This window comes from Prosthecobacter vanneervenii, from assembly GCF_014203095.1.
Taxonomy (GTDB): Bacteria; Verrucomicrobiota; Verrucomicrobiia; order Verrucomicrobiales; family Verrucomicrobiaceae; genus Prosthecobacter; species Prosthecobacter vanneervenii.
This window is the reverse complement of the sequence record NZ_JACHIG010000015.1, coordinates 1-112095: the sequence shown is the minus strand read 5'-3', so window position 1 is coordinate 112095 and position 112095 is coordinate 1. Positions and strand designations below refer to the sequence as shown.

Genomic DNA, 112095 nt, shown 5'->3' with positions numbered 1-112095 from the left:
AAGCTTGCTCGCCACTTCCTCTCCCTCATTCAGTTTGCCTCCGTCATCGACTGGCTCAGATATGGCTCTTGAGGGTTTTCAAACACGGCCTAGTCTCCGCAAATCATGGCAGTCGTCTCTGACATACAGACCAGTTTTCGACTGCGCATCGTGTAAACCTCACGGCTTCGTTTGCAGTTTTCTCCCCGGCAGCAGAAACATCCGTCCGGCCTCATTGCAGATCAGCAAATTCGGCCCGTTGCCGCCCAGCATCGTGCCCACAGCTCCTGTCTCATGCGCGCCACCGGGCTGCACCACCTTGCCCTCCTCATCCTGAAACGTCAGCGGCCTCGCAAAGCGCATCGCTTCATTTGTTCCACTGTTCAGCATCACCAGCGGCGTACCCAGCGTCTTCTTCAGCTTCGCAGGCAGTGCGGAATCCACCAGCTTTCCCACCAGTCCGCCCACCACCGGGTTCTGCCCCAGCGCCGCCATAGGGTACCCCGTTGCACGATCAGGAATGCAGCACACACGTCCCGTCCCGATCACAAAATCCAGTTTGCCATCCTGGTTCCAGTCAAAGAAGTCCAGCTTGCAGCGCCCGCTCATCCCTCCCACGCCACCGCTCGCGCCTATCGGCTTCCCATCCTCCAGCAGCAGCTTTCCGCCATCCTCCACATTGTAGTCATCGATCCGCCAGTACAGGTGGAAGTGATCATCCCCGTCCACGATCGCGAGTGCCACACGCTCACCCATCTTCGCCAGCGCCGCACGGCATCGCCACATGCCGTGCAGATCCATCCCGTCGCAATAAATCGGATGCGCCACCTCCAGCTTCGGCTCCGTCTTCGTACCACGATTCAGATAAATCAGGTAGTTGCCCGTGATGTCACCAGTGATCAGATCCGGCAGATCATCCCCGTTCCAGTCGATCACATTCGGCGAGAGGTACCCCCACCGCGCTTCCTGCAGCCCCTGCAAACTCCCGGCATAGCCCGCCTGGACCTGAATCTCTCGTCCGCCCGCCTTCACGCGCGTCGCGGGTAGAAACGTCGGAGCCTCATTGCTGCCGGTGTTTTTAAAGAATAGCACAAACCCCTCCGAATTTCCCGCCAGAATGTCCAGCACCCCGTCCCCATCCCAGTCCACCGTCGTCGGAGAGGGCAGCGTGCCGGCATACAGGTCCGCGTGTTCCTGCAATACCGAAACCGGCTCCGTAAAAATCGGCGCTCCTGCTTTCGTAAACTTCCCCGTGAACCGGTAAAAATACGGCGATCCCTCACCGCAGGCAATGAGCCCGCCGCCATACGCGCAAACACTCGGGTTGATGCTTGGATGCCGCAGCGCATTCCCATCCTCACCCGCGATCAGCCGCTTCCTCTCCAGTTCAAATCCGCTCGGCGCTGTGTTGTGATAATGTACGAGATTCCCCTGCCGCGATCCCGTCACCACATCCCGCTCGTGTCCTTTCCCCAGGTTGATCGCCGTGACGCCATGCATCGAAAAATACACTTCGTTCTTCGTCGCCGTGATCTGCCTCGCCTTGCCGTCTGCCGTCACTCCCATCAGGTAGCGATACCTCAGCTCCCCCACAGCAATGCCCGACGAGTTGTACGGCCTCCACTCCTCCGTGTTCGGGCTCCCCTCCGCGCCCTTGCCGCCATTCGACATCTCAAACGCCAGATCATATCCGCCATCCGCATTCACCAGCACCCCCAGGCTCCCAGGCGATTTCACTGCGCCCGGCAGCTTCGTGCGTTTCGTTTCCCGAAACTCCACCTTCTCCCGGTCAAACTCCGTCGTCACCAGTGCATCCTTGTCGATCCACAGACCGATGATCACGCCATCCTTCCGCTGAAACACACTCCCCTTGTCCTTAAACGCACACTTCACCTCCACCGGCTGCGCAAACACCGGCGCTCCCGTCTCCGCCGCATCCACCCATCGGAACAGATGCACCGCCTGCGGTCCCCCGTAGCCCGCCACAAACAAATCGTCCTCCTTGCCGCCAAACACCTTAGCATGTCCCAGCACATGGTGGTTCAGGTTCACCAGTGCCAGTGGCCCGTGTCCTTTCTTCGCAGCCGAGGCCAGCGCCTTCGTTCCCTTGGGCAGATGAGGCTCAGCCGCCAGGCTCGCAGTGGCTAGGAGGGGAAGTAGAAAAAGCAGTTTCATGTCGAATAAAAAGCGACTCAGACCAGAGGCCTTTGCAATCGCCTCTAACGCACCCTCCGCCACCTCATTTATCCACAATGATCCCCCACCACATGCAGAATCTTGAACCCTGCATGCGCATCTTTGACGCAGACCCTGCACGTGCGCCTTTCGTAGCGCCCCTGCTCATCATTGCATCCTCTGGATGGAGTCATTCGTCATCCCATTATGCCTTGGGCATTCCGCATATGCGCCGGCCATAGTAGCCCGCACCTGCGCAGCCCCGAAGGGAATCCCCTGTGCGGCGCTCCGCAAACACCATTCACTCCGTTTCCCACGCTAGCCCTGAAAGGGCGACGTAATATAGCCCAGGGCAAGCGAGCCTAAGCGAGCGCCGCCCTGGGTTGCGGTTAGCAAAAACCGGAAAGCAAACCCAGCACTGCGCCACACCCAGAAACCACCAGCAGCGTTCTCTAAAAGCCCCGCCCTACTCCTTGTGCCAGGAAGCACTCCCTCCATGAAATCTACTTCGCGGCAGCCCCCGGCGGCGTCAGCTTGCACGACTGCCACGCCAGAAACCGCCACTTTCCATTCTCCAGTCTCCACACCGCCAGAAACGCCAGTGTCGGTTCCAGGGTGCCTGCCTCCGTCCCGATCTTCAGCTTCGCACTTCCCGTCATCAGCGCGATCCCCGGTGCTGGAAACGTAAACTTCCTCTCCACATAATCGATCTCCTGATACTTCGTTTTGCCCGCCACCAGCACATCAATAAACGACGTCTTTGTGTCCACTACACCCGTCGAATGGGCGTAGCGCAGTTCATCCGAAAAAATGGCTCCCAGCTTTTCACGATCCGGCGCCTTCATTGCGGCCACACGCGCATCATCTGCCGCCTGCACCGCTGCCAGCGGTGCTTCTTCGGCAAAGGAAATGATTGAGATCAGGCAGATCAGGGAGGTCAGCAGTGTCTTCATGGTTTGGATGTCAGTTGTTTGATAATAAAATTCCAGATGTCGTAATACCCTTCGGTGGGATGACCCGGATACTTCACATGGCAGACGGCACCTGCCGCAAGTGCCAGTTTCTGAAATCCGACGGCCCACGCGGGCGAGTGCACATCGTAGTTGTTCTGCGTCAGGGGCTTGTGCACTTCGGTCTTCTTCCCGCTGCTGTCCACCTTGGTCTCCACGATGTCATCCGGCTTCGTCATGCCCCACTCGTTCTCAAAATACATCGGCGCGGCACTCTTGCTCAGCAGCCAGTCCGGCGACCACTTCTGAATCACCGGCAGGAGTTCATCACGGCGTTTCAGAGATTCCTCAAAGCTGCAGCCCAGAGCCGGCGCACCCCACTGCACCCCAGGCACCCACTCCTGCATCCTCTTCGGGTCGATCGTCGGCTGGCAGCGGTACGCCGCCACGCACGTCACCAGTTCAGGTGCCTTGCAGCCCACATACAGCGCCGGCAGTGCCCCCTGCGATCCTCCCCCCAGCGCGATCTTGCCCGCATTGAGGTTCCACTTGGCCGCGTTCTCGCGCACAAACTTCACCGCGCTCATCGCATCCTCCAGCACATAGGAGATCGGTTCCTTCACCTTGTCCTTGGTCGCATCCTCCATCGTCCGCACCTCCACCGCAATCACTGCAATCCCATGCGGAAAAAAGCGGTTCACATCCACCGCATGTTTGGATGCCTTCCAGATCCCGCCATACCAGAGCAGGGCAGGGAAGGGGCCCTCGCCTTTCGGCGGCAGGTGAATGTCGATCAGTTGATGCGCATGCGCACCATACGCCACATCGGCATGCGTCGGCTTCGGCGGCTCTGCCGCGTGTATGGTGTTCAGGGCCAGTGCGGCGACCAGTAAACAAATTCTCATGGCTGGTTCGCTTGGACTTTCTTCAGATACTCGGAGGGCGTCATGAACTGAACGTTCTTCGATTTCAGAAATTCAATAATCCCGGTAAAGCCCGCCCAGCGCTTGTCATCCCATTGATCAGGATGCCCCTGCAGCACCAGCACCTCCCGCTTCGCCGCCTTCGCCTCATAGAAGGTCTTAAACTTCTCCAGGTCCGGCACAAAGGTGGGGTTCTCCAGCGCCATCACTCGCGGGATGCTCAGCCGCTTGTAGTACTTCGGCTTCTCCGGCCCATACAGCCAGATTGTCACCTCCGGCACCAGCTCCATTGCTTCATCCGTGGCCTCGGTGGTGCCGCTCCAGTGCGGGCCAAAGGCCGGCAGTGTGAATCCCAGCTTCTCCTTCGCCAGCTTTTCGCCTTTCGCCAAAATCGCCCGCTGCTCCTCCGCAGTCCCATGTTCAAACTCCCCCGGCTCGCTCGCCGTCTTCATGTGGTAGCCGTGCATCCAGAACTCAATCTGCCCCGCCGCCTGCACATCCTTCAGCCACTGAAAATACATCGCATTGTCCTTTTCCAGCGACTCCGTGATGATCCCAAACGACCCCTTGATCTGATTCGCCACCAGATAGTCATGCACCTTCAGCCACCGGTCGGACACTGGCTTCGTCCCCACCCGTCGTGCAATGACATCATCCAGCTTCAGCAGAATGATCTGCTGGGCTCGTGCTCCGCAGGTGAGGAGCATCCAAAAAACAGCGCAGGTGAAGAGAAGTGTCCGATGCATGGCGGCTAGAAAATAAAGTGCTCAGTGATCGGCGTGCTTTAAAACAAAGTCCACCAGCTCCCGACACTCAAAAAATGAAGGTCCCACCTTGTGTCCCTCTCCTGGAATAACCTTCACCTCGATCTGCCCTCCGCCCGCCTTGTACCTCTCCTGCAGGAGAGACGTGTTCAGCTCCAGGGGCACCACCACATCCGAATCCCCGTGCACCGAAAACATCGGCACCTTGTTCGCCAGCAATCCTTGTAGATTGTCCACCGGATTAAACTCCTTCAGCCTCCCATTCAGCTCCTCTTCAGACAGTCCGTAATCAGTCAGCGTCTGTGGCTTCGAGTTCTTCAGCGGCCAGCTCGCCAGATTGCACACCGGGTAGATGCCCACCCACGCACGTACCTTGTCCGGATTCCGAAACGCCCACGCCAGCGTCATCATGCCGCCCCGGCTCTGTCCCAGCAGTATCGGCTTAGGCGAGTATCCACGCCTCACCATCTCCTCATAAAACAGCGAAAACTTCGCTGTGCTTCCCGGCGCGCCTCGCACCTCTCCCAGGTCATATCCTGCAAGGCTGATCCCCGCTTTCATGAAAGCCTCAAAATACATCTTCCGTCCAGCCAAAGACACGCCCTTCAAAGTCGGTGCATACCACACCCAGGGCCTCCCGGGTGCAGAGGCGGGGGCCGCGTAGAGAAAGGCTTTGTGACCATCTACATCAAAAGTGTCGGCCGTTTTCGGCAGAGTGTCTTCTGCTGCAGCAGACAGCACGAAAACGGTGAGCAGGACGAGAAAAATGCGGGTGTTCATATTAAAAGAGATCACGGCAGGGTTTTCAGCCACGCCAGATTGAAAACATAATGGTTCTTGCTGGTGATCAGCTGAATGTTCCCATCCCGAGTCTGCGTCGCAGAGAGATAGCCGCACGGCTCCGCCATTGTGTCGCTTAGTGTGAACATCACCCGGTCAATCCCATTCACAGACCGCTCTTTCCCTCCGGGCGTGATCAGCCGTCGCACAGGCCACGTTTTGCCTTCATCAAAAGACACCGCCGCAAACATCCCATAGCCGGTGAACTCACCAGCCTTCGATTTAAAGCTCATCCCCTTCCGGTTCTTCCAGTCACGCCACTGATCAGTGAAGCTGCACAAAAGAATGCCGCCCTCTTGCAGGCGGATCATCACCGCACGCTGCACGCTGCTGATCGCCGAAAATTCACTGGCCTCATAGGTCCAGCTCTTTCCCAGATCGCTGCTGTAGCTGATCGGCGTCTTCAGCTCAAACTTCGCCTGATCTTCCGGCGGATCATTACGGCTGAACGCCATCAGCCGTCCATCATTCAGCTGCACAATCGGCGCATGAATCCCCGGATGGCGGAAGCCTTTGCCACCCGGCCTGAAATCACTCGCCCGCTGTTTCACATCGTTAAAGCCCCAGGTCTTTCCCTCATCACGGCTGAAGACCAGGCTGCACTGCCTCGAATCATGAGTAATGACCATCGTCCCATCCGTGAGTCGGATCATCTGATTCCCAAACTCACCAGCGGGCTCCAGCACAAGAGCCGCCGACCAGCTCGCGCCGTTATCTGTTGAAGTCCTCACCAGGTTTTCATCACGACCTTTCACCAGATGATACAAGGTCGCTTTCCCATCCCACCAGATCTTTGGCCCATGGTCGTTCACATCCGCACCATCCCAGAATGGCGATGCCGTTTCCCATTCCTTCGCCCCTTTCCTCAGACGGCTCGCCACATTGCACAGCTCAGCCCCGCCCTCGTCCACGCACGAGTACCACACCGCCAGCAGATCACCGTTCGGACACTCCGCGATTCCAGGGCTGTGATTGTGACTGGAAAACAGCGGACCGAAGGAATCCTTCTCGATCTTCACATACGGCTTCGGTCCGATGAAAACCGGCACATCCTGTGGCGCTGGCGTGATCTCCGCCACCCCCTGGCTCACCTTCTGGGCATTCAAAGGCGGTGGCGCAGGTGCCAGCGTCTTGCCAGCCGGCATCTCTCCCATCACCACACGAAAACCCACCCGGTTGCTGCCCGTTTGCGGCAGCCATGCCGCGCGATTCGCCGAGCGCAGCAGTCGCACAAAGCTGGAATGATGCCCTCCTCGGAAGACACGGAAATTCCCCTCGCTGCGCCCCACTGGATCCGTCTGCTCTCCGGCTTCATACGGCCCATACCAGTCCAGACACCATTCCGCCACATTCCCATGCATGTCATGCAGCCCCCAGGCATTGGCCGCCGTCTGTGCCACGCGCAGACCTGTCTTCGCCCCTTTGCGGTAGGGCTGCGGCATCATCCCACCGGTAAAATAACGCTCCGCATAGCCGATGTCGCTCCACCACGGCTGAAAGCCATCCGGCAGGCTGTCACCGGTGTTAAACAGCGTCGTCGTTCCCGCTCGGCAGGCATACTCCCATTCCGCCTCGGTGGGCAGCCGGTAGGTCTTGTCCTCTTTCTTTGAGAGCCATTCACAAAACTTCACCGCCTCATCCCACGTCACACCATTCACAGCAGCGTCATCCGCTTCCTTCGCATGAAACCCCGGCGCGAATTGCCGGTACTGCCCCACAGTCACCTCGGTCACGCCCATTTGAAAAGCCTGCGTGATCACCACCCGATGCGCAGGCTTCTCATCCCAGTCCGCATCATCAAACTTCTCCGGGTGCTTCGTCATCTTGTAATCCGCCGCCGGTCCATTCTGCCCCATTACAAATGACCCCGCTTCAATGCGCACCAGCTTCATGCCGATGGAGTTCGTGATCGTATCCGCTGCCAGCCCCGTGAATGAGGCAAGCAGGAAAGCCGCAAGGCAGGCAGGTGTTTGGTATCTCATGTCAGTCATCATGTGTGATTCTTCCACTACGGCTTCGTTTTCCCCCGGCTCTTCTCAAAAGCCTCCTCCATCAGCTGCGGCTCGCGTGTGTGATGCACGCCGCCTTGCGCGTCCGCCAGACGGCTGATCACCTGTTTCAGTTTGCTGCCTTCACTCACCAGCTTGCCAGCCTTGATGTCAGCCTCTGTGATCTTCGCAAAGAGGATCTCCTGCTCTCCCAGTTCATAGCGGCCTCGGTCATACGTCACATAAATAAAGCCGTTCGCCCCTTCAGTGCCGTCGGGGTAGCTCACATGCTTGCGCTCATCCAGCACGAGCTTGTGTGGCCAGGTCTTCCCATCGTCCTCGGAAAGCATCGCCGTCATGCGGTCACGCCCGCGTGGCACATCATTCACCACCATCAGCAGTGCGCCGGATTTGAGTCGCCGCAAAAAGAAGCGCGTGTTCACCCCGCGCTCCTTCGTAAACGGCCCTTCGTTCACCCACGTCGCTCCATGATCAAACGACTCCGCCTGCGCGATCCCATACGTCGTCCGCGCCATCATCAGCAGGCTCCCGTCTTTTCGCTCCACCGCCATGTGCTCCGCAAAGGACACGTCCTTGATGCTCAGCTTCGAGAAAAACGAAAAGCTCTTTCCTTGATCGTGCGACACATAAAACTGCGTTCGCGTCCCCTGTTTGACTTCCTGGCTGTTGTCGATCGGCCGCAGCCAGTCTCCATTGGACAGCACCGTCGGTTTGTTCAGCCCCAGTCCAAAACCCGCAAACACAGGCGCATTCCACTTCGGCATCGGGTCGTCAGGGTTCTCACAGCAAAAGCCCCACTCCGACCGGATGCCATCCGCATGTTTCACCTTCAGAATCCGAAACACAAACCACCACAGCCTCCCCTGCGGATCGATCCACACATGCGGATCCCCCGTGCTCCCGTCAAAGAAGCTCGTGGGATCATACACCGCCACAGGGTCCGACCACGTCAGTCCGTCATCGCTGCTGGTCACCAGTAGAGCATAGTTCCCGCTGCTCCCCTCGCTCAAGGGGCCCGCATACCACGTGGCCCACAGGCGGCCCTTCGCCGTTCGCTCGATGCTTGGTATGCCCTGCCACGTCCGCAGTCTTGGAAAATACCTCGGCCCCGGATCCACCTTGATCACCGGCGGCGTCTTCGCCGTGATGCCATAATCATCCGGTGAAAGCGTCGTCGCCGTGGGTGGCTCTGCGGATATGGCCGCAGCCCCTAGGGTGAGCAAAGTCAGGAGGATAGGTTTCATCGTGGGCTCACAGCTTCGTCCCGTTCATCTTCGTCCACGGGCTCCACGCCCCCATCGCATGCTGCAAAATCTTCCGCTTCCAGATCTTGCTCATGCAGAAGGCATACAGCGTGTCCTTGTCCTTCCCGCCGATCGCCACCGCTGTCACACGGCTGCGGTCTGGCACCGGCAGAATGATCTGCGTCGGACCGTCATCCGCACTGATCTGCACCCCGCTCTTCGTCGCAATAAACTGCCTTCCCTCGATCGAGTAGCACAGGCACTCTGGCCCCGCATCATCATCCCAGTCCGCCACATGCAGATGGAAAAAGCGCTCCTTGTTCTTCAGCGTGCCATCGTCGTTGATCTGGTAGCTGTATGCCCACTTCGAGTGCCCTTCAGCCACAGATAGCAGCCACTGGTCCGGCCGGTACGCCATCCCTGTCGCAAACTTGATTCCCCGGTCCAGCAGCGTCTTCTTCCCGTCCTTGATCAGCCACACCGTGCCCTCTTCCCTCGGCTTCTCACCGTTGGTCGTCACGTACAGGTTGCCGTTTGGCATCGCTAAAATCGAGTGCCCCAGAATGTCCTCCATCACCACATTGCCAGCCCCGCAGGCATCAAAAGACATCAGCTTCCCAGACTTCTCCGAGATCGTATAAACCTTCCCATCCGCGCCCACGCTCACACAGTGCGCATTCACATCCTTCACGAACTCGCTCACCTTCCCATCCACATCAATGCGGTGAATCTTGTTGTTGCTCGTATCCGCAAAGTACACCTCGCCCTTCTCATTGCATGAAGGCCCGCGCGTGCTCTTAAAGCCCTCCGCCAGCAGCTCCCACCCCTCACCGGGTACGATCACCTCCTGCGCTCTCGGTGCGCTCGGCCCCGCTTTCACACGCTCCGGCCAGCCTTTCCAGAGAAAGGCCATCGCCTCCAGATAGTTCTCCGCATAGCCCGCTACGTGGCGTCCCTCGATGCTGCGAAACTGATAGTCATACCCGGAAAACTTCAGCGCCTTGTCCATCTCCAGATCCAGCAGATACCAGTCACCCGCGCAGTTCTCCATGTCATGCGTTGCCGTCGTCAGGTAGGCGCGTATTGGCTTGGCTTCAAACTTCCGCACCATCGTCGGAAACTCATGTCCGCCACGGAAGGCCACCCAGCTTCCGCTCGCCGCATACACTCGGCTAAAGGCCTCCGGCCGATGCCACGCCGCCGTGAATGCCGCGATGCCCCCGCTGCTCCCGCCTGAGATGCACCGGTCATTCCCATCCGTCGAAAGGTTCAGCCCAAACTCCTTCGCCACAAACGGCAGCAGCTCATCGTGCAAAAAGCGCACATTCTCATCGCCCACACCATCATACTCCAGGTCACGATTCCGCCGGTCCATCGTGCCCTTCATCGGCGCCGGCAGCGTTCCCGGCTTCACAAAGACGCCAATCGTCACCGGCATCTCCTTCGTGGCTATTAGCGTCTCCATGAAAGTCTTCTCACGCGCATTGTAGCCATCCGTCTTCACATACACACACGCAGGCTTGCTGCCATCATACTGAGCCGGGATAAAGACCGTCACATCACGCACCGTGCCCGGAAACACCTTGCTCTGGTTAAACTGCGTCTGCTTGATCGTCCCCGGCAGGATATCCTCCGGCTTGATCGCTGGCGGCACATAGCTGGGCGTAGCTTCCGCAGCCACTGCTCCGGCGATCGCGCTGCCCGCCAGCGGTTTGATCTGCCATTGCAGATGCTGGTCATTCGGATTGTGCTGCCACAGGTCGATCTTCGCCCCCGCCTCCTTTTTTCCGCCAAGATGATCCAGTCCCATCCCCGGCGCATGCTTCGGCTCCAGCGCATAGCTGCCGTTTTCCTGCTTCGTGATCGACCACAGCTGCGCGCCCGCCTTTCGATCTTCTTCGACGGTGACTTTCTCCCCATTCTTCTTGCCGCCGCTTGCCACCGTGAGCACCAGCCCTGGTTGCGAGGTCGGCATCAGCTGATACCATCCCTCTCCCTTGGGATGGATGATCCATTTCTGGTTCGCTCCACCCTTCGGCTTCTGAATGGAAATAACATCTCCCGGCTTGGTTCCACCCACAGCTTCGAGGACGTACTCCGGCGCGCTGACCGGCACGATCTGGTAGGCGCCCCAGTCTTCGGCTGGAGCTGTTGCAGCAAAGACTGCCAGGAATAAGACGCTGAAGGAGGAAATTTTGAGCATGGGGGTCTTGGATAAAAGTGAATGGCCGGGCGAAAAAAAGCGACTGGCAAAGAGCCTCCGTTTACTTTCCGATCTGCTTCGGCGCCTCCACCGCCACCTACGCTTCTGGCACCAGCGCGATCGGCACGTCCGCACCTTTGAGGTATTTGTCGAAAAAGTTCTGCATCAGCTGGATCACCGCTGGTTTGCCAAACGCAGGCCCGCCATGCCCGGATCCCGGCAGCGTCTGCAGCCACGTTTCCACCCCCTGTGCCTTCAGCGCCTCGGCAAACTCCACACTCTGCGCATACGGCACCAGCGTGTCATGCGTGCCATGCAGGATCAGAAAAGGCGGGTTGTCCTTGCTCACATAATGCACCGGGCTCACCGCATCCGCCTTCTCCTTGTCATCCAGCTTCGTTCCGATCAGCTCCGAATACGGATCCTTCGGCGTGTTAAACTCAAAGATGTTCTTCACATTTTTGTCCTCCATCGCCTGCTGCACCACCGTGCTGAAATCCGACGGCCCAAAGATGTCGCACACCGCCTGCACCCGGTCAGGCTGCTCATCATTGCCGCCGATTTTCGGAAACGCATTTTTTCCGCCCGCCGTGCCCACCAGCGAGGACAAATGCCCGCCCGCCGACCCTCCCACCACTCCCACATGCTCGGGGTCGATCTGATACTCCTTGCTGTGCGCACGCAGCCAGCGGATCGCCGCCTGGCAGTCCTGGATCTGCGCCGGAAATTTCGCCTTCTGGCTGAAGCGATATTCCACGCTCACCACCGCATACCCTTTCAAAACCATGCCAGCCACCGCACACGGAAACTTGCTTCCTCCCATCCACCCGCCGCCATGGATGTGCACGATCAGCGGCAGGGGTTTCTCCGCCGTCTTCTCAGGCAGGTAGAGGTCCAGCTTCTGCGCCTCATCACCATCTGGGATGTAGGAGATGTCCTTCTCCATCTTGATCCCCGTTGGCAGGCTCGGTGCCTTGCTCTGCGCAAACGCAGAATCACACGCCAGCAAAGCAACACAGGCTGCGAAAATCACACGGCAGGAAGCCGGGGAGAAAAAAAGAGTTTTCATGAATGCTACCTCAAACGCTCCACATCGCTCTTCCTAGCGGAAAAGCGGTCGAGTTTCCCAAACCTGCCGCACTGCCCGGCGCGGAGTGGTCCGCACTCTCCGAGTGCGGCTTCCATCCTGTCTTGGCCAACATCCGCAAACCTCTCTCATTTCCCCAATGGAGCCGTCCAAAACGTCCCCTCGATCGCCCGGTCATCCTCCTTCGGCCCGTTGTAGTAATACACCGTCAGCACCCGCCCGTCAGGCCTCACCAGACTGCGCGGATACCCCAGATCCCCGTCAAACCCATCCTCCCGCAGCACGATCTCCGGCCCCCACGTCACTCCGCCATCTGCGCTGATGCACGCCCGCATTCCCGAGGGCTTGTGGCGGTAGCCATAGCTCACCGCCACACGTCCGTCCTGCAGCTGCACCAGGGCAGGGGGATTGCCCCCGATTCGTGTCACCGCTTTTCCGGTCATCGTCCACGTCTTGCCCATGTCCGCACTGCGCCACGCTTCGATAAACCCCGACACCTTCGGATCAGAACGCCGGATCATGGTCAAAAGCGTCCCATCCTTCAACTTTAGTGATGACGGCATGATCGCATACCCGCCCTCCATCGGCTCCGGCCCGATCAGCGAGACCAGTTTCCAGCTCAGTCCACCATCCGTCGTCCTTGCGCAAAACACACGCCCCTCCTTGCCATCGTTCTTCTTTCCACAGCTCCCGAACATCAGGCAGTCGTGTTTGCCCAGAATGATCAAATCTGTGCGCGTGCAGATGCGGTCCACTCCCTCCACCGCAAACGAGTAAGGTCCCTGCCACGTCTTGCAGCGGTCCAGGCTTGTGTAAAACCACGAGGGGCCCGCATGCAGGCTGCCAAAGCGAAACATCAGCGCTGAATCAGGCGCGGTGAAATCAAACGGCGTCGTCAGTGGTGTGGGCTTGGCTTCCTGGGTGTGATCTGCAAAAGGCAGGTTCTCTTCCGTCTTCCACGTCTTGCCTCCATCCACGCTGCGCGCCTGGATCTCATAACTCGGCTTCGTTCGGTCAATACGGTGATCCGTTGTCGTCTGCTTGTACCACGTGGAGGTAAACCCCACCACCAGCTCATCTCCCCACTGCCACAGCCCATGATTCGCAGGCCAGCCCCCATAGCGCCCCGGTTCCTTGTAGATGATCACATTCTGCTTTTGATCCGCAGGCAGCGCGATAGTGGGTGCCGCCGCTTTCTTCTTCGCGGAGTCATCGATCTCCAGTTTCGCATCATCAGCGGCAAAGACGTTCAGGGCTAGGATCGGCGCCACAAAGAGGGCACGGAGGATGGGATGGGGGTATGTCATAAACAGCCTGTAAAAAAGAAGATGAAATGAAAGGCGCTGCGTCACGCGGCCCCTCACGGAGCCGCCGGTTTCAGGTCTGGTAGGCTCAGCTTGCCAAAGCGGATCGCACGCCGGTGGCGTTTGGCATCTCCACTGTCCCACACCGCACGAAATTCACCCGGAGCCACCTCGATCAGCGTGGGGTAGGAATTGTGAATGCTCTCATCAAAGAAGGTCCGCTCCGGTCCCCACACGCCATAGGCGTTGCTCACTTTGTATCGCAGCGCCATTCGGCTGAATGTCGGGCCGTCATTATACACATACAGCAGCCTGCCATCTCCGCTGCGGCCATACCACGCTTCAGAGACCGTGTTCCACAGCTCCGGCTCTTCTTTCGCCACGCTCCAGCTGCGCCCGCCATCCTCGCTATTGCTTGACCATGCCCGTGGCGGATTCAGCGCTCCTCCATCCATCAGCTTCCCCTCTGGCACTCCAGTCGAGGTGCGCATCACCATCTTCAGCTGCCCCTTCTTTGCATCCATCACGGCGATCTGTCCTTCATGCAGAAACATCTCGCGTCCTTTTGGCAGCGGCACATAGCCACCCAAGTGCCAGTCCATCAGGCTGGTGCTACGCAGCACAAAATGCTCTCTCGTGCCATGCGGATCAGCCCGCTTCGTGTTGCGGTGCGCGGGCATCGCATACACCGGGTGCCCGTCTTCCTCGATCCGCTGGATCTCTCCCAGAATCACCAGCGGTCCCGTGTAATGCATCGCCAGCTCCACGGGATTCCACGAGCGCCCCCCGTCACCGCTGTACGCTGCGGCCAGGTGCGAGTCCTCGCTGTCCGCATAGTTCAGTGGGCAGCGCATCGCAAAGCACCACAGCACCTCTTGTCCCGGCGGCTTGTACAGCACCGCATTGCAGTAGCCAAACTGCATGGCCCCATGCCGCTCCGTGCTGTCAAAGATGGTGCTGGGGATGCTCCAGCTCTGCCCGTCGTCGGTGGACACCACTGCATCAATGCTGCCCATGTCCGTCTTTCCAGCGATGCCAAGCTGGTACGCTGCCACCAGATGCTTCTCCTTCCATAGCGCCAGACTCGGCTGCCCCAGCAGCGCCGCCCGCGGCTCCTGCTCGGCGGTGCGGATCACACGCACGTCACGTGCATCCCCCGTTTCCGCCATGCAAACACACGGCAGCACGGCGGATAACCACAGGCAGGTGGCAAAGAGGCGGCCTTTCATCCGGTTCGGAGTCATATCAGTTGGCCAGCAGATGGTTGCGGCGCGCCTTCCAGTACGCAGCCAGGTGGTAAATGACGCCGCAGCTGGAGTTGTGCGCATAATCAAACTCTCGGATCAGTCCTGCCAGCGCGGTCTGCTGCGCTTCGGAGAGCGCGCCGGGCTCAACCATGAGCAGGATCAGCCCAGATTCCCCGGCTTCACGCGTGATATGCCAGATCTCGCGAAACGGACCCCACTGCGGATTCGGGTAGCCCTTCTGGTTCCTCCACTCAGGCACTTTCCGCCAGTCCGGTCCGGTCATCCGCATTTCTTCCGCGCTCTTCTTGGCAATCTGCGCCCGCACACTGTCAAAACGTTTCGCCGCCAGCTCGCGCACATGCATCATCCGTTCATGAATCGTGGCCTTCAGCGCGGCATCCGGTTCCAGTTCATGCAGCACCTCCAGAGAGCACTGCATCTGCAGCAGCGCATAGGCCGGCTTGTTCTCACCAGGCGCGGCTGATTGCGCGATGGCGTCTGCCGCATAGCGCCTCCAGGCTTCGCGGTAGCGTTCTTCACGCGTCACATCCCACGCTGTCGCATAAATCATCGGCAGCCGTGCGGCTTCATGCGGCTGCACATTCCACATCCGGCAGATGCCCAGCGGGCAGCGTGTCCCATCTGCACGGCAGAAATCAAAATCATTCTCCGGCGTCACAAAAGCAAGCATTCGCTCCGCCACATCCGCCAGCACCACACGGATATCCTTCTTCGTCGTCTCATCCGCCAGCGGGCTGCGGTAATACTGCCACAGCCCATGCACAAAGTGCGTCACCTGATCTCGCGATGAGTTGATATACACGCTCCGCCCATCCTCCGGGCACACATTGCGCGCCACAAAGCCACGCACCCCATGCACGGTCGCGCAGCGCCTCAGCCCCGCAAACACACCCGCCGCCTTCTCTAGCAGTCCCTCGTCTCCTGTCACCGCAAAGCGGTCGCACAGCACGCTGAGCATCGCCCCGCCGAGAATCGCGCCATCCTCCATGCCCGTGCTGTAGCCACACGGGTTCGGATACTGCTTTTTCACCTCCTCAGCTGTCGGCAGATGTGCCTGTTCCTTGCCCTTTTCATAGCTGCTCAGGTAATCGCCAAACGTCTGCACTTTGGGAAGGTAGAAGCGGTTCCACGTCACCTCCCACGCTTGGTCAGTCTGTTTCACCAGCTCCGCATTGGGTGCAGCGGCGGTCATTTGGACCGCAATGACCGTGGCCAAGGCCGTGAAATGAAATAGGTGCTTCTGCATGCGGACAGTCCAGGAAAAGCTCACTGCGGCCACTGCCCGTTCACGATCGGCTTCAGCTCCAGCTTGGCCGGATCAATCACCACGTGCTTCGCCTTCTGGCGCTTCCACGTGTACGTGATATGCACCAGCCCGTCGCTCGTCTGAATGATCGCCGGATAGCTAAACTCCCTCTTCGGCTCGTCCTCCAGCACCAGTGCCGCTTCCCACACCTTGCCATTCTTGCTCACCGCCAGGTTCAGCGGGCTGCGGCCCTTCGCCGTGTGGTTGTAGATCAGCAGATGCCTTCCGTCCTTCAGCGTCACCGCATCTGTCCCCGAGTTCGGATTCGGCAGCTCAGTCAGCGAAATCTCACCCCAGGTTTTGCCGAGATCATCGGAGGCGATCTGGAAGACCTTCCCCTGCCGCGTGCGTCCCACCGCCTCGATCTTCTCACCACCCAGGAAGAGAATGCTCGGCTGGATCGCGCTCACCTTCAGCCCGTCATGCAGCAGCTCCGTGCGCTGCCACGTTTTGCCCAGATCACTCGTCCGCTCAAAATAGATAGCCCACGCGCTTGGTTTGGTGTCGGTCTCATTGCTCGTTGGGCACAGGATGTCCCCATTCGGCAGCTGCACTGGCTTGTTCTTGATCGGGCCAAAGATCCCCTTCGGCAGCTTCTGCGTAGCCGACCACGTCTTGCCGCCATCCGTGGAGGTTTTCAGCTCTCCCCACCAGGTGCTCGGCGACGGACCCACCTTGTAAAACAGCATCAGCGGTGCGTTGCGTGGTTGAAACAAAACGGGATTCCACGTCGGGTGCCGCGTGCCGTCTGGCTGCACGCCATTGGCCGTCTCCACGCTCTCTGTCCACTTGCCATCCACCAGTCGGGACACCCAGATGCACACATCCGGGTTCTTCTCCGCCGTGCCGCCAAACCACGCCGAAACCATCCCCGTCGGCGTTTCCACGATCGTCGTCGCATGCACCGAGGGGTACGGCCCCGTGTCATAGATGTACTCCGTCTTCAGCACCCCAGGCTGCGGTTTGGCAGCTCCCAGCCATTCCCAGGAGGTCAGTTCATGGCTTCTGTCCAGCTTGTGCCACACCACCACTGCCGCCTGTTTAGGCGTGCTGCCATCCAGCACATTCAGCACCAGCTTGAAGTTCAACCCAGCAACCACCTGGCTCTCTCCACTCGCGATGCCTTCCAGCTTCAGCTTCGGATCCTTCGTCTTCACCGCAAACGCAGCAGCGGCAAGCGCCTCCTTGTCTCTTGGAGAGAGGGCGCTGAAACCTCCGGGTATCTGGGCGTGGAGATCGCATTGGATCAGCAGGAAGATGGCAAGGTAGAGTAGCGGGGCAAATTTCATGGCGTTTGGGTTTTAAGAGATCAATCCCAGCTTCACAAGCCTTTCACGAATCATCGCCCGCTCAGGCTCACGGAACCGCTGAAACGGCTCCGCCATGTGGTCTTCACAGATGCCCAGCAGCGACAGCCCGCACTTGATCCCCTTGATGATCGCGGACTTGTGTCTGCCCACCGTGTAAATGCTCCCCGCCAGCTGCATCACCTGCGCATGCAGTTCGCGGGTGCGCTTCAAATCTTGTGCTGCAGCCGCCTGATACATTTCCACATACAGCTTCGGGTTCAGATTCGCCCCTCCGTTGATCCCGCCATGTCCACCCAGCAGCACGGCTTCGGCGGTGAGTTCCTCAGGCCCCACCAGCACGCTCCAGTCCGCACGCTGCTTCGCCACCTCGATCAGCCGGTGAAAGTAGATCATGTCACACGAGCTGTCCTTCACCCCGCAGACACCAGGCATGTCCAGCGCCCGGCGCACCAGGTCGATCTCAAAGCTCACCTTTGTCAGACCCGGCATGTTGTACAAAAACATCGGCAGCGGCATTTCTGCCACCAGATCCTGGATGTACTCCTGCATCTCCGGCGGCGCTGCAGGGAAGTAGTAGGGTGGCGCTGTCACCACATGCGTCGCTCCGGCGTCGGCGCTGTGCTTGGCCAGGTTCACACTCTCTGTAAACGAGGTGTCCGTGATTCCCACCAGCACCGGCACGCGTCCCGCCGTCTGTTTGCACGTGCGGTCAATCAGCTCACGGCGCAGCCGGTAGCTCAGGCTCGGGCCTTCACCTGTGGTGCCGAGAATGAACAATCCGGAGACTCCCCCGCCGATCAGATGCTCGATCAGGCGCTCCAAACCGGCGCAGTCGAGCGTGTCGCGATCACGCAGTGGGGTGACAAGTGGGGGAATAATGCCGCTAAGGGGTTGGGACATGCCCGGAAGGGACTCGGGAGCGGCCTCCAAGGCAACCTCTCACTGCGTTGAATGTTTGCCACTGGCATGACGATTCTTGACTCTTTCTCGCAAGATTCCCCGGCTTCACACCTTTGAAAGCTCCGTGCCAACCACGCCAGCCACCGACCAGGCCGACTACTTTTCGACTCAAGTCGTCCGCACACGCCGCTTTTTCCTGCCTGATTGGGAGAAGCGCCTGCATGACGAAATGAATCTCTGCCTCGTCGGCGGCGGCTGCGAGTGGTGCGCCCCCGACTTCGTGGTGGACCGCCGGAGCTTTCCTTTCATGGCCTTTGAGTTCGTCTCCAAAGGGCGCGGCAGCGTCACATTGGCAGATCAGACGCACGAGCTGGAGGCTGGCCATGCCTTCATCTTTGACCCCACCACGCCTCAGGTCATCCGCAGCGGTGCGGACGAGCCCATGGTAAAATACTTCTTCAATTTCACCGGCCAGCGCGCACTTCGGCTGATGAGCGATCTTGATCTCCCGCCCGGCAGCGTCCTGCGAGTGGCAGATGCCTCCCGCGTGGTTTCCCTGCTGGAGGAGGTCATCGACCACGCGCTGCGCGGTGGTCGCTTCGGCCTGCGGGCCGCATCCGCCGCCCTGGAGCACGCTCTCGTGCTCTGCGCAGACTCGCGCCAGTCTGCCACCACCAAGATCGACCCCGCCTACGCCACCTACCTCCGCTGCCGTGGACATCTTCTGCGGAATTACCCGGTTCTCAGCAGCATTGAGCAGGCCGCCAAAGCTTGCCACGTCTCCGCCGCCTACTTCACCCGGCTGTTTCAGCGTTACGACACAGAAACGCCCCTCGCCTGCCTCACCAGGCTCAAGCTCTCCCAGGCCGCCATCAAGCTCCGTCAGCCAGACGCCCTCGTGAAAGCCGTCGCCGCCGAGCTTGGCTACAAATCTGCCGCACATTTCTCGCGCGCATTCAAATCTTGGAGTGGAAGATCGCCTCGTGGTGGTTGAAATGCGAAAAGAACGTTGCATGTTCATTTGTCCACTATTTCTCTCCATCCATGCTTTCCTTCCTCAAAATCCGCAATCTGGCCCTTGTTGAAGATGTGACCTGGGATCTGGCCGCTGGTTTGATCGGGGTCACCGGGGAGACCGGCGCGGGTAAATCCATCATCGTGGGTGCCTTGAAGCTGATTTTGGGCGAACGCGCCGACCGCAGCCTCATCCGCAATGGCCAGGACGCCTGCACGGTCGAGGCCAGCTTCCATCTCAAAAACACCTCGGCCATCGACTCCGTTCTCGAAGAGGCCGGGCTCGACCCCTGCCAGGATGGCGAGCTCCTCATCAAACGCACCATCAGCGCCAGCGGAGCTAATAAACAGTTCGTCAATTGCTCCCCCGTCACCATCCAGGTGCTCAAAAGCCTCGGAGAGTTCCTCGTCGATCTTCACGGCCCCCACGATCATCAGTCGCTCAATTCACGCGAGCGCCAGCTGGAGATGCTCGACAAATACGCCGGCATCGAAGAAATGCTCGGCAAATACCAGGCCGCCTGGAAGCTCTGGCGCACCGCAGCCACGGAACTCGATGAACTCGAAAACTCCGAGCGCGCCAGCAGCCAGCAGATCGACATGCTCAAATTCCAGGCCAATGAGATTGCCGCCGCCAATCTCAAACCCGGCGAGGAGGAGGAAATCGAGGCCCGCCACCGTATCGCCGCTAACGGCGCACGCCTCGCCGAGCTTTGCGGCAGCATTACCAGCCGCTTGAGCGAAGGTGAAGGCAGCATCATCGACGGCCTCCGCGAGCTCGGGCGCAGCATCCACGAGCTGGAAAAAATCGACCCCGCCACCGCCGCAATGTTTGCCGGCTTCAAATCCGCGCAGATCGAGCTCACGGAGCTTGAAAGCAGCGTGCAGGACTATGCCGAAGATCTGGAAATCGACGGCGCTGAACTGGAGAAGCTCGAAAGCCGCATCCACACCATCCAGACCCTCAAGCGCAAATACGGCCGCACCATCGCCGAGATTCTCGAGTTCCTTGCCGAAACCGAGCGCAAGCTCGCCAAAATGGAAAATCGTGGCGAGGAGATCGCCAGACTCCAAAAGCTCGTCAAAGAACGCGAGGCCGATGTGCTCAAGCTTGGCAAGCAGCTCTCAAAGAAACGCACCGACGCCGCGCCAAAACTCGCCAAGGAAGTCGCCGCGCATCTCGCAGACCTCGGCTTCAAGCGCAGCGTCTTCGAGGCTCAGCTCGCTGCCCTGCCTGCTCCGGAGCGCAATGGCCTCGAAGAAGTGGACTTCCACTTCGCGCCCAATCCCGGCGAGCCCTCCAAGCCCCTCCGCCTCACCGCATCCAGCGGCGAAATGTCCCGCGTGCTTCTCGCTGTGAAAAGCGCCCTCGCCAGGCAGGATGTGGTGCCGCTGCTCGTGTTCGATGAAATCGACGCCAACGTCGGAGGCAACATCGCCGAAGCCGTCGGCCGCAAGATGGCCGCTCTGGGCGCCACCCATCAGGTCATCGCCATCACGCACTTCCCGCAGGTCGCCTCGCTCGCGCAAAGCCACTTCGTCGTCACCAAGGAAATCACCGGCAACACCACACGCTCACAGATCCAGTCCGTCAGCGACGAGCAGCGCGTCAATGAGCTCGCCCGCATGCTTGGCGGCAGCGCTGAGAGCGCGCGCGTGCACGCCCTCAGTCTGCTCAAAGGTGCTTCTGCTTGATTTTCTCAGACCTACGCGTGGTTTACGCGTGAATGCGCGGCGGGCGTCCTTTCACACGGCTCAGCGTGGCACGCAGCGCCAGGGAGCCCAGTTGTGTCTGTGGGTTCCAGTCTTTCGGAGCTTTCTTGCCTTTGCTGGTCCACGGCATGCCGTTGGCGATCCACTGTTGCCGGTGCTCGTCATAGCTCACGCCTTTGTCATCATCGGTGACGCCAAATTGAAATCCGCAGCAGGCGCAGATCTCCATGGAAGCGCCGCCCGTGCGGTTGCGCGGCGGCTCTGCCAGGTCGGCGTAGCCGCAAACAGGACAGGAGTTGGGTGAAATTTTCATGGTTGGTTTTTTGGGAGACTTTCGGCTCATCATCAGCGGGGGGGGAGTCTCAAGTCGGCAGCCTTCACATTCCGGCCGGGCTGGCGTTGCCAGTAGGTTGGGCTGTCCGGTTTGAAAAAGGTCTTTGTCATGCCAACCCTGTTATACGCTCCAAACGTACGCGTGGCCGGGTCAAACACTCGTAGGGTTCCATCGGTGTCATCCAGTTTCATTGGCAGGTTCTCTGCACGCGCCCTTTGAAGAAACTGCCACGCTTGTGCTGCATACTCATCCGGTGAGCGGCTTGCGAAATCCCCACCATGTCGATCAAAATGATCCTGCAATGAATCCACATGGCCCCAGGTTTGTCGTGTCGGTGGCGCTTTCAATGACGCGTCCGTCGCGCTTGTCGCCCTTTTCTCTAGGCTCACTGCGTTCAGCACACGCCTCAGCAGCGATGGCTGCGGTGTCGCTGCCGCCGCACTCGCGTCGTTTGTGGTCGTGGTAAAGCTGCCCTTGGCCAGCTGCGCACGAGCGCTGCCGAGGCTGTAGTAATAGGTGGTGCCTGCTTTGAGAGACGTCAGCTCAATGACGTGATCACTCGTCACTTCTCCTTCAGCCTTGTCAGTCAGTGCTGCAGGGCTCAGGCCAAACTGCAGCCTCGTCCCGCAGGCCACGTCGGTGGCCCATTTGATTTTTGCAGTGCTCGTCGTGACGGCGATCTCGGGTTCACGTGTCAGCTCAACAGCTTGAAGAAGCGTGCTGCCAAAAAACGCCAAGATGCAGATCAGCCAATGAACAGATGTCCTCATGATTTTCGCAACCTACGGTCGCTACACTAGGACAGTCTATATTAAACAATGTTCAAACTGCGTAGCGTCCGTGACGTGGTCCATTCATCCATCTCCATGCAGAGTCAATGTGCTCACGTGGATCGGTATGCGCAGCTTGCCACTGAAGGATTTCTTTAGCTTTGGTAGGGTTCGCAATAAGCTCCGATGGGTCACCTGCACGACGCGGCCCGTAGTTCACCGGAATCTTTTTGCCAGTCACAGCTTCAGCCGTGGCAATGATCTCTTTCACACTGAATCCACGTCCTGTACCGAGGTTCACTGGAGTCGTTTCTCCACCCTTGCGCAGATAGCTCAAGGCCAGCGCATGCGCAGATGCCAGATCGCAGACATGAATGTAGTCACGCACGCATGTGCCATCGGGTGTGGCATAGTCGGTGCCAAAGACCGTGATGCTGTCCACCTCGCCGGTCGCCGCCATCAGCACACGCGGGATGAGATGCGTCTCCGGATTATGATCCTCGCCGATCTCACCGCTCGGATGGCAGCCGCTCGCGTTAAAGTAGCGCAGAAAGACCGACTTCAGTCCCCATGCAGTATCGCAGTCGCGCAGCACGCGCTCCAGCATCCACTTGCTCGCACCATACGGATTCACCGGTGCCTGCGGATGGGTTTCATCGATCGGGATCCGCACCGGATCTCCATACGTCGCGCAGGTGGAGGAAAAGATGAAGCGCTTGCACCCATGCCGCTGCATCGCCTCCAGCAGCGTCAGCGGTGCCGCCAGGTTGTTGCGGTAGTACTTCAGCGGATCGGTCACAGACTCGCCCACATAGGCAAAGGCCGCAAAATGCAGCACCGCCTCCGGCTTGTGTTCCGCAAAGAGCTTCTCGATCAGCGGCGCATCCGCCATGTCGCCTTCCACAAAGGTCACCCGATCCAGCGGCAGCGCGTCCCGATGCCCAAAGACCAGGTTGTCGAGCACCACGATGCGCTCATTTTGCTCCAGAAGATGGCGCACGGTGTGGGAGCCGATGTATCCTGCGCCGCCAGTGATGAGAAGAGGTCCTTGTGACATTGCGGTACTACAGCACCTCACTGGCATATGCCAAACAAAGATTCCCTTAAAATACGCTGAGGTTAATCAACGGTCGTCTTTCCAGCCTCTTCCCGCTTCTTCTTCAGGGTGCTTTTCAGCCCATCATACTCCGTCCCCATGCGGTGCGTCTGCACCTTCACCTGCTCCATCATCGCCTTCACCACGTCACGGCTGTTACGGTTGAAAACGAGCACCGCGATCATGCCAAAGAACAGCAGCCAGCCCGGACCGGGCTGGAATTTGCGGTTGGAGTCACGCGTGGTCATGGCGCTTTAGGCAGCGGAACCTGCACCGGATGCATCAGGTAGGCAATCAGATCGCGCACCTGCTCCGGCCCAAAGGCCAGCAGCAGCCCCTCCGGCATCATGGAAAGCGGAGACGCCTCCTGCTTCACGATGTCCGAACGGTCCAGCGTCATCGTCTCCGTCATCGTCCGCAGCGTGATCGTCCGCGCATTCGACTCCGTCACCACCCCGCTCAGCACACGGCCGTCCTTGTGCGTCAGCAGGCTCATCCGGTAGTCCGCGCTCACCACCCCGCTCGGATCGGCAATGTTCTCCAGCAGGTAGTCCAGGTTCGCACGGCCAGATCCCGTCAGATCCGGCCCGATCTTCCCGCCCTGCCCATACATCGTGTGGCACGATCCGCACACCGCCGTGAAGAGCATCCGCCCCTGGCTCAGATTCGCCTTCGCCAGTGTCGCTGGCGTTAGCTGCTTCTTCACCTTCTCGATCAGCTCCTTCTTGTCCGCCGCAGACTCCCGCAGCTCACCCCACGCTTCCACCAGTTGCTTGGATAGCTCGGCATCTTTAAAGGCATTGATCTGCCGCGCATGGAACGCGCTCAAGTCCGCCCTCGGGATCTTGCCCGCCGCCATGTCCTTCAGCAGCGCCTTCGCAAACGCCGGACGCGACACCAGCGTGTCGATCACCGTCGTGCGCTCCGCCGGGGCAAATTTCTTGTAGCTCGCCGCTAGCTTCGTCCCGATCTCCGGATCATCAAACAGCGCCAGCCCGCGCACCGCCGTCACATTCAGCCCCCGCACTTCCAGCAGCTGCGTGCAGATCGCTCGCAGATCATCCGGCTTGTTCTCGATCAGCGTCTTCAGCGCAGCCTCCCGTGCCGCCAGATCCGCCTTCTCATCCAGCGCCGTCTTCTTCACATCATCCAGCGCACGTCCATCCCCAAAGAGGATGCTCAGCTCTTGGACAGTCTTCTTCTCCGCCTCCGCCTTGCCCGTCTTGCTTGCAAAGGTATCCCACGCTTCCGGCTTCGCCGCTTTGCGGATGCCCTTAAACGCCTCCGCCATCCCCTCCAAAATCGTCGCAGCCTGCTCCGCCTTCGCACCCGCCAGCAGCGCATTCAGCGCCTCCGGCTGCGTCGCCACGCTCCGCGTCATCCACTTCAGCGTCTTCGGCCACGTGCAGTCCTTCGCCAGTTTCACCAGTGCCATCGGGTCCTGCTTCGCCAGCGGAGAAATGCCATACCATACCAGATTCGGCAGGAAGGGATCATTCGCATCTTCCCCATGCGCCAGCAGCGCCGCCCCCAGCTCCGCGCGCTTGCTCACCGGCAGCCGCTGCAGCGTGCTCGCCAGTGTCAGCCGCACAAAAGCCGACTTCTCCTCCCGCGCCATCTTCACCGGGTCAAACCCCAGCTCCGGATACGCCACGCCCTCCATCGGTCCCGGAATCGCATCCAGCGGCGAGAACTGCGTCATCTCACGGATCGCCAGCGCACGCGCATGCTCATCTTCCGAGCCCAGGTCCGCCTTCGGCCACGCTTTCTTCCACGCGAATGGCACCTCCGCTTTCTTCGCCTCACCGTAGCTTATACGAAAAATGCGCCCGCTTGTGCGGTGCACCCCCGTGGACTCATGGCACTCACCCGTGTCGCTCCAGTCCAGGATGAATCCGCTGCCATCCGGCCCCGTGCTGATCTCGATCCCGCGGAACCACGGATCATCGCTCAGAAACACATCCGGCTCATGCTTGCCTACATACCCGCTCCCGTTGCGCTCCAGTCGTTCCACATTCGCGCGGCGGCCATGCATGTTCAGCGTGAAAAGCTTCCCCTGGTACTCCTTCGGCCACTGCTCCGCTTGATAAATCATCATCCCGATGTGCGCATGCCCGCCGCCCAGGCTGTTCGCCTTCCCATCGCGCGATGCCGTCCAGCTCCCGCTCCGGTCGTAGTGGTAGTGATCCGCGATCGTATCCAGCTTCTCATACACAAACGGGTTCGCATTGCTCGAATCCATCAGGTGCGCCCCATGAATGAGGTGCCACAGATGTCCCGTCACCGTGTTGATGAAAAACATCTCCCCGTTCGCATCCCAGTCATGCCCCCACGGATTCGTCGTGCCATGCGTCAGCACCTCCACGATCTTCTTCTCCGGGTGGTAGCGCCAGATCCCCCCCTTCATCGGCACACGCTTCTCCTCCGGCGTTCCCGGCACACCCAGCTTCCCAGGGCACGAGTGCCCGCAGCGCCCATACAGCCAGCCATCCGGCGCCAGTCGCAGCCCGTTGGCAAAGTTATGGTAGTTGTCCTTCGCCACCGTAAAGCCGTCCAGCACCACCTCCGGCTCACCATCAGGGATGTCGTCATGGTTGCGGTCCGCGATGAAGAGCACCTGCGGCGGGCACATCAGCCACACCCCGTCACGCCCCACCTCCACGCTCGTCAGCATCTGCACATCTTCCGTGAAGACCTTCCGCGTCTCCGCCACCCCGTCCCAGTCCTTGTCTTCGAGAATGATGACGCGGTCCTTCAGGCTCAGGTCAAACCTCTTCGTCCGCTCCGCATACGTGTAGTTCTCCGCCACCCACATCCGGCCTCGCGTGTCCCAGCTCATCCCCACCGGATTCTGCACATCCGGCTCCGCCGCAAACAGCGTCGCCTTAAATCCCTCGGGTACCTTCAGCGCCTTCAGCGCATCCTGCGGCTTCATCGGCGTCGGATTCCCCGGCTCGCTGTTATACAGCGCAGGAAAATCAGCAGCAGCGGCAATCGACGAAAAAAGCAGGGCAAACAGTACAGGCTTCATGGGAGCCCAAAGCCTATTGCGGACTCATCCCCTGACAAGACCCTCCACAAAATATTAATCCGGCATTAAGTGCAATTCCCGCAAGGCCTGCTGGAGCGCGGAATTTATTCCGCAGCATCCCGCGTGAACCCACGCCTCCGCAAGTCCCCCCAGCATTCCGTCCTGTCTTCCTCCTCTTTCCCCTCTTCCCGCCCCGCCGTCCAGCATCCAGCATCCAGCATCCAGCATCCAGCATCCAGCATCTAGCCCCGAATCAGCCACACCGCCGCAAACGCCGTCAGCCAGAACAGCACATTCTCAAACACCTTCTGCGGCAGCCGCTTCAGGATCCACCACCCAATCACCACCCCCACCACCACGCACGGCATCAGCGTCACATTCGTCATCAGCGATCTCCCATTGATGATCCCCAGATCCGTGCTGAACGGCACCTTGAATAGATTGATAAACAGGAAGAACCGGCTGAACACCCCCAGGTACTCCTTCTTCTCCAGATGCTGTGCCAGCAGGTACACCGTCATCACCGGCCCCGCTGCATTCGCCAGCATCGTCACCACCCCGGCCAGAAACCCCATCGACCACGTAAAGACCCGGTGCTCCGTCAGCGCCAGAAAATCCTGCCGCCGCTTGTTCAGCACATAGTTAAACACCAGCAGCACAATGATGATCCACCCGATCACAATGCGCGCCATCGAGTTGTCAAACTTCCCCAGCAGCAGCCAGCCCACCACCACCCCTGCAATCGCCGGCGGCACCATCGGCACGATCCTCCGCCAGCTCCCGCCCTTGCGGTTGATGATGAAGCCCATGAAATCCGCCGCGATCAGCATCGGCAGGATCACCCCCACCGACTGCTTCGCCCCAAAAATCTGCGCCATCAGCACCACATTCAGCGTCGACGTCCCCGACAGCCCCGCCTTCGACATCCCAATGCACATCGCCCCCAGCGCCGCCAGCACAAGTTGCCAGGTGTCTGCGGGCAGGAGCGTATGTTCAGTCAGCCAGGTCATGAGTCCGAATCGTGTGTGTAGGTGTCTAAATCGTTCTCGGCTTGCCCTTCGTAGCTCGCAGAGCGGAGAACGGGTCCTCCTACTCGAACTCGTCCTCGATCACAACCTCCCGCCACAGGAAACCAGCGAACAATCACCCCAGTCTAAACAAAGGCGAAATCCAGGAGTGATAAAGAGCAATTCAAAACCACGCCACTTCCCCACCGCCGCCATCCCACCCAGCGCGGCGTGGTCCGCACTCTCCGAGTGCGGCTTCCATCTCGTTCCTCCATCCACAACTCTCACTCTGACCACGACGGCCAGCCCGTGAAGTACGACGGACACTCCTGTCTGTCGATCAGTGCGCCGTAAACACGCTGACACCCGACCATCCCAGCTACTTCGGTGACATGCCAGCCATAGATGGCACTCAGCAGCGCCAATCTTCCACCACCTCACCAACTCCACACCACCCCAGCAGCAACCAAACTCATATACCCACTCTTCATCTCTGCCTCCTCTGCCTCATTGCCCCTCTGCGGCAAAACCGAACGTCCCCACGTTCTCTAGACCGGAAACGCTCCCCCTTCCGAAACTCCGGCCAACCACTGCAAACAACCGCAAACCACCGCCAACAACTGCAAACCCCCTACAGCGCCATCAACGGCGCAGGCACCAGAAACGCGTGCTGCTCCAGCAGGCTCCACGCCCCGTTCCATGACAGGTACGGCGTGAAATAAACCACCAGCGTGTAAAACACCGCCACCGGCACCATCCCCAGCCTCGCCGTCCATCGTGCAAACCAGTGCCGCGGCTCTTCGCGCCTTGTCGCCCGGCTCATCGCCCAGCCCGTCAGCACTCGCGCTGGAAAGATGAAAATCACAAACAGCAGGCTCGGCAGCCACGCCAGCTCCTTCGGCGTCAGCTCAATTTTGAGCAAATAAAGCGGCACCGCAAACAGCAGCGTAATAATGAGCGCAAACCAAAACGCCAGCGGTGCCCGCAGAAACAGTCGGCGCACCTCGCGCAGCTCAAACATCGCGCCAAACCGCCCGCTCTCCGCAAACTGCGCCTGTAAAAACGGCAGGTGAATCGCCACCGCCAGCAGCAGCCCACCACCCAGCAGAGACAGCAGCACCGATCCCCCCACCGGCAGCCGCGTCGCCGCCAGCAGAATACCCACCGGCACGATCAGCCACGCCAGCGCTCCCACAAAGCCGCGCAGTCCCAGCCAGAAATAAGTCGGCAGATGCAGCCCCACCACATAGTCCGTGATCCGGCTCTGCACCCCCTCAAACTTCTGTCCCGTCCGCAGCCAGCGCATAAAGCGCAGCGGCTGCGGCCACAGAAAGTGCCTCAGCTTCCCACCCCGCACGCACGACCAGAAAAGATGCACCAGCGTGATCGCGATCACCACCACCAGCCCCGCATGCCACGCCCGCGCCATCCCGCTGCCCGGGGCGATCAGTTCCGCATCCTTCCACATCTTCGACACCAGCCGCGCAGGCCACACCACGATCCACGTCCCTGCCGCAATGCTGCCCAGCACCGCCGCCTTCCGCACGCCGATAAATCCATCCCGGAAACGCCCCTTCCGCGCCACCGTCCCGCTCACATGCAGCAGGTACCCCAGGCTCAGAAAATTCAGCACCGGCACCACCGAGCACGCCGCCACCAGCACCAGCAGCGCCACAAAGCCAAACACCCACTCCAGCGCAGAGCCCATCTTTTGCAGGAGCCCTCTCTTCTCCTGCATCGGCACAGGCTCTGCCTCGACAGGCGCAGAGGGCAGGGGAGGCGGCGTAGGCTCAGTCATGGTGGTGCGGCTATGAAAGCGGTCAGCAGGCCGATAGTTGCAAATTTCCTCAGGAAACCAAAGATAACCCTGCGTGTTAGATAAGGGTTCGACCCAAAGCCCCGTCATGAACTCCGCCTCCCCCACTCCCAGCTGGCTCCTCTGGCTGCGCACTGCCGTCATCCTCGGTGCGCTCGCAGTCGGTATCTGCTGGGGCGTCGCCGAGCTCCTCGCACCCCCCGTGCGGCTGGCGGGCAGCGCCTCGCGTCTTTCGAAATCCGCCCAGGCAGACATCCAGCTCGCAGCCGCCAAAGTGGACGCAGAGTTTGAAAAAGACTGGGCGCAGAGGCAGCTCCAGCCAGTCGCCAGGGCGGACGATCTCACCATCGTCAGGCGGCTCTCTCTCGCTCTCACCGGCAGCATTCCTTCCCTTGAGGAGGTCCGCATGCTGGAGGCCTTGAAAGAGCCGGACCTGCCCCAGTGGTGGCTCTCCCACCTGCTCACCGACCGCCGCACCAGCGACTACCTCGCCGAGCGCCTCGCCCGCGTCTATGTAGGCATCGAAAACGGCCAGTTCTTCATCTATCGCCGCCGTCGTCTCGTCGAGTGGCTCAGCGACTCCATCCAGCAAAACCGTCCCTACGATCAGATCGCCCGCGCCTTGATCGACTCCCACGGCGTCTGGACCACCAACCCGGCCGTCAATTTCGTCTCAGTGACCCGGGAAAACAACAAAGGCCCGGATGAGGTCAAGCTCGCCGCCAAAGTCAGCCGCGCCTTCCTCGGCGTTCGCATCGACTGCGTTCAGTGCCACGATGGCAAGCTCGGCAGCACCTGGAAGCAGACCGATTTCCACCAGCTCGCCGCCTTCTTCGGTCAGGCCGACTTTTCACTCAATGGCCTCCACGACGACCCCAAGCTCAGCTACAAAGTCCGCTATCTCGGCCAGGCCGAGGAGGCCAAGGTCTCCCCCCACGTACCTTGGAAACCCGAGCTGCTTCCCGCCAAAGGAGAGCCCCGCACCAGACTCGCTGCCTGGGTCACCGCCAAAGAAAACAAAGCCTTCGCCCGCACCATCGTAAACCGCATGTGGGCACTCCTCTTCAATCGCCCCCTGGTCTCACCCGTGGACGAAATCCCTCTCGATGGCCCATTCCCTCCCGGCATGGAAATCCTCGCCGATGACTTCACCACGCACCGCTACGACCTTCAGCGCCTCATCCGCGTCATCGTCAGCACCCGCGCCTTCCAGATGTCCAGCCAGTCGGCAGACCCGGATCATCCTGTCACCACGGCCGCAGAAAACGCCTGGGCCGCCTTTCCCGTCACCCGCCTCCGTCCCGAGCAGATGGCCGGCAGCGTCATCCAGGCCGCCTCCCTCAGCACCATCGACTCCGACACCCACGTCCTCTTCCGCATCAAACGCGACATCGACGTCGCCAACTTCGTCAAACGCTACGGCGACTCCGGCGAGGACAACTTTGAAGACTCCGGCGGCACCATTCCCCAGCGCCTCCTGCTCATGAATGGAAACATGATCACCAACAACACCTCTGGAAATCCCTTCATCAACGCCAGCACCCGCATCAGCATGCTCGCCCCCGACACCGCCTCCGCCGTCGAGGCCGCCTACCTCTCCATCTTCACCCGCCGCCCCACGGCCGCCGAGGCGGAGCATTTCAAAGGGCTGCTGGCCTCTGCCAAAAACACCTCCACCCGCAGCAACGCCATGTCCGACCTCTACTGGACCCTCATGAACGCCACCGAGTTCTCCTGGAACCATTAACCCATAGGGGTACAAACACTCCCCAATTTCTGAATTCATCATTCCTAAAAATTCGCGGTCATTCGCGCCCATTCGCGTTTTGAATTCTGATTTTACCGGCGGTCTCAGCCCTCGAAATCCTGCCCCCCATTCCCCACACAGCCTCTGAGCCGCCCACCAAAGTAGCCCAGTTGCGCCGCAACTGGGACTCTCCCCAACAAGCCCATCCACCCTCGCCTATCCATCCGGGCTTTTCCCCCTGCCTTCTCCATTCTGGTTTCGTCATTCTGCATTCGTCATTGCCATGAACACCTCCCCCTGCCAAGGCCCTGACCACCTCACCCGCCGCTCCCTCCTTCGCGGCACCACCGCCGCAGGCCTCTCCTGGCTCACCCCGCTCGCCGACATCCTCGCCGCCGAGGCCGCCACCGCCCCCTCCGGCAAACCCGCACGTTCCCTCATCCTTCTCTGGCTCGGCGGTGCCGCCTCCCAGCTCGACACCTTCGATCCCCACCCCGAAACCAAAATCGGTGGCGGCGTCAAAACCATCCCCACCGCCATCAAAGGCGTCAGTTTCGCCTCCGGTCTCGAACAAACCGCCAGCGTCATGCAGGACGTCTCCCTCATCCGCTCCATGGTCAGCAAAGAGGGCGACCACGAGCGCGCCTTCTACAACATCAAAACCGGCTACCGCCCCGATCCCACCCTCATCCACCCCAGCATCGGTGCCATCGTCTGCCACGAACTACCAGACGCCAAAATCGAAATCCCCACCCACGTCTCCATCCTCCCCAATCAATGGCCCGCACGCGGCGGTTTCTTCGGCGCCAAGTACGACGCCTTCCAGATGTACGACCCCAAGTCCCCCGTGCCCGATGTCAAAGCACGCGTGAACGACAAACGCCTCGACCAGCGCATGGAAGGCCTCTCCGTGGTCGAGCAGGCCTTCGCCCGTGGCCGCGAGCCCGACCTCGATCAATCCAAAACACTCCACCAGCTCTCCATGCAGCGCGCTCGCAAGATGATGTCTTCAGAGCAGCTCAAAGCCTTCAATGTCAGCGATGCCCCTGTCAAAGATCTCAGCGTCTATGGCGACACTCCCTTCGGCCGCAGCTGCTACTCAGCCGTGCGTCTCATCCAGGCCGGCGTCCGCTGCGTCGAGGTCACCCTCAACGGCTGGGACACCCACGCCAACAACTTCGAAGGCCAGGCCACGCAGGTAAAGATCCTCGACGCTGCCTACGCCTCCCTCATTCGCGACCTCAAAAAGCTCGGCCTCCTCCAAAGCACCATCGTCGTCTGCGGCGGCGAATTCGGCCGCACCCCCAAGATCAACAACGTCGGCGGCCGCGACCACTGGCCCCACGCCTTCAGCATGCTCGTCGCCGGCGGCGGCTTCGCCGGAGGCCGCGTCATCGGCTCCACCGATCCAACGGGCGAAAAGAAAGAACCCGAACGACCCGTCCTCGTCGAAGACCTCCACGCCACCATCCAGAACCTTCTCGGCATCGACTACTCCAAAGAAGTCATGACCCCCGTCGGCCGCCCCATGGCCCTCAGCAAAGGCGAACCCGTCAAAGAACTCCAAGCCCACGCCTGACCAGCGGCACCTCCGCCGTAGGACGGGTGTGGCGACAGCCCGCCCGTCCACCAGCGCCCACTCACGCTCCCATCACATTCGCCCACCCAGCGTGAAGTGGTCCGCACTCTCCGAGTGCGGTATGGTCCGGTGACCTTTCGAGACAATGGTCAAACAACCCCAGTCCTACGCCTGATCACTGCCCCGCACTAATAAACGGATTGTCTTCAATCACCTCCTTTTTGCCATCACCAGCCGCAGGCTCCGGCTCCGGATTGAGCGTCATGATATACGCCACCACGTTCCGCAGCATCTGCTCGTCTTCGATGAACAGCGTCGTCATCTGCACCATCTTCGCGCCATTCACATCGTCCTTCACCGCGCCGCGTTTCCCCGATTTAAAATTCTTCAGCTGCGCTTCCAGATACCAGCCCTGACGTCCCACCAGCGGCGGGCTGCCAAAGGCCATCTCTCCGCTCCCATTGTAGCGATGGCACTCCATGCACCGCTCCTGGAAAAGCTGCATGCCCTCCTGCGGATTCGTGTTGGCCATCTCCCGGTCAGCTCCCTTCGGCGTCTGCACCGGCATCTTCTCCACATGTGCGATCACCGCCTTCACCTGCTCCGGCTTCAGCGCCTTCGCCACCGCCGCCATCATGAACGACTGCGGATCAGCCGCATCATGGCCCCGACGCCCCTCACGCAGATTCTTAAACTGCGTGCTCGTATACCACGCCGGCATGCCGGCGATCGATGGCGACTTGAGCTCCGCCTTTCCTTCACCCGAGGCGCCATGGCATTGGGCGCAGACCGTCTGAAAAATGGTTTTGCCATCCGTCGCATTCGTGGCGGCCACAGCAGCAGGTGCCACCGGATCGGCCCCCGGTGCCAGCGGGGCTACCACCAAGGTCAGGAAAAGGGTGAGGCGAATTTTCATGAGCGAACAACGCCGTAAGTTGCAGAGGGGTTGCAACAATGCCTCTCGGAACCGGCGCGCAGGCTCTCTTTGCCAAATCCGACACAAAACAGGACAATTTCGGTGCGTGCTTGCGCCCCCTCTCGGCCTGTGCCTTTCTGCCTCATGGCCCCCCTCCCAGCGAACGTCGTCGAACTCACCCAGGCTCTCGTCCGCATTCCCTCCGTCAATCCCGACGGCGACCCTGGCACGCCAAGTACTGGCGAGGAACAATGCGCCCGCTACGTGGCCGACTTCCTCACCGCCTCCGGCGCTGAGGCCGTCCTGGAGGAGGTCGAACCCGGCCGCCCCAACGTCATCGGCCGCTTCCCCACCCATCCCTCCCCGGACGGCTCCCCCAAGCCCCGCATCCTCTTTGCGCCTCATACTGATACAGTTAGCGTGGGTGGCATGACCATCGACCCCTTTGGCGGCGAGCTTCGCGATGGCCGCATCTGGGGCCGCGGTGCCTCAGATACCAAGGGCCCCATGGCCTCCATGCTCTGGGCCCTCCACGAGATGCGCCACGAAATCCCCTCTCTTCCCGTCGAAGTCCACTTCGTCGGCTTCATGTCCGAGGAGAGCGCACAGCTTGGTTCTCAACACTTTGCGAAGCATCACGGCCGCTACGACCTCGCCATCATCGGCGAGCCCACTAGCCTCAAGACCGTCTTCCGCCACAAAGGCTGCCTCTGGGCAGACGTGCACACCACCGGAGTCGCAGTTCACGGTGCGACGCCAGAGTTGGGAGTGAACGCCATCGTGAAAATGGCCCGCCTTGTCACCGCCTTGGACACCCAGTTCCGCGCTTTGCTGGCCCAGGAGGGCGGCTCAGATGAGTGGCTGGGCTTCAGCACGATCAACCTTGGAATGGTACAAGGCGGCACGCGCAGCAATATCGTGGCAGATTCATGCAAGCTGCGCGTGGACATCCGCACCACCCCCGGACTGCAGCGGGCAGGCGGAGCCCTGAAACTCCTGACCGATTTCGTAAAGCGTATCGACGACTCCGCCAGTGTCACCGTCGTGAGCGAGGCCTTCCATCTGGATACCGATCCTGCCAATGCCTTCGTTCAAAAGCTCATAGCTGCCGGATCCGAACTGACCGGCGCACCGTGGTTTTGCGATGCCGCTTTCTTGGCCGTTGCCGGCACGCCTGCCATCGCCATCGGTCCGGGTTCCATTGCACAGGCCCACACCAAGGACGAATTCATCGCTGTTAGTGATCTGGAGGCAGGAGTGGACTTCTTCCGCCGTTTCCTGGCAGGCTTGAAGTGATCACGGAATGCCCACGCGGTAAAACTGGCGCGTCTTCTTGAACGCGTTCAGATCCGTCCATGTGGAGGATGTGCCGGTGGCGGTGAAAATTTCCGAGGTCCAGTTCTGCATGTCATCGCTGTACTGGATCAAGTAGTCGTTATTGAGCACGGAAGGGAACTGCAGCGTGGTATTGGTGCTTTTGGATAGCACGGTTGTAGGAAAGCTGCGAGCATCAGAATCACTGGTGCCGAACCACGTTTCGAGGTCCGAGTGGACGCCGTCGCCATCGTTGTCGTAGTAGATGCCAAACTGGTCCACCAAGCCCGAATCGAGACCCGAGGCGGTGTATTCATCCTTGCTGTAGTCCCACTTCAAAGTGTGCGTGCCGGCAGGAATCAGCCATCCTTTGCGTGTCCAGCCCACTTCACCGCTGATGGCCTCTTTTTCGACATCATCGATATAGAAGCGTAGGAAGTCGTAATTTTCCTCGGAAGACACCCCCCAGTAGAAGACGACCTTGCATGGCCCGGTCACTTGGGTGGTCATCTGGCTGTGCTGAAGATCTGTGATGTCTCCACTGCGTGCCGCATCATTGCCATCATGGGCATAGAGCCACTGCGGTACCCATTTGAGATCTCCAGAACTGGCAAAAGTTTGCGTCGTCGCATCCAAAGCTTCCGCCAGTCCCTGCTCAACGGTGCCCACCTGCAGCGTAATGGTCTTGGAGGTGGTTCCGAAGCTGTTGGTGGCATAAACCGTGATTTGATACGTCCCCGGTGTGGACACGCTCCCGTAAAGCAGGCCGGTGCCTGCATCCAGCGTCAGTCCCGCAGGCAGCCCATCGGCGGTGTATGTTGAGGGCGCATTGGACGCGATGATCGTCTGCCGGAAATAAACACCCTGATAGGCATTCAGAGTGTCTGTGGTGATAACCGGTGCCGTGGTGGTTGGGGTGATTACCACCTGATCAATCCAGCCTGCATCCTGCCCTTTGGCCGTGGCCTGGTCCTTGATGTAGTAGATGTCCACATTGTGCGGTCCAGGGCCGACATCGGTGGTGGATTGCTTCCAATCGACCTCGCCCGTGATGTAATCCTTCACGTAGCCATCCACGGTCAGGACGAGATAATCGTAGTTCTTTTCAGAGGAGACTTTCCATTGGAACGCCAGTCGTGCAGGGCCGTTCACGGTAAATTCCATGCCGGAGTATTCCTCATCGTCGACGGCCGCCGTCTGCACCGCATCCACACCGTCATGCGTGGTGGTGGTTTCGGAATAGGGGTCCCCGAATCCAAACGGCACAATCTTGAGGCTGGTCGGCTGGTCCACCGCTGTGGACAGGGCGGGCGTGGCCGCCAGGATGTAAAAATAGGCAAGGTCTGTGGTGGTGCCGGTGGTGTTGGTGGCACTCTGCCAGCCCTGATAGACACCCGTGACCTGCGGTGTGCCGGTGATCCATCCGGTGGTGGGATTGAGAGAAAGACCGCTTGGCAGCTGGTTTGAAGGATAGGTACCCATTCCCGCGCCAAAGCTGGTCGCGAAATTGGAGGCGGTGATCTGCTGGTTGATCGCCCAGCCTTCCCGGCCAAAGACGATCCAGTTGGAGGTGATGACAGGCAGCGGCTGGGCGCTGCTCGTGGGGGTGCCGTAGAAGGTGATGGTGGCATCATCCAAAGTGCCCACATCTCCCACCATCTGGTCGATGGCCTGCAATTTCCAGTCACCCACGGAACGTTCGCCCCAGCAGTGCGGAGTCATGAAAGTCCAGTCGATATCGGAACCGTTGTCGTTAAAACGCGCACGAGCCAGCCTGATCGATATGCCGCTGGGGGAGATGAGACGCCATTCCAAGTTGCCACGGTAAGTGTGCCTGGCTTTGACGTGCACGGTGATGTGCTCCAGCCGCAGATTGTCCGCCATCGGCACTGTGAAGGTCTTGGAGACACCGGTGGCGTTAAAGTCCGGGATGGCCAGGTTCATCGACGTGGCCGTGTAGCTTTTGGACTGGCGTGCCGGCAGATTCGTCCAGGTGGAAGCGAGGCTGACGGCCTGCTGCGCATTCACCAAACCTGCGCCGTATTTGATGTTAAAGTGAAATCCTGCGCCGTTGGTCACCCAATCACTGTCGTAGTAGTCATTCTGCGTCGCACTGCTCACCAGAATTTCCTGTACATCGCGGGCGGCGAGGTTGGGATTCGCCTGCAGCATCAATGCCACGACGCCTGCCACCGCTGGCGTGGCCGATGATGTGCCGCCAAAGGTGTTGGTGTAGTCGGTATTGCTGAAGTCTGGATACTGAACTGTGCCGCCGTCCTCATTGTAGCCAAGGGCGCCGGTGCGGTCGGTGGTGGTGATGCCTTCCTTGCCGCCATTCGAAGGGGCGCAAACGAGGATGTTGGCTCCTGGTTCACTGTAAAAAGAGGAGCGTCCCTTGTCGTTCATGGCGGAGACGGCAATCGCGTGAATGGAGTTGGCGTAGCCGTCGTAGTTGGAATCATCCCCGCTTTGGTTGCCATTTCCTGCCGCCCAGAGAAACACGGTGCCTTTGCCGCCACGTCCTGTCGTGGCTGCATCTGAAAGAGCCTGGGCGCTCAAGGGGCCGGGGCCGTAGTAGCCAAAGGCGCTGTCATAGGGGCCCCAGCTGTTGCTCTTGGCGGAGATGAGGTCGGTTTTGAAGGAGAAGGCATCGGCTTCCTGCTGGTCGGTGGTGGGAGCAGCAATGAGGCGCAGGCCCACCAGCGTGGCCTCCGGAGCTACGCCCGAGCCGCCAATGCCGTTGTTTCCTTTGGCTGCCGCCACGCCTGCGCAAGAGGTGCCATGAAAGTCGGTTGGGCCGGGGGAGGGGTCACCGTCGTTGTCATTGAAATCGAAGCTGTTGGCCAAATCCACGTTGGGAGACAGATCCGGATGGGAGACCTCCAAGCCGTCGTCCACAATGGCAACGCGAATGCCGGTGCCTTTGTAGGTGTCCCACACGCTGCTCACGTTTACATCGGAGCCTGTAGTGGCGCCATTCTGGCCGGTGTTGATCAGATGCCACTGATAGCCCGGATTTGCCGCATTATACGCAAAGTAGGGGTCATTGGGGACAAAGCGGTGAAAGAGCTGGTGCGCCAGCATGGGCTCTGCCGAGATCACGCCCGGGGCTTTGCGCAGGCTGGCGGCTCCCGAAATGGCCGCATCGGCTGCCCCGGCAAATTCCACGACGGCATACTTCCCTCGCGCCGCAGATTGTGTGACTCCCGCCACCTGAGCCAGCGATGCCGCCTGGGTGCCAGGAGCCAGCTCCACGAGCACGCGCTTGGTCAGCCAGCGGCGTGTCCCATCGTTTTGCGGCGCACCTTTCTCATACAGCACCCATTCACCTTTGGGTCCTGATTCAGCCATTGCGCGCTCAAACTGCTTCCCGCCGACCAAAACCTGCGCATGCAGGAGGCCGCTGGCTGCCAGCAGAATGAGGAGAATCTGGAAACGCATCTGGGTGGAGACAAATGAGAGGGAAATGATGCTCAGATTTGCTGCGAAGAGCCAGAAATATTGAGCCAATGAAGGCACAAAAAAGCGCCTTCATTGCTGAAGGCGCTTTTCCAAAGCAGATCTGCTCTATCCTTTATGGCAGCACGGTGAAGGCCCTGAAGGCAAAGGGCTAAGCTATTTTCGACTGATAGAACTAGGAATGTGATAGGCCTTCAGGAAAATGACTAACATCCTTGGTTGAGAGCAGAAATGTTACAGCATGGCTCTTTGCGTGTGTGCCCGCCGCTGATATTTACGATGCAGTTCATGGCACCATCTTCACTTACCAACTCATGAAAATACTCCAACTTCTTGCTCTTCCTCTCTGCTTTTTCTTGTCTAATTGCGTCGGCCCCTCCTACAAAATTCCTGCTGGCTATACCGGACCCATGGCGACGCTCAAGAACTCCGGCAGTGCGGTTAGCGCGGTGAGGGCTGAGATCTTCAATGTTTATAAAATCGACGGGCTCCACAGCAACGCAAAAAGCCCCATGGCGACACCTTATGGCGGCGGTCCTTTTGTCACGCTGCGTGAGTCCTACATTGAAATCCCAGCTAAGAAGGTCATCGTTAACATTGTCGGCCACGATCTTTATGCGGCGGATGGAATGGCGTTGCTTGGCAAACTCTCGGGAGCTGAACGCAAGCCTGTCTCTGGCGATGTGGAGCTGAATCCCAAGCCGAACGGGGTCTATGTAGTGAGAGGACTGCTCGGCAAGCAGTCATCCTCGGTTTGGATCGAAGATGCCGCGACAGGCAAACCGGTGACGCGCAAGGTCGTCAGCGGAGAGTGATCCTGATTCCACCCAACAAAAGCCCGGGACTCTTGCGAATCCCGGGCCTTTAGGAATGAACTGATTACGGCAGGGAGGTTTCGCCCATGAGGTAGAGGTCGCACTCGCGTGCGGCTCCACGGCCTTCGTTGAAGGCCCAGACGACGAGAGACTGGCCACGGCGGCAGTCACCAGCGGCAAAGATGCCGGGGATGCTGGTGGTAAACTTGCCGTGCTCAGCCTTGATGTTGCTGCGCGGATCGCGTTCCACGTTGAGGGCATCAAGCAGAGGCTGCTCAGGCCCAAGGAAGCCCATGGCCAGGAGCACGAGTTCGGCTGGCAGGATTTTTTCAGTTCCTGCGACCTTCTGCGGTCCGAAGTTGCCTTTTTCGTCCTTCTTCCATTCCACATCGACGACGTGTACGGCCTTCACGTTGCCATCGGCATCGCCTTCGAAGTGGGTGGCGGTGGTGAGATAGACGCGGGGATCATCGCCGAACTTGGCGGCGGCTTCTTCCTGGCCGTAGTCCATCTTGTAGGTCTTGGGCCATTCGGGCCAGGGATTGTTGGCGGCGCGGGTCAGCGGCGGCTTGGCCATGATTTCCAGCTGGGTCACCGTGGTGCAGCCGTGGCGCACGCTGGTACCGACGCAGTCCGTACCGGTGTCGCCGCCACCGATGATGACGACGTTTTTGCCCTTGGCGGAAATGTAGGGGCTGGAAGGATCCAGCACCGCCTTGGTGTTGGCGGTGAGGAAGTCCATGGCGAAGTGGATGCCCTTGAGCTCACGGCCCGGGATCGGAAGATCGCGCGGCTTGGTGGCGCCGGTGCAGACGACGACGGCATCGAAATCCTTGGTGAGCTGAGCGGCGGTGATGTCGGTGCCGACGCTGACGCCGCACTTGAAGACCACGCCTTCATCTTCCAGCAGCTTCACGCGACGCAGGACGACTTCCTTCTTGTCGAGCTTCATGTTGGGGATGCCATACATGAGCAGGCCACCCGGACGGTCGGCACGCTCAAAGACAGTGACCGTGTGGCCCGCTTTGTTAAGCTGGGCGGCAGCGCTGAGACCGGCAGGGCCGGAACCGATGACCGCCACCTTCTTGCCCGTGCGCTTTTCAGGCGGCTCGGGCTTCACCCAGCCTTCTTCCCAGCCCTTGTCGATGATGCTGACCTCGATGTTCTTGATCGTCACCGGGGGCTCGTGAATACCGAGCACGCAGGAGCCTTCGCACGGGGCGGGGCAGACGCGGCCGGTGAATTCCGGGAAGTTGTTGGTCTTGTGCAGACGGTCCAGGGCTTCCTTCCAGAGGCCGCGATACACAAGGTCGTTCCACTCGGGGATGACGTTGTTGATCGGGCAGCCGCTGGCCATGCCGCTGATGAGGGTGCCGCTGTGGCAGAAAGGAATGCCACAGTCCATACAGCGGGCGCCCTGGTTTTTCAGGCGTTGCTCTGGCAGGTGCAGGTGGAACTCCTTCCAATCTTTGACGCGCTCAAGCGGGTCGCGGTCGGCGGGGATTTCGCGTTCGAATTCGATGAAGCCGGTTGGTTTTCCCATGGTCTCTTGTCTGTAAAAAAGGTGATGTCTGTTGGTGTGTGACGCGTGATGTCGATGCTAGCCGCCTCCGATACGGGCGACGTCGCGGGCATTGGCTTCGAAGGCGGCGCTGAGCGCGTCGTCTCCGGTGAGGCCGTCGTCCTTGGCTTTCTTGATGGCCTGGAGCACACGCTTGTAGTCCTTGGGCATCACTTTGACAAACTTGGGCACCATCTGCTCCCAGAGCGCGAGCACCTTGAAGGCTTTCTGGCTCTTGGTGAGGTCGGCGTGCTTCTTGATCAGCGCGTAGAGGCTGTCGATCTCGGCCTTGTCCTCGAGTTTTTCGAGGCCGACCATCTGCGTGTTGCAGCGGGTGGCGAAGTCGCCTTCCTCATCGAGGACGTAGGCTTCGCCACCGCTCATGCCTGCGGCGAAGTTGCGTCCGGTGGTGCCGAGCACGACCACACGACCACCGGTCATGTATTCGCAGCCGTGGTCACCCACGCCTTCGACGACGGTGTCCACGCCGGAATTGCGCACCGCGAAGCGCTCACCTGCACGACCGCGCAGGAAGAGCTCGCCGCTCGTCGCGCCATAGAGCGCGGTGTTGCCGGCGATGATGTTGTCTTCGGCGGCGAAGTCGGAGCCTTCAGGCGGATAGATGATGATGCGGCCGCCGCTGAGGCCCTTGCCGATGTAGTCATTGCCATCGCCTTCCAGCTCAAGGGTGACACCCTTCGGAACGAAAGCACCGAAGCTCTGACCGGCGGTGCCGTTGAACTTGAGGTGAACGGTGTCATCCGGCAGACCGTGCCAGTGGCGCTTGGTGATCTCGTTGCCGAGGATCGTGCCGACGGTGCGGTTGACGTTGCGGATTTTGACGTTGGCGGTGACTTTTTCGCCCTTCTCGATGGCCGGTTTGCACAGATCCAGGAGGGTGGTGATGTCGAGGGAGCGGTCGATGCCGTGATCCTGGATTTCGGTGCAGTAGCGACCGACTTCCGGGCCGACATCCGGCTGGTAAAGCAGGTTGGAAAGGTCGATGCCGCGAGCCTTCCAGTGGTCGATGGCGTCGCGGGCTTCCAGCACTTCCGTGCGGCCCACCATTTCCTGCAGTGTGCGGAAGCCGAGCTGGGCCATGAGTTCGCGCACTTCCTGGGCGATGAACTTCATGAAGTTGGCCGCATATTCAGGATCGCCGCTGAACTTGGCGCGCAGCTGAGGATCCTGGGTGGCGACACCCACGGGGCAGGTGTTCAGATGGCAGACGCGCATCATGATGCAGCCAAGTGTCACAAGCGGAGCGGTGGCGAAACCGAACTCCTCGGCACCCAGCAGGGCGGCGATGACGACGTCACGACCGGTCTTCATCTGGCCGTCCGCTTCGACGACGATGCGGCTGCGGAGGTTGTTGAGGACGAGGGTCTGGTGAGTTTCAGCGAGACCGAGCTCCCAAGGAAGACCGGCGTGCTTCACGGAGGTCTGCGGAGAGGCACCGGTGCCTCCGTCAAAGCCGGAGATGAGCACCACGTCGGAGTGAGCTTTGGCCACACCAGCGGCGATGGTACCGACGCCGACTTCGGACACGAGCTTCACACTGACGCGAGCTTCGCGGTTGGCGTTCTTCAGGTCGTGGATGAGCTGGGCAAGGTCCTCGATGGAGTAGATGTCGTGGTGCGGAGGCGGCGAGATGAGGCCGACGCCTGGCGTGGAGCCGCGCACCTTGGCGATCCAAGGATACACCTTCGTGCCAGGGAGCTGGCCACCTTCACCGGGCTTAGCACCCTGGGCCATCTTGATCTGGATTTCCTTGGCCTGGGACAGGTAGAGGCTTGTGACGCCGAAACGACCGGAGGCCACCTGCTTGATGGCGCTGTTCTTGGAGTCGCCCTTCTCGTTGGTCCATGTGTAGCGTTCGGGATCTTCGCCGCCTTCGCCCGTGTTAGAGCGGCCGCCGATGCGGTTCATGGCGATGGCGAGAGACTCGTGTGCCTCCTTGGAGATGGAGCCGTAGCTCATGGCACCCGTCTTGAAGCGCTTCATGATGGACTCAATGGGTTCCACCTCTTCGATCGGAATGGATTTGCGAGCCTTGAAGTCCAGCAGGCCACGCAGGGTGTAGAACTGCTTGATCTGCGTGTTCACCAGCGCGGAGTACTGCTTGAAGGTCTCGTAGCTGCCGGTGCGGACGGCCTTCTGCAGCGTGTGGATGGTGAGCGGGTTGAAGAGATGCGCCTCACCTTCCTTGCGCCACTGGTAGTCGCCGCCGACGTCGAGGGCGTGCACCTGGGAATCGCGCTCAGGGAAGCCGCGCAGATGGCGCTGGATGGCTTCTTCGGCGATGACCTTGATGTCGCTGCCTTCGATACGGGTGGCGGTCCAGCTGAAGTATTTGTCCACCACGCTCTTGCTGAGGCCGACGGCTTCAAAGATCTGCGCGCCGCGGTAGCTCTGCATCGTGGAGATGCCGATCTTGGACGCGACCTTGATGACGCCCTTGGTGGCGGCCTTGATGAAGTTGTACACCGCCGTCTTGTGGTCCACGTTGACCAGCAGGCCCTGGCGGATCATGTCGTCCAGGGTTTCGAAGGCAAGGTAAGGATTGATGGCACCACAGCCGTAGCCGATGAGCGTGCAGAAGTGATGCACTTCACGGGGTTCGCCGGATTCCAGCACGAGATCGCACTGAGTGCGGGTGCCTTTGCGGATGAGGTGATGATGCAGACCGCCGACGGCGAGGAGCGCCGGGATGGCGGCCTTGTCTGCGCAAATGCCACGGTCGGACAGGATGAGGATGTTCCAGCCCTGAGTGACCAGTTCGTCAGCTTTGGCGCAGATGTCTGACATGGCTTTTTCCAAGCCTGCAGCGCCCTGCTTGGGATCAAACAGGATGTTGATAGTGGCTGCCTTGAACTCGCCTTGGGCCACGTTTTTCAGCTTGGCCAGATCTTCGTTGCTGAGGATCGGGGTCTTGAGCTCGATCAGATGGCAGCTCTCGGGCTTCGGATCGAGAAGGTTGCCTTCAGCGCCGATGGTGGTGATCGGAGATGTGACGATTTCTTCGCGGATACAGTCGATCGGCGGATTCGTGACCTGGGCGAAGAGCTGCTTGAAGTAGTCGTAGAGCAGCTTGGATTTGTTGGAGAGGACCGCCAGAGGAATGTCGGTGCCCATGGAGCCGATGGCTTCCACGCCTTCGCGTCCCATGGGGACCATGAGTTTGCGGAGGTCTTCGAAGCTGTAACCAAAGGCCTGCTGGCGTTGCAGCATGGTTTCATGGTCAGGCGCAGCGACAGGCTCGCCATCCTTGATGTCTGCCAGCTTCACCAGATGCTTGTTGAGCCATTCACGGTAGGGCTTCTCGGCGGCGATCTTGGCCTTGATCTCATCGTCAGGAACGATGCGGCCTTCTTCCATGTTCACGATGAACATCTTGCCGGGCTGGAGGCGGCCTTTGAGCTTCACGTTTTCAGGGGCGACGGGGAGCACGCCGGCTTCGGAAGCCATGATGACGAGGTCGTCCTTGGTGACGTAGTAGCGGGAGGGGCGCAGGCCATTGCGATCCAGAGTAGCGCCCATCATGGTGCCGTCTGTGAAGGCCACGGAAGCGGGGCCGTCCCAAGGCTCCATGAGGCAGGAGTGGTACTCGTAGAAAGCCTTGCGCTTGTCGTCCATGGACTCATGGCCGTTCCACGGCTCAGGAATCATCATCATCATGGCATGCGGCAGGGAGCGGCCGCCCATGACGAGGAGTTCAAGCACGTTGTCAAACATGGCGGAATCGGAGCCGCTTTCGTTGACGATGGGGAAGAGCTTTTTGACATCTGGGAAGAGCGGGCTGGCCAGCAGAGACTGGCGTGCCTTCATCCAGCTGATGTTGCCGCGCAGCGTGTTGATTTCGCCGTTGTGGGCGATGTAGCGGTAGGGGTGGGAGCGCTCCCAGCTCGGGAAGGTGTTGGTGGAGAAACGGGAGTGCACCAGCGCCAGAGCGGATTCGAGATCCGGATCCTGGAGGTCGAGGAAATACTGGCCCACCTGCTCAGGCATGAGCATGCCTTTGTACACGAGAGTGCGGGAGGACATGCTGGAGCAGTACCAGAAGCTGTCGGCATCGGCGGTGCGGATGGCGGTCACCGCGCGCTTGCGGATGATGTAGAGCTTGCGCTCAAAGGTCTGCTGATCCGGGCAGTCGGTGCCGCGTTGCAGGAAGGCCATGCGCATAAAGGGCTCGCTGGCCTTGGCTGAAAGACCGATCATCGAGTTGTTCACCGGCACGTCGCGCCAGCCGAGCACTTTCTGGCCTTCTTCTTCGGCCACTTTTTCAAAGATACGTGCAGCAGCTTCGCGCTGGGCTTTGTCGGGCGAGCAGTAGGCCATGGCCACGCCATAGTGCCCTTCCGCAGGGAGAGTGATGCCGAGAGGGGCGGTGACTTTGCGCAGAAACTTGTCCGGGATCTGCATGAGGATGCCAGCTCCGTCTCCGGTGTTTTTCTCGCTGCCCACTGCGCCGCGGTGGTCGAGATTGATAAGAATCGTCAGCCCCTGCTGTACTATGGAGTGAGAACGTTTGCCCTTCATCTGACAAATGAAGCCGACGCCGCAGGCGTCGTGCTCGAATTGCGGATCATAAAGGCCTTGTTTCGGGGGAAGTCCGTGGTTTCTCATTTTTGCGTCAAAAGGGGGTCGGCACTTAGGCCATTCCAGGGAGTAAATCAACCAGCATTCTATTTGCCAAGAACACGCTTATTTTACGCCGGTGAGACATTCCAAGATGTTTTTGGGTGCTGGAAGGGGCTTATCCGCCTTGCATTTGCGAAGGCAAGCCGCTAGAAAAAGCGCATGGTGCGTCTCACAATTCTCGGCAGCGGCAGTTCGGGGAACTGCGCTGTCATCTCGACGGAACGCACGACCCTCCTGGTGGATGCCGGGCTGAGCGCCAAGCAAATCTGCCTGCGGCTGGAGGCCTGTGGCTTCTCGCTGGACAGTCTGGATGGCATTCTTCTGACCCATGAGCATCAGGACCATACGGGAGGCCTGGAGGTGCTGAGCCGCAAGAGGCAGGTGCCGCTTTTCTGCACGGCGCTGACCCAGGAGACCCTGGCCGGGAATCTCAAATTCCGCCAGCCGCCGACCTGGAGGCTGATGTCCACGGGGGCGGCTTTTGAGTTTCAGGACCTGAGGATCGAGTCCTTTCCCGTGCCACATGACGCTGTGGATCCGGTGGGGTTTGTCATCGCGGACGAGGAGTCTCGCCTCGGAATACTGAGCGACGTGGGGTATGTGACGAACCTGATCAAAGACCGCCTGAGGAATGCCGACAGCCTCTTTATTGAGGCCAATTACGACACGCAGCTGCTCGAAAACGACACCAAGCGTCCTTGGTCCACCAAACAGCGCATCAGCTCGCGTCATGGGCATCTTTCCAATGAGCAGGCTGCCGAGCTGGTGCGGGATGTGGCGCATCCGGGCCTGAGCCATGTGGTGCTGGGGCACCTGAGTGATGACTGCAACGACCCCGCCACTGCCTCCAAGTACATCCGGCAGGCGCTGGATGCCGCAGGGGCCGTCGAAGCCAAGGTGCACTGCGCGGAGCGGCACAAGCCCACGCCTACGATCGAAGTCGTGCGCCGCAGGGTGAGCAGCGGTGTCAGCTTCTGCGTGGCATCGTCAGACGCCACGGGGCAGCTGGCTCTCTTTTAAACCTATGAACAAGCCAATCGTGATTCGCAGTGTGCTGGCGCTAATCCTGATTTCGGGGCTCTGGCTGGCGTGGTGGGTCTTTGGGCGCTCGCCGGAGGCGCAGGTTCGGGCGGCCCAGGCCAAGCTGATCAAGATCGTGGAAAAGCGTGACTGGGCGGGGCTGGAAAAGCTGCTGGCGCCGAACTACACAGACGCCTTTGGGCACAACCGTCAGACCGCCATTCAAGACGGGCGGCAGGTGCTGGGCAGCTTCTTTGCCCTGACGCTGAAGACTGACCAGACCACCATCAAGGCCACACCGGGGCAGGGGGTGGTGTCGATGATGATCCGTCTGGAGGGAAATGGGATCGGCTTCAGCCAGGCCGTGCTGGGGCATGTGAACCAGATGACCGAGCCATGGGTGTTTCACTGGAGCAATCCCGGGCGCTGGCCCTGGGACTGGCAGGTAAACATGATTCACAATGACCAAGCACGCTTAGTCGGACGGGATTAGGGGACGCCGTGGCCTTTGGCTGCGACCCAGAGGCCGTACCAATCTTCGCGATCCAGCTTGATCTCCGCTGCATCGACGACGGCCTTGATGCGCTCCAGCTTGTTGGTGCCGATGATCGGCAGGGGGCAGGAGGGGTGGGCCATGATCCAGGCGTAGGCCAGCTGGTCCAGGGTGGCGCCGTTGTATTTGGCGGAGAGTTCTGCGGCCTTGGCGTGCAGGCGCGCGGCGGCGGGGTCGGTTTTGTCCATCAGGAGGCCTTTGGCCAGCGGGGACCAGGCCATGGGCAGAATGCGGAGGCGCTGGCACTGGTCGGCCGTGCCATCGTAGATCGGGTCCATGTGCAGGAGGCTGAACTCGATCTGGTTGGTGACCAAGGGCTGGTCCATGCGGGAATTCAGCAGGTCAAACTGGTGCACATTGTAGTTGGAGACACCGGCGCTGCGGATTTTTCCCTCTTTCAGCAGCTTGTTCAGGCCTTCGGCGGTTTCGTCCGCGCTGGTCAGCCAGTCGGGGCGGTGCACCAGCAGGAGGTCGATGGTGTCGATGCCCATGAGGCGCAGGGATTTCTCGGTGCTTTTGATGATGCGGGCGGCGGTGACGTTGTAATGGCCGACCTTGCGTTCGGGATGGAACTCGCAGGGGATATAGATGCCGCATTTGGTCACGATCTCGATCTTGCTGCGGAAGGAGGGATCGAGTTTCAAGGCGGAGCCGATGGCTTCCTCGACCTTGTAAACACCGTAGATTTCTGCGGTGTCGAGGGTGGTGACGCCCATGTCGGCGCAGGCTTTGAAGCGGCTCAGCAGGGCCTGGGGGCTGCATCTGGCCGGATCTGTCTCATCGAGAATGCGCCAGGTGCCATAAACAAGACGGGAGAACTCAGGGCCGTTGGGAGCGATTTTGTGCCGGGTGATCATAAAATTAAGTGAGCCGATTCTTGCTGGCGCAGCCCTGCCCGACAAACAAAAACGGCATCTCCTACGAGATGCCGTTCAAAAAATGGAGCGTGGGGGCTGAAAAACCTCTGATTACTTCGTCAGAGCGCCGACCTTGAGGGCCAGACGGCTCTTGAGACGGGAGGAGGTGTTCTTCTTGAGGACGTTGGTCTTGGCGGCCTTGTCGGCGGCGGAGGCGAACTCGCTCAGGCTGGCAGCGGCTGCTGCGGCGTCTTTCTTCTCCACGGCGGTCAGCACTTTCTTGCGCAGGGTGCGGATACGGCTCTTCACCGTCTGGTTGTGGGCGGTGCGTGCCGTCGTTTTGCGGATGTCTTTTTCTGCGGAGCGGATGTTGGCCATAAAAGGGGCGGGGGGAAAGGGCGGCGAGGATAGGACGACTGACCGCTCCTGTCAAACTGGAATCTGCCGATGAAGTGGCTGGCAGGTTTTGCTTGGCGCGGATGAGCAATTCCGGTAGAACAGTTTCTCATACCACCATGATCGAAGTCGAAATCTACGCCCCCGGCCTTCGTGCGGAGTCCACCATCATGCAGCTGCGCAACCAGATGGACCATTTTCCCAGGGTTCGCTACAAGGTGGATGCCCGGCATGATCTGGTCTATTTTGAGATCGACCGGCCTGGAGACATCAGCCAGATCGAGATCCACCAGATATTTGAGGCGATTGATCTGACGCCCCGGTTTGTCGGCCAGATTCCGGAGGATCTGCGGACCGGGCAGACCACCAAGCTCACCTAGGCCAGCTGTGCCTGGAGTGTGTGGGCGGCCTGTTTCATGCGGCCCAGCACATAATAAACGGTCTGGCTGCGCAGACGCACGAGATCCGCGCCGATGATGCGTGGGATGAAGTCCTGCGGCACCGCCAGAACCTCGGCCAGTGTGGAGCCATTCAGCCCGCGGCAGAGGATGGCGGTGAGTGCTTTGGTCAAAGTCTGCACCTTGGGCCCCAAGCTGATGGCAAAGTGAACGTGGCCGCCGTGCTCCAGCCGTGCGTGGACTCCGACGGTGTCTGTGCATTCGGCGTCGTGGCGGATGTCTTCCAGATCAAATTTTTCACCTTCTTTGGGTGCGCAGGCTGGGGCTGCTGCGGCCATGTCGATCAAATTTTCACGGCGCTCGCCTTCAGGGAGAGATTCGAAGAAAGAGATCAGTTCGCCCAGCGCGGGGGGATAGTCGGCCATGCCTTACTTCTTGGCCGGTTTCAGCGCCAAATCCACCACGGGCATGGCGGTGAATTTCTGCCACTGGGCCTCGCTTTCCGCCTGGGTGGCCACGCCATCGTGCACCCAGAGGGCATAGCGCAAGCGCAGTTTTTTCTCCTCGGTGACCTCCACGGGGGTGTCCAGGCTGAGGCAGCAGCCCATCCAGCCGTCATTGCGCACGTGAAAGGCCGTCGGGTTGTGCGGATTCATGGGGTGGTTCATGAGAGTGATGCCACCAAAGCCGTCTGCATCATTGGTGATCCGCCCGCTGTAGTCGCACCAGCGTGCGGGTTTGCGGAAAACGGCCTCCTCATTGAGCTGGCCTTCTGAATTGAGGATGCGGCCGCCGCCATCATGCACGCCGATGCTTTTGGCCATGCGGACCGCCACCAGACCGAAGCCGGTAGCGCCCAAGGTGGCTGTTTTGCCCTTCGGCGGGGAGAACTCCAGATCGATGATCATGAACCAGCTTTTGGCACCGTCGATGGGGCGGATCTCCGTGCGCCGTATTTCGATCAACTGCACGGATTTGTCTGCCTCGCTGATCCAGTGGTTGACCATGCGCATGGAGGCGTAGTCGTCGGTGTCTTCGTAGCCTTCGCGAGAGACCTCCACATTGACGATGCGGCCCTTCTTTTTGGCGTAGTCGCCCCAGAAGTCGAGGTCGTTGACCATGTTGTGCGACACCCAGACGCCGTTGTGGTGAGAATGGGTCAGCGGATCGTGCGGATGGCCCATGCGGGTGAGGCTGACGTCTTTGGAAGCGCGGATCGGGTAGCAAAAAGGGCGCATGTCCTGCGGATCAAAATGCATCGCGGTGAGCTCCCGACCGTCGAGCTGAAAGGAGGTGATGTGATGCGGCAGCGGCACCGCCTGCATGTGGGGGATGGGTTTGGCCGAAGGCAGCTGGGCCAGGGCGGTGGTGGTGGAGATCAGGAGCAGGGTCGGGAGTTTCAGCATTTCTTCAAAACGCGACAACGAACGTGCATTTTCCATTCTCGGTTCTTCCATTTCGCAGGGAACTCGCCAGACTTCTTTCTCCACCCATCATGAAGCATCTTCTTCTCTCCCTCCTGTTCGCCACCGCATCGGTTGCGGCCACCATTCCGGAAACCGCCAAGGTCGGCCAGTTCTTTGCCGGCTGCCAGGCCTACAGCTTCCGCTTGTACAATGTGTTTGAAGCCATCGACAAAACCGCGCAATGCGGAGGCAAGACCATCGAGTTTTATCCCGGGCAGAAATTTTCTGCTGCCAAGCCCGACGCCAAGTGGGACCACAACGCCACGCCGGAGATGATCGCCGAGGTCCAGAAGCATCTGGAGGCCAAGGGCATCACGCCCGTGGGCTACGGGGTGGTCAAACTGGGCCAGGATGACGCCAGCAACCGCAAGATCTTCGAGTTCTGCAAGAAGCTCGGCATCGGCGTGGTGGTGACGGAGCCGGATGTGACTGCACTCGATAAAATCGAGGCGCTGGTGAAGGAGTTCGACATCAAGATGGCCATTCACAACCATCCCAAGCGCCCGCTGGATCGTGCCTACATGTTCTGGGACCCCAACTACGTGCTGGGCCTGGTGAAGGACCGTGATCCCCGCATGGGCTCCTGCGCTGACGTGGGCCACTGGGTGCGCAGCGGGCTGAACCCCGTGGACTGCATCAAGATCCTGAAAGGTCGTATCTTTGACAGCCACATGAAGGACCTGAACGCTTTTGGCGATGTGAAAGCGCACGACCTTCCTTTTGGCACCGGCAAGAGCGACATCCCTGCCATCCTCGCGGAATATGCTGCGCAGGGGTATCCCGGCCCGCTGCACTGCGAATACGAGCACAACTGGGAAACCAGCGTGCCAGAGATCACCCAGTGCATGGACTTTGTGCGCAACTGGAAGGCAGCCAAGTAAGCAGCGTCGTTATCTCATGAAGAAGCCGGGGATTTTTCAGTCCCCGGCTTTTTTGTGACTGCGACTCAAGGTTCGCTGAGGAGCTTTTTTACCGTGGGTTCGATGGCTTCGGCCCAGATGCGGTAGCCTTTTTCATTCGGATGCAGGAAGCCGGGCATGATGTCCTGGGTGATCAGGCCCTCGGGAGTGAGGAACTTCGGGCCGATGTCGAGGAAGGTGACGTTCTGTTTCCCGTCGAGCTGGGAGATGATGCGGTTTACCTCGGCGATCTTGCCGCGATGGGGGGCGTCGGGTTTTTTGCCGCGCGGGAAGATGCCCAGCAGCAGGATTTTCGACTCTGGCAGACGCTTGTTGAATTCCTGTACAATGGCCTCGATGCCGGCTGCGATGTCATGGGCGGAGCAGTTGCCGGTGTTGTTGGTGCCGATCATCATGACGATCAGCTTTGGCGAGATGCCGTCCACAGCGCCGTGCTGGAGCCGCCAGAGGACATTCTCGGTTTTGTCCCAGCCGAAGCCGAGGTTTCCAGCATTGCGCGGTGTGTAGTATTCCTCCCACACCTTCTTGCCATGGAGCGGGTAGCTGTCGAACTGCTCGCCACCGAAGAAGTGGGTGATGGAGTCGCCGATGAACAGGATCTTTGGCTGGCTGCGCATGACGGCGGCGCTGGTGAGCTTGTGACGTGTGGTCCAGTCATACTGAGGCCAGCTGCGGTCCTGCGTCACGGGGACGACGGTGCTGGGCAGCGGCTGGCGGCCTGGAAGGGGCTCATAGGTGGCCTGAACCGCTTCGCTTTTGGATTTGCGCAGCTTGGAGAAGACCCGTGCCTTCAGTGTGCCGCCGCTGGAGAGGTCGATGGGGGCCAGGTAGGGGTTGGATTTCTCGATGGGATCTGCTCCGTCCAAAGTGTAGAGGATGGTGGCGTCCGGAGCAGTGCTTTGCAGCGTCACGACGCCATTGGCATCGCGCTGCACAGACGGCGGCGCTAGCTGCAGGGCGCTTTCGACTTGCAGAAGAGCTCCAAAGGCGAGCAGGGCGAGGATCAGGGATTTGGTCATGACAGGGCGAAGCTAACGAGAAAGCCGCGCGCTGTCCACGCGAGCGTGCGGATCCAGTTTGTGAGAGTGACGTGGTGGATGAGGGAGGCGTCGAATTTTCTCATGAGACGGATGTGGGTAGGGGCCTGAAATACGGCGGTGGAAAGCCAGACGACCAGGATCAAACCCGCGCTGATGAGGAACGGTGTTGCTCTGATTCCTTCGTGCAGCAGCCAGACTGCGGTAGCGGCTTCAACGAACATCTGCGGCACTACGATGAGGGCGATGCGGAAGCAGTGGGCGAAGTGATATTCTGGAAAGTCCCTGGCGGCGACTCGCGAAAACTGGGGATAGACCAGAATCTGAACCACCCAGATGAGGCCGACGAGCATCCAGGTGACGGCGATGTGGGTCGTGGTGATCCAATGCATGGAGAGATTCTGCACCGGCCGGGGCTGCTGTGCATCCTAACTTTATCGTACGAGCGGTGGGAAGATGTTCTGGGATAGCAAAGAGTGCCGGGTGGACGGCGTAATGTCTGGACCTGCCTGCTCATGCCAAAGACCGTGCTTCAGTCGCCAAAATACACCGCTCCGCTACGAGGCTGGATGGTGGGCGCATGCATGGCGTCAGGGGCTCTCACAGCGTTGGCAGTGGACTATGAAAAGGAGATCAAGCCCCTGCTGAAGGAACGCTGCTACACCTGTCATGGGGCCTTGAAACAGAAGGCCGATCTGCGGGTGGACACGGCGGCGGCCATGCGCAAGGGCGGCGATGGGGGCGACATTCTGACGAAGGAGCACTCCATGCTGCTGGAGCGGGTGACCACCACCGACAAGAAGGATCGCATGCCGCCGGAGGGGGAGGGCTCCATGCTCACTGCTGTGCAGGTGGCCAAATTGAGAGACTGGATCGCCGCTGGTGCGCCGTCTCCTGCGCAGGAAAAGCCGGAGGAGGACCCACGTGCGCACTGGGCCTACCAGCCACCCAAATCATCCGGCCACTCGGTGGATGCGCTGCTTGCCGCCCGTCTGGCAGCGAAAGGACTGAAGCCGCAGCCGGAGGCCGCGCCGGAGCTGTGGCTGCGCCGCGTTTATCTGGATCTCATCGGTCTGCCGCCCACGCCGGAGCAGATCCAGGCCTTTTTGAAGGACACCTCTGTCTCAGCACGGCAGCGGGTGGTGGATCATCTGCTAAGCACACCACAGTATGGCGAACGCTGGGCCCGCCACTTCATGGACATCTGGCGCTACTGCGACTGGTATGGGCTCGGCGCGCAGCTGCGCCACAGCCAGAAGCATCTCTGGCACTGGCGCGACTGGATCGTGGAATCTCTCAATGCCGACAAGGGCTACGATCAGATGATCGTGCAAATGCTGGCGGCTGATGAACTCGCGCCTGAGGACCGGGACAATCTACGCGCCACCGGTTTCCTGGCGCGCAGCTACTACCTTTTCAACCGCACGACATGGCTGGATGAAACGATCGAGCATACCTGCCGTGCCTTCCTCGGGCTGACGATGCAGTGCGTGAAATGCCACGACCATAAGTATGACCCCGTGGAGCAGGCGGACTACTACCGCATGCGTGCGATCTTTGAGCCGCTGCATGTGCGTCTCGACCCCTGGGAAGGGGAATCAGATCTGGAGAAAAACGGGCTGCCGCGTGTCTATGACCTGCACCTCGATCAGCCTACCTACCGCCATGTGCGTGGAGACGAGAAAAATGAGGACAAGTCGCGGCCTATGAGCCCTGGGGTGCCGCGCGTGCTGGAATTTGCCTCGTATGAGCCCAAGGTAGTGAAGCTGCCACTATCCTCCTCCCGGCCGGTGCTGCTGCCATTTGTGCTGAAAGATCATCTTGCAGCGGCTGATCAGCAGCTGGCTCTGGCGCAGAAGGCCGGGGATGCGGGTGCTGTGAAGCTGGCAGGGCTGCGGCTCGCCGTGATTCAGGCTGTATATGCGGCTGATCTGGCGAAAGGTGACAAGACCATCGCGCAGGCGGCGGCGCTGGCAGAAGCCAGATATGCGGAAGCCAAGGCGGAGAATGATCTGTCCAAAGCGGAGGCAGCGCCGACGGCCAAGGATGCTGACAAGAAGATCAAGGCTGCCAGGGAGGCGCTGGAGAAAGCGCGAGCCAAGGTGGCCGCGCCGGGGGCAGAGTACACTTCTCTAGCTGTGAGCTTCAAAGCGCAGGAAGGTCCTGAAGAGAACGGCAATGCCAAGGTGCAGACCTATCCCGAGATCAGCACAGGGCGAAGGCTGGCGCTGGCCCGATGGATCGCGGACAAGCGCAATCCGCTCACGGCGCGCGTGCTGGTGAATCACGTTTGGGCGCGGCATTTTGGCGTGCCACTGGTGGCTGATGTGGGCGACTTTGGCCGCAGATCCTCAGTTCCGCTGCACCAAGACGTGCTCGACAGCCTGACGACCGGCTTCATGGAGAACGGCTGGAGCATGAAGTGGCTGCATCGCACGCTGGTGCTGTCGGATTTGTACCGGCGCAGTTCCTCCAATGCGGGCGCTGATCCCCAAACCTTGGCTGCTGATCCTGATAATCATTTCTTCTGGCGCATGAATCCGCGCCGCATGGAGAGCCAGCTCGTACGCGACAGCCTGCTGCATCTGTCTGGCCGGCTGGATCTTACGCTGGGAGGTCCGAGCATTGATCCTGCCAAGGCGGAGACCAGCCCACGACGTTCGCTTTATTTCATTCAGAACGCCGATGTGGAGCACCGCTTCCTGGCTGTCTTTGACAACAGCAATGTGCTAGAGTGCTACAGGCGCAACGAAAGCGTGGTGCCGCAGCAGGCACTGGCGCTGACCAACAGCAAGCTCAGCAGCGACTGTGCGAACGCGCTGGCGGGTTCGATGGCAAAGCTGGATGCGACCGCTTTCATTGATCAGGCGTTCCTTGCCATCCTGGGACGTCTGCCGCTGGAGGCGGAGAGGCTGGCCTGCTTCGAAGGTTTCCGTGACTTGAAAGAGGACCGCAGCCTGTTTTTGCAGGCCCTGATCAACCACAACGACTTCGTGACCCTGCGATGACTCTGCGCCCTGCACCCACGCCCTTTCTCCGCCGAGACATCCTTGGCGGGCTCGGCAGCATTGCTGTCGCATCCATGCTCAGGGCGGAGGAGGCGTGGCAGCCGCCCGATGGTCTGCCGATGATCCCGCAGCGGGCCAAGCGCGTGATCTGGCTCTTCATGCGCGGCGGGGTGAGCCACATGGAGAGCTTTGACCCGAAGCCCATGCTCACCAAGTATGCGGGCAAGTCGATCGGTGAGACACCGTACAAGGACGTGCAGGATCCTGAGAAGCTCAAGAAGGTGCGCGTGGTGGTGGTGAATGACGCGAATGGCAAGCAGCGCAATGTCATCTATCCGCTGCAGACCGGCTACAGGCGCTACGGGCAGTGTGGCATCGAGATCAGCGACTGGTTTCCAAACATCGGCGCATGTGCCGATGAGATCGCCTTCATCCGCGGCATGTGGACCACGGATGACAATCATGGAGCGCAGGTGCAGTTCCACAGCGGAAGGCACATGCTGGAGCCACGGGTGCCGACGCTCGGTGCCTGGGTGACCTACGGCCTGGGCTCCATGACGGACAATCTGCCGTCCTTCATCAACATGGGGCCGCGCTTTTTTGATGTGAGGGACGGGCACTACCTCGGCCCTGCCTATGACGCGGTGAACCTGAAGGTGGACCCGAAAAATCCGCTGACGTATGCCGCGCCGGAATTTCAGATCGGCAAGACGCAGCAGGAGGTGCAGTTTGATCTCATCCACCGGCTCAATGAGCTCAATGCGGAGCAGTATCCGGGGGACAAGACGCTCGCCGCGCGGATGAAGAGCTACCAGCTGGCCTTCAACATGCAGACCGCCGTGCCGGAGACGATGAACCTCGAAGCTGAAAGCGAGGAAACGAAAAAGCTCTACGGCATGGATGACAAAGTGGCGGAGCCTTTTGCCCGCCAGCTCATCGTGGCCCGCCGTCTGGCGGAGCGCGGGGTGCGTTTTATTCAACTGCAGCATGGCGATGGTGCGGCAGGGGCGTGGGACTCGCACTCCGGTCTGAAAAAGAACCACTCCAGCCTGGCGCAGCAGGTGGACAAACCCATTTCCGGACTCCTGAAGGATTTGAAGCAGCGCGGGATGTTGGACGACACGCTCGTGGTCTTTGCCACTGAGTTTGGCCGCACGCCCGGCAGTCAGGGCAGCGATGGCCGGGATCATCATCCGTATGGCTTCAGCGTCTGGATGGCCGGCGGCGGCATCAAGGGCGGGACGATCCACGGCCGCACGGATGAACTGGGCTTTCATGCGGTAGAGCATCCTCATTATGTGACGGATGTGCATGCGACCATCCTGCATCTTCTTGGGCTGGATCCGCATCGCCTGGAAGTCCCCGGGCGCAAGCGGCTGGAGCGCGACTTTGGCCGGGTGATTCCCCAGATCCTGGCCTGAGGTTGAGATGCCACTTAATGGATGCGGGCCGATGTGAAAGCACTCATCAAGGCACGGTAGGAACACTGTCCCGAGCAGCCAGAGTAAAAGTCCATGCTGATGGATCTTCCGAGGTGTATTGTTCTATCATGAACCGACTGATCCTGCCTGGTCTCGTGGCATTGATTTTTTCCCACACTTTGCTGGCCCAGCACGTGGAGTCTGCCTCCGAATGGAGGGAGCTCGCCAAAGGCATCGCGCTGGCCCGGTTTCCATTGCAGGATGCCAAGCCGCATGAGTTTGTCATCGTGCGTGTTGACCCGAAGGTTGCCAGACTGCAACTGCTGGCTGCAAACGACAAAAGACACGCCGCTCTGACTGCGGATGAATGGGCGAAGCAACATGATCTGAATGTAGTGATCAATGCAGGGATGTTTGAGCTGGATCATGTGACGCATACCGGTCTCATGAAGAGCCAAGGGGGAGAGGTCTCAGGCAAGTTGAACAACCTTTACTCCTCCTTTGCGATGTTTGCTCCCATGAACGGCAAAGATCCTGTATTTCGCATTTTCGATGCGGATACTGAGAATGACATGGCCGGACTCAAGGAGACGGCATTTCCTGGCTACCAATGTGTTTTACAAAACCTGCGGCTGATCAAACGTCCGGGGGAGAATCGCTGGAAGCCGCAGCCCAAAGCGTGGAGTGAAGCGGCGCTGGGCGAGGATGACCAGGGCCGCGCGCTGCTGATCTTCTGCGGCGCGGGGCTTGCGATGTTCGATTTTAACGAGCGCCTGCTCAAACTTCCCATAGGGGTGGTGGCTGCGCAGCATCTTGAAGGTGGCCCCGAGGCATCGCTTCATATCAGGTGTGGCGGTTTCGAACTCAAATGCATGGGAAGCTATGAAACCGGCTTCAATGAAAACTATGACAACAAGGAGTACTGGCCGATACCGAATGTGATTGGGGTGAAGGCCAACCCATGAGCGTCTGGTAAATTAAGATTGCCATTTTATCGGATATGTGTCCAGTATATCGGCATATACCATGAAAGCACTCGTCAAGGCACGGTCTGAACGCGGTCTCTGGCTCCAGGATGTCCCGGAGCCGCAGGTGGGCATCAATGATGTCCTCATCAAGGTTCACAAGACAGGGATCTGCGGCACGGATCTGCACATTTACAAATGGGACGCCTGGGCGCAGAAGACGATACCCGTGCCGATGGTGGTGGGGCATGAGTTTGTGGGAGAGGTCGTTTCCGTGGGCTCCAATGTGAACGACTTCCATCCGGGCGAGATCGTCAGCGCCGAGGGGCATGTGGTGTGTGGACGGTGTCGCAACTGCCTCGCGGGCCGGCGTCATCTTTGCAAAGACACCGTGGGCATCGGTGTGAACAGAACCGGGGCCTTCGCCGAATACATCAGCGTGCCGATGACGAATGTCTGGCACCACCGGGAAGGAGTGGATGAAGATGTGGCGAGCATCTTTGACCCCTTTGGCAATGCCGTGCACACCGCGCTGGCCTTTGAATGCCTCGGAGAAGATGTGCTCATCACCGGGGCGGGGCCCATCGGCATCATGGCCATACCTGTGGTGAAGCATGCCGGAGCGCGGCATGTCGTCATCACGGATGTGAACGAATACCGGCTGGAGCTGGCGCGCCGGATGGGGGCAACCCGGGCGGTGAACGTGAAGAGCGAAACCATCGAAGACGTGCAGAAGCAGCTCGGAATGAAGGAGGGTTTTGATGTCGGGCTGGAGATGAGCGGAAATGCAACCGCCTTCCGCAGCATGATCGACAACATGTGCCACGGCGGCAAGATCGCCATGCTGGGCATTCCCAGCGAGCAGATCGCGATCGACTGGAACAAGGTCATCTTTAACATGCTGACCATCAAGGGCATCTATGGTCGGCAGATGTATGAGACGTGGTACTACATGAGTGTGCTGCTGGAGAGCGGCGTAAACATCCAGCCGGTGATCACCCACCGGTTTCATTACTCCGAATTCGAAAAAGGTTTTGCCGCCATGGAGTCTGGAAACTGTGGCAAAGTGGTGCTGGACTGGCGAGGCTAAGGCTTGCCATGAGCCGCTGTCTCCATTAGGTGCAGACTGACGATGAAGGCGAAACCCCATTCACCCCAAAGAGTCGGCGCTGCGGCTGACTCGCCTGCGCGGCGCTATTTCAAAGAAGTTCGCTTCAGGCAGATACGTTCTCTGGTGGAGCTCTCCCGGCACGGCAGCTTTGCGGCCACGGCTGCGGCCATGGGGCTGGCGGTGCCGTCTGTCTGGCAGCAGATTCGCTCCCTGGAAGATGAATATGGGGTGCAGTTTGTGGTGGCGGACGGTTCCAAAGTTTCGCTCACCGACGACGGGCGCATGCTGGTGGACCTGGCTGCGCCGCTGGTGGAGTCCTTTGACGGACTGAGGGCCGTGTTTGAGGACCGCCGCAGCACGGCGGCACGCACCCTCACTGTGGTGGCTCCTTCCAACATGCTCTCGGGCGCCCTGCGCCGCCCTATCATTCTCTACCGCCAGCATCATCCGAAGGTGAAACTGGTGCTGCTGGACCGGCCCTCCTATCTGGCCAAAGATGTGATTGAGCAGGATGAGGCAGATCTGGCTGTCATCGGCATGGCCGAAGGTGATGAGCCGATGTCGCAGTTTCAGTACCTTCCGCTGGCCCGGTTCGCCTTTCATCTGATCTGCCCGGCCACGCACACGCTGATGCAGTCGCGGCATTTGACGCTGGCTGGAATCGTCAATGAGCCGCTGGTGCTCGCGCCAGAAGAGAGCAGCTCACACCGGCAGATCCGCAAGGTGTTTTCACGAGCTGGCCTCGGGGAGCGCATGAATGTGACGATGACAGCCACGAATCGTGCTCTGATGCTCAATTACGTAGCCATCGGCTTTGGCATCTCTATCGGCACGGCTGCGGCCGGGGCCAAACCGCCCAAACGCACCGCAGGAGAGGCTGAGATCGTATTCCGCGATGCTTCCGATCTCTTCGGCCATGAAGAGGTCTTTCTGGTGCAGCGCAAAGGCCGCTTTGAGCCTGCGCATGTGAGGGCCTTTCGAGAGCTGGTGGTGAAGGCCTTTCGAAGCGAGTCTTGAGGGGTGACGTTGTCAGAGGTTGGATTAATCCATTAGTCAGAAACTAATGGATTGATTAACGATTCAAAAAATCGTGAGCGGGAGCCAAAGCCCTGGCTGGGCGTTGGCGTTAGTGCTGGCTCAATCAAACCACACCCCAGCTCATGAATCGTCGATCCTTCTTCCACGCCACCGGTCTCGCCACTTTCGCCAGTCGTCTGGCCGCGCAAGCGTCCGAAACGTCGGCCAAGGCAGAATACAAAGGGCCGGTGTTTAAAATCGGCAACATCGGCTGCGGAGGGCGCGGCACCTTTGTCTCCGATATTCTTGCTGAGAATCCGGGTTTCCAACTAGCAGCTGCCTGCGACTACTTCGAGGATCGCGTGAAGGCGTTTGGCGAAAAATTTGGTGTCGCCGCCGACAGGCAGTTCAGCGGGCTCGATGGCTATAAAAAGATGCTTGAGCATGTGGATGCAGTGGCCATCCACAGCCCGCCCTTTTTCCATGTGCAGCAGGCGGTGGACGCCGTGGCTGCTGGCAAGCATGTGCTCATCGCCAAGCCAGTGGCGATCGATGTAGCTGGGTGTGAAATCATCCGCCAGCTGGCCAAGGATGCAGCGGCCAGGGGCATCGTCGTGCTGGCGGATGTGCAGTGCCGCGGCGATGAGTTTTTTCAGGAAGGGATGAAACGCATCCATGCCGGAGCGATCGGTGATCTGCAGTTCGGCGAATGTCATTACGAGGCCGATTTGATCCCGCTCAAAAGTGATGCAGACGACACTCCAGAGGGAAGGTTGAGCAACTGGATACGCCATCGTGATCTGGCGGGAGACATCATCACCGAGCAGAACATCCACGCGCTCGATATCGTGAGCTGGGCCTTTGGCCGGCCCACGCGCATCAGCGGCATCTGTGGCCGTGGCGGGCGGCCTGACAGTGTGGGAGATGTCTCCGACCACTACTCACTTCTTTTTGAGTATGCCAAGGGTGCGGTCAGCTTTGCCTCGCGCCAATATACTGCCTGGGGTTCCCCCTTCTTGTGCGACAACCGCTTTGTGGGAACGAAGGGCGCTTTTAGCAGCAAATTTGGCGGACGTGTGATGATCCGTGGAGGGAAGGATAACTTCTGGGGAGGCGGTGAAACCAAGAACCTCTACCGCGCCGGTTCGGTGAACAATGTGGAGTCCTTCCGTGCGGCCATCGCTGCTGGAAATCCGAATGGCAACCCGACGATCGAAGGCGCGGTGGAAACAGCGCTGCTCACGCTCTTTGGCGAGCATGCCGCCAAAGCAGGGCATCCGGTGACCTGGGACAAATTCATTCGTGATGCAAAGGCGGTGAAGCCTGATCTTGATGGGCTAAAGGTCTGATAATAGCCGTCGCGTATGTAGGTAGTGAAGTTCCGTATTGCCAAAATATAGGATTTGTGTCCAATATACCGGCATTCATGAATCCAACCTTTGCCGCACATCTCCAAGCGCAGCTTGATGCCATCAGCGCTGCTGGCACCTTCAAGCGCGAGCGCGTGCTCTCCACTCCGCAGGGCACGCTGGTGCGTGCCAATGGCGGCGGTGCGGTGCTCAATCTCTGTGCCAACAATTACCTCGGACTAGCGCAACACCCCAAGGTGCGGCAGGCGGCGCATGAGGCGCTGGAGCACTGGGGTTATGGGCTGGCCAGTGTGCGCTTCATCTGTGGTACACAAGGTGTGCACAAGGAGCTGGAGGCTGCCCTGTCTGATTTCCTTGGCACGGAGGACACGATTCTCTACGGCTCCTGCTTTGATGCGAACGGCGGCTTGTTTGAGACGATTCTAGGGTCGGAAGATGCGATCATCAGCGACGAGCTCAATCACGCCTCCATCATCGACGGTGTGCGTCTGTGCAAGGCGCAGCGCTGCAGATACAAGAACTGCGACATGGCCGATCTGGAGGCGCAGCTGATCGCTGCTGACGCTCAAGGTGCGCGGTACAAGCTTATTGCCACGGACGGAGTGTTTTCAATGGACGGCTTCATCGCGCCGCTGAAGGCCATCTGTGACTTGGCGGACAAATACCAGGCGCTGGTAATGGTGGACGACTCGCACGCGGTCGGCTTCATGGGCCGGACAGGCCGTGGGACTCACGAGCACTGCGAGGTCATGGGCCGCATTGACATTCTCACGGGCACTCTTGGCAAAGCGCTGGGAGGTGCCAGTGGCGGCTACACCAGCGGGAAAAAGGAGATTATTGATCTGCTGCGGCAGCGCTCGCGGCCGTATCTTTTCTCCAACACGCTCTGTCCCAGCATTGCAGGTGCCTCGCTTGCAGCACTGAACCTGTTGAAGCAGTCCACCCAGCTGCGCGACACGCTGGAGGCAAACACACGCTTCTTCCGTGAGCAGATGAAGGCGGCAGGTTTTAACCTAGTGCCAGGGGAGCACCCCATTGTGCCGGTGATGCTGGGGGACGCAGCGCTGGCGGCGCGGTTTGCCGATGCGATGTTGGAGCACGGTGTCTATGTGATCGGTTTCAGCTATCCCGTGGTGCCGCAGGGCAAGGCGCGTATCCGCACACAGATCAGCGCCGCGCACACCCGGAAAGACTTGACACGCGCCGTGCAGGCTTTTGTCGCGGTGAAGTACGAACTGGGGTTATGATGCGTTAGGTATGCGCATTCCTGAGTGAATGTCGCCGAGCCTAGTCACCGTTTAGTTCCAGCCATGATGCCACGCCTTCTCCATTCGTTGCTTGTTTGCTGCAGTCTTAGCGTTGCCGCCGCGCCTGTGCGTCTTGTGCACGAGCCGGCTCTTTCCCCCGATGGCCGCACGGTGGCGTTTCAGTGGCAGGGAGACATCTGGACCGCACCCACCGCCGGAGGTCGTGCCACCCGGCTGACCACGCACCCGGCGCTGGACTCAGGCGCGGCTTTTTCACCGGATGGCACGCAGATCGCTTTTAACAGCGAGCGGGAGGGCAGCAAGCTGCTCTACACCATGCCGGCGGGCGGCGGGCAGCCACGCCAGCTCACCTTTCACACGGATGGCTGCGACTTGCGTGAGTGGACTCCAGATGGAAGCGGGCTGCTCGTGGGGCTTGGACGTGATTTCTCCTGGATGCGCGAGTCGCGTGCCGCACGTCTGGCGGTCATTGATGCCCGTGAGAGAAAGGCGGAAAGCCTCTGGTTTGATGACTATGGGTTTGATGGTGTCATTTCCCCGGATTCTCAAAAGGTGCTGTTCATGCGCGAAGGTTCCGAGTCCTGGTGGCGCCAGGGGTACAAAGGCGCACGCGGAGGACAGATCTGGCTCTTCAACCGAGTCGACGGCAGCTTTCAGCAGATCATCAGTGATGAAAATGAGAACCGCTGGCCTCTCTGGAAGCCGGATGGCAAGGGCTTCTACTTTGTCAAAAATGGCAACCTCTGGCAGCATGATCTAAGCAGCGGCAAGGGGGGGCAGATCACGCATTATAAAGACGATCTGGTCGTGTTTCCCTGCATCTCCCGGGATGGCAAGACACTGGTCTTTCGCGTTAGGTTTGATCTTTACCGATGGCATCCAGGCGATAAGGCGCCGGTCAAAATAGAAATCGACGCCGCGCATGATGCCCCTGCGGACATGACGAGAGTCGTGCTGGAAAAAGCCACGGATATCAGCGTCACGCGCGACGGCCTGCAGATGGCCTTTATCGCTGGAGGGGATGTCTGGGTGATGGACGCAGAGCTGAAGGAGCCGCGCCGAATCACGCACACCGCCGAGGAGGAGCGCGATGTGATCTTCGCACCCGATGGAAAAGCTCTGCTGTTTATCAGTGATGCCCAGGGACAGACAGACCTATGGCAGGCCTCTCCAGCGGATGTGAAAAAAGCCTGGTGGGAAAACAGCGGCTTTGCGCTGAAAAAACTCACAAATGATGCCCAGGCAGAGGCTCGGCCGAAGTTCACCCGCGATGGCAAAAAGCTCGCGTGGCTGCGTGATCGTGGCGATCTCTGGATCGCAGAACCGGATGGTACGAAAGCAAGGCGCATCATCGAGGCTTGGAATCCTCCCAGCTATGAGTTTTCTCCAGATGGCGCGTGGATTGTGTATTCGCAGCAGGACGAATGGTTCAATGCCGACATCTGGCTCCTGCCATTGGATGGCTCGCGCCCGCCTTTCAACCTTTCCCGTCATCCAGACAATGACACACGCCCCGTGTGGTCTCCGGATGGGAAGATGATTGCCTGGACCGGCAATCGTGAGCTCGATGAGTCGGACATTTTTTATGTGCACCTCCAGGCGGAGGATGATGAAAAGACACGGCGCGAACGAACCCTGGCCCGAGTGCGGGAAAAGTACAAAAAGACCGTCAAACAGGAGCCCAAAAAAGAAGAGCCCCGCAAGGGCGGCGCGGCCGGTGTGGTGGCGGAAAAGCCTGAGGAGAGCAAAGCCAGCGCTCCGAGCCCGGTGCCAGTCAAAGCAGTGGCAGACAAGCCGCAGTCGAAGCCGGCGGCGGAGAAAAAGGACAGTCCGCTGAAAATCGACTTTGCTGACATCCACGAACGTATTCATCGCATCAAGATTGCGAACAGTGGAGAGCACTCGCTAGTGTGGTCGCCGGATTCAAAGAAGCTCATTTTTCAATCTCAGCTTGAGGAGCGGAAGTCGACCCGCAGCATCGAGTTTCCAGATGATTTGGCGCCTCGCAGCTTCAGCCCAGCCGCCTTGACAAACATCGAGTGGCTGAAGGCGGACGATCAGATCGTGGGACTGCTGGATGGAAAGCCGGCGGTGCTCTCCGGCAAAGGTGGAGAGCCAAGAATCCACGCCTTCCGCGCCCAGCACAGCTATTCGCGGGCTGAAAAGCAGCGCGCTGTTTTTGACCAGTGCTGGCAGGTCATGCGTGACGACTACTATGATGAACGTCACGGCAATCGCGACTGGGATGCCGTGCGCGCCAAGTATCGGGACATGGCTGCGGAGGCTCCGGACATGAATGGTGCTGGTGAGTGTGTGTGGCTTATGCTTGGAGAATTGAACGGCTCCCACCTTGGCTTTTCCTGGAACACCGGCAGCACGGCTGCTCTGAGCTGGCGTGAAGAAACCGCCCATCTGGGGCTCCGCTTTGATCCTGCCTTTGCAGGGCCGGGGTGGAAGGTGCGCGATGTTATTGCCAAATCTCCCGCGTCACACAAGAACAGCCGCATTGAGCCCGGGGAAATCGTTCTCAAAGTGGATGGCAGGGAGGTCGTGCCCGCCACAGATGTGAGCAGTGTGCTGAACGGGCCGATGGAGCGCGATATCGTCCTTACGGTAAAGAATGGCGACAAGCTGCGCGAGGTGACGCTGCGTCCTATCAGCTACACGACCGCCCGGAAACTGCTCTACGATGCATGGATTCACGACAACCGCCATGCGGTGGAGCAGGCCTCAAACGGTGCGCTTGGCTACCTGCACATCAGCGCCATGGACGACGCCAGCTTCCAAAAGTTTCAAGAGGAGCTCTACCATGCTGGAGCAGGGAGGGATGGTCTCGTCATCGACGTTCGCGAAAACGGCGGCGGCTCCACCACGGATCATCTGCTCACGGCACTCATGCAGCCGCGCCATGCGATTGCCATTCCGCGCGGCAGCAGCACCCCTGGCTACCCTCAGGACCGCATGATCTACGCCACGTGGCAGAAGCCCATCGTGGTGCTCTGCAATCAAAACAGCTACAGCAACGCGGAAGTCTTCAGCCATGCCATCAAAACCCTGAAGCGTGGCAGCCTCGTGGGTGTGCAGACTGCGGGAGGCGTCATCAGCACTGGTTCCACCACCATTATGGATGTCGGCACCCTGCGACTGCCGTTCCGCGGCTGGTACGTGCTGAACAGTGGGCAGGACATGGAGCTGAATGGCGCAAGGCCAGACCACATTGTGTGGCCTCATCTAGGGGATAAAACCGATCGGCAGCTCGAAAAGGCGGTCGAGGTGCTGAAAAAGGATGTGGAAGCCTGGAGGAAACGCCCCCAGCCCAAACTCATCAAAGCCACGGAACGATGAAACGATGCCCTCTAGCACGAAGCGGCCTGCAGGACTTCTAGAATCAGGAAACTGCTCATGGACACGCTCTCCGCCACCTTGCTGCTGATCACCATCATGGACCCCCTGGGGAATGTGGCCACGTTTGTGTCGGGGCTGCGTCCGGTGCCGCCTGAGCGGCGCCTGCGGGTGATCGCGCGCGAGCTCGTCATCGCTCTGGTGATTCTGATCCTGTTTCTTTTCCTTGGGCCCTGGCTGCTTGGGCTGCTGCATTTGAAGCAGGAGGCCTTGTTCATCAGCGGCGGCATTGTGCTCTTTCTGATCGCCCTGAAGATGATTTTTCCTCCATCCCGCCGTGAGGCGGAGGAGATGATGACGGAGCCGTTCATCGTGCCGCTTGCCGTACCGATGATTGCAGGGCCTTCCGTGCTGGCCACGCTGCTGGTGCTGGTGAGTACGCAGCCGGAGCAGCTCTGGCGCTGGTTTGCCGCGCTGATGATCGCGTGGTGTGTCACGGCTGCGGTGCTGCTTTGCGCACCCGCCATTGCCCGGGTGCTCAGGGAGAAAGGATCGATGGCCGTGGAGCGTCTCATGGGCATGCTGCTCGTCATGGTGGCGGTGCAGATGCTGCTCAACGGCATCGAGCAATACACCAAGCACTGAGCTGCGAAATCCTATGAAATCTGCCATTACCCTTGTTTTGATTTGCCTTGGCTGTGCCGGCCAGTTGTCCGCCCATGGGCCAGGAAAAGACAGCGGCTTTGGTGGCAAACGGGTGCTGTTTATTGGCATAGACGGCTGCCGCGCTGATGCGGTGGCTGCTGCCATGGAGCGAGGACTTGCGCCGCAGTTAAAGATGCTTTGCGAGAGCGAGCGCGGGGTGTTTACACGAAAGTTCTATGCTGGGGGTGAAATGGGCACAGCCACTCATCAGCCCACTGTCAGCGGGCCGGGCTGGACCAGCCTGCTCACCGGCGTGTGGATGGACCGGCATGGCGTCAAAGACAACCGGTTCATCGGCGGTCGCTTTCAGACGTACTCCCATTTCATGAGGCGGATCAAAGAGGTCCAGCCGCAAGCTTTTTGTGCTTCGTTTACAGACTGGCCGCCGATCCATGACTTCATCGCTGACGGTTCCCGCAAAGGGGATGTGGAGTTTCTGGATGTGAAATTTACCCGGGCACCAGATGCCGCGAGGCACTTTGTGGACAACCCTGAAAAAGACATCGAAGTGAGAGATGCAGCGCTCAAGACACTAAGCGACAGTGATCCGGACGCGATGTTTGTCTATTTTGGACAGGTGGATGAATTTGGACATGGTGCAATAGATTCGCGCGCCAGTTTTTCGCCTGACAGCTCACTGTATCTGAACGCCATCAGCCATGTGGACTCGCACATCGGAGAACTGCTGCGTGCCATGCGGGCGAGGCCGAGGTTTGCTGAGGAGGACTGGCTGGTGCTCATCACGACGGATCATGGCGGGCGCGGCAACAAACATGGAGGCGACAGTGATGAAGAGCGTCAAATCTGGCTTGCTGCCCAGGGGGCGAGTCTGATCAAGGAGAAGCTGCTCAATGAAGCGACACCGCAGACCGCTCTGGTGCCGCTGATTTATGAGCACCTGGGCATCCAGCCAAAGCCGGAATGGAATCCGGAACCACCACCATCGCCCATTGTCATCGAGCCTAAACCTGCTGAAGCCAAAAAACCATGAAGCAAACATTTCTGTCTTTGATCGCGCTGCTCAGTCTGGCCGCCCCAGCCGTGCAGGCAGAGGAACCTACGGCTGCTTGTTCGATCCATTTTGGCTGGCAGGCCCCGGCTTCGACCTGGTTCTACAATGAGGCCACGGTGCGGAAGAGCACACCGGGAAGCTACTTCATGGTCTGTGGCTGGAACACCGGCTATTTTGGAATCCAGGAGCTTGGCGACGGCCGCAAAGTCGCCATCTTTTCCGTGTGGGATCCATCGAATGGAGACAATCCCGAGAACGTGCCGCTGGAGCAGCGTGTGGAGGTGCTGCACGAGGGCAAAGGAGTGGAGGTGTCCCGCTTCGGCGGAGAAGGCACGGGCGGAAAGAGCATGACCCGCTTTAACTGGAAGATTGGTGAAAAAGTCCGCTGCATCGTGCAGGCCAAAGTCGAGGGCGAAAAGACAGCCTACGCCGGGTGGCTTTACCAGCCTGCGCAGCGTGAGTGGAAGCATCTGGTGACTTTTCGCGTGAAGACTGGCGGAAAGCCGCTCTCGGGCCTGTACTCCTTTGTGGAAGATTTTCGCCGGGACACAAAGAGCGTGAAGGAGGAGCGCCGCTGCGAATTTGGCAACGGCTGGGTGCGAACGGTGGATGGTAGGCTGCTGGCCATTACTGAAGGGCGCTTTACCTGCTCCCGCGCTAAAAACGAAGCCCAGGAGCTGATCAACGCCGGTCAGGCTGAAAGCGCGCTCTTTCTCGCCAACGGAGGCAGGGTGAAGCGAGTGGCCGAGGTCGGTTCCACGCTGAAACAACCCTTGGTTTCAGCGTCACCACCGCAGGATTTGCCTCCGACACTTCTCAATTAATCATGCCTCCTTGGATCGAATACTTCGCTGTCGCAGTGTGCGCCATTTCTGGCGTGCTCGCGGCTGAGGGGAAGAACATGGATCTCTTTGGCGTGATCGTGCTGGCGCTGGTGACAGCGGTGGGCGGCGGTACGATCCGTGATCTCTGCCTCGGGGCTCAGCCTGTGTTCTGGATCCAGCAGCCGATGCATGTCTGGACGGCGCTACTCGCCGCCGTAGTCACCTTCGTGCTCGTGCGTTTCACCCATCTGCCGAACAAGGCGCTCGCCTTTGCGGATGCGTTTGGCCTGGCTCTGTTTGGCATCGCAGGAACAGAGAAGGCGCTCGCTTTTGGCACACCGGGCATCGTCGCTGTGCTCCTGGGTGTCGTGACCGGAGTGGCGGGCGGCATCTTGCGGGATGTGCTGCGTGGAGAGCTGCCATGGGTTTTTCAGGCGGAGGTCGATCTGTATGCCACCGCCGTCTCTGCTGGAGCGGTGGTGTTTGTGCTCCTGAGGCAGTGGTTTCCTGCCTCGGAAAGCGACCGCTATCTCGGCATGGCGGTCATCCTTGTGCTGCGTCTCGCGGCCATGCGCTGGAAGCTGCGTCTGCCCACGTTTTGGACACGCACGCGATCCCAGTGAGGTCATTGTTTGTCGCTAGTTTTGATCCGTTGCTCAATGGCGGCACGCGTATATTCGGCCTGGCCTGAACTCGTCCACCATGCAGCGATCTTTCCGATCAGGACTTGCTCCTCGTCCGGACCTGGGTCTGTGGCAGGAATTCCCAGTGGCGTGCCGGTCATCTGCTGCACAAGTCGTAGTGCCTTCCACAGGGGCGAGCGCGATTCTTTTTTGCCATGGAACAGGCGCGGACCAAGTCCAAGCTGTTCCATTCGCAAAACAAGCGCCAGGCAGGGAACTGCATGCGGAGAGCTTTCAGCGGTGATGGCGTCGATCACCGCTGGAAGAATGAAATGACCGCCGCCTGCATCGCCTGCTTCCAATTGGGCGAGCGCACATTCGGTAAGCACCTGCCAGTCCTGGCTCCGACCATGCTGGATGACAAAAAAGATTACAGACGAATCCACGTCATAGCTGGTCGCGCTCTCGGCGAATCTCTCGCCTAACTTTTGATCGACCACATCAAGGCAATAGGTGTCCCCGAGTTTCATCAAAACTTCCCCGGCACGAACAGCTCCGGGAAGATAATTGGCGTCGACGATTCGTCTGAGTTGAGTGCGAGCATACTGACGGTCATCAGCAGTGCCCGTCTCGATGAGCATGTCGCACATCCGGATCTGCCCGTAAAAACCTGCGGACGGCAAGCGGTGTTGGATGCGTGTGTTGGGCGCGAGCCTTTCACACTCCTGCCACCACGCTCTGGCATCTTGCTGGGCGGCCAGGCGCACTTCGTCAGATTGGCTGCTCAAGGGGCCAAAGCAGAAAGTTTGCTCGCAAAACGAGCACATGGTCCTGTGCTCCAGGAGCGCCAGTGCCAAATCGCAGACCCGGAAGGCTTGGTCTTCTCTTGAGAGAATGTCTTGCATCCGGGTCGGGGACATGTCTGTGAGCATGGAAATCAGGCCGGGAATGCAGCGTTCGTCGGCGGCAAGCACCCGCGCTGCAGGATCATTCGGCAAACACCGGAGCTTCTTGCTCAGGCTAGCGTTATTCGCGGGGTTGTAAAAGTAGTGAGGGATCGTAGATTCGGCCAGCCACAGCTAGGGGGATGATTCCGCAGAAGCCCTGTCTTCTGACAGCTGCCGCAGCTTTACATCGGATGCGCGTAAATCCTGGACCAGGGCATTTGCATGGTCATGCCACCAGCTCGCAGGGGTCTTGGCCATGGCAGCTTCGAGATCTTTGGCCACATCCAGCCTGGGGCGGCCTTTTTCGATTGCACTGAGAGCCTTGTCCCAGGCCACCTTTAAATCATCGTGAGGCAGACTTTCGGCGCTGCTGGTTCCGCAAAAAGCGGCCAGTGACAGGATCAAGAGAGTTCTTTTCATCTGGAATAAGATCTGCGCTGTTACGTTACATGGATCCAGCCTCGCTGGGCAAGGTCCACATTCATCCTTTTTCATATGAACCGCCGCCACTTCATCGCCACGTCCGCAGCTGCCGCACTTTCTGCTCCATTCGTCAAGGCCCAGAGCAAGACTTCACTTCATGGGGCCATCATTGGTCATGGCGAGCATCGTTACCGGGTGGACCTGGAATGGTGCAAGGCAAAGCGGGAGACTCATCCCGTGAAAAACTGCCATGAGATGGTCATGGATTCGCAGAAGCGCCTGATCATGATCACCGACGAGGCGAAGAACAACATCCTGATCTTCGACAAGGAAGGAAAGGTGCTGGATGCCTGGACGCTGAAGCTGCGCGGCGGTCATGGCCTGAGCCTGGATGCGCGAGATGGCAAGGAATCTCTCCTGCTTTGTGATCCAGGTGGCGGTCGTGTGGTGAAGACCACCCTCACGGGTGAGGTGCTTCTGGAACTGCCGCATGCCAAGGAATGCGGCGCCTATGACGCCGTGACCAAGTATGCCCCCACCGAGGCAGTGGCGGGGCCGAATGGAGACATCTACGTGGCGGACGGCTATGGCTCCCAGTTCATCCTGCAGTTTGACTCCACGGGGAAATTCATCCGCAAATTCGGTGGCAACAGCACGCAAGCGATGAATGCGGGCAAATTCATGCAAGCGCATGGTGTGACCATCGACACCCGAGGCCCCGCTCCGCTGTTGCTCTGCACCGAGCGCATTCGCAACGAGTTCCACTGGTATCAGCTTGATGGCACCTATTCGCATTCCGTTTATCTGCCCGGCGCCTTCATGAGCCGTCCGGTCATTGTAGGAGATCTGCTGCTTTCCGGTGTGTGCTTTGGCATGAAGCCGAATGATTACCGCATGTGGCGCGAGCGGGGCTTCATCATCATTCTGGACAAGAACAACCGCGTCATTTCCGCCCCGGGCGGACAGCAGCCAAAGTATGAGGGGGACCAGGTTGGTCTGCTGCTGCAAGACCAGCCTGTTTTCCGCAATGTACATGACGTCTGCGTGGATGACGCTGGCGATCTTTATGGCTGCCAGTGGAATGCAGACCAAGTCTATCCTTACAAGCTGCACAAGGTGTGATAAAAGACCGCTGAAATCACCGAATTGATCATTCCATGCGTTCCTTCCTGCTTTCCCTGCTCCTTACTGCCACCGCTGCTTTTGCTGCGGAGCTTCCCAAAGAACAGCGCATCGTCTTTCTGGGCGACAGCATCACCCAGGGTGGGGGCTATATCGAGTTCATCGATGCAGCCTTGATCGCCCAGCATCCGGAGGTGACGAAGGACATCATCCCGCTGGGGCTCAGCAGTGAGACGGTGAGCGGTTTGAGTGAGGAAGGGCATGCGGGTGGCAAGTTTCCGCGCCCGGACCTGCACGAGCGCCTGGATCGTGCGCTGGAAAAAGCCAAGCCCGAGCTCGTCTTTGCCTGCTATGGCATGAATGATGGCATTTATCTGCCACTTGGCGCGGTGCGCACGAAGGCGTTTCAAGATGGGATGAAGAAGCTGCATGACAAAGTCACCGCCGCAGGCGCACGCATCGTGCATCTCACGCCGCCGGTGTTTGATCCCGTGCCGATCAAGGCGCGCGTGGTGCCTGGCGACCAGGTGAAGCCGGGCCAGTTTTACCAGGGTTACAACGTGGTGCTCGACTTCTACTCCGACTGGCTGCTGGAGATGCGCCAGAAAGGCTGGGAGGTGCTGGACATTCACGGCCCAATGAATGCTGCTATCGCAGAAAAGCGGAAGACGGAGCCTGAGTTCACCTTTTCCAAAGACGGCGTGCATCCCGGCCCGGAGGGGCACCTGATCATGGCGCATGCCGTGCTGGATGCCTGGGGGCTCAAAGTGAAACCAGATGGCACACCGGACCATCCCAACGGCGCCGCCATCCTCGCGCTCGTCAAAAAGAAGCATGCGATCCTGCGTCCGGCCTGGCTGAGCTACGTGGGGCACAAGCGTCCCGGCAATCCTCCGGGGCTGCCCATTGAGGAAGCCAAAGCGAAGGCTGCTGAACTCGATGTTGAGGCGCGCAAGCTCGCTAACTCCAAGGAAATCGTGTTTCCGAATCAGACTGGCGAATGGAATGGCTACGCGAAGCACGAGCTGACCATCGCTGGCAAGCCGGTGACCGTTGTTGCCCCGAAGGCCGCCGCGCCGGGCAGGCCGTGGGTCTGGCATGGGGAATTCTTCGGGCACAAGCCCGCGCCCGACATCGCCCTGCTGGGAAAAGGCTTCCACATCGTCTATATGAAGATCAATGACATGCTGGGCTGTCCTGATGCCGTGAAGCTGTGGAACCAGTGCTACAGCGAGCTTACCAGCAACTACGCACTCAGCGCCAAGCCCTCCTTGGTCGGGCTCAGCCGTGGTGGTTTGTACTGCTACAACTGGGCCATCGCCAATCCCGACAAGGTTTCCTGCATCTACGCCGATGCGCCGGTGTGCGACTTCAAGAGCTGGCCCGGCGGCAAGGGCAAAGGCAAGGGCGATGCGAAAAACTGGGCGCTGGTGCCCAAGCTGTGGGCCTTCAAGGACGAAGCAGAGGCGCTCGCTTACAAGGGCAACCCTGTGGACAATCTGGAGCCGCTGGCGAAAAACAAGGTGCCGCTCCTGCATGTCTTTGGCGATGCCGACGACGTAGTGCCGTGGGACGAAAACACAGGCCTGATCGAGACACGTTACAAGGCACTCGGGGGCAGCATCACCCTCATTCGCAAGCCCGGCGTGGGCCACCACCCCCACGGTCTGGACGACTCGACGCCGATCATCGAGTTCATCGAAAAGAATGCGAAGTAAGCCCGCTGCGAAATATATTTTCCGGATGCTGTAACCGCTGCTCATCCTGCCCGTAGAAGCCGGGAAAGGATGTGTATTCGTGATCTCCAGCTTCCATGATTCTGACCGACAGCGAATCCCGCGCCTGCATGGCAGCGTGGCTGCGATGCAGCGACGAGGGGGCGGCTCGCTCTCTGGTGGAGGCATTCTACCCTTTTGTCGCCTCGCTTATCCGTCGTCACATCGCAGATTCCGGATGCGTGGAGGATCTGGCGCAGCAGACCTTTGTGCGGTGTTTTGCCAAGGCCTCGCAGTGGGATGCCTCCAAGCCCCTGGAGCCCTGGCTGGCGCGAATCGCCATCAATCAATGCCGGGACTATTACCGCGCACGCCGCGTAAGGCCGGAGCTGCGCTGGAGCGATCTTACCCAGGGGGAGCAGGATGCCCTGCAGGCCACTCTGACGGCTGCGGAGCCGAAACCGGAGGCGCTGAGCGACGAATCGCGCGCACTCATGCTGCGCCTGCTGGACACGCTGAGTGCCGACGACCGCATGGTGCTCAGCCTTTTGCATCTCGAAGGCAGATCGACCGACGAAATCGCCGTCCTCACGGGATGGAGCCGCACGCTGGTGAAGGTGCGTGCCTTCCGCGCCCGCCGCAGGCTGCGCGCGGCCTTTGAACAACTCGAAGCATCACACTCATGAACGGAACCAACCAACGATTGGAACAACTCGCCGCCCGAGCACGAAGCGCGCCGCCTGCTGTGCCGGAGGAGCTGCCTTATGGCTTTGTGACACGTGTGCTGGTCGCATCGACCGAAACGCCGGACAGCTCTGCCCTGTGGGCCCGTTTTTCGCTCGGAGCCCTGCCCGTGGCTGCCGTAGCGACGGCCGCCTGCCTTTGGTGGTCTGCCGGTGCCATGAGCTCCGACGCGCACGATCTTGCGCAGGTCTTCATCCAAACCCCGCTTTTCCCATGAAAAAATTCTACATCGTCATCTCACTTGTCGGGCTCTTCATTCTCGGCGCCCTGTTCGGTGTTGGTCTTGCGCTGCCTTTCGCGAAGAAGCTCATCAGCGAAGATCACTTCGTGCAGCAGCGCATGAAGGAGGAGATCAAGCGTCTGAAGCTCACACCCGAGCAGATCGAAAAGTCAAAGCCGATCTATGACCAGCTCCGGCAGGATCTCGCAACGATCAAAAACGACACGCTCACCGCCATCGCCCAGGCTTCGATTCGCCAGTCCACCGAGCTGGCCGGGCTGCTCACACCCGAGCAGATCGAGGAATTCAAGAAGCTGGGTGACGAGCGCCGGGTGAGATTTGAAAAATTCATGAAGCCATGAAGACGCATCCATTCCTCCTGCTGATCGCCTTTCTCTCCTCAGTTTCGGCTCAGGATGCTGCGCTGAAGCAGAAGCTTGAGCAGGGATTCACCGCTTTTGACCAGGACCGTGATGCCGCGCTCAACGCTGCTGAGTTCAAGGCTCTGGGAGAATATTCGCCAAAGCTGAAAGGCAAGCCGCAGGTGGTGGACTACTTGTTTCACACCCTCGATGCGAATCAGGATGGCAGGCTGTCGCATGACGAATACATGAACATCGCCGCCATCAGCGGCAGTACGAAGCCTTCTCCTGAAAAGCCGGCTGTCGCCGAGACTCCGGGCAGCGCAGATCAGATCGCATTTTTCGAAAAGAAGATCCGGCCGGTACTCGCGGAAAAATGCTACAAATGCCATGCCGAAAACTCTGAAAAAATCAAAGGCGGCCTGGTGCTGGATACTCGGGAGGGCATCCGACGCGGTGGGGACAGTGGCCCGGCCATTGTCCCCGGAGACCTGGCGAAAAGCCTGCTCATCGAATCCCTGCGCTACACCAACAAGGATCTGCAGATGCCGCCGGAAAAGAGCGGCGGCAGGCTGGCGGATTCTGTCATCGCTGACTTTGAACAATGGGTGCGCATGGGGGCGCCCGATCCCCGCGAAGGCAAAGCTGCGGTAGTCAAATCTGAATGGGACACGGAGAAAGCCAGAAGCCACTGGGCCTTTCAACCCGTGAAGCAGCCAGCGGTGCCGTCTGTGAAAGACACAGCATGGCCAAAAACAGACGTGGACCGCTTCATCCTTGCCGGGCTGGAATCGCGGGGGCTGAAGCCGGTTGGTGACGCTGCGCCAGCTGGGCTGCTCCGCCGGGTGTGCTTTGATCTTACCGGACTGCCACCCACGCCTGAGCAGGTGGACTTTTTTTCGGCGCACCCAGATGCGAAGTCATTTGAAAGGATCGTCGATGCTCTTCTCAAGTCGCCTCGTTTTGGCGAGCGCTGGGGACGTCATTGGCTGGACGTGGCACGCTATGCCGAGTCCTCCGGCAAAGATGTAAACTGCCTCTATCCGCATGCCTGGCGCTATCGTGACTATGTCATTGAAGCATTCAACAGCGACAAGCCGTTCGACGACTTTGTCCGTGAACAAATCGCAGGCGACCTGCTCCAGGCCAAAGACAGCCGCGACCGTGCGCTGAAGCAGATCGCCACCGGCTTTCTTGCCATCGGCACGCGCAGCCTGAATGAGCGCAGCCCCAAGCAGCTGGCGCTCGACACGGCTGACGAGCAGATCGATGCCGTTTCCCAGGCCGTGCTCGGCCTCACGGTGGCCTGCGCGCGCTGTCATGATCACAAGTTTGATCCCATCTCTCAGCGCGACTATTACGCGCTTGCTGGCATCTTCCTGAGCACGGAGATGCTGTATGGAACCGCGCCAAATTTCCAAAATATTCATGCCACTCCGCTGATCGAGCTGCCTACGGACTGCGGTCTGCCGCGCATGCCCCTGGTCCTTACGCCAGAGCGCCGTGCCGAGCTGGAAAGGGAGCTCACCAAAACTGAGCGCTACGGAGCGGTGCAGTTTTATGCCACGGCGGCAAAAGCACTTTTCAGCGGCAAGGGGTTTAATGTGAACAATGACCCGCAAAAGCTGGTCATGTTTGTGGGCATCAATGCCAAGATCGGCGAGTGCAAGACCGAGCTGGCTTCCTATGACAGCGAGGGTCGGCAGAAGCGGTTGGCCATGGGCGTGCGCGATTATCCGACTACGCCTGGCGCCGGGCCGCCAACCAAGCCGAAGTCGGTGGAAGAGACGTTCCGCATGATCGCTGGACGTCCTGCCCAGTATTGCTCGATCGATGACAGCCCGCTCTTTGCGCGTGGCGATGTGGACAAGCCCGGTGCCAAAGTGCCACGTGGCTTTGTCAGTGTGCTTTCAGCGGCAGCACCCGCGATACCTCCCAGGGAAAGCGGTCGCCGTGAGCTTGCCGAATGGCTGGTGTCATCTGCCAATCCTCTGACCGCACGTGTGTTTGCCAATCGCGTTTGGCACTGGCTTTTTGGGAGAGGGATTGTTTCTACAGTGGACAACTTTGGCACCACCGGCCAGCCGCCCGCCAGTCAGCCACTGCTCGATCATCTGGCACTGCGGCTGCAGGTCGGCGGATGGTCCATGAAGTCTCTCATCAAGGAGATCGTCATGAGCCGTGCCTACCAGCTTTCCTCGGCCCATGAAGCCAGATCCTTTGAGGTGGATCCTGAAAACAGCTTGGTCTGGCACATGTCCCCACGTCGTCTGGACGCTGAGTGCATTCGTGATGCCATGCTGGCAGTCAGTGGTGGGTTGAAGACGGAGGCACCGGTGGGTTCGGCTGTCGCCCAGTGTGGCGATGCTGCGATTGGCGGCTTTTCCATCAAGAGCCTTCGTTCTCCGTTGAGCGAGGAGCCCTTCCTGACCGCTGGCGGGGACATGCGCAGCGTCTATCTGCCTGTGCCACGCAATGCCGTTCCTGATGCGCTCACGGTCTTTGACTTTGCCGAACCCAGTGCTGTGAATGGCAGCCGGGATGTGACCACGGTGCCCTCGCAGGCCCTGTTTCTTCTAAACAATGACTTTGTAGGTGCGCAGGCCAGGCGTCTGGCGGACAGGTTACGGCCTCTGCCAGAAGACCAGCGAACCGCCATGGCGTTCAAGCTCGCTTTCGCCCGGATGCCCACCGCTGCCGAGACTCGTGCAGTTCAGCGCTTCTTTGCTGATTTCCCGCGTCTGGAAAATGACGTGCTCACCTCCTTCTGCCGCGCTCTGCTCGGCAGCGCTGAATTCCGCTCCATCGACTAAACTCATGAACTCCCGTCGTCATTTTCTTCAGACCAGCGGAGTCGGCTTTGGCTGGCTGGCATTTCAGGCACTGGCTCAGGCTGAGGCCGGCAACCCTCTGGCGGTGAAGCAGCCGCACTTCAGCGCCAAGGCCACGCGTGTCATCTTCCTGTGCATGCGCGGTGCGCCCTCCCATGTGGACACCTTTGACTACAAGCCCAAGCTTACGGAAGCCTCTGGCAAGGATGGCCGTGCTCCAGGCACCAAGCTTCATGGCTCGCAGTGGAAATTTGCACCTCAGGGAAAAAGCGGGCTGCCAATCAGCGAGCTCTTCCCGCACCTTTCGAAGCATGTGGATGAGCTTTGTCTTATCAATTCCATGCACACGGAATTGCCGGCTCATGCCCAGTCTTTTCTGAAGCTGCACACAGGCAATTCACAGTTTGTGCGTCCCTCACTCGGGGCTTGGGCGCTTTACGGCCTCGGCACTGTGAACGAAAATCTGCCGGGTTTTGTCACCATCGCGCCTCCCTCTTTGTTTGGCGGTGCGCAGAATTACGGCAGTGCCTTTCTGCCTGCGATCTATCAGGGAACTCGCGTCGGTGCGGATGCGCGACCCATTGCCAATGCGCAGGTGCGCAACATCACGCCCCCTGTCGGCAGTGTCGCTCAGCGGAAGGAGCTCGAGTTGATCCAGACGCTGAACCGCGAGAAACTCCAGCGCGATCAGTTCAATCCTGAAGTGGAAGGGGCGATCGAGTCCTTCGAGCTGGCTTTTAAAATGCAGAGTGAGATGCCGAAGGTCATGGACCTTTCCAAGGAAAACCGACAGACGCTGGAGGCCTACGGCATTGGCGATGGCCGGGCGACGGATGATTTTGGCCGAAAATGCCTCCTCGCCCGACGCATGGTCGAGGCTGGAGTGCGATTTGTGGAAGTCACGCACAGCGACTGGGACCATCATTTCAAAATCTCGCAGGACCTGCCCAAGACCGCCGCCGCAGTGGATCAGCCCATCGCCGCGCTGCTCGCGGATCTGCAAACCCGGGGCCTGCTCAAGGACACGCTGGTGGTCTGGTCAGGTGAATTTGGCCGCACTCCCCATGGACAGGGCGCGGATGGGCGCGATCACAACAGCAAAGGCTTCACTGCCTGGATGGCCGGTGGCGGCGTGAAGGGCGGGCTGCGCTACGGCAGCACGGACGACCTTGGCTACGAGGCGGTGGAGGACAAGATGCATACCCATGACTTTCACGCTACCATTCTGCATCTGCTGGGCCTGGACCATGAGCGGCTCACCTACCGATATGCGGGCAGGGATTTCAGGCTCACCGATGTGAAAGGCAGTGTGGCAAAAAAAATCCTCGCCTGAGATAGACAGTCAAATTCGGCCCGTATAAAACGGTATACCGAATGAAAACGGCCGTCGCTTCTCCCTCGCGCACAGATTCCACAGCCTCGCTGCTGCGGGCTGAAATCCTCAATGGCAGCTCCGCGCCCGGCGCGCTGTTGGCAGAGTCTGCCGTGGCCCGGAGGCTGGGGGTCAGCCGTGTGCCGGTGCGGGAAGCGCTCTTCGCACTCGAACGCGAAGGGCTCGTCGAGTTCAGCCCGACGGGGCGTGCCTTTGTCAAAGACCTGACTCCGCAGGATTTTGAAGAGCTGTATGTGCTGCGCCTTGCCCTGGAGCCGCTGGCTTCACGTCTCGCGGCGCAGTCATTCAGGGCGGATGTGACTCTGCTGGAAGAAAATCTGGCTGCCACTCGCAGAGCCCGGTCAGTGCAGGATGTGACGCTGCTGGATCTGGACTTTCACCAGATCATTCTCGAAACCTCCGGCAACGCGCGTCTGGTCAAGCTCTGGAACTCCCTGCGTGGCGAACTGGAGCTCTGGCTCGGACGTTTGCACCGCACGCATCAGATGCAGACCAAGGAGACCCTCCAGCAGACGGTGGATGCGCATCAGTCCATCGTGGAAAGTTTCAAGACCCAAACGCCCTCCACCTGCGAACGCCTGATGCGCGAGCACATCCTCGGCTGGCGTGAATGGCTACCGCTCGCTCCATGAACCGCGTCTTCCAGATCCTGGGCATTGGCATGCTCGCGTTAGCCTCAGTGCAGGCGGAGGATCGCCTTGCCTTTTTTGACGCCAAGGTGCTGCCCCTGCTGCAGAGCCGCTGCTACGAGTGCCACTCGCATGAAAAGAAGATCAAAGGCGGGCTGGCTCTGGACTCAAAGACTGGCTGGCAGGCAGGTGGAGATAATGGTGCGGTCATCGTGCCAGGAAATCCGAAGCAGAGTCATCTCATTCAGGCGGTGCACTACACCAATCCTGAGATGGAAATGCCGCCCAAGGGGAGGCTCGCAGCAGATGAGATTGCCATTTTGGAGCAGTGGGTGTCCATGGGCGCGCCTGACTCTCGCGTCAAAAAGACTGCTGTCAGCTCTGCTCGTGTGATCGATTTCGAGGAAGGGAAAAAGTTCTGGGCCTTTCGGCCGGTGCACGCTGAAAAGCCGCCCGAAGTAGGACATCAGGAATGGCCGCTTGATCCAGTGGACCGATTCATACTGGCCGCCCTTGAGGCCAAAGACATGCTGCCTTCGCCAGATGCCGATGCCTATACCTGGCTGCGTCGTGTGACGCTTGATCTCACCGGCCTGCCACCGGCTCCGGAAGAGGCGGCTCATTTTGATGGATCGGCATCTGCGCGCGCAGCGGTGGTCGAGCGTCTGCTGCAGTCACGTGCCTTTGGCGAACGCTGGGCCCGCCATTGGCTGGACCTCGTCGGCTACGCAGATCAGATCGGCACTTCAAACAACGTCTTTGCGGAACATGCCTGGCGTTATCGGGATTACGTCATTGCCGCCTTCAATTCCGACAAACCGTTCAACAGGTTCATCCGAGAACAGATCGCCGGAGATCTGCTGCCTGCTAAAACACCCCAAGAGCGCGCGGCAAACATCACCGCCACGGGATTTCTGGTGCTGGGGGATGTTGAAATCGTCGCCGTGGACAAGCTCAAGATGGAGCACGATCTCGTGGATCAGCAGGTCAGCAAGATCGGCACCGCCTTCCTTGGCATGACGCTGGGCTGCGTGCGTTGCCATGATCACAAGTTTGATCCCATCTCGCAGGCCGACTATTACGCGATTGCGGGCATGTTGCGCAGCACAGATGCGACTTACAAGACCGACAATGGCGTCTGGAGCAGCGTCAATAAAACCGAGCTCCCGGAAACAGCGGCGGAGAAGGCCGAGCGTGAGGTGCGGCTCGTCGCAAACGACACTCGAATCCGTGAGTGGGAAACTGAGCTTGAACTAGCCGATCGAGAGAAAACCGCGCTGCAAGGGCAGATCGCGAAAGCTGCCAAAGACGCGAAGCCAGCACTCGAAAAGAAGCGCGATGAAGCTGCAGCGCGCATCAAGACGCTGAATAGCCGAATCGAGCACGCGAAGTTCTTTGCCCCCGTCGCGCCAAAAGCCTTCGCCGTGCACGACCGTGAAAAGCCGGCCGACATGCGCATCACCATCCGCGGCAATCCTTACGCACTGGGAGACTCAGTGAAGCGCGGAGCATTGCGCGTCGCATCGTGGGCTGATTTCCCTGCGATACCGGCAGGACAAAGCGGCAGGCTTCAGCTCGCAGACTGGGTGGCTGACGCTCGCAACCCGCTCACCGCCCGGGTCACCGTGAACCGCATCTGGCAGAAGCTCTTTGGCGAAGGTCTTGTGCGCAGCGTTGACTACTTCGGTGTCCGTGGAGAGCCCCCCACGCATCCAGAGCTGCTGGATTACCTCGCCGAGCGGTTCATGAAAAATGGCTGGTCGCAGAAGCAGCTCATTCGCGAGCTCGTCCTCAGCCGTGCTTACCGCATGAGCAGCGCCAACAATGCCACCGCTGCAGCCAAAGATCCTGACAACCGCCTGCTCTGGCGCATGAACCGCCAGCGACTGGATGCCGAGGCGATCCGCGACTCCATGCTCGCAATCAGCGGCGGTCTTGCATCTTCAGTGGGTGGTCCTGCACTCCCGCTGGAGTTTCCTGAGAACGTCACCAGCCTCAGCCCCAAGGCGGTCAATCCGCCTGCGTTTGCATTCAAGAAGATGCGCCCGGTGCATGACTTCGAGCGCACCATTTATCTGCCTGTCATCCGCACGGCTGCCCAACCCGGCTCAGCCAAGCTCAGGGATGTGTTTGATTTTACCCAGCCTGCGCAGATTGCCGGCAGGCGTGCAGAGACAGCCGTGCCGACGCAGGCTTTGTTCCTGTTGAACAGTGATCTCGTCCGCGCCCGCGCCACAGAGACTGCCCGGCGGCTGGCTGCTGAAGAGTCAAACGTGGGAGCAAGGCTTGAAGCACTGTGGCTGCGCGTCCTCAGCCGTCCCATCAGCAGCGCCGAGCGTGAGGACGCCCTCAGATTTCTCGAATCCATGCCAGCTGACAAGTCGTGGGTCGAACTGTGCCACGCGCTGCTCTCCTCCAACGAATTTCTGCTCCGCCTATGAATGCACCTTCCATTTCCCGTCGTTCATGGCTGCAGAGTTCAGCCGCTGGTTTCGGTGCCCTCGCTTTGCACGATCTGGTGCAGGCGGCTCAAAGTCCCCTCGCTGCCCGGGCACCGCAGTTTCCGGCCAAAGCCAAACGCGTGATCTTTCTGTTCATGTCCGGCGGGCCTTCGCAGCCCGACTTGTTTGACCCCAAGGACTACATCCGCCGCATGCATGGTCAGACCATCACCGCGCCCATCAACACCAAGGAGCTGCGTGTCGGCACGGACAAATTCCTGGCGCTGGCCACTCAGGGAGAGGTGCGTCCGCGTGGGCAGTCCGGCATAATGATCTCCGATTTGCTGCCGCATACCGCCAGCATCGCCGATGAGATCTGCCTGCTGCGCGCCGTGCATGCGGACAACAACCAGCACCAGCCCGCCGCTTTGCAGTTTCATACCGGGGTGACAGCGGATGTGCGTCCCTCGATGGGGGCCTGGATCAGCTACGGCCTCGGCATGGAAAATCAAAACCTGCCGGGCTTTATCAGCATTCACCCGGACAGCGACACCCGGCTCTATGGTTCGTCCTTTCTGCCTGCGGCCCATCAGGGCACCAAGGTGGTCATCCCCACCAGCGACAAGCAGTCGCCCATCGACTACCTGGCGGATGTCTCCGGTGATGTGAAGGCTCAGCGTGCGCGCATCGATTTCACCCAGCGCATGAACCGCCGACTGATGGGACAGGCGGGCTCCGATGCACGCATGGAGGGCATGATTGAAAGCATGGAGACCGCCTTCCGCATGCAGACCACGGCTCCTGAGCTGGTGGACATTTCGAATGAGTCCGAGGCCACCCGAAAACTCTACGGTGTCGGCGGCAAGGACACAGATAAAAACGCCCGTGCCTGCCTTTTGGCTCGGAAGCTGAGCGAAGCCGGTGTGCGTTTTGTGCAGGTCACCATGGGTGGCTGGGACCATCACGGAGACATCCGCAATGCGCTCCCCAAAAGCTGCGCCGCCAGCGACCAGCCCTGCGCTGCACTCATTAAAGATCTCAAGTCTCGTGGCTTGCTGGATGACACGCTGGTGGTCTGGAGCGGTGAGTTTGGCCGCACACCTTGGAGCCAGGATCTCAGCGGCACCTCGCCGATCGAAAAGCACGGGCGTGAGCATCAGCCAGAGAGCTTCTGCGCCTGGATGGCAGGTGGCGGTATCAGACCCGGATTCACTTTTGGTGAGACAGATGATTTCGGCTTCCGCCCTCTCTCAGGAAAGGTGCACCTGCATGACCTGCACGCCACGATCTTGCATCAGCTCGGACTCGACCATGAAAAGCTGACATGGCGTCACCTCGGCCGCGACTTCCGGCTCACGGATGTGCATGGAAACGTCGTGAAGGAGATCCTGTCATGAGACCTTTGCTTTCTGTCTTGTCCTTCCTGGCTCTGCATGGCGCAGCGTTTGGCGCGGATGATTTTCAGGCATCGATCCTGCCTTTGCTCAAAGAGCGTTGCAACTCCTGCCACTCCACCGAGAAGCAGAAGGGTGATCTGGACCTGGAGCGCTTCACCTCCGTGGCGGACATCAAGCGCGAGCCCATGATCTGGGAGGGGGTGCTGGACCAGATTCACCTGGGTGAGATGCCGCCAAAAAAAGAGCCGCAGCTCACTGATGAGCAGAAAAAGCGGCTCGTGCAGTGGGTGCAGTCCAGGCTGGACGAAGTGGCCTTGGCCAATGCCGGTGATCCCGGCCCCGTGGTGCTGCGTCGTCTCTCCAACATGGAGTACACCTACACGCTGCGTGATCTCACCGGAGTGGAGTCGCTTGATCCAGCCAGAGAGTTTCCCGTGGATGGAGCTGCGGGCGAGGGTTTTACCAATGCGGGTGCGGCACTCGTGATGTCCCCTGCATTGCTCAGCAAGTACCTCGATGCGGCCAAGGAGGTCGCTTCTCATGCGGTGCTCACTCCTCAGGGCATGCACTTCTCCCAGTCCTACTCACCGCGAGACTGGGCGGACGAGGCTCTGGCAAAGATCCGCGAGATCTACCATCGCTACAGCGAATCTGCGGGACAGTCCGAACTGAAGGTGACGGGTGCAAAGATCATCGCCAAAGACGAAGGTCGTCTGCCGCTGGGCAAATACCTCGCCGCATTGCAGGGGCAGGGGAGCACCGATGGGCTGAGCCCGAAATACCTGACGCTGCTCAGACAAGCTCTCAGCAGTACACAGCCATCCATGCTGCTGGATCCCTTGCGCGCCAAATTCCGTGCGGGAAATCTCACTGTGGCAGATGTGGCCGCATGGCAGCAGGCCTTATGGCGCTTTGCCAGTGTGGGGCACATCGGCAAGGAAAACGGTCCCAAAGCTTGGCAGGAGCCCGTGGTGCCTCTGGTGGCTAAGCATGAGATCCGCATGAAGCTCACGGCTTCCAAGGATGGCGGAGATCGCACCTTCTATTTCACCACGATGGATGCAGGAGATGGCAGTGAGAACGATTCGGCCGTGTGGGAAAATGCGCGGCTGGTGGCCCCTGGCCGTGCTGATCTTCCGCTGCGCGATGTGCCAAAGCTCATGGAGCGTCTGCAGCAGCGGCGCGCACAACTGGTCGCCAGTGTACTGCCCTGTCTGGCTGCGGTTCACGAGGCACAGATGAATTCCGAGCGCACGGATGTGGCCGCGCTGGCGCAGAAGCATGGCGTGGATCCCGCGTTTTTGCTGGGGTGGCTGGATTACATAGGTGTTGGCTCGGCCAGTCAGGTGAAGCTGGAGCCGCTGCTCGCCAAAAAAATCCTGAGTGTTCCGAATTACAATTTCATCCAGGGCTGGTCCGGCGAGCAGGCGCTCAGTGTGCTGGCAAACTCTTCCGACAAGACTCCGCGGATTCCGGGTTTGATGCAGGCTCACAGCGTCGCCACGCATCCCTCTCCCACACGCGCGTCGGTCATCGCTTGGCGCAGCCCGGTTAGCGGGTCCCTTAATATCCAGGGAAATGTGGCGGACGCGCATGTGGACTGCGGCAATGGCATCACCTGGGCCCTGGAGGTGTGCCGGGGCCACCTGCGGGATGTACTCGCCTCCGGAGTCAGCAAAGGATCGGAACGCATTTCCACAGGAGTCTTCGACAAGGTTCAGGTCATGCAAGGAGACGTGGTAGCCCTGGTGATCGGCCCCAAGGACGGAAACCACAGCTGCGATCTCACCACGGTGAATCTGACACTCAAGGATGGCCAGACGACCTGGGATCTGGCAAAGGATGTGTCTCCCAATATCCTGGCAGGGAATCCCCACGGAGCCTGGCATTTTCTCAGCCAGCCCGCGGCTCAGCAGATGGACTCGGCGATTCCTGACGGCTCGCCTCTGGCCCGCTGGCGCAAGACCAAGGATGCGGCCGAGCGTGAGGTGCTCGCTGGGGAGGTTCGGGCATTGCTGGAAAAAGATCCCGCCACGCTTCCTGCCGGTTCGTCCGAACAGGCTCTGCGCAGTCAGATCCTGTCAGCCACGGGACCTCTTCTCATGGCTGTCCTGAAGGAGCATGCGCCTGGTTCTCTCGCCGCGTCCAGCTATGAGGTGAAAGCTCCGTCGGTGGTCGAGATCAAAGTTCCCGCCGAATTGCTTGAAGGTTCGGAACTGGTGGTCACGGCCCGGCTGCTGAACCCCGAAGGCAGCGTGCAGATGCAGGTGCATGATGTCAGGCCCGAATCGCTCAAAGGCCTTGCCGTTGACGAAGCGCAAACTGCGCAGTCCAAGGGTCTGTGGTCTGACAACAATCTGCAGACTCATCACAGCGCACCGGTGATCGTGAGCGAGAAAAGCGCCGCCCGTCGTCGCTTCCAGGCGGCCTTTGATGAGTTTCGCAGTCTTTTCCCCATCGCGCTTTGCTACACCCAGATTGTGCCGATCGATGAAGTCGTCACGCTCACGCTCTTTCACCGTGAGGATGATCATCTGAAACGCCTCATGCTCTCCGAGGCCGAAGGCGCCGAACTCGACCGCCTCTGGGATGAGCTGCGCTTCGTCAGTGAATGGCCGCTGAAGCAGGTGGATGTCTTTGAGCAGCTTTTCCAGTTTGCCACGCAGGACGCCAAGCCCAGCGCCTTTGAGCCGATGCGTGCGCCCATCATGAATGCAGCCGCCGCCTTCAAGCGTCAGCTTGTTGAGGCAGAGCCGGCGCAGGTTGCTGCCGTGGTTGAGTTTGCGGAAAAAGCCTGGCGTCGGCCGCTAAGCCGTGGGGAGCGTGAAGGGCTGCAGGCTCTCTACCAAAAAATGCGCAGTCAGGAGCTGCCACACGCTGTGGCCACACGCATGATGCTGGCGCGCGTGCTTGTCGCTCCTGCATTTCTCTATCGCGGGGAGAAAGCCACGCCCGGCTCCAAAGCCGCACCGGTCAGTACGCATGAGCTGGCCACGCGGCTCAGCTACTTTCTCTGGTCATCCTGCCCGGATGCTGAACTGGCCCAGCTCGCCACTTCTGGAAAGCTGAATGATCCCGCCGTGCTCTTGCAGCAAATGCAGCGAATGATCAAAGACGCCAAAATGCGACGCCTCGCCACGGAGTTCGGCTGCCAGTGGCTGCATGTGCGCGATGTCGGCACGTTGGACGAAAAGAGCGAACGGCACTTTCCCAGCTTCGTCTCCCTGCGCCAGGACATGCAGGAGGAGGTGACCCGCTTTTTCATCGACATCCTTCAAAACAACCGCAGCGTTCTCTCGCTGCTGGATGCCGATCATACTTTTGTGAATGCCAGCCTCGCGAAGCATTACGGTCTGGATGTTAAGAGCGATGGCTGGCAGCGCATTGACGGACTGCAGGCCAAAGGCCGCGGCGGCATCCTCGGCTTTGCAGCCACGCTTGCCAAGCAGGCAGGTGCCTCCCGCACCAGCGCCATTCTGCGCGGCACCTGGCTGAGCGAGGTCATCCTCGGAGACAAGCTGCCCATCCCGCCGAAAGGTGTGCCCGTGCTTCCGGAGGAAACGCCGGCCAATCTCAGCGAGCGGCAGCTCATTGAGCGCCACAGCCGCGATGAAAACTGCTCCGGCTGCCATCGCCGCATCGACCCCTTCGGCTTCGCGCTCGAAGGATTCGACGCCATCGGACGTGCGCGTAAAGCGGATACCAAGACCATTTTGCCAGATGGCACGGCTGTCGATGGCCTCGCAGATCTGCGCGACTATCTCATCGACAAGCGTGGCGATGACTTCGTGCGTCAGTTCTGCCGCAAGCTGCTCGGTTATGCCCTGGGCCGCAGCGTGCAGCTTTCAGACAAGCCCCTGATCGACTCCATGGTCAAAAGCGACCGCCGCATGGTTTCTCTGATCGACCTCATCATCCACAGCCCGCAGTTCCTGGAAGTGCGGGGAAAAGACACCATCGCCCAGCACTGATTTGACTCCTATGCACACACATCATTTCTCACGTCGAGCCTTCCTGCGCGGAGCGGGCGTCTCCATGGCGCTGCCATGGATGGAGTCTTTCAATGTTTGGGGAGATGAACCCAAACGTGACAAGCCCGCCAGCGAGGCTCCGGTGCGCCTGTGCGTCACCTTTTCAGGCAATGGCTTCCACTCTCAGGAATGGTGGGCCAAAGGCGAGGGGAAGGGGATGGAGCTGGGCAAAGTCCTGCAGCCTCTCCACGAATTCCGCGAAAAGCTTCTGTTTGTGCGCGGTCTCTACCATGAGGAGGCACGGAAGGGGAACATCCACTCCTCGCAGACTGGCAACATGCTCTCCGGCGCGCCGATTGCTTCCGGTGGTGAGATTCGCTCAGGCACCAGTTTTGACCAGGTGCTCGCGCAAACCTACGGCCGCAGCACCAAGGTGCCGAGTCTTGTGCTCGCGTGTGAGAAGTCGAACCCCTCGGTGCACAAAAACTACTCCATGCTCTACAGCTCCCACATCTCATGGAGCTCTCCCACCACACCGACTCCGCTGGAGCTCTACCCCGCGCTTGCCTTTGACCGTCTGTTTAAAGATGAAGCATCCCCTGCCGACAAAAGCGTGCTGGATGCGGTGCTCGCTGAGGCACGGGATCTCAAGCGTGACATCAGCCTCAATGACCAGCGCAAGCTCGATGAGTATCTTGATTCCGTGCGCGATGTGGAAAAGCGCATCGAAAACGCAGGCAAACGCGGTGAGCTGCAAGGCTGGCGGCCTACGCTCGAAAAGCCGAACATCAAGCGTCCTGCCGACGGCATCCCGCAGGACATCGGCGAGCACATGAAGCTCATGATTGATCTCCTCGTGCTGGGTTTCCAGACTGACACCACACGAATCACCACACTGAAACTCAACAATGACCATAGCGCCCTGCGCTTTCCCAATCTCCCCAGTGTGCAGCAGGCGGGGCATGGCATCGACTACATGATCCACCATCTGCTCTCCCACAGCGATGGCGAAGACTGGCTGAAGGTGAATCAATTTTTCATTGGGCAGCTCGCCTACCTTGCCCGCAAGCTGGACTCCATCCAGGAAGGCCCGCGCACGCTGCTGGACAATACCATGCTCATGCACTGCTCCAGCATGATGGCCGGGGCCAGGCACGACAACGACCAGCTTCCCGTCATCGTTCTTGGCGGCGCTGGCGGACGGCTCAAAGGTGGCCGTGTGCTCGATTATAAAGACAAACCCGAGCGCCAGCTTTGCCGCCTCTTCATGTCCATGATGGACAAAATGGGCCAGCATCCCAAAATCTTCGGCGATGCTAAAATGATGCTGGAAGAGGTTTGAAAATCTGGCGTTTTTGCTTCTCCGCCATGCCAAACATTACTTCCGACAAACTTCAGGATTCTTATGACGTGGTCATCGTAGGTTCCGGAGCAGGCGGAGGCCAGACGGCCTACACGCTGACAATGGAGGGCCTCAAGGTTCTCATCCTCGAGGCGGGCCGGTCCTTTGATGTGCAGACAGAGGTGGCCATGCTGCAATTGCCGAGCCACGCCCCGCTGCGCGGTGAAAAAACTCCGGATAAACAATACGGCTTCCACGACTGCTCCATCAACAGCGGCTGGGACATTCCCGGGGAGCCTTACACCAACGCCAGCAAGGCACCTGTGGATGAGTTCCGCTGGTGGCGGCAGCGCATGATGGGAGGCCGCACCAACCACTGGGGCCGCATCACCCTTCGCAATGGTCCTTACGATTTCAAGCCACGCACTCGTTTTGGTCTCGGCTTTGACTGGCCGATTAGCTACGACGACATCGCCCCCTATTACGACAAGGTCGAAATGCTCATCGGTGTCTTCGGCTCCAACGATGGGCTTGAGAATTCGCCTGATTCATCTCCAGGCGTGCTACAGCCAGCACCCAAGCTCCGCGTGGGCGAGCTCTATGCACAGAAGCACGGCAAAAAAGCAGGTGCCCACATCGTCTCCATCCATCGGGCGGTGCTCACCCAGCCTCAGGATGCAAACACCCTTCCGGCCAAACTCCATCCCGGCAATGCCAAGGCGCAGGCCATCCTGGCGGACTCCATGCGCACGCGCTCACCCTGCTTCTGGGCCACGGACTGCCATCGCGGCTGCGCCATACGTGCCAACTACGATTCGCAGACCGTGCATCTGCGCCCTGCACTGGCCACGGGAAATCTGGACATCCTGCCCAATGCGATGGCGCGCGAGGTCACGCTCGACAAGAAGGGCCGGGCCTCAGGTGTCACCTTTATCGACAAAACCACCGGCCGTGAAGGTCATGCCAAAGGCCGCGCTGTGGTGCTGGCAGCCAGCTCGCAGGAGTCGGTGCGCCTGCTGCTCAATTCCAAATCCAGCGCCTTCCCGCAGGGGCTCGCCAATTCCAGCGGCAAAGTGGGCAAATACATCACTGACTCGGTCTCGAGCAGCCTCAGCGCTTACATTCCCGCCTTTGAAGGCATGCCCATTCACAATGAAGACGGTGCCGGCGGTCCGCATGCCTATGTGCCCTGGACGCTGCATGCGCAGAATGCCAAAGGTCAGCTCGGCTTTCCCGGCGGCTATCATCTGGAGTTCACCACGGGACGGCAGATGCCCTCTCTCAATGTAATCAATGGCATCGACTCACGTGCCGGACATGACGGCGTGCTGTTTGGGGCCAAGCTCAAAGAGGAGGCCCGGCGCACTTATGGCTGCCAGATGGGCTTTGGCGCTCAGGGCACCATGCTGCCAAACGATGGCTGCTTCACCGAGATCGATCCCGAGCTGAAAGATCAGTGGGGCATTCCTGTGCTGCGCTTTCATTGGAAATGGACGGACTTTGAGCTCAATCAGGTGCGCCACCAGCAGCAGCGCATTCGCGAAATTCTCGAAGCCATGGGCGGCAGAATCTCTGCCAAAGCTGATAATGATCCAGCCAAGCTCATCAGACGAGGGGGAGAGGTCATCCATGAGGTAGGTGGTGCGATCATGGGCGCAGACCGTGAGATCTCGGTCACCAACCAATGGAGCCAGACCTGGGATGTGAAAAATCTCTTCATGGCAGATGGCGCCCCCTTTGCCAGCACAGCGGATAAAAACCCCACCCTCACCATCATGGCCCTGGCATGGCGCATGGCCGACCACCTGATGGACGAAATGAAGAAAGGAAATATCTGACCATGAGCGCTCCCAAAGACCTTCCTCGCATGGACCGCCGCACTGCGCTGCAGTGGATGCTAACCGCCACCGCATCCATGGCAGCACGTGATGCGCAGCTTGTTGCCGCGGACGCCGCTTCTTCAAATGCCAAAGGCTACGGACCTGATCCAGTCATGGCCAAGGTGTACAAACCGGGAGACGTCTGGCCTCTCACATTCACCGAACCCCAGCGTCGCGCCACTCGTGCTCTGTGCGACGTCATCATCCCCGCTGACGCCGCCTCCCCCAGCGCCTCGGCGGTGGGAGTGCATGATTTCATCGATGAGTGGATCAGCTCCCCGTATCCGGCGCAGGCCGGAGACCGCCGTGTGATTCTTGAGGGGCTAAAATGGATCGATGAAGAATCAGCGCGCCGTTTCAGCAAGACCTTCGCAGAGCTCTCGCCCGAGCAGCAGCTCGCTCTTTGCACAGACCTGGCTGCCTCCAAACCCAAGCCCGAGCTCAAAAAGGGCGCGGCCTTCTTCAAGCGCTTCCGCGATCTCACCGCAGGTGGCTACTACACCACTCCTGAAGGCATGAAAGCCATCGGATATGTCGGCAATGTGCCCTCGGGTTCCTTCGAGGGGCCACCCATCGAGGCGCTCAAGCATGTAGGCCTCGCCTGATCTTCACCCACAGCTTTTCATGAAAACATCCCGCCGCTTTTTCTTCGTCGCCCTCGCCTTCATTTGCATGGCCGCGCAGGCCTCCGCACAGACCAAGGTGCTCTTCCTCGGCAACAGCATCACCAAGCACGGCCCCAAGGCCGACATCGATTGGAAGGGAAACTGGGGTATGGCCGCCAGCGCGGAGGCCAATGACTATGTGCATCTCGTCACCAAAGGCCTCACGGACAAAGCAGGCGCGGCGCCTGAGGTCATGGTGAAAAACATCGCCGACTTTGAGCGTGCCTATGCCGGCTACGACGTGCCTGCCAAGCTTAAGGAAGCCATCGATTTTCATGCCGACCTTATCATCCTCGCCATCGGCGAAAATGTGCCCGCTTTAAAGACAGCTGAAGACAAGGCAAAGCTGCAGGCCAGTGTGACCACCCTCCTGAATGCACTGAAAGCCGGCAAAAAGCCCATCATTCTCGTGCGCAGTTGTTTCTGGGCCAATGCGGCCAAGGACGAAGCCCTCAGCCTGGCCTGCTCCGCCGTCGAAGGTGTGTACGTCGACATCAGCACTCTCGGCAAAGATGAGTCCAATTACGCCCGCTCAGAGCGTCCCTACAAGCATGCCGGCGTCGCAAATCACCCTGGCGACAAAGGCATGGCCGCGATCGCCGCTGCTCTGCTAAAGGCATTCCCCTGAGCAGCTCAGCGCTGTGCTTTGAAATACTCCACCGCGGCTTTCCGGAAGGCCTCGTCTTCCGGCACTTTGCCCGTCCGCGTCAAGCACTCTGCTACAAACGCTCTCGCCCACTCATAGTAGTGTCGGTGTGTTTCATAAATGGGTTGTTTCGTGCCTTTGTCGTTGATCATCCAGTAGCCACGGTGCTGTCCGTCGGGCTCCAGTTCATTGTTATACAGCTCCCAGTAGAGGATGAACGGGCAGCCCCACTCCAGCGCTGCCTGGATGGTGATGCGCGAGAGCCGATCCTGCTCCTGAGGTGAGTGGTGCGCTTTGCCGTGGTGAAACACCGAATAGCCGTATTCCCCGATGAAAACTCGCCTGCCTGGAATCCCCGGCTTGGGCTTGAGCTGAGACTCAATGTAGCTCAGCACCGCCTTGATCTCCTCCGGCTTGGGCTCGTTTGTCACGTCGTAGGCCGAGTAGGACACAAAATCCACTGCCACATGAGGCAGCACTTGATTGACCAAAGTAGGCCTGCCCTCCCGCAGGGAGATCGTGGGATGGTTCAGCTCCGTGTAGTGCCACACCTCCACGTTCTGGTGCGGCGTGTCGCGCTTGGCTTCATCCACCGCGCGCTGGCGGGTCGTCAGCCAGTCGATCATGCCCTGCACTTTCTCAGGCGCCATTTTCGCATCCGCTTCTTTGCCAATGCTGCCCCGAAGCAAATTATCGCCCTCCCAGTGGCCGAGGTAAAAAGTCTTTCCCGTGCCGCTGTAGGTCTTCAGCAGATGCACCACCAGCGCATGCAGCTCCTGATATTCCTTGTCCGCGTTCGCTTTGGAAAAGCCTTGTTTCCATGAGGTGTTGGCAAAGGGTTCCGCCCAGAGCTGGAAATTCGCAAAAGGCATGTCCAGCACCCGGCGGTGGGAGGGCTCATCGCGTGCCAGCTCCACCAGCGAATGCACACCTGGGTACTCCTTGGGCTTGGCCCGCAGGTCAAATTTCATGCAACTCGCCCCCATGGCACGGACGACTGCGGCAGATTCCACCAGCGGGTCCTGTTCAGTGAGGTGGTATTTGCCACCGATCGCCTGGGTGCCGAGGTTGTAGTTAAAACGATCGACTTCCGGCAGTTCAGCAGCCGGGACCAAGGGGGCTGCCATGGTCACGATCAGCAGCAGGAGTGTCGCCAGACATTTGCGAGGGCAGGGGAACATTGGGGCCAGGAAAGCACGCTTTGCCTTCTGGAGCACTCAAACAGGCGGGTTTTTGCCAATTTTTGTGTCCAAAAGCGTACTACTTCCGCCTTTTTCTACTGACATGACACGGTCACGCCTACCAGCCTTCCTTTTCCTGCTCTCCTGCCACGCTGCGGGCGGGATGTTTGCCGCTGACGCCGACGCGGAGCGCTCAGCCATGAAGTTCTTTGAAAACGAAGTGCGGCCCATCCTGGTGAAGCGCTGCTTTGACTGCCACAGCAACACCAAGCAGAAGGGCGGCCTCCGTGTGGACAACATCGGCTATCTCAAGACCGGCGGCGACACCGGTCCGGCCCTCGTCCCCGGGCATCCAGAAAAATCCGCCATGATCGAGGCCATCCACTACAAGGATGAAGACTTCCAGATGCCTCCCAAAAACAACGGCGGCAAGATGCCCGATGCCGAAATCGCTACTTTGGAAAAGTGGATCAAGCTCGGTGCGCCTTGGCCGGACAATCCTGCGCAAAAAGTGGTCGTGACCGAGGGCGGCTTCACCGAGGAGCAGCGCAACTACTGGTTCTTCAAGCCGGTGGCCAAGGTCTCTCCCCCCAAGGTCGCTGGCAAGTGGGTGCGCAATGACATCGACCGCTTCATCGCCGCCAAGCAGGCCGAGCTCAAGCTCACTCCCGCTGCCGAGGCGGACCGCAATGAGCTGGTGCGCCGCGTTTACTTCGACCTCCACGGCCTACCGCCCACCCGCGAGCAGATCGACAAATTCGTCAACGACAAGGACCCGCGCGCCTATGAAAAGCTGGTGGATGAGCTTCTCGCCAGTCCAAGCTATGGCGAGCGCTGGGCCCAGCATTGGCTGGATCTCGTCCGCTACGCCGAAAGCGACGGCTACAATGCCGATGAATACCGCCCCTCCGTCTGGCCTTACCGCGACTACGTCATCAAATCCTTCAACGATGACAAGCCCTACGACCAGTTCGTGCGCGAGCAGCTCGCGGGCGATGAGATCGCGCCGGATGATCCCAATGTGCTCATCGCCACCTGCTTCCTGCGTAATCCCATCTACGAATGGAATCAGCGCGATGTGAAGGGTCAGTGGGACATCATTCTCACGGACATGACGGACACCACCGGCGAGCTCTTTCTCGGCCTCAGCATGGGCTGCGCCCATTGCCACAATCACAAGTTTGACCCCATCCTGCAGAAGGACTACTACCGCCTGCGCGCCTTCCTCGCTCCCGTCCAATGGCGCGATGACCTCAAGCTGGCCACCCCCGCCGAAAAGAAGGCATTCGCCGAGCAGCAGGCCAAATGGGAAACCGCCACCGCCGACATCCGCGCTAAAATGGATGCGATTACCGGCCCGCTCGTCGAGCCCAAGGTGGAGCGTGCGCTCACCCGCTTCACAGAAGATCTCCAGGAAATGGTGCGCAAGCCCGATGCCGAGCGCGGAGCCTTGGAAAGGCAGCTCGCCGGCCTGTGCCAGCGCCAGATGCAGCGCGAGCGCAAAACCTTCGACCCGATGAAGAGCCTCAAGAGCGAAGAAAAAAAGGCCGAGTACAAGGCCTTGGAGGAGGAGCTCAAGAAGTTCGACAGCCTCAAGCCCAAGCCCCTCATGGACGCCTTTGTCGCCACAGATGCCGGACCCGTGCCTCCCTCGGTCGCGCTCAAGACCCGCAAAGGCGAGCAGGAAATCGCCCCTGGCTTCCTCACCCTGCTTGAGCCCAAGGAGCCCGAGATCAAACCCATCGGCAACTCCACCGGCCGCCGCACCGTTCTGGCCAACTGGATTACACGTCCGGACAACCGCCTCTCCACCCGCGTCATCGTCAACCGCATCTGGCAGTACCACTTTGGGCGTGGCATCGTCGCCACCGCCAGCGATTTCGGAAAGCTCGGCGAGAAGCCCACTCATCCGGAGCTGCTCGACTTCCTCACCACCAAGTTCGTGGCCAACGGCTGGCACATCAAGCCGCTGCACCGTGAGATCATGCTCTCCGCCACCTACCGGCAGACGGCGCGTCGTGAGCCTGTCGGCGACATCGCCAAGATCGATCCCTCCAACCATTACCTCTGGCGCTTCAATCCCCGCCGTCTCGATGCTGAGCAGGTGCGCGATGCACTGCTCGCCGCCAGCGGAGAGCTGGATCCCAAATCCGGCGGTCCTGCTGAGGATGGCAACGGCTCACGCCGTTCCATCTACATCATGAAGAAGCGCAACAATCAGAATGAGCTGCTGCGCGCCCTGGATGCCCCTGCCGGATTTGCCAGCACGGCTGAACGCCAGAGCACCACCACCCCCACGCAGGCCCTGCAGCTCCTGAATGGCGACTGGTTGCTGGCCCGCGCCCGCAAGCTGGCCGGACGTGTGGAAAACATCGACGATGCCTGGCTGGCCGTGCTGGGCCGTCTGCCCACCAAGATGGAACGCACCAAAGCGGAGGCCTTCCTCAAAAGGCGTGCCGGAACATCTAGCCAGCCCGTGGCACCCGCCGCAGAGGCCGTTGAAAACAACAGCGGCTTCAAAGAAAACAGCCCGCACGAGCGCCTGCTAGTTCAAAGCGGCACGGAGGAAGGCGACGAGTTCACCGTGGAAGCCATTGCAAGTCTCAACAGCATCGATGCGAATGCCTCCGTGCGCACCATCGCCTCCCGCTGGAATGGCGGGAAGGACAGCCTTGAGTCCTTTGGCTGGAGCCTTGGGGTCACGGGTGTGAAATCACGCTTCAAACCGCGCAACGTCATCATGCAGGTCGTGGGCGAAGATGAAAACTCCAACATCGGCTATCAGGTGGTGCCATCAGACATTCATATCGAGCTGGGCCGCCGCTATCACATCGTCGCCCGCGTTTCCTGCACCGGCCATACCGTCGCCTTTACCGTGCGCGATCTCGACACGCCAGGGGCCTCGCCCGAGTCCGTCGTGGTCCCCATGGATATCCGCGCCAAGCTCAGCGCTGGCACAGCTCAGCTCGTGGTCGGTGGTCTGAACAAACGCGCACCCACCCATCAGTGGGACGGGCAGATCGAGGCCCTGCGCGTGGCAGCCAGTGTGCTGGAAGACAAGGCCCTCAGCAGCGATCCTGAGAAATGGTCCGCAGGCCTCGTCACCTGGCGCTCCGCAGATCCTCTCACCTCACAGTTTGCCTGGTCCGGTTCCGACACCAAGACCGTCGAGGCAGATGATCCCTTCCGCCAGGCCATGAATGATCTCTGCCAGGTCCTCCTGAATACGAACGAGTTTTTCTACCTCCACTAAACCATGAGCTGCAACCGATTCGACATCCCCCATACGCGTCGTGACTTTCTGCAAAGCGCAGGCTGCGGCTTTGGTGCCGTGGCCTTGGCGGGTCTCATGAGTGAACAGCGCTCCGCCGCTGCCGCCGCGCAGCTCCCGCAGCGTATGGCCAAGGCCAAGAGCGTCATTTTCCTCTTCATGGAGGGAGGCCCCAGCCACCTGGACACCTTTGATTACAAGCCGCTGCTCAACAAACTCGCAGGGCAGTCGCTTCCGGCCAGCTTCAAGCCGCCGATCACTGCCATGGGCGAGGCCAAGTCTCCGCTGCTCGAATGCAAACGCACATGGAAGCAGTACGGCCAGGGCGGCCTCTGGATTTCTGACTGGTTTCAGAATGTGGCGCAGCATGCCGATGACCTTGCTGTGATTCACTCCTGCGCCTCCAGCGGCATCAATCATGCCGGCGGTGTGTGCTCCATGAACACCGGCTCCGTCTTTGGCGGGCGTCCCTCCCTTGGTGCCTGGGCTTCCTACGGTCTGGGTACCGAAAACAAAAACCTGCCTGGCTTTGTCGTCATCAAGGACAGCGAGGCCACCGTGGTGAACGGTGTGCGCAACTGGGGCACGGGCTTCATGCCTGCGGTGTACCAGGGTGTCGAATTCAACTCCGACGGCGTGCCGATCAAATACCTCGACAATCCCAAGGGCGTGGATCGCAAGCGCCAGCGGGACAAGCTCGATCTTCTCGGTGAACTCAATCGCGACTACGGCGCCTCCCGTGCCAGCAATACCGAGCTGGATGCGCGCATCCGTGGTTACGAGCTTGCTTACAAAATGCAGGCCGAAGCTCCGCAGGCGGTGGATCTCAGCAAAGAGTCCGAAGCCACCAAAAAGCTCTATGGCATGGACAATGAGGCCACCGCCGTCTATGGCCGCAATTGCCTGCTCGCCCGTCGTTTGGTGGAAAGCGGTGTGCGCTTCGTCCAGCTCTACAGCGGAGCTGGCAGCAAGTGGGACAGCCACAAGGGCATCGAGGTCAATCACTCCAGGCTCTGCAATGCAGTGGATAAACCCATCGCTGGTCTGCTCGCCGATCTCAAGGCGCGTGGCCTGCTCGATGAGACGCTCGTCATCTGGGGCGGTGAATTCGGCCGCACACCGATGAGCGAGCAGGGAGACGGCCGCGACCACAATCCCACCGGTTTCACCATGTGGATGGCTGGCGGTGGGGTCAAAGGTGGCCAGACCTACGGTGCTACGGACGACCTCGGCCTCTACGCCGTGGAGGACCGCCTGCATGTGCACGATCTGCATTCCACCATCCTTTACCTGCTGGGCATTGATCATACCCAGCTCGTGTACACTCACAAAGGCCGCCCGGAACGCATTGATCAGAACGAAGGACATCCCATGACCAGGCTGCTGGGAGCGTAAGCTGGCCGTGCTGCTGGTGATGTGGCTGGACCATCGAGATTCCTTTGCAAAGCCTGCATGGAGTTGCCCGTTTGCATTCCTATGCATCTCCGCTCCATCGTCCTTGCTGTCCCGCTTCTGCTCACGTCCGCCTTTGCCCAGAACGGACTGCAAAAGAAAGACGTCACACTGGCCCCGCCCAAGAATCTCAAAACCAAGCTCTCTCCGGGCTACACAATTCCTGTTGTCGACATCAGCGGTGACAAGGAACGCCAGGTCATCGTGGACCAGGAGAAAAGCCAGTACCTCGGCCACCCCACCACGCTCCTTTTGGAGGACAACAAGACGATGCTCATCGTCTATCCCAAAGGCCATGGACGCGGTCCCATCGTTTACAAGCGCAGCACCGACACCGGTCTCACTTGGAGCGATCGCCTCCCCACGCCAGAATCTTGGAAGACTTCCATGGAAGTGCCCACGCTTCACCGTGTGGTCGATGCATCCGGCAAAAAGCGCATCATCATGTTCAGCGGCCTTCACCCCATCCGCATGGCCGTCACCGAAGACGATGGCGCAAATTGGAGCGAACTCGCTCCCATCGGCAACTTTGGCGGCATCGTCGCCATGGGCACCGTGATCGATCTCAAAACCCCCGGTCACTATCTCGCCTTCTTCCACGATGACGGCCGCTATATCCGTGGTGCACCATCCAAGGCCTGGCGTTTCTGGGTTTACACCACGCTTTCTAAAGACGGCGGCCTCACCTGGAGCGCCCCCACGCCCATTGCCATGCTGCCAGATGCCAACCTCTGCGAGCCCGGCGCGCTGCGTTCCCCGGATGGCAAACAGATCGCCGTCCTGCTGCGTGAAAATTCCCGCAAGTACAACTCCTTCGTCATCTTCTCCAATGACGAAGGCCAGACCTGGACGGAGCCCAAGGAACTGCCCGCCGCTCTGACGGGGGATCGCCACGTCGCCAAATACACGCCCGATGGTCGCCTTTTTATCAGCTTCCGCGACACCACCCATGTCAGCCCCACCAAAGGTGACTGGGTTGGTTGGGTTGGCAAATACGAGGACATCGTCAATGGCACGGAAGGCCAGTATCGCGTCCGCATCATGGACAACACCAAAGGCGCCGATTGCACCTATCCCGGCATCGAAGTCCTGCCAGACGGCACCATCGTCACCACCACCTACGGTCATTGGACTGAAGGCGAGGCTCCTTACATCGTCAGCGTCCGCTTCAAGCTGGCGGAGCTCGATGCCAAGGCCGCGAAAAAATAAACATTCCCCTTTTTAAATCATGACTTCTCCCGCCACCCGCCGTCATTTCCTTTCCACTCTGGCCTTGGGCTCCCTGGCCGCACGAGGCCAGGAGGCCCCAAAGTATCCGCCCCTCCGCGTTATCACCAAAGGTCCCGGCTTCCACTGGTTCGGCTATTACGACAAGCTCCAGTTCTCTCCCGACAACCGCTTCGTTCTAAGCAACAAGGTCGCCTTCGAGCACCGCTCTCCCACCGCCGATGACGAGATCGAGGTCGGCATGGTCGATCTCCAGGACAACGACAAATGGATCCCCCTCGGCAGGACCCGTGCTTGGTGCTGGCAGCAGGGCTGCATGTTGCAGTGGATTCCCGGCACCGAATCCAAAGTCATCTGGAACGACCGCGAGAAGGACCAGTTCGTCAGCCACATCCTCGATGTCAAAACCGGCGAAAAGCACACCCTCCCCAGCCCCATCTACGCTCTCGCTCCAAACGGCAAAGAGGCTGTGAGCTGCGACTTCGCCCGTGTGGCAGACTGCCGCCCCGGCTATGGCTACGCCGGCATCAAAGACCGTTTCTTTGATCAGATGGCTCCCGCTGGCAGCGGCGTCACCCACGTCAATCTCGAAACCGGCGCGTCGAAGCTCATCGTCTCTCACGAGACCCTGTCCAAGACCGGTGAGATCATTAACAACCTTCCTGACTCCAAGCATCATGCCTACCACCTCCTGGTCAGTCCCGATGGCAAACGCTTCATCATGCTTCACCGCTGGACGCAGCCCAAGGGCGGACACCTGACGCGCCTCATCACCGCAAACATGGATGGCAGCGATCTCCGCATCGTCATCCCCAATGGTTACGCCTCCCACTTCATCTGGCGGGATGCCACGCACATCCTCTCCCAGGCCAAAGACTGGCTCGGCAACAAAGAGTGGGGCGACTTCCTTTTTGCGGACAAAGACAGCGGCATCGTCTCGGAGATCGGCCATGGTGTGCTCGACAGCGGCGGCCACCTCACCTACCTCCACAATAACGAGTGGATTCTCAACGACACCTATCCCAAAGGCGTTCGCCGCATCCAGACCCCGCACCTCTACCACATCGCCACAAACAAGCGCATCGACCTCGGAGAGTTTCATTCGCCGCGCGAATACACCGGCGAATGGCGCGTGGACAATCACCCCCGCTCCAGCCGCGACGAGCGCTGGGTCTGCATCGACGCTCCGCAGGAGGGGAAAGGCCGCCAGCTTCACCTCATCGACATTCAGGGGCTCCTCACCTGATCAACCTCGGGCCTCCACGACGTACGATTCACTCACGATGAAACACGCTCTCTTTCTCGCCATAGCATTCCTTGTCTGCACCGCAGGCTCCGCGTTTTCGCAAGACACGCTCAAGCCCCTTCGGGCTGGCATCATTGGCCTTGATACCTCGCACGTGCCGGCGTTCACCAAGCTCTTCAACAACCCCAAGGCTGATGGCGATCTCGCTGGCATCAAGGTGGTGGCAGGCTATCCCGGCGGCACCGACATGCCCGCCAGCAAGGACCGCGTGGCCAAATTCACCGAACAGGTTCGCGGCATGGGCGTGGAGATTGTCGACTCCATTCCGAAACTGCTCGAAAAGGTGGATGTCGTGCTCATTGAAAGCGTCGATGGCCGCATCCATCTGAAGGAGGCCCGGGAAGTCTTTAAATCTGGCAAGCTCGTCTATATCGACAAGCCCCTCGCTGGTGCACTCCCCGAGTCCATCGCACTCTTTGAGCTGGCAAAAAAGCACCACGTCAAAACCTGGTCGAGCTCATCGTCTCGCTTTGGTGCCGATCTTCTTGCATTGAAAGGGAATGAGGAAATCGGCGACATCCTTGGCGTCACCACATGGGGGCCATGCTCCTACCAAAGCGGCACGCCGGATCTTTTCTTCTACGCCATCCATGGAATCGAGTCGCTCTTCACTCTCATGGGCACCGGCTGTGAAACGGTTTCCCGAAGCAAAGGACCTGTCACCGATCAAGTCACCGGCACGTGGAAAGACGGCCGCATCGGCACCTACCGCGGTATCGTGCGTGGAAAGTCTGAATTCGGTGCCATAGTCTATGGCAGCAAGGGGGTGCGTCAGGGAGCCAAAACGATCAGCTATGAGGCGCTGTGCCGCCAGATCGGCAAATTCTTCCGCACCGGCGAGCCTCCGGTGAGCGAGGCCGAGACGATCGAAATCTTCACCTTCATGGAGGCTGCGGATGAAAGCCTGCGCCAGGGCGGCAAACCCGTGGCGCTGGCGGAGGTGCTGGCAAAGGCGAAGGAGGAGGCCGCGAAACTGGTGCCATGAATGCCGCTCACACTCCGCCCTCCGGCATCAACAGCCGCCGCCGCTTTCTGGCGGGTCTTCCCGCCATCGGATTGATCGCCGCCCACGCGGCCGATGAAGCCCCCTTGCAGGACATTGTCTTTGGCTCCTGCCTGGACACGCACGACCACCCCATGCTGGATCGCACTCTCACCCTGCCGCGTGATCTCTTCATCTTCATGGGAGACAATGTCTATGCCGACAAAGGCGGCATCCCCATGATGCAGGAAAAGTACGCGCTGCTCAAAAACAGCCGCTTTTTCAAAGGCCTGAAAAACAAACCTATCCTCGCCACCTGGGACGATCACGACTTTGGCGAAAACGACGGCGGAGGCAGCTATCCGCATAAAAAGGAGGCCCAGGTGGAGTTCTGGAACTGGCTCGACGAGCCTGCTTCTTCGCCACGTCGTCAGCAGGAGGGCGTTTATCAGGCCCAGACCTTCGGTCCTGTCGGGAAGCGTGTGCAGGTGGTCCTGCTGGACACTCGCTACTTCCGCAGTCCCCTCAAAAAGGTGCCGAAGGACAAGGCCATGCTCGGCGGCTCCTACGTGCCCACGGACGACACCTCCACCACCATGCTCGGTGCCGCACAGTGGAGCTGGCTGTCCCAGGTGCTCCAGCAGCCTGCAGACCTCCGTCTCATCGTCTCCAGCATCCAGTTTGCCCCTGAGGCGCACGGTGGTGAATGCTGGGCCAACATGCCTCACGAGCAGCAGCGCCTGCTGAAGCTCCTGCAGGGCCAGACCGCTGTCATCTTGAGCGGCGACCGCCACTGGTGCGAGTTCTCACACAACGGCGTGTATGACTTCACCTCCAGCTCCATGACGCAAAAGCACCCGCGCGGCTCTCCTACGCCAAATAAATTCCGCTGCGTCCCCAAGACCTATCATCTGCCCAATGTCGGCCAGCTTCACATCGACTGGTCCGCCGCCACGCTCACGGCAAAGATTTTCGGCACAGAAGGTAACGCCAAAATAGAGCAGACGCTGGCTTTCAAAGATCTCAAAGTGGCCTAGCGCATGCGCCTCGTCATTCCATTCGTGCTCATAGCCTCCAGCAGCGCTCTCGCTGCGGAGGCACGAGTGGAATTCAACCGCGACATCCGCCCCATCCTGGCCGCCAAGTGCTACGCCTGCCACGGCCCCGATGAAGACAAGCGCGAAGCCGACCTGCGTCTCGATGTCCGTGCCGAGGCCGTGAAGTCTGCCATTCGCCCCGGCAAGCCTGAAGCCAGCGAATTGTGGAAACGCATCACCCACACTGATCCTGGGGACGTGATGCCTCCCCCCTCGTCGCCCAAGCAGCTCACCCAGATGGAGCGTGATCTCATCCGTCGCTGGATTGCCACAGGTGCCGAATACCAGAACCACTGGGCCTTTGAGCCGATCAAGCGCCCGCAGGTCCCAGCCTCCAGCGGCACCAATCCCATCGACGCTTTCATCGAAGCCCGGCTAAATACGCACAATCTCCATCCTGCGCCATCCGCTGCACCCATCACGCTGCTGCGCCGCATTTATCTCGATCTCACCGGCTTGCCGCCAGCTCCTGCGGATCTCTCTGTTCTCAGCCACTGGTCTGACAAAACCTACGAGCAGGTCGTGGATCACCTTCTCGCATCGCCTGCGTTCGGAGAGCGCTGGGCCCGCCATTGGCTCGACATGGCCCGCTACGCTGACTCCAATGGCTTCCTCGGCGACGGCCTTCGCCCCAGTGCCTATCTGTATCGCGACTGGGTCATTCGTGCCTTCAATGCCGATCTTCCGTTCGATCAGTTCACCATCGAGCAGCTCGCCGGCGATCTTTTGCCCAGCCCCACACAGGACCAGCTCAGAGCCACCGGCTTCCATCGCAATGCAGCGCTCAATACCGAGGCGGGTGTGGACAAAGAAGAGGCTCGCTACCAAAACCTCGTCGATCGCGTCAATACCACCGGCCGCGTCTGGATGGGCCTCACCGTGGGCTGCGCCCAATGCCACACCCACAAATACGACCCCATCACCATCCGCGACTACTACAGCTTTTACGCCTTCTTCGACAACACTGAGGACCGCGATGAGGCAGGGACCAAGGCCCAGACTCTCGCAGAAGTCAGCAAAGACCGCCGCCAGACCTACGTGCACATGGCTGGCGACTACACACGCCGTGGTCCGGATGTCATGCCCGCCAGCCTTTCTGCGCTTCCTTCCATGAAAAAGCCCGTGCAGCCCGAGCCCTCGCGTCTCGATCTCGCTCGCTGGCTTGTCTCACCGCAGCATCCGCTCACCAGCCGCGTGGCGGTCAATCACATCTGGAGCAAGCTCTTCGGCTTCGGGCTTGTCCGCACTCCTGATGACTTTGGCACTGCGGGCGAGTCCCCCTCGCATCCGGAACTCCTCGACTGGCTCGCCTCTGAGTTCATGCGCAAGGGCTGGAGTCGCAAGCAGCTCATCAAGCTCATCGTCATGAGCCACACCTACCGCCAGTCCTCCGCGCATCGCGAGGACATCGTCGAAATCGATCCTCTCAATTGCCTCCTCGCCCGCCAGAACCGCATCCGCCTCGATGCCGAAATCCTGCGCGACTCCGCTCTCGCTGTCAGCGGTTTGCTCAAGCACACCATCGGCGGCCCCAGCTTCCGCCCACCGCTGCCGGAGGATGTTTTCGATGTCGGTCGTTCTTCCAACTGGAAGGCCAGCCCGGGCGACGAAATCTACCGTCGTAGCCTCTACATCATCACACTGCGCAGCGTTCTCTATCCCACGCTCACTACTTTCGACTCACCCGATGCCGCAGATGCCTGTGTGCGTCGGGAGCGTAGCAATACCCCGCTGCAGGCCCTCACGATGATGAATGACGGCGTCTTTGTCGAGGCCGCCCGCTCGCTTGCTCGCCGCGCCTTGGCCGAAGCTTCCCCAGACACGCCCTCCCGCCTGCGGCATCTTTTTACGCTCACGCTCAACCGTGCTCCCCGGCCAGAGGAGCTCCAGCGCCTCACCGCCTTCCACGCAGAGCAAAAAGCCTCGGTGCTAAAAGACGGCGCAGCCGCCCTGCAGATCCTCGGCAGCACCGTCTCATCAGATCAGGTGGAGGAGGCCACCTTCGTCGCAGTCGCGCGGGTGCTATTGAACCTCGATGAATTCATCAACCGCGAATAGTCCCGCTTCGTCGCATTGCCGCAGCAAAACCTCTCGCCTTGCCGCCGTATAAACAGGCCATGCTCACTCTCTTTTCCCGCCAGTCTTCCAGCCGCTGCTGCGATGGTCTTTCCCGTCGCTCCTTTCTCCGAGTCGGCGGGCTGGGTCTGGGTGGTTTGAGCCTGCCCGGACTTCTGCGCGCAGAGTCCGAGCTCGGGCGCGGAAAATCGCAGAAGGCGCTCATCCTGGTGTATCTGCCCGGCGGTCCTCCGCATCAGGACATGTACGACCTGAAAATGGACGCACCCTCGGAGGTGCGCGGTCCCTTCAAGCCCATCGCCACCAATGTTCCTGGCATCCAGATCAGCGAGCACCTGCCGCGCATGGCAAAGATGGCCGACAAGCTCACTTTCATCCGCAGTGTGGTGGGGGCCAAGGACCGGCATGAAAGCTTTCAGTGTGTCACCGGCCGCCTCAGCAACAATGCGCCTCCCGGCGGCTGGCCGGAGATCGGCAGCGTGGTGTCAAAGCTCAAAGGCGGCGCACCCGCCGTGCCCGGCTATGTGAATCTCTCCCAGCAGATGAAGCACACGCCCTACAATCAGGGGCGACCGAGTTTCCTCGGAGTGGCCCATGCGCCTTTCATGCCGCTGGAGCGCGGAAAAGAAGACATGTCCCTCAATGGCGTTACGCTGGAGCGCCTGGACGATCGTCGCGGGCTGCTTTCCGCCTTCGACAACTTCCGCCGCGAGACCGATGCCTCGGGCACCATGGCTGGCATCGATGTCTTCCGTCAGCAGGCCTACGGCATCCTTACTTCATCCCAGCTGGTGGATGCGCTCGATCTCTCCAAGGAGTCGCCCAAAATCCGTGAGCGCTACGGCAAAGGCACCGCCAAAATTCAAGGCGATGCCGCACCGCGTCTCAATGAGCAGTTCCTGCTCGCCCGCCGTCTCGTCGAGGCCGGTGTGCGCGTCGTCACTCTCAGCTACAGCTTCTGGGACTGGCACGGACAGAATTTCAAAAACGCCCAGGAAAACCTTCCTGACTTTGATCAGGCGATCTCAGCTCTTGTGGAGGATCTGCATGAGCGGGGTATGGACAAAGATGTGACCGTGCTCGCCTGGGGCGAGTTTGGGCGCACGCCGCGCGTCAATGACAAAGGTGGCCGCGATCACTGGCCCGCAGTTTCCTGTGCTCTCCTCGCCGGAGGCGGCATGCAGAATGGCCAGGTCATCGGTGCCACAGACCGTCTCGGCGCGGAGGCCTCGGATCGCCCGGTGCATTTCCAGGAGATCTTCGCCACGCTCTATAACAATCTCGGCATCAATCCTCACACCAGCACGGTGTCGGATTTCTCCGGCCGACCACACTACCTCGTCGATAATGAGTTCCAGTCGATCAAAGAGCTGGCCTGACACCCATGTCCCCTCAGGAGCTCATCACCCAAACCCGGCGCGATTTCCTCGCCACCAGCTCCTGCGGTCTCGGCACCCTCGCCCTTGCTTCGCTGCTGAAGCAGGATGGCCTTCTCGCAGCTGAGGCCAGCGTCCCGGCCAACCCGCTGGCCACGCGCATGTCCCACTTCGCCCCCAAGGCGGAGCGCTGCATCTTCATCTTTCTTGAGGGCGGTCCCTCACAGATGGATCTCTTCGATCCCAAGCCCCTGCTCAACAAATACGACGGCCAGCCGCTGCCCGACTCCATCGTGGGCAATGCCAAGTTCGCCTTCCTGCAAAAGGACACGGCCACCGTCATGGGCACCAGCCGTGTCTTCAAAAAGCACGGCCAGTGTGGTATGGACATCAGCGACCTGCTTCCTCACATCGCCACCTGCGCGGACGATATCGCCCTGGTGCGCTCCATGCACACCAATCAGTTCAATCATCTCCCTGGCCAGCTCATGCTGAACTGCGGTGAGTCCCGTCTAGGCCGCCCCAGTGTCGGCTCGTGGGTCACGTATGGCCTTGGCAATCTCTCGCAGGATTTGCCTTCCTACGTTGTCATGGTCAGCAAAGGCCGCGGCCTTCCTGGCGGCAGCTCCACCTGGTCCAGCGGCTTCCTGCCTTCCTCGTATTCTGGCGTGATGTTCCGCAACGGTGCATCCCCTGTTTTAAATTTGGACAACCCAGACGGCATCACGCCGCAGATGCAGTCCGCCAGCATCCGTGCGCTGAACGATCTCAACCGCCTTCAGCACAAGCACATCGGCGATCCCGAGATCGCCGCACGCATCAGCAGCTACGAGCTCGCCTTCCGCATGCAGAGCGCCGCGCCGGAGCTGGTCGATCTCAAAGGCGAATCCCAGGCCACGCTCGATGCTTACGGCGTGAACCGCATCGAGCCTCCCATCAAGAGCAACCTCGGCGGCATCGGCAACTTCCAGACCTTCTCACGCCATTGCCTCATTGCACGCCGCATGGTCGAGCGCGGCGTCCGCTTCGTAAACATCATCCACGCTTCCTGGGATCATCACAGCTCCCTTGATCCTCAGCTCGCACACAATTGCCAGATGGTCGATCAGCCCATCGCTGCTTTGCTCAAAGACCTCAAACAGCGCGGCCTGCTCGATACCACCCTCGTCGTCTGGGGCAGCGAATTCGGCCGCACCGCTCTGGGCGAAAACCGCAAAGGCTTCAAAAAAGTCACCGGACGCGATCACCATCCCTACGCCTTCAGTCTCTGGATGGCCGGCGGCGGCATCAAAGGCGGCCAGGTCTATGGAGAGACGGACGACTTCGCCTGGCACGTCGCGCGCGATCCCGTCTCCATCCACGACTTCCACGCCACCATCCTCAATCTCTTCGGCCTCGATCACAACAAGCTCAGCTATCGCTTCCAGGGCCTGGACTTCCGCCTCACCGGAGTCAATCCAGCCAAAGTGGTTAAGGGGCTCATCGCCTGAAGCTAAAACATCCATTTCAGCCCTTTTTCGAATGCATCTCCTTCGCTTCCTTGCCGCCGTCCTTGCACTTGGCCTGACTCTTCACGCAGCCGAGTCTCCCCAGGTCACCGTCACCAACCTCCGGCGCGTCTTTCACAATGGCGAGCACAATGCCTTCACCACCCTAGTCCGCTTTCACGACCAGCTCTATCTCGCCTTCCGCAGCTGCCCGGACGGCCACATGGTCCACAACACCGCCTCGATCATCATCATGCGCAGCGGTGATGAGGGCGCTAGCTGGCAGCAGGTGCACCGCTTTTCTGTCAAAGACCGCGACACCCGCGATCCTCACTTCCTCGTCTTCAAAGACCGCCTCTTTGTCTATACCGGCACTTGGTACTCCGGCCCTGGCAAGATCGAGCCGAAGGACTACGACATGAATAAGATGCTCGGCTTTGCGGTGTCTTCCGCAGACGGCACGCAATGGACAGAGCCCACCATGCTTGAGGGCACCTTTGGCCTCTACATCTGGTGCGCTGCCTCGCATGGTGACAAGGCCTACCTCTGCGGCCGTCGCAAGCCCGGCTACGACATCGGACCTAAAGGCGAGGGCAGCAAAATCCAGTCTCTCATGCTGGAGAGCGACAACGGCATCGACTGGAAGAAGCGCGCGTACTTCAATGAGACCGCAGGCGATGAAACCTCCTTCCTCTTCGAGAAGGATGGCAGCCTCCTCGCCATCGGTCGCCATGGCGGAGGCAAAGAGGCCTTTCTCATTCGCTCCCATCCTCCATATGCTGAATGGCAGCGCCAGTCCTTGGACCACGCCATCGGCGGCCCGCTCGTGGTGAAATGGGGAGACCACATCATCGTCGGTGGCCGCCACACCACGAAAGAAACAGGCCCAAAAACCTCGCTCTGCTGGCTGCTGGGCAGCGAACTGCGTGAATTCGCCGAGCTGCCTAGCGGCGGTGACAACTCCTACCCCGGCTTTGTCGCCCTCTCCCCCACACGCGCCCTGATCTCCTATTATTCCAGCCACGAAAAAGACGAGGCCGGCAGGACCATCACCGCCATCTACATGGCCGAACTCAATCTGAAACCCTGATTCACCGCCCATGACGAAGCTCACGCTTGGCCAGCGCCTCCGTGTGGACGGCGGCAAGGAGTCCTTCCTCGAAAACGCTGTCGCAAACGCCCTGCTAGGTCGCGAATATCGCGCGCTCTTCCTTTTGCCCAAGGAGTCGGAGATCTGACCTTTTCCCATTCTTCCAGCCTCCCAATGTCATGAGCGAACCTCTCGTCTATTTGAACCAGGGCTTCGTTCCTGCATCCCAGGCAAAGCTGAACATCTATGATCTCGGCATCGTTCTCGGTGCCACGCTCACAGAGATGACGCGCACCTTCCACCACCAGCCCTTTCGGGCCGAGGATCATGTCGCGCGTTTGTACCGTTCCCTGAAGTATTCGGGCATCACGGTGCCGCTCTCTTCAGAAAAAATGCTCGCCCTCACCAATGAACTCGCGGAGGCAAACTGCCGCCTCATCGGTCCGCACGAGGACATCGGCATCGTGCATTTCATCACACCGGGGGAAAACTCACTCTACGCAGGCAGCGCCGGTGCCGCAGGCTCGCTTGCACCCACCATCTGCATTCACTCCTTTCCGCTGCGCTTCAGCATGTGGCGGCATCTGTTCACGGACGGAGCCCATGTGGTCACGCCATCCATCCGGCATATCCCGCCGCAGTGTCTTGAGCCCAAGATGAAAAACCGCAGCCGCCTGCATTGGTGGCTGGCAGACAAGCAGTCCCAGGCGGTCGATCCACGTGCCATCACTCTGCTGCTCGACCTCGATGGCAACGTCACCGAATGCGCGGGGTCCAATTTCGTCATCGTGAAAGGGCGCACCATCATCTCCCCGACCACCCGCAACATCCTCTGGGGCATCAGCCTGCAGACGCTGAAGGAGCTCGCGCCTCAGATCGGCATGGAGTTCATCGAAAAAGATTTCCAGCCCTACGACGTGGTCACTGCGGACGAGGCCTGGCTCACCACCACTCCCTATTGCATGGCTCCTTGCACCAGAATCAACGGCACGCCAATTGCCGATGGCAAACCCGGCCCATGGTTCAAAAAAATGATCGCCGCATGGAGTCAGCGTGTCGGCCTGGACATCGAAGCACAGATCATGACCGCCTGATGAAAATTCTCTTTTCGCTGCTGCTGGTAATCACGAGTCTCAACGCCAGCACTGCAGAGCCAGACTGGGCGCTCGAATCCACTGCCCCCTGGCAGGCACGCGATTCTCAGGCCGAGTGGGTCTTCAAAGATCAGCTCTGGATCGGTGGCGGCTGGTTTCAGTCCTTCCAGGACCCGCCACGCGATGTATGGTCCTCTCCTAATGGCCGCGAGTGGAAGCTCATCAATAACAACGCACCCTGGCTCCACAGCGACCTCGCCATGAGCCTCACCTTTCAGGATCGCCTCTGGATTATGGGTGGCTGGTACAAAGGCCGCCTCCCAGGTCATTCAGCCAGCAACCAAGTGTGGACCTCCACGGATGGCACTGCTTGGAATCAAGCCACCCCAAACGCCGCATGGTCCCCGCGCCTCGCCTCCGGCCTCGTCGAGCATCGCGGCAGGATGTGGCTGCTCGGCGGTATTGAGGACTACTACTTTGGCACTGACGCCAGCCTCAAGAATGACGTCTGGTCCTCCGCTGATGGCAAAGAGTGGAAACTCGAAACACCGCACGCCGCATGGTCCTCTCGCGCCTACCATCAGTCCGTCGTTCTGAACGGCAAAATCTACGTCCTCGGCGGCGGCAACTACGTCCCCAGCTACCATTCAAAGAACGACGTCTGGTCCTCGGCCGACGGCGTTTCTTGGACCTGCGAGACCGCATCCGCTCCTTGGGCTCCGCGCTTGTGGTTTAGCGCCGCTGTCTATCGCGGCCGCATCTGGGTGCTCGGCGGCTGGTCAAAGGAGAAGGATAATCATGGCGACGTCTGGCACAGCACCGATGGCAAAAACTGGCAGCGCCTGGAGACAAAGACCTGCTGGAAGTCGCGGCACGAGCACTCGGCTCTCGTTTTCCAGGACAAGCTCTGGATCCTAGGCGGTCACGCCCGGCCACTCTCCAGCGAAGTCTGGTCTCTGAGTCTTCCTCCAGATTGGAAGCCATGACAAAATCTCCGCAGAATCTCTGTATTGCTCCCATGCGCACTCTCCTGCTTGCTCTATTCGCCGCTGCATCTCTTCACGCCGCAGACACTGCCAAGGCATCCCTGATGGCCGGTGCCGCCACCAGCAATATCACGCCACCTCTTGGCAGCGAGGTCGTTGGTGGCTTTCTCCCTTATCCCTGCACCCACATTCACGATGAGCTTCACGCCCGCTGTCTTGTGCTCGATGATGGCCAGACCAAGCTCGCCCTTGTCATCTGCGATCTCCTCGGCATGCACCGCAGTCTTTGCGTAACGGCGCGTGAATTGGTTGAAAAAGAAACCGGCATCCCCGCTGCCAATGTCCTCATTTCAGGCACTCACACGCACTCAGCCGCCAATGCCATTGGTGGCCCCGTGCGCTTTTACACCTCGGACATGGAGCTCACGGATTACCAGAAATTCGTCGCCCGTCGCATCGCGGATGGCGTGCGTCGTGCCATCACGCTGCTCCGTCCTGCGGAGATCGCCTTCAGCACTGTCAGCATTCCCGAGCATGTGAACATCCGCCGCTGGTTCCTTCAGCCGGACAAAATGCCGCCCAATCCTTTTGGCAAGATCGACAAGGTCAAGATGAACCCCGGCGCAGGCAATCCCGCGCTCATCGAGCCCGCGGGCGAGCCCGATCCCATCGTCTCCTTCATCGCCCTGCGCGAACCCGGCGGCCGCATGATCTCTGTTTATTCCGCCTACTCGCTCCACTACGTCGGCGGAGTGAAGGACGCGGACATCTCCGCAGACTACTACGGCATGTACTGCGAAGCCCTCAAGCGCCTGCAATCCGGCGGCAATGACGATCCTCCCTTCGTTGCTCTCATGGCCAATGGCACCAGCGGCGACGCCAACAACATCAACTTCCGTAATCCTCAGCCGCGCAAAAAGCCCTATGAGCAGATGCGTTACGTCGCCGAAGACATCGCCGCCAAGGTCAATGCAGCTCTCTCCAAAGTCACCTGGCAGAGCAGCGCTCCTCTCGCCGCCCGTTACCGTGAGCTCCCCATCTCCTGGCGCAAGATAGATCCCGAACTCATCGCCTGGGCCAAGGATATCGAGGCCAAGACGCCGCGCATCCAGGGCAAGGCCGATCTCCCTCTCGCCTACGCAGGCCGCGTGCAGCGTCTCGCCCAGGCCAGCCCGGAAACCAAGGCTCCCGTGCAGATCTTTCGCATCGGAGACATCTGCATCGGCACCACCCCCACGGAAACCTTTGCCGAAACCGGCGTCGAATTCCGCAAGCGCAGCCCCTTCGCCAAATCCTTCATGGTCGAGCTCGCCAACGGCTACTACGGCTACATGCCCACCCCGCGTCACTTCGAGCTCGGTGGCTACGAAACCTGGCCCGGCACCAACAACCTCGAACCCCAGGCCTCCGTGAAGATGATGGACGCCCTGATGGAGATGGCCACAGAGCTGAAGTGACCGTGTGTTACTTGAGCAGATCTTTGAGCAGGCCAGGACCATAAAAATGGCTTACACCGGCAAACCCGCCGCTTTGGTGGATCCAGTAGCGTCCCGAAGATGTGTGGAGATAGACCTTGTATGAAAAGTAATCAGCCACGCCTGGGGGGTAAGGCACTTCATATACCTCATACTCCGGCATGTCTTTGTTGCCTGGAGCAGCCTTGGTTTGGTCCCGGGGCAGCTCTTTGACATCGAGGGTGCTTTCACCGGTTCGGTGATGATCCAAAATCAGCCGCATCTTTGCACTCGGCTCCTGATCCTTGGCCGCTGTTTGGCTGGCACAAAAAAATGCGCAGGCAGACAATGTCAGAAAAAGGAAAGCCCGCTTCATATACTCTTATGCTGATTTCAGATACGAGAAGGAGCAACTGCAAACTTGCTCGGACAGGTCTGCAGACCAAGCTCGTATGTGCTACCCACTTGCATGAAAGGCCGCTTCCTCCTGCTGTTTTCCATCCTCCTCCTGATGGCGGTTCCGCTGCCTGCCGCAGAAATGCGCGGCATGTGGATTTACAAGACGGATGAGATCGCCTCCTCTGCTTCAGCCAGCAATGCCCTGTTCGACTTCTGCGCTCAGCGGCACATCACCGACCTCTTCTGGCAGGTTCATTTTGAGCGGCTGCCTGATGGCGGCCGCCCTCTCAAAAACACAGAACCCACACGCACCTTCCTCCAGCGTGCCCATGCCCGCTCGCTCCGTATTCACGCCCTCTTTGGCGATCCCTCTCACGCACTGCGTGCCAAGCAAGGCATCGTGCTTGCTAGGCCGTGTTTGAAAACCCTCAAGAGCCATATCTGAGCCAGTCGATGACGGAGGCAAACTGAATGAGGGAGAGGAAGTGGCGAGCAAGCTTG

87 protein-coding genes are annotated in these 112095 nt (G+C 59.8%); 52 read left to right on the top strand and 35 right to left on the bottom strand.

What is annotated here, in order from left to right; translation table 11 throughout:
* Positions 1-159 precede the first annotated feature (159 nt).
* The 14 genes from HNQ65_RS24365 to HNQ65_RS24300 all read right to left on the bottom strand — a co-directional run bounded on the left by HNQ65_RS24365 (position 160) and on the right by HNQ65_RS24300 (position 18262).
* The gene (locus HNQ65_RS24365) at positions 160-2154 is read right to left on the bottom strand and encodes an FG-GAP repeat domain-containing protein (protein WP_184344029.1); all 1995 of its coding nucleotides are present in this window, start codon (positions 2152-2154) and stop codon (positions 160-162) included.
* Between the two features lie 503 nt (positions 2155-2657).
* Positions 2658-3107 (bottom strand): nuclear transport factor 2 family protein, encoded by a 450-nt coding sequence (locus HNQ65_RS24360; RefSeq protein WP_184344027.1) that lies wholly within the window; start codon positions 3105-3107, stop codon positions 2658-2660.
* Positions 3104-4009, bottom strand: a complete 906-nt coding sequence (locus tag HNQ65_RS24355) for an alpha/beta hydrolase family protein (protein ID WP_184344024.1) — start codon at positions 4007-4009, stop codon at positions 3104-3106. The genes HNQ65_RS24360 and HNQ65_RS24355 overlap by 4 nt, the downstream gene beginning before the upstream one ends.
* Positions 4006-4773 (bottom strand): DUF2334 domain-containing protein, encoded by a 768-nt coding sequence (locus HNQ65_RS24350; protein WP_184344022.1) that lies wholly within the window; start codon positions 4771-4773, stop codon positions 4006-4008. The genes HNQ65_RS24355 and HNQ65_RS24350 overlap by 4 nt, the downstream gene beginning before the upstream one ends.
* A 21-nt stretch (positions 4774-4794) precedes the next feature.
* Positions 4795-5571, bottom strand: a complete 777-nt coding sequence (locus HNQ65_RS24345) for an alpha/beta hydrolase family protein (protein ID WP_184344020.1) — start codon at positions 5569-5571, stop codon at positions 4795-4797.
* An 11-nt stretch (positions 5572-5582) separates the two neighbouring features.
* Positions 5583-7613, bottom strand: coding sequence for an SUMF1/EgtB/PvdO family nonheme iron enzyme (locus tag HNQ65_RS24340; RefSeq protein ID WP_184344018.1), 2031 nt, complete (start codon positions 7611-7613; stop codon positions 5583-5585).
* A 26-nt stretch (positions 7614-7639) separates the two neighbouring features.
* Complete coding sequence (locus tag HNQ65_RS24335) at positions 7640-8884, bottom strand: sialidase family protein (protein WP_184344016.1); 1245 nt, start codon at positions 8882-8884, stop codon at positions 7640-7642.
* 7 nt (positions 8885-8891) lie between these two features.
* Positions 8892-11087, bottom strand: coding sequence for an RICIN domain-containing protein (locus tag HNQ65_RS24330; RefSeq protein WP_184344014.1), 2196 nt, complete (start codon positions 11085-11087; stop codon positions 8892-8894).
* A gap of 97 nt (positions 11088-11184) precedes the next feature.
* A complete protein-coding gene (locus tag HNQ65_RS24325; RefSeq protein ID WP_184344012.1) occupies positions 11185-12156 on the bottom strand; it encodes an alpha/beta hydrolase in 972 nt (323 codons plus the stop codon).
* Positions 12157-12302: 146 nt separating this feature from the next.
* Positions 12303-13481, bottom strand: coding sequence for a sialidase family protein (locus tag HNQ65_RS24320; RefSeq protein ID WP_184344010.1), 1179 nt, complete (start codon positions 13479-13481; stop codon positions 12303-12305).
* 53 nt (positions 13482-13534) lie between these two features.
* Entirely contained in the window at positions 13535-14707 is a 1173-nt protein-coding gene (locus tag HNQ65_RS24315; protein WP_221306281.1) for a sialidase family protein, read from the bottom strand.
* 16 nt (positions 14708-14723) lie between these two features.
* Positions 14724-15992, bottom strand: a complete 1269-nt coding sequence (locus tag HNQ65_RS24310; protein WP_221306280.1) for a hypothetical protein — start codon at positions 15990-15992, stop codon at positions 14724-14726.
* A gap of 20 nt (positions 15993-16012) precedes the next feature.
* Positions 16013-17341 carry an exo-alpha-sialidase gene (locus HNQ65_RS24305; protein WP_184344006.1) on the bottom strand — a complete coding sequence of 443 codons (1329 nt, stop codon included), beginning with the start codon at positions 17339-17341 and terminating at the stop codon, positions 16013-16015.
* Positions 17342-17353: 12 nt separating this feature from the next.
* Entirely contained in the window at positions 17354-18262 is a 909-nt protein-coding gene (locus tag HNQ65_RS24300; RefSeq protein ID WP_184344005.1) for a dihydrodipicolinate synthase family protein, read from the bottom strand.
* A 124-nt stretch (positions 18263-18386) separates the two neighbouring features.
* Between HNQ65_RS24300 and HNQ65_RS24295 the strand changes: the two genes are divergently transcribed.
* Together HNQ65_RS24295 and recN are read left to right on the top strand one after the other, a co-directional pair.
* Positions 18387-19256 carry a helix-turn-helix transcriptional regulator gene (locus HNQ65_RS24295; protein ID WP_184344003.1) on the top strand — a complete coding sequence of 290 codons (870 nt, stop codon included), beginning with the start codon at positions 18387-18389 and terminating at the stop codon, positions 19254-19256.
* Positions 19257-19306: 50 nt separating this feature from the next.
* Positions 19307-20971, top strand: a complete 1665-nt coding sequence (gene recN / locus HNQ65_RS24290; protein ID WP_184344001.1) for a DNA repair protein RecN — start codon at positions 19307-19309, stop codon at positions 20969-20971.
* Positions 20972-20993: 22 nt separating this feature from the next.
* Here the strand turns inward: recN and HNQ65_RS24285 are convergent, their stop codons facing one another.
* The 7 genes from HNQ65_RS24285 to HNQ65_RS24255 form a co-directional block, all read right to left on the bottom strand.
* Entirely contained in the window at positions 20994-21302 is a 309-nt protein-coding gene (locus HNQ65_RS24285) for a hypothetical protein (RefSeq protein ID WP_184343999.1), read from the bottom strand.
* A gap of 32 nt (positions 21303-21334) precedes the next feature.
* A complete protein-coding gene (locus tag HNQ65_RS24280) occupies positions 21335-22093 on the bottom strand; it encodes a fibronectin type III domain-containing protein (RefSeq protein WP_184343997.1) in 759 nt (252 codons plus the stop codon).
* A gap of 52 nt (positions 22094-22145) precedes the next feature.
* The gene (galE, locus tag HNQ65_RS24275) at positions 22146-23150 is read right to left on the bottom strand and encodes a UDP-glucose 4-epimerase GalE (protein ID WP_184343995.1); all 1005 of its coding nucleotides are present in this window, start codon (positions 23148-23150) and stop codon (positions 22146-22148) included.
* 62 nt (positions 23151-23212) lie between these two features.
* The gene (locus HNQ65_RS24270) at positions 23213-23437 is read right to left on the bottom strand and encodes a hypothetical protein (RefSeq protein ID WP_184343993.1); all 225 of its coding nucleotides are present in this window, start codon (positions 23435-23437) and stop codon (positions 23213-23215) included.
* On the bottom strand, positions 23434-26220 hold the full coding sequence (locus HNQ65_RS24265; protein WP_184343991.1) for a PVC-type heme-binding CxxCH protein: 2787 nt from the start codon (positions 26218-26220) through the stop codon (positions 23434-23436). Before HNQ65_RS24265 ends, HNQ65_RS24270 begins: the two co-directional genes overlap by 4 nt.
* Before the next feature lie 242 nt (positions 26221-26462).
* Positions 26463-27179: a TSUP family transporter gene (locus tag HNQ65_RS24260; protein WP_184343988.1), complete on the bottom strand. Its 717-nt coding sequence runs from the start codon at positions 27177-27179 to the stop codon at positions 26463-26465.
* Positions 27180-27858: 679 nt separating this feature from the next.
* Positions 27859-29025 carry a DUF4013 domain-containing protein gene (locus HNQ65_RS24255; protein ID WP_184343986.1) on the bottom strand — a complete coding sequence of 389 codons (1167 nt, stop codon included), beginning with the start codon at positions 29023-29025 and terminating at the stop codon, positions 27859-27861.
* Between the two features lie 106 nt (positions 29026-29131).
* On the opposite strand from HNQ65_RS24255, the gene HNQ65_RS24250 reads away from it, so the two are divergent.
* A complete protein-coding gene (locus HNQ65_RS24250; RefSeq protein ID WP_184343984.1) occupies positions 29132-30790 on the top strand; it encodes a DUF1549 domain-containing protein in 1659 nt (552 codons plus the stop codon).
* Positions 30791-31073: 283 nt separating this feature from the next.
* Positions 31074-32369: a DUF1501 domain-containing protein gene (locus HNQ65_RS24245; RefSeq protein ID WP_184343982.1), complete on the top strand. Its 1296-nt coding sequence runs from the start codon at positions 31074-31076 to the stop codon at positions 32367-32369.
* 175 nt (positions 32370-32544) lie between these two features.
* On the opposite strand, the gene HNQ65_RS24240 is transcribed toward HNQ65_RS24245, so the two are convergent.
* Positions 32545-33285, bottom strand: a complete 741-nt coding sequence (locus tag HNQ65_RS24240; RefSeq protein ID WP_184343980.1) for a c-type cytochrome — start codon at positions 33283-33285, stop codon at positions 32545-32547.
* A 144-nt stretch (positions 33286-33429) separates the two neighbouring features.
* Between HNQ65_RS24240 and HNQ65_RS24235 the strand changes: the two genes are divergently transcribed.
* Positions 33430-34581, top strand: coding sequence for a M20 family metallopeptidase (locus HNQ65_RS24235; RefSeq protein ID WP_184343978.1), 1152 nt, complete (start codon positions 33430-33432; stop codon positions 34579-34581).
* On the opposite strand, the gene HNQ65_RS24230 is transcribed toward HNQ65_RS24235, so the two are convergent.
* The gene (locus HNQ65_RS24230; protein WP_184343976.1) at positions 34582-38040 is read right to left on the bottom strand and encodes a S8 family serine peptidase; all 3459 of its coding nucleotides are present in this window, start codon (positions 38038-38040) and stop codon (positions 34582-34584) included.
* A gap of 332 nt (positions 38041-38372) precedes the next feature.
* Here HNQ65_RS24230 and HNQ65_RS24225 point away from each other — a divergent pair, with 332 nt between their 5' ends.
* The gene (locus HNQ65_RS24225; protein WP_184343974.1) at positions 38373-38873 is read left to right on the top strand and encodes a hypothetical protein; all 501 of its coding nucleotides are present in this window, start codon (positions 38373-38375) and stop codon (positions 38871-38873) included.
* A 64-nt stretch (positions 38874-38937) separates the two neighbouring features.
* On the opposite strand, the gene HNQ65_RS24220 is transcribed toward HNQ65_RS24225, so the two are convergent.
* A complete protein-coding gene (locus HNQ65_RS24220; RefSeq protein WP_184343972.1) occupies positions 38938-40416 on the bottom strand; it encodes a glutamate synthase subunit beta in 1479 nt (492 codons plus the stop codon).
* Between the two features lie 57 nt (positions 40417-40473).
* The gene (gltB, locus tag HNQ65_RS24215; protein ID WP_184343970.1) at positions 40474-45060 is read right to left on the bottom strand and encodes a glutamate synthase large subunit; all 4587 of its coding nucleotides are present in this window, start codon (positions 45058-45060) and stop codon (positions 40474-40476) included.
* A 174-nt stretch (positions 45061-45234) separates the two neighbouring features.
* On the opposite strand from gltB, the gene HNQ65_RS24210 reads away from it, so the two are divergent.
* Together HNQ65_RS24210 and HNQ65_RS24205 are read left to right on the top strand one after the other, a co-directional pair.
* Complete coding sequence (locus HNQ65_RS24210) at positions 45235-46095, top strand: MBL fold metallo-hydrolase (protein ID WP_184343968.1); 861 nt, start codon at positions 45235-45237, stop codon at positions 46093-46095.
* Positions 46096-46099: 4 nt separating this feature from the next.
* A complete protein-coding gene (locus HNQ65_RS24205) occupies positions 46100-46588 on the top strand; it encodes a hypothetical protein (RefSeq protein WP_184343965.1) in 489 nt (162 codons plus the stop codon).
* On the opposite strand, the gene HNQ65_RS24200 is transcribed toward HNQ65_RS24205, so the two are convergent.
* Together HNQ65_RS24200 and rpsT are read right to left on the bottom strand one after the other, a co-directional pair.
* Positions 46585-47505 (bottom strand): aldo/keto reductase, encoded by a 921-nt coding sequence (locus HNQ65_RS24200; protein WP_184343963.1) that lies wholly within the window; start codon positions 47503-47505, stop codon positions 46585-46587. The genes HNQ65_RS24205 and HNQ65_RS24200 overlap by 4 nt on opposite strands.
* A 111-nt stretch (positions 47506-47616) precedes the next feature.
* Complete coding sequence (rpsT, locus tag HNQ65_RS24195; RefSeq protein ID WP_184343961.1) at positions 47617-47883, bottom strand: 30S ribosomal protein S20; 267 nt, start codon at positions 47881-47883, stop codon at positions 47617-47619.
* 137 nt (positions 47884-48020) lie between these two features.
* On the opposite strand from rpsT, the gene HNQ65_RS24190 reads away from it, so the two are divergent.
* Positions 48021-48281, top strand: a complete 261-nt coding sequence (locus HNQ65_RS24190) for a hypothetical protein (protein ID WP_184343959.1) — start codon at positions 48021-48023, stop codon at positions 48279-48281.
* Here HNQ65_RS24190 and HNQ65_RS24185 read toward each other — a convergent pair.
* On the bottom strand, positions 48278-48724 hold the full coding sequence (locus HNQ65_RS24185; RefSeq protein WP_184343957.1) for a SufE family protein: 447 nt from the start codon (positions 48722-48724) through the stop codon (positions 48278-48280). The genes HNQ65_RS24190 and HNQ65_RS24185 overlap by 4 nt on opposite strands.
* A gap of 3 nt (positions 48725-48727) precedes the next feature.
* Positions 48728-49705: a DUF6807 domain-containing protein gene (locus HNQ65_RS24180; protein WP_184343955.1), complete on the bottom strand. Its 978-nt coding sequence runs from the start codon at positions 49703-49705 to the stop codon at positions 48728-48730.
* Positions 49706-49794: 89 nt separating this feature from the next.
* Here HNQ65_RS24180 and HNQ65_RS24175 point away from each other — a divergent pair, with 89 nt between their 5' ends.
* On the top strand, positions 49795-50646 hold the full coding sequence (locus HNQ65_RS24175; RefSeq protein ID WP_184343953.1) for a sugar phosphate isomerase/epimerase family protein: 852 nt from the start codon (positions 49795-49797) through the stop codon (positions 50644-50646).
* Positions 50647-50711: 65 nt separating this feature from the next.
* On the opposite strand, the gene HNQ65_RS24170 is transcribed toward HNQ65_RS24175, so the two are convergent.
* Both HNQ65_RS24170 and HNQ65_RS24165 read right to left on the bottom strand, forming a co-directional pair.
* Positions 50712-51704: a GDSL-type esterase/lipase family protein gene (locus tag HNQ65_RS24170; protein WP_184343951.1), complete on the bottom strand. Its 993-nt coding sequence runs from the start codon at positions 51702-51704 to the stop codon at positions 50712-50714.
* Positions 51701-52114, bottom strand: a complete 414-nt coding sequence (locus HNQ65_RS24165; protein WP_184343949.1) for a hypothetical protein — start codon at positions 52112-52114, stop codon at positions 51701-51703. The genes HNQ65_RS24170 and HNQ65_RS24165 overlap by 4 nt, the downstream gene beginning before the upstream one ends.
* Before the next feature lie 123 nt (positions 52115-52237).
* On the opposite strand from HNQ65_RS24165, the gene HNQ65_RS24160 reads away from it, so the two are divergent.
* The 12 genes from HNQ65_RS24160 (at position 52238) to HNQ65_RS24105 (ending at position 68388) form a co-directional block, all read left to right on the top strand.
* Positions 52238-54730: a PSD1 and planctomycete cytochrome C domain-containing protein gene (locus HNQ65_RS24160; protein ID WP_221306279.1), complete on the top strand. Its 2493-nt coding sequence runs from the start codon at positions 52238-52240 to the stop codon at positions 54728-54730.
* A complete protein-coding gene (locus HNQ65_RS24155) occupies positions 54727-56151 on the top strand; it encodes a DUF1501 domain-containing protein (RefSeq protein WP_184343947.1) in 1425 nt (474 codons plus the stop codon). The genes HNQ65_RS24160 and HNQ65_RS24155 overlap by 4 nt, the downstream gene beginning before the upstream one ends.
* A 17-nt stretch (positions 56152-56168) precedes the next feature.
* Complete coding sequence (locus HNQ65_RS24150) at positions 56169-57116, top strand: phosphodiester glycosidase family protein (protein WP_184343944.1); 948 nt, start codon at positions 56169-56171, stop codon at positions 57114-57116.
* Positions 57117-57177: 61 nt separating this feature from the next.
* Entirely contained in the window at positions 57178-58206 is a 1029-nt protein-coding gene (gene tdh / locus HNQ65_RS24145) for an L-threonine 3-dehydrogenase (RefSeq protein ID WP_184343942.1), read from the top strand.
* A gap of 42 nt (positions 58207-58248) precedes the next feature.
* Positions 58249-59244: a LysR family transcriptional regulator gene (locus HNQ65_RS24140; RefSeq protein ID WP_184343940.1), complete on the top strand. Its 996-nt coding sequence runs from the start codon at positions 58249-58251 to the stop codon at positions 59242-59244.
* A 143-nt stretch (positions 59245-59387) separates the two neighbouring features.
* The gene (locus tag HNQ65_RS24135; protein ID WP_184343938.1) at positions 59388-60593 is read left to right on the top strand and encodes a Gfo/Idh/MocA family protein; all 1206 of its coding nucleotides are present in this window, start codon (positions 59388-59390) and stop codon (positions 60591-60593) included.
* Positions 60594-60670: 77 nt separating this feature from the next.
* Positions 60671-61861, top strand: coding sequence for a glycine C-acetyltransferase (locus HNQ65_RS24130; RefSeq protein ID WP_184343936.1), 1191 nt, complete (start codon positions 60671-60673; stop codon positions 61859-61861).
* A 63-nt stretch (positions 61862-61924) separates the two neighbouring features.
* Positions 61925-65227, top strand: a complete 3303-nt coding sequence (locus tag HNQ65_RS24125; RefSeq protein WP_184343934.1) for a S41 family peptidase — start codon at positions 61925-61927, stop codon at positions 65225-65227.
* Positions 65228-65284: 57 nt separating this feature from the next.
* Complete coding sequence (locus HNQ65_RS24120; protein ID WP_184343932.1) at positions 65285-65869, top strand: MarC family protein; 585 nt, start codon at positions 65285-65287, stop codon at positions 65867-65869.
* Between the two features lie 13 nt (positions 65870-65882).
* On the top strand, positions 65883-66920 hold the full coding sequence (locus HNQ65_RS24115) for an alkaline phosphatase family protein (protein WP_184343930.1): 1038 nt from the start codon (positions 65883-65885) through the stop codon (positions 66918-66920).
* A complete protein-coding gene (locus HNQ65_RS24110; RefSeq protein WP_184343928.1) occupies positions 66917-67765 on the top strand; it encodes a DUF3472 domain-containing protein in 849 nt (282 codons plus the stop codon). Before HNQ65_RS24115 ends, HNQ65_RS24110 begins: the two co-directional genes overlap by 4 nt.
* 2 nt (positions 67766-67767) lie before the next feature.
* Positions 67768-68388 carry a trimeric intracellular cation channel family protein gene (locus HNQ65_RS24105; protein ID WP_184343925.1) on the top strand — a complete coding sequence of 207 codons (621 nt, stop codon included), beginning with the start codon at positions 67768-67770 and terminating at the stop codon, positions 68386-68388.
* Positions 68389-68390: 2 nt separating this feature from the next.
* Here HNQ65_RS24105 and HNQ65_RS24100 read toward each other — a convergent pair whose 3' ends face one another.
* A complete protein-coding gene (locus HNQ65_RS24100) occupies positions 68391-69362 on the bottom strand; it encodes a hypothetical protein (protein WP_184343923.1) in 972 nt (323 codons plus the stop codon).
* A 105-nt stretch (positions 69363-69467) separates the two neighbouring features.
* Positions 69468-69830, bottom strand: coding sequence for a hypothetical protein (locus HNQ65_RS24095; protein WP_184343921.1), 363 nt, complete (start codon positions 69828-69830; stop codon positions 69468-69470).
* Here HNQ65_RS24095 and HNQ65_RS24090 point away from each other — a divergent pair, their 5' ends adjacent.
* The 15 genes from HNQ65_RS24090 to HNQ65_RS24020 all read left to right on the top strand — a co-directional run bounded on the left by HNQ65_RS24090 (position 69831) and on the right by HNQ65_RS24020 (position 91098).
* Positions 69831-70880, top strand: coding sequence for an NHL repeat-containing protein (locus HNQ65_RS24090; RefSeq protein WP_184343919.1), 1050 nt, complete (start codon positions 69831-69833; stop codon positions 70878-70880).
* Positions 70881-70915: 35 nt separating this feature from the next.
* Positions 70916-72598, top strand: a complete 1683-nt coding sequence (locus tag HNQ65_RS24085) for an SGNH/GDSL hydrolase family protein (RefSeq protein ID WP_184343917.1) — start codon at positions 70916-70918, stop codon at positions 72596-72598.
* A 95-nt stretch (positions 72599-72693) separates the two neighbouring features.
* Positions 72694-73281: an RNA polymerase sigma factor gene (locus HNQ65_RS24080; protein ID WP_184343915.1), complete on the top strand. Its 588-nt coding sequence runs from the start codon at positions 72694-72696 to the stop codon at positions 73279-73281.
* On the top strand, positions 73278-73556 hold the full coding sequence (locus HNQ65_RS24075) for a hypothetical protein (protein ID WP_184343913.1): 279 nt from the start codon (positions 73278-73280) through the stop codon (positions 73554-73556). Before HNQ65_RS24080 ends, HNQ65_RS24075 begins: the two co-directional genes overlap by 4 nt.
* Entirely contained in the window at positions 73553-73921 is a 369-nt protein-coding gene (locus HNQ65_RS24070) for a hypothetical protein (RefSeq protein WP_184343911.1), read from the top strand. Before HNQ65_RS24075 ends, HNQ65_RS24070 begins: the two co-directional genes overlap by 4 nt.
* The gene (locus HNQ65_RS24065) at positions 73918-76734 is read left to right on the top strand and encodes a DUF1549 domain-containing protein (RefSeq protein WP_184343909.1); all 2817 of its coding nucleotides are present in this window, start codon (positions 73918-73920) and stop codon (positions 76732-76734) included. Before HNQ65_RS24070 ends, HNQ65_RS24065 begins: the two co-directional genes overlap by 4 nt.
* Before the next feature lie 4 nt (positions 76735-76738).
* The gene (locus tag HNQ65_RS24060) at positions 76739-78085 is read left to right on the top strand and encodes a DUF1501 domain-containing protein (RefSeq protein ID WP_184343907.1); all 1347 of its coding nucleotides are present in this window, start codon (positions 76739-76741) and stop codon (positions 78083-78085) included.
* Between the two features lie 41 nt (positions 78086-78126).
* A complete protein-coding gene (locus HNQ65_RS24055; protein WP_184343905.1) occupies positions 78127-78777 on the top strand; it encodes a GntR family transcriptional regulator in 651 nt (216 codons plus the stop codon).
* Positions 78774-81215, top strand: a complete 2442-nt coding sequence (locus tag HNQ65_RS24050; RefSeq protein WP_184343904.1) for a PSD1 and planctomycete cytochrome C domain-containing protein — start codon at positions 78774-78776, stop codon at positions 81213-81215. The genes HNQ65_RS24055 and HNQ65_RS24050 overlap by 4 nt, the downstream gene beginning before the upstream one ends.
* Positions 81212-82612 (top strand): DUF1501 domain-containing protein, encoded by a 1401-nt coding sequence (locus HNQ65_RS24045; RefSeq protein ID WP_184343902.1) that lies wholly within the window; start codon positions 81212-81214, stop codon positions 82610-82612. Before HNQ65_RS24050 ends, HNQ65_RS24045 begins: the two co-directional genes overlap by 4 nt.
* Positions 82609-86583, top strand: coding sequence for a DUF1592 domain-containing protein (locus HNQ65_RS24040; protein ID WP_184343900.1), 3975 nt, complete (start codon positions 82609-82611; stop codon positions 86581-86583). Before HNQ65_RS24045 ends, HNQ65_RS24040 begins: the two co-directional genes overlap by 4 nt.
* A 10-nt stretch (positions 86584-86593) precedes the next feature.
* On the top strand, positions 86594-87925 hold the full coding sequence (locus HNQ65_RS24035) for a DUF1552 domain-containing protein (RefSeq protein WP_184343898.1): 1332 nt from the start codon (positions 86594-86596) through the stop codon (positions 87923-87925).
* A 26-nt stretch (positions 87926-87951) separates the two neighbouring features.
* Positions 87952-89763, top strand: coding sequence for a GMC oxidoreductase (locus HNQ65_RS24030; RefSeq protein ID WP_184343896.1), 1812 nt, complete (start codon positions 87952-87954; stop codon positions 89761-89763).
* 2 nt (positions 89764-89765) lie between these two features.
* The gene (locus HNQ65_RS24025; protein ID WP_221306278.1) at positions 89766-90410 is read left to right on the top strand and encodes a gluconate 2-dehydrogenase subunit 3 family protein; all 645 of its coding nucleotides are present in this window, start codon (positions 89766-89768) and stop codon (positions 90408-90410) included.
* 19 nt (positions 90411-90429) lie between these two features.
* Positions 90430-91098 carry an SGNH/GDSL hydrolase family protein gene (locus HNQ65_RS24020; RefSeq protein WP_184343894.1) on the top strand — a complete coding sequence of 223 codons (669 nt, stop codon included), beginning with the start codon at positions 90430-90432 and terminating at the stop codon, positions 91096-91098.
* Positions 91099-91103: 5 nt separating this feature from the next.
* Here HNQ65_RS24020 and HNQ65_RS24015 read toward each other — a convergent pair whose 3' ends face one another.
* A complete protein-coding gene (locus HNQ65_RS24015; RefSeq protein WP_184343892.1) occupies positions 91104-92243 on the bottom strand; it encodes a hypothetical protein in 1140 nt (379 codons plus the stop codon).
* A 157-nt stretch (positions 92244-92400) separates the two neighbouring features.
* On the opposite strand from HNQ65_RS24015, the gene HNQ65_RS24010 reads away from it, so the two are divergent.
* The 14 genes from HNQ65_RS24010 (at position 92401) to HNQ65_RS23945 (ending at position 111198) form a co-directional block, all read left to right on the top strand.
* Positions 92401-95550, top strand: a complete 3150-nt coding sequence (locus HNQ65_RS24010) for a PSD1 and planctomycete cytochrome C domain-containing protein (RefSeq protein ID WP_184343890.1) — start codon at positions 92401-92403, stop codon at positions 95548-95550.
* Positions 95551-95553: 3 nt separating this feature from the next.
* Complete coding sequence (locus HNQ65_RS24005; protein WP_184343888.1) at positions 95554-96963, top strand: DUF1501 domain-containing protein; 1410 nt, start codon at positions 95554-95556, stop codon at positions 96961-96963.
* 81 nt (positions 96964-97044) lie between these two features.
* The gene (locus HNQ65_RS24000) at positions 97045-98229 is read left to right on the top strand and encodes a sialidase family protein (protein ID WP_221306277.1); all 1185 of its coding nucleotides are present in this window, start codon (positions 97045-97047) and stop codon (positions 98227-98229) included.
* 19 nt (positions 98230-98248) lie between these two features.
* Positions 98249-99493, top strand: a complete 1245-nt coding sequence (locus HNQ65_RS23995; RefSeq protein WP_184343884.1) for a hypothetical protein — start codon at positions 98249-98251, stop codon at positions 99491-99493.
* A gap of 37 nt (positions 99494-99530) precedes the next feature.
* Positions 99531-100538, top strand: a complete 1008-nt coding sequence (locus HNQ65_RS23990) for a Gfo/Idh/MocA family protein (protein ID WP_221306276.1) — start codon at positions 99531-99533, stop codon at positions 100536-100538.
* A complete protein-coding gene (locus tag HNQ65_RS23985; RefSeq protein WP_184343883.1) occupies positions 100535-101572 on the top strand; it encodes an alkaline phosphatase D family protein in 1038 nt (345 codons plus the stop codon). The genes HNQ65_RS23990 and HNQ65_RS23985 overlap by 4 nt, the downstream gene beginning before the upstream one ends.
* A gap of 3 nt (positions 101573-101575) precedes the next feature.
* Positions 101576-103690: a PSD1 and planctomycete cytochrome C domain-containing protein gene (locus tag HNQ65_RS23980; protein WP_221306275.1), complete on the top strand. Its 2115-nt coding sequence runs from the start codon at positions 101576-101578 to the stop codon at positions 103688-103690.
* 59 nt (positions 103691-103749) lie between these two features.
* Entirely contained in the window at positions 103750-105087 is a 1338-nt protein-coding gene (locus HNQ65_RS23975; RefSeq protein ID WP_184343881.1) for a DUF1501 domain-containing protein, read from the top strand.
* 5 nt (positions 105088-105092) lie between these two features.
* Complete coding sequence (locus tag HNQ65_RS23970) at positions 105093-106574, top strand: DUF1501 domain-containing protein (RefSeq protein WP_184343879.1); 1482 nt, start codon at positions 105093-105095, stop codon at positions 106572-106574.
* Between the two features lie 31 nt (positions 106575-106605).
* Positions 106606-107661 (top strand): sialidase family protein, encoded by a 1056-nt coding sequence (locus HNQ65_RS23965; protein WP_184343877.1) that lies wholly within the window; start codon positions 106606-106608, stop codon positions 107659-107661.
* Between the two features lie 10 nt (positions 107662-107671).
* Complete coding sequence (locus HNQ65_RS23960; RefSeq protein ID WP_184343875.1) at positions 107672-107809, top strand: hypothetical protein; 138 nt, start codon at positions 107672-107674, stop codon at positions 107807-107809.
* 31 nt (positions 107810-107840) lie between these two features.
* Positions 107841-108755: an aminotransferase class IV gene (locus HNQ65_RS23955; protein WP_184343873.1), complete on the top strand. Its 915-nt coding sequence runs from the start codon at positions 107841-107843 to the stop codon at positions 108753-108755.
* On the top strand, positions 108755-109741 hold the full coding sequence (locus HNQ65_RS23950; RefSeq protein WP_184343871.1) for a Kelch repeat-containing protein: 987 nt from the start codon (positions 108755-108757) through the stop codon (positions 109739-109741). Before HNQ65_RS23955 ends, HNQ65_RS23950 begins: the two co-directional genes overlap by 1 nt.
* Before the next feature lie 32 nt (positions 109742-109773).
* Entirely contained in the window at positions 109774-111198 is a 1425-nt protein-coding gene (locus tag HNQ65_RS23945) for a hypothetical protein (RefSeq protein ID WP_184343869.1), read from the top strand.
* 7 nt (positions 111199-111205) lie between these two features.
* On the opposite strand, the gene HNQ65_RS23940 is transcribed toward HNQ65_RS23945, so the two are convergent.
* Positions 111206-111571 carry a hypothetical protein gene (locus HNQ65_RS23940; RefSeq protein ID WP_184343867.1) on the bottom strand — a complete coding sequence of 122 codons (366 nt, stop codon included), beginning with the start codon at positions 111569-111571 and terminating at the stop codon, positions 111206-111208.
* A gap of 93 nt (positions 111572-111664) precedes the next feature.
* On the opposite strand from HNQ65_RS23940, the gene HNQ65_RS23935 reads away from it, so the two are divergent.
* Complete coding sequence (locus HNQ65_RS23935; protein ID WP_184343865.1) at positions 111665-112039, top strand: hypothetical protein; 375 nt, start codon at positions 111665-111667, stop codon at positions 112037-112039.
* Positions 112040-112095: the final 56 nt, after the last annotated feature.

Bases quoted from the DNA above. Each gene is read 5' to 3' on its own strand.
- HNQ65_RS23990 (WP_221306276.1), top strand. From the start codon at position 99,531: ATGAAACACGCTCTCTTTCTCGCCATAGCATTCCTTGTCTGCACCGCA.
- HNQ65_RS24035 (WP_184343898.1), top strand. From the start codon at position 86,594: ATGCACACACATCATTTCTCACGTCGAGCCTTCCTGCGCGGAGCGGGC.
- HNQ65_RS24005 (WP_184343888.1), top strand. From the start codon at position 95,554: ATGAGCTGCAACCGATTCGACATCCCCCATACGCGTCGTGACTTTCTG.
- HNQ65_RS24140 (WP_184343940.1), top strand. From the start codon at position 58,249: ATGAAGGCGAAACCCCATTCACCCCAAAGAGTCGGCGCTGCGGCTGAC.
- HNQ65_RS24280 (WP_184343997.1), bottom strand. From the start codon at position 22,093: ATGAGGACATCTGTTCATTGGCTGATCTGCATCTTGGCGTTTTTTGGC.
- HNQ65_RS24315 (WP_221306281.1), bottom strand. From the start codon at position 14,707: ATGAAAGGCCGCCTCTTTGCCACCTGCCTGTGGTTATCCGCCGTGCTG.
- HNQ65_RS24340 (WP_184344018.1), bottom strand. From the start codon at position 7,613: ATGAGATACCAAACACCTGCCTGCCTTGCGGCTTTCCTGCTTGCCTCA.
- HNQ65_RS23970 (WP_184343879.1), top strand. From the start codon at position 105,093: ATGTCCCCTCAGGAGCTCATCACCCAAACCCGGCGCGATTTCCTCGCC.
- HNQ65_RS24165 (WP_184343949.1), bottom strand. From the start codon at position 52,114: ATGCATTGGATCACCACGACCCACATCGCCGTCACCTGGATGCTCGTC.
- HNQ65_RS24330 (WP_184344014.1), bottom strand. From the start codon at position 11,087: ATGCTCAAAATTTCCTCCTTCAGCGTCTTATTCCTGGCAGTCTTTGCT.
- HNQ65_RS24115 (WP_184343930.1), top strand. From the start codon at position 65,883: ATGAAATCTGCCATTACCCTTGTTTTGATTTGCCTTGGCTGTGCCGGC.
- HNQ65_RS24015 (WP_184343892.1), bottom strand. From the start codon at position 92,243: ATGGCAGCCCCCTTGGTCCCGGCTGCTGAACTGCCGGAAGTCGATCGT.
- HNQ65_RS24155 (WP_184343947.1), top strand. From the start codon at position 54,727: ATGACTCTGCGCCCTGCACCCACGCCCTTTCTCCGCCGAGACATCCTT.
- HNQ65_RS24335 (WP_184344016.1), bottom strand. From the start codon at position 8,884: ATGAAACCTATCCTCCTGACTTTGCTCACCCTAGGGGCTGCGGCCATA.
- HNQ65_RS24065 (WP_184343909.1), top strand. From the start codon at position 73,918: ATGAAGACGCATCCATTCCTCCTGCTGATCGCCTTTCTCTCCTCAGTT.
- HNQ65_RS24250 (WP_184343984.1), top strand. From the start codon at position 29,132: ATGAACTCCGCCTCCCCCACTCCCAGCTGGCTCCTCTGGCTGCGCACT.
- HNQ65_RS24175 (WP_184343953.1), top strand. From the start codon at position 49,795: ATGAAGCATCTTCTTCTCTCCCTCCTGTTCGCCACCGCATCGGTTGCG.
- HNQ65_RS24180 (WP_184343955.1), bottom strand. From the start codon at position 49,705: ATGCTGAAACTCCCGACCCTGCTCCTGATCTCCACCACCACCGCCCTG.
- HNQ65_RS24135 (WP_184343938.1), top strand. From the start codon at position 59,388: ATGAATCGTCGATCCTTCTTCCACGCCACCGGTCTCGCCACTTTCGCC.
- HNQ65_RS24235 (WP_184343978.1), top strand. From the start codon at position 33,430: ATGGCCCCCCTCCCAGCGAACGTCGTCGAACTCACCCAGGCTCTCGTC.
- HNQ65_RS24365 (WP_184344029.1), bottom strand. From the start codon at position 2,154: ATGAAACTGCTTTTTCTACTTCCCCTCCTAGCCACTGCGAGCCTGGCG.
- HNQ65_RS24310 (WP_221306280.1), bottom strand. From the start codon at position 15,992: ATGCAGAAGCACCTATTTCATTTCACGGCCTTGGCCACGGTCATTGCG.
- HNQ65_RS24170 (WP_184343951.1), bottom strand. From the start codon at position 51,704: ATGACCAAATCCCTGATCCTCGCCCTGCTCGCCTTTGGAGCTCTTCTG.
- HNQ65_RS24255 (WP_184343986.1), bottom strand. From the start codon at position 29,025: ATGACTGAGCCTACGCCGCCTCCCCTGCCCTCTGCGCCTGTCGAGGCA.
- HNQ65_RS24055 (WP_184343905.1), top strand. From the start codon at position 78,127: ATGAAAACGGCCGTCGCTTCTCCCTCGCGCACAGATTCCACAGCCTCG.
- HNQ65_RS24040 (WP_184343900.1), top strand. From the start codon at position 82,609: ATGAGACCTTTGCTTTCTGTCTTGTCCTTCCTGGCTCTGCATGGCGCA.
- HNQ65_RS23975 (WP_184343881.1), top strand. From the start codon at position 103,750: ATGCTCACTCTCTTTTCCCGCCAGTCTTCCAGCCGCTGCTGCGATGGT.
- HNQ65_RS24080 (WP_184343915.1), top strand. From the start codon at position 72,694: ATGATTCTGACCGACAGCGAATCCCGCGCCTGCATGGCAGCGTGGCTG.
- HNQ65_RS24240 (WP_184343980.1), bottom strand. From the start codon at position 33,285: ATGAAAATTCGCCTCACCCTTTTCCTGACCTTGGTGGTAGCCCCGCTG.
- galE (WP_184343995.1), bottom strand. From the start codon at position 23,150: ATGTCACAAGGACCTCTTCTCATCACTGGCGGCGCAGGATACATCGGC.
- HNQ65_RS24095 (WP_184343921.1), bottom strand. From the start codon at position 69,830: ATGAAAAAGGATGAATGTGGACCTTGCCCAGCGAGGCTGGATCCATGT.
- HNQ65_RS24285 (WP_184343999.1), bottom strand. From the start codon at position 21,302: ATGAAAATTTCACCCAACTCCTGTCCTGTTTGCGGCTACGCCGACCTG.
- HNQ65_RS24090 (WP_184343919.1), top strand. From the start codon at position 69,831: ATGAACCGCCGCCACTTCATCGCCACGTCCGCAGCTGCCGCACTTTCT.
- HNQ65_RS24205 (WP_184343965.1), top strand. From the start codon at position 46,100: ATGAACAAGCCAATCGTGATTCGCAGTGTGCTGGCGCTAATCCTGATT.
- HNQ65_RS24130 (WP_184343936.1), top strand. From the start codon at position 60,671: ATGAATCCAACCTTTGCCGCACATCTCCAAGCGCAGCTTGATGCCATC.
- HNQ65_RS24200 (WP_184343963.1), bottom strand. From the start codon at position 47,505: ATGATCACCCGGCACAAAATCGCTCCCAACGGCCCTGAGTTCTCCCGT.
- HNQ65_RS24075 (WP_184343913.1), top strand. From the start codon at position 73,278: ATGAACGGAACCAACCAACGATTGGAACAACTCGCCGCCCGAGCACGA.
- HNQ65_RS24305 (WP_184344006.1), bottom strand. From the start codon at position 17,341: ATGAAATTTGCCCCGCTACTCTACCTTGCCATCTTCCTGCTGATCCAA.
- HNQ65_RS23940 (WP_184343867.1), bottom strand. From the start codon at position 111,571: ATGAAGCGGGCTTTCCTTTTTCTGACATTGTCTGCCTGCGCATTTTTT.
- HNQ65_RS24185 (WP_184343957.1), bottom strand. From the start codon at position 48,724: ATGGCCGACTATCCCCCCGCGCTGGGCGAACTGATCTCTTTCTTCGAA.
- HNQ65_RS24320 (WP_184344010.1), bottom strand. From the start codon at position 13,481: ATGACATACCCCCATCCCATCCTCCGTGCCCTCTTTGTGGCGCCGATC.
- HNQ65_RS24020 (WP_184343894.1), top strand. From the start codon at position 90,430: ATGAAAACATCCCGCCGCTTTTTCTTCGTCGCCCTCGCCTTCATTTGC.
- HNQ65_RS24245 (WP_184343982.1), top strand. From the start codon at position 31,074: ATGAACACCTCCCCCTGCCAAGGCCCTGACCACCTCACCCGCCGCTCC.
- HNQ65_RS24010 (WP_184343890.1), top strand. From the start codon at position 92,401: ATGACACGGTCACGCCTACCAGCCTTCCTTTTCCTGCTCTCCTGCCAC.
- HNQ65_RS24000 (WP_221306277.1), top strand. From the start codon at position 97,045: ATGCATCTCCGCTCCATCGTCCTTGCTGTCCCGCTTCTGCTCACGTCC.
- HNQ65_RS24085 (WP_184343917.1), top strand. From the start codon at position 70,916: ATGCGTTCCTTCCTGCTTTCCCTGCTCCTTACTGCCACCGCTGCTTTT.
- rpsT (WP_184343961.1), bottom strand. From the start codon at position 47,883: ATGGCCAACATCCGCTCCGCAGAAAAAGACATCCGCAAAACGACGGCA.
- HNQ65_RS24265 (WP_184343991.1), bottom strand. From the start codon at position 26,220: ATGAAGCCTGTACTGTTTGCCCTGCTTTTTTCGTCGATTGCCGCTGCT.
- HNQ65_RS23950 (WP_184343871.1), top strand. From the start codon at position 108,755: ATGAAAATTCTCTTTTCGCTGCTGCTGGTAATCACGAGTCTCAACGCC.
- HNQ65_RS23955 (WP_184343873.1), top strand. From the start codon at position 107,841: ATGAGCGAACCTCTCGTCTATTTGAACCAGGGCTTCGTTCCTGCATCC.
- HNQ65_RS23985 (WP_184343883.1), top strand. From the start codon at position 100,535: ATGAATGCCGCTCACACTCCGCCCTCCGGCATCAACAGCCGCCGCCGC.
- HNQ65_RS23960 (WP_184343875.1), top strand. From the start codon at position 107,672: ATGACGAAGCTCACGCTTGGCCAGCGCCTCCGTGTGGACGGCGGCAAG.
- HNQ65_RS24125 (WP_184343934.1), top strand. From the start codon at position 61,925: ATGATGCCACGCCTTCTCCATTCGTTGCTTGTTTGCTGCAGTCTTAGC.
- HNQ65_RS24105 (WP_184343925.1), top strand. From the start codon at position 67,768: ATGCCTCCTTGGATCGAATACTTCGCTGTCGCAGTGTGCGCCATTTCT.
- HNQ65_RS24210 (WP_184343968.1), top strand. From the start codon at position 45,235: ATGGTGCGTCTCACAATTCTCGGCAGCGGCAGTTCGGGGAACTGCGCT.
- HNQ65_RS23945 (WP_184343869.1), top strand. From the start codon at position 109,774: ATGCGCACTCTCCTGCTTGCTCTATTCGCCGCTGCATCTCTTCACGCC.
- HNQ65_RS23935 (WP_184343865.1), top strand. From the start codon at position 111,665: ATGAAAGGCCGCTTCCTCCTGCTGTTTTCCATCCTCCTCCTGATGGCG.
- HNQ65_RS24230 (WP_184343976.1), bottom strand. From the start codon at position 38,040: ATGCGTTTCCAGATTCTCCTCATTCTGCTGGCAGCCAGCGGCCTCCTG.
- HNQ65_RS24300 (WP_184344005.1), bottom strand. From the start codon at position 18,262: ATGTCCCAACCCCTTAGCGGCATTATTCCCCCACTTGTCACCCCACTG.
- HNQ65_RS24110 (WP_184343928.1), top strand. From the start codon at position 66,917: ATGAAGCAAACATTTCTGTCTTTGATCGCGCTGCTCAGTCTGGCCGCC.
- HNQ65_RS24025 (WP_221306278.1), top strand. From the start codon at position 89,766: ATGAGCGCTCCCAAAGACCTTCCTCGCATGGACCGCCGCACTGCGCTG.
- HNQ65_RS24120 (WP_184343932.1), top strand. From the start codon at position 65,285: ATGGACACGCTCTCCGCCACCTTGCTGCTGATCACCATCATGGACCCC.
- HNQ65_RS24220 (WP_184343972.1), bottom strand. From the start codon at position 40,416: ATGGGAAAACCAACCGGCTTCATCGAATTCGAACGCGAAATCCCCGCC.
- HNQ65_RS24060 (WP_184343907.1), top strand. From the start codon at position 76,739: ATGAACTCCCGTCGTCATTTTCTTCAGACCAGCGGAGTCGGCTTTGGC.
- HNQ65_RS24225 (WP_184343974.1), top strand. From the start codon at position 38,373: ATGAAAATACTCCAACTTCTTGCTCTTCCTCTCTGCTTTTTCTTGTCT.
- HNQ65_RS24270 (WP_184343993.1), bottom strand. From the start codon at position 23,437: ATGACCACGCGTGACTCCAACCGCAAATTCCAGCCCGGTCCGGGCTGG.
- recN (WP_184344001.1), top strand. From the start codon at position 19,307: ATGCTTTCCTTCCTCAAAATCCGCAATCTGGCCCTTGTTGAAGATGTG.
- HNQ65_RS24345 (WP_184344020.1), bottom strand. From the start codon at position 5,571: ATGAACACCCGCATTTTTCTCGTCCTGCTCACCGTTTTCGTGCTGTCT.
- HNQ65_RS24350 (WP_184344022.1), bottom strand. From the start codon at position 4,773: ATGCATCGGACACTTCTCTTCACCTGCGCTGTTTTTTGGATGCTCCTC.
- HNQ65_RS24160 (WP_221306279.1), top strand. From the start codon at position 52,238: ATGCCAAAGACCGTGCTTCAGTCGCCAAAATACACCGCTCCGCTACGA.
- tdh (WP_184343942.1), top strand. From the start codon at position 57,178: ATGAAAGCACTCGTCAAGGCACGGTCTGAACGCGGTCTCTGGCTCCAG.
- HNQ65_RS23965 (WP_184343877.1), top strand. From the start codon at position 106,606: ATGCATCTCCTTCGCTTCCTTGCCGCCGTCCTTGCACTTGGCCTGACT.
- HNQ65_RS24070 (WP_184343911.1), top strand. From the start codon at position 73,553: ATGAAAAAATTCTACATCGTCATCTCACTTGTCGGGCTCTTCATTCTC.
- HNQ65_RS24030 (WP_184343896.1), top strand. From the start codon at position 87,952: ATGCCAAACATTACTTCCGACAAACTTCAGGATTCTTATGACGTGGTC.
- HNQ65_RS23995 (WP_184343884.1), top strand. From the start codon at position 98,249: ATGACTTCTCCCGCCACCCGCCGTCATTTCCTTTCCACTCTGGCCTTG.
- HNQ65_RS24045 (WP_184343902.1), top strand. From the start codon at position 81,212: ATGAATGCACCTTCCATTTCCCGTCGTTCATGGCTGCAGAGTTCAGCC.
- gltB (WP_184343970.1), bottom strand. From the start codon at position 45,060: ATGAGAAACCACGGACTTCCCCCGAAACAAGGCCTTTATGATCCGCAA.
- HNQ65_RS24050 (WP_184343904.1), top strand. From the start codon at position 78,774: ATGAACCGCGTCTTCCAGATCCTGGGCATTGGCATGCTCGCGTTAGCC.
- HNQ65_RS24360 (WP_184344027.1), bottom strand. From the start codon at position 3,107: ATGAAGACACTGCTGACCTCCCTGATCTGCCTGATCTCAATCATTTCC.
- HNQ65_RS24355 (WP_184344024.1), bottom strand. From the start codon at position 4,009: ATGAGAATTTGTTTACTGGTCGCCGCACTGGCCCTGAACACCATACAC.
- HNQ65_RS23980 (WP_221306275.1), top strand. From the start codon at position 101,576: ATGCGCCTCGTCATTCCATTCGTGCTCATAGCCTCCAGCAGCGCTCTC.
- HNQ65_RS24325 (WP_184344012.1), bottom strand. From the start codon at position 12,156: ATGAAAACTCTTTTTTTCTCCCCGGCTTCCTGCCGTGTGATTTTCGCA.
- HNQ65_RS24190 (WP_184343959.1), top strand. From the start codon at position 48,021: ATGATCGAAGTCGAAATCTACGCCCCCGGCCTTCGTGCGGAGTCCACC.
- HNQ65_RS24150 (WP_184343944.1), top strand. From the start codon at position 56,169: ATGGATGCGGGCCGATGTGAAAGCACTCATCAAGGCACGGTAGGAACA.